The following is a 90,647-nucleotide window of genomic DNA, read 5'->3' as shown; positions in this document are numbered from 1 at the left end:
ACCGATGAGAATAAGGTGATTCTTCAGGAAAAAGCAGTGATCCAAGGGCAGTTTAAACAGCTTCAAAGTTCGCTATAACGATTTAATGGATGTGTTTTGATCGTCTGGCTGCAAATGCAGAAATCGTTGCCAGCCCCTAAACGAGCAAACTTGGCAAATTTGTCGGTTCTTCCACAAGACCCTGCAGGCCAAGGAGAAGCATCGATTCGACCAACGTCAGGTGGAAAAAGAATATTGATATTCCTACATATTATCAATGTGTTATAGGTTTTGTGGCTAAATTCAACGCTTTTACCGGCCGAATGCAGCCGAACCTCAAATACAGGGATTAACGGCTATCAAACGAAAACCTACGGTTACGAGGGTGCCACAGGATTCAAAACCGTAGGTTTTCGTTCAAATGCCCCCGCTGGTCCAATAAGCACAGTGCCATGATAGAGCTGAGCAAATTCAAAAGAGGGGTGTAACTGAGCGGCAGGGCTCCAATCACAAAACACAGACAGTACAGAGCAATATAGCTGTTATTCAAATCAAACTTGCTTGGAACGGCATTAGCCACGACTGAAGAAGTGAAATACATCCAGATTCCAAACCGCAACGGTTCATCAACGGCGAAATTATAAAGTGCAGACCAGTCAATGGTGGCTGGCGCCTGGAATAACCAATTAAGTATGCACACAACAGCACATCCGCCGAAAAGCGGGGCTATTCCGACGAATAAACGTAACACAGGGCTAATTAATGATGGTCGGTGCTGGTACTGCACAAAGCCAAGTGTGCCGTCAGGCTGTGGTGAGAAAAAGGATATTTTGGTAATGGTAAACCGAAACAGAATTGCAGTAAGAGCATGACTGAGTTCATGGACAAATACACCCGGGGCCGCATAAAGACGAAACAACAAACCACGCCCAATGGTGGAAAATAACCTGTCGCGCAATAGCGATAATAACGTTAAGGTTACCCCTAAACTAATTACGGCTAACCAGCCTTCATTTGCCATAAGTGGTTACTTAAGCTTAGTCAATACTGTTAGAGATCTCCATCTCTCTAATGCTGTATGCATGGGCGATGTCGGCGCGCTCATCGGCGTTTTTGGCATCTGCCTCCAAGCGCTCAACCATCACCTCCAGTGTTTCCATTTGCTTGGCACGGCGTAAGCGCAATACATAGGTTTTCACTGTGTCACTAGCACTATTGAAGTTGAACATCTCACGTAACATTGTTTCGTCCCGAGCAAAAGATTTCCAAATGTAATTCTGGGGAAGACATTAACACCAAATGATAATTCCCAATATAACCGATGCCAAAATAATTCAATTTAGACCATCATGCAAACTAGGGGGAAGGAATAAGCAAGAGCACGGAGTACACCTGATAATTCCGTTAAACTCTGACGCGCTTATTCTGGCGTTTCCTTGGATATAACTTGTTTAACTCGCTTCACCGTCGAGGTGCTATTAAATGTCATTCTGGCGATTTTCTCTTGAGAGAGATTGCCTGCCTCTAACAGATCAATCACATATTGATACTGCTTGCGCCATTCCTCGCTGCCGACCTTGGTTGTTCCCTTGGGGCGCCCGAAACTGCTACCACTTTCTACAGTCTGCTTAATCCCTTTGCGTACCGCGTCTAATCGCTTGGGTTCGTAACGCCAACGCCCAGATGCAATAAAGCGCTCGTCCTTATCGAAGGGGGCTAAGTCATTGGCTGCGCGGGTGAATGCCGCCTTAAGCTGTTTCAATGCTGACGCATCGAGGCTCAGATATTCTTGATGTTTTCCTATCTCTCTCTTTGATAGCCGGTATCGATACAATACATACTGCTCCAGATAACCGCCGTTAGGGATTAACCGCAATACTTTGGCGCAGATGCCCTGGTTAAAGTGGGCTTTCATCTCGGATTCAACTTCAGCTAGTCTCACGTCTACCTCACGACGAGTCCGGCCCACCTTATAAATCACTTCACCATTGTCTAGGGTTAACTCAAATAAGTAGGTGGTGGCTACCATCAGCTGTTGTTGGCGCCAAGCCTCAATCTCAAAGTGTGCTCGATGTAGTTCGTTGTTAGCCACTAACTGCGATTTTCTATGTATCCGGGCTGTGAGTTGGCGGCGAAACCAGTTGCTGAATTTACTCAGCGATAGTTGGCCGGTGATGATTAACGCGGCATCGGTCAGTCGATATTTACCCGTGTAACTGTCGGTCTCAATAAGATTGTGCTTTAACAGATCACGAACATGCTTAGGTTCATACCAAAATACTTCCCCAGGATGGGCTTCGGCGTAATTCTGTAAGACATTAACAAGGAAATCCGGCACGCAGAGGTGAAAGTGATCCCAGCCTGGTATTTGTGGCAGCTGTTGCAGTGACTCATGGCAAGTCTCACCGTCGTGGCGAAAGTGATGCACCTTAAAATTCCCTTTTGCGGCGATAAGCGGCACCTGACAGAAGGGGCAGGTTAAGTCAGATTTACCGCGTTTAACCGCATCGATACCGATTAACTCTCCGTCTGCGGCTTTACCTATGGTTAGAAAGGCATTGGAAGGCATACTTAATTGACCTAGTAGAATCCTATTTAAATATAGCTCAAATAAGTATGGTGTCCAATCCTTCTCAATTCAGTAAACAATATCATTTACAGCGGTCTAATTGCGCTGAAGATTAAAGAGGATTATTGTGAGGTATCAACATTCTTTGGAGATAGCGCAAGATGGATGAACTAAAAGAGCAAGAAAGGGCTTGGGCGCTGTTTCAAAAGTATAATTCTTCATCGGAAGTCGCCAAAGAAATGGGATGCACAGTAAGTGACGTTTTTCGATTAATTCAACCTGCTCATAATAGAATGAGAAGAGAAGTGAATGAGATGGCTGCCGAATTAACGAAAGATAATCGCCACCTCCGAAATTGCATCAAGCAAGGATGCAATGGAAAACTCCACCCCCCAACAGCTGGCCAACAACACTTTGTCTGCGACCTGTGCCAGACACACTTTCGATTAGATATCACCCAGAATACCACACCCGATCCACTTCAATAACCGAATCAAATCTTCAGTCATGGAATAGGTTTATTTATATCTTTTTCAATAGCCTATGCTTGATTTGGCAAATATTTCCAAGATCACGGCGCCCCTAGGCTTATCTAAAATATCTCTTTCATTTTCTTGAATATGGCCATCACCACTCGATATGCACGAGTAACTATCTATCAAGGTACTCAGAGGGTGGGGGTGTACACCTATCTTTGTTAGTCAACAACATTGCATGATGGACTAAAAGTGGTTACAGTAAGACAGCAACAGAAATACTTTAAGGTGATGGCTTTGTGTATCATATCGGATAGCTATGAAGTGATCCAATCCTCATTGCAGGAGCTCAATCACCTGCTTGATTCGAATACCCCTGTCCGTGCCAGCGTGACACCTGTACCGCCCGTCATGAAATCGGCTGAGAAAGTGCGCGAGCCGGTGACGGTGATTTCGGTACGCGAAACACTGGGTCTGGCTGCAGTAACGAATGCCAAACTCGCTTACGGTGATTTACACATTCATCCTGATTACTCGCAGCGCTCAGCTCGTAGGACGCCTGGGGTGCTTTGGTACTCCACATCGCCGTTAGTCACTAACAAAGTTATGGATGTCATTGCCCGGATTAACTTGGCTAAAACGGCCATCGAGAAGGAAATCACCACCAAGTACAGCACCCGTGCTGACAGATTTGAGAAACTACGCGAGGTTTGCCCTGGTGTCATGGCGTTACATATCTATCGCCAAATCCGCTGCTTTGACGAACCCATGACCTCGGCGCGGTTCAGCTGGTTATGCAAAGATGTGGTGTCGAAGGTCGATAAGGACAAATTGCTTGAGCGACTGAACGCGGATATTAAGCGCCTTGGCGATGAATGCCCAAGTCAGCTATTGCTGTTAAAGCAGAACATCTTGAGCACCCCAGAAGCTATGATTCGGGCGCGTCGGGATATTCAACCGCAGCCAGTGGCCAATCTCATGATTAACGGGAAGGTGAAAACGGTTACCGCTACGATGCCGCTTATCGTATTGCAAAATGAGCCGTTGGAGATCAAGCCGCTCACTACGTTTGATGCTTCAGTTAAGCGCGGTACTCGTGCCGATAAGCAAGCAGTTACGCCACTGGGATCCTTTAATGGCTCCAGCTATGAAGCAAGGAATTAAAGACCGCAAACGGAGAGTGACCCCCTCAATTTTTGCGTAATTTTCACGAAGTAATACAGTGCCTAAAGCAATTTAATTTGAAAGGTTTAAAAAGATGAACAGTTACGAAGAGCAGCTTAAGACAGTGTTTCGCTCTGCTCAGATGCACCTCTATCTCACCTGCGCAGAATCAGGCCGATTTGTTCCTGTTCAGCGCCGCAATGAGATTTTGATTAAAAGGTTAAAGCCATTTGTCGATGACAAGGCTTGCCGTGAAATTAAGAGTCATGTTAAGCGTGTCATCCTGCTTGGGCGCCAAGGGCAGGACATGGAAGCCTGCATTAATCAAATGTTATCGGTTATCAACAGCTCCAGTGTCAAATACGACAGGATGATGGCGCTCGCTGAATGGTTGGTCACTGCGATTGATGCTATCAAAGAGCCAATCCAATTCAGCACCAGTGAACAACCTGTGACAGTGGATCACAATGCCTGCGAGATACGTTTTAACCGAGTGCAGATTGAGAATTGCTTCAATGAAGATGGCCGGCAAATAGCTCCGATGATAATTAACTATCGCTACACTTCAGAGGACAATTTAATTGCACTTAAGACGTTGTTTAACTCAGATTATCAATTGATTGAATGTGTGGTTTTAACAAACAACACTGCAGACATTTTTATCATCGATAGCGCTCATTGGATGGATGCTCAATAGTGCAAAAATAGCTGAAAGGTAATCTCGCTATGATTCAATTATCCTCTCTTACCTTACATGATGTTGTACGCAACTTATCCGGCTTAGGCTTCTTTTGGGCGTTGTGGATGATGTTCCCTTATCGACATAATCACGCAATACCTTTACTCCGGTCAGGCGCCGCTTTCGCTTTTATGGCGGCTGGGTTGTATATGCTAAGTGATAAAGGGCTTGTTGAGTTTCACACCCCTGCTTTTCTGGCGCTTGCCACATTACTGGTCACAACTAAAATGGATAATACCAATACATTTCCGGCGATGGTTATTCAAAACGTGTTTTTTGTTAGCACGTTAATTTCGTTATTTATTTATGGCATTGGAACCGTAGTTGTCACCTGCACTTCGGCGGCGATTTTCTTGTATATCCTCAACAAAGTAATGCCAGATGACATTCACAATTAATATAGCGTGTGATATTGTCCAAATGTGTAAATTATTGGACTTAACTCTATGAATCCTTTGTGCGTTTATATAATAGTTTGATATTTTTTGGCTCTTTTGGTGAATGTGCGGATTAAGAGTTAGCACATTTTTGCCCCAAAGCGATTTAGCCGCCTTCAAAAAGTCATAATAAATAATCGTTGATTGACCAAATTTTAGTAATCTGAAAGAGTGCCCCTCTCATTAAGAATACTGTGCTTTCAGATTAAATTTATCCCAAATAATTTTACGAGCAGTGCAAACAGCCCAAAGCAAAGTACGGTTATCACTACACCAATGAGTAAGGATGGCCAAAAATCAAAGCGCTGCAATAAAGAGGGAAAGATCAAAAACATAGGCAAAGTCGGTACAACATACCAAAATGTGTACCACGCGTGGTTTGCTATTTTCTCCATTGGCTGTTTTTCAACATAGAGCCAAATCATTGCCAAAATAGTGACTAATGGTAGCGCGACGATGAGCGCTCCTAGTTTATCGCTGCGCTTAGCAAGCTCAGAAGCGGCGACGACTATAGCAGCTGTGATCAGATACTTCGTAATTAACCAGCCCATAGTGTCCTCTCCTTGAATAGAAAAACCGATTGCCTATCGGTTTTTATTCTGTCACTATATCGTTCATTATGGAAAGAGAAAAGTGTTATGCAGTTAGGTGAACTAGAAAAACAGGTTTTGCAGCATCTGTGGACAGAATCTGAAGCTGATGCAAAGCAAGTACATGCTGTGCTTGGTGTCTCTAGAGGGAACTCTCTTAATACCATTCAGAGCACTTTAGAACGCTTATTTAAAAAAGGATTGCTGAGTCGAACCAAGCAAGGACATGCCTATTTTTACAGGGCAAAAGTGGACCGAGAAGCGTTGATCGCTACACTTATTACCAATATCACTAGCGACTTTGTCGAAGAAGGTGAGCATAGTCTCATTGCGGCATTTAGTTCCGCATCAGCTAATCTGAATGATGCCCAACTCGATATGCTAGAACATTTAATTGAAGAACAACGTAAACTTCGGAAAGGATAATTAGGGTTATGTTTGTTGGCGATTTAGCGATAGCACTAAATTTATTGAGTGTTGCAGTGCTGGCATTTGCTATCAGTGTTGCGTGCATCTCGATCGCCCTACGATTAACTTTGCCAAGATTCGAGCATCTTACTTTTAGGTTACGTAAAGTTATCCTATGGGCTTTGGTTACTGTACCTTGGTGGGTAGCCATAAGCTGTGCTGCCTTTTTCTGGCCAAGGCAGCAAGAGTTGTTTTCTACTGCTTGGTTAAATGAATTCGCTCATTGGCATCACGTCGACATCTTTAGCTTCAGCAGTTGGCATGCTTTTACCTTGTTGTCGGCCTTCGGTTATTTGATATGGTCGATGATCTCGACCATTTATGTACGTAAAAAGCAATCATCAACAATGGCATCTCTGATTGGATTATCAGAGATCCAACCTCAGGTGACTATAACTCAGCAGCGCTATTATTCGTTAGCACAAGCAATTCCTGCGGCCTTCACCACAGGTCTAGTGTCCCCTAAGATTTACCTGACCACAGGATTGCAAGAAAAGGTTACAGAACAGCAACTCGATATTATTGTTCGACATGAAATGGCGCATGTCGTGGCTCGAGACCCTTTATTTAAAGTCATCTTTGCTGCATTTGCTGGTTTTTATCCGAAAGCGGCCAAACGCAATTTAATCGGACATTTTACCCTGTTGACTGAACAGCTTGCAGATCATGCTGTGACCACTGAGCATGACAATCTAGATGTCGCTCAAGCCTTGATAAATGTAGCTCGAATGCAGCGAAGCGTAACTCTTGGTTGTGATGGTTTACAGACAAGTTATTTCGGTAACGATCAAACCAGTGTTCGAGTACAGCGACTGATTCAACCTAGGTTAACGTCTTCCCGATTGGCGATCGGTTTAACGTTGTTATTCTTAGCCATCGTCCCACTTTTAACCGCTTCAACTGTCGATAGCCTTCACCACATTATCGAAACCTTCTTCACCCATTAATTAAGGATTGGGAATGAGAGACTTGCTTTTTAACGTCAGAACTAAAAAACCGATTGGCTATCGGTTTTCCTCCATTGTGCTAGGAATGTGTTTAGTATTCCCTGCCGTTGCGGTATCGAATGAAGCGCCACAAACACTCACCTTAGCCGATGCTGTGACTTTGACACTTCAGCAACACCCAGAATTACAGATTTTCAACTCGCAGCAGCGCGTGATGGAAGGGCGAATACAGCAGGCAAGTGTCGGTGAGCGGCCTGAAATAGGTTTAATGATTGAGGATGCTCTGGGTACTGGTGAACACAGTGCTCTGAAAAGTATGCAATCTACGCTCAGTTTTTCATGGTTACTGCAACAAGATTTGATTGATAGTCGTGTTAACACGGCTAAAACAGAGGCCACTCAATTAGATATAGAAAAACAAATCAAAGCCTTGGATTTGTCTTCACAGGTGGCTAAACATTTTATTGATTTGTTAGTGAAGCAAGAACGCCTCAAGCTCAATCTGATAGCAGAAAAGCAGGCAAAAGAGGTTGTCAAAACCGTTGCTAAACGTGTGCAAGCGGGAAAGAGTTCTGCGGTTGAAACACAGTTGGCAAAGGCTGAGCTTATCCGTCGTGGCTTGGCCGTCGAAGATATCGAGCATGAACTCAAAGCCAGCCAATATCAATTGGCATCACAGTGGGGAAAGCCTAAGGCATCCTATCGTTTCAACGGCAATCTGCTTGATATGCCTGCTGTGCCATCAGTTGACAGTCAGCTTAAATTGTTAAAAAAGCATCCTCGTTTTCAACAGTTTGCGACTGCGCAACGCATTGCTCAATCGCAAATGGAGCTCGCACGAATAGAAGCTAAGCCGCAGTGGCAAGTGACCGCTGGCGTGAGGCGCTATGAGGCGAGTGATGATTTTGGCTTAGTCGCGGGTATTTCTATCCCTTGGGGTTCAAGTGACCGTAATGCGGGAACCATAGCCGCCTTACAAGCACAGCAAGATGTACTCGCCAATGAGCAAAACGCATTAATGCAGGCTCAGGATGCCCAGTTGTATGTGCTGTTACAGGAAATGGCACATTCTGCACATGTTATCGATACAGTGCGCAGTGACATAGTGCCAACCCTTGAAAAAGCTCTGTCTGAGGCAAGCAATGCCTTTGATAAAGGTCTGCTCAGCTACAACCAATACAATGACGTGTATCGGGAATTACTCAGTGCTCAATATCAGTTGCTGGATGCCTTTGAAAGTTTGCATTTACAACACATTGAAATTCAACGCCTAACGGGCACATCCATTTCTCAGTGAGATTACCTATGAAGAATAACAACACCTTTTCGTCATTGAGTTTGGCGATACTGCTCAGTCTGGGTATTAATGCCGTCGCTTCAACACCTTTAATGGCATCCTCAGCGCCCGTTGCCGAGCAAGCTGAACCCGAAAAAGGGCCGCATCGTGGACGTATGCTGCGTGAGGGCGATTTTGCACTAGAGCTCGCCATTTTTGAAACGGGCGTTCCCCCTGAGTTCCGTGTTTGGACGAGCTTTGAGGGGAAACCGCTCGATCCTAAGACCGTCGATTTGAGTGTGAAATTGACCCGTTTAGGCAATGTGGTGGATGACATTCGCTTTAATGCGCAGGGTGATTTTCTCCGTGGTGATATGGAGATCTATGAACCCCATTCGTTTATCGTCACCATTGAGGCGAAATACCAAGGTAAAACATACCGTTGGCAGTATGACAACTTTGAAGGCCGTACCACTATCGAGCAGGCTGTTGCCAGTGCGATGGAGATTCACTCTGGTTTTGCAGGCCCTGCCACATTGCATCAAACCATCCCAGCCTATGGCACATTGGCGCTACCCGTCGGGACGCAACGTGCAATTGCGGCACGTTTTGACGGCGAAATTACCCGGTTACATGTTGGACTGGGTGACAGGGTGAAAAAGGGGCAAACCCTTTTGACTGTAGAAAGTAATGAGAGCTTAAAACCCTATCAAATTAAAGCGCCGTCCGATGGCGTGGTGTCAGCATTGTTCGCCAACAATGGAGAACAAACCCTAGGGCGTCAGTTGTTGACACTGACCGATAACAGTCACTATATCGCTAAGCTTGCTGTGTACCCCATTGATTATCAAAGCGTCATCTTAGGTGCACCTGTCACTATCAACGTCGAGGGTGTGGAGGAAACCTATCAAGGTTCCATTAGCTTTATTGAACCAGAGGTTCGTGACGATCAAGCCCGTATTGCGTGGGTCAAACTTGCCGATCCTATCGGGGTTTTGACTGCGGGCAGTTTTGTAAATGCCAGTATTGAAGTCGCAACCATTGAGGTGCCATTGGCGGTTAAAAGAGTCGGATTACAAGGGTTTCGTGATTTTACCGTCGTCTTTGCTAAGGTCGGAGAGCAGTACGAAGTCCGTATGCTGGAGCTTGGCCGTCAAGACGGTGAGTGGGTCGAAGTGCTTGGTGGCTTAAAGCCTGGTACTGAATACGTGACCAATAATAGCTACATCTTAAAAGCCGACATTGAAAAGTCTGGCGCATCACACGATCACTAGGAGTTCGAGTCATGTTGGAATCGATTTTACGCTTTTCGATAAAGCGCAAATTCTTAGTGTTAGTGATGGTAATCGCCGTTGCGGGATTAGGGCTATGGAATTTCACTAAATTACCCATCGATGCCGTACCGGATATCACCAATGTGCAGGTGATGATTAATACCGAAGCGCCGGGATACACGCCACTTGAAATCGAGCAGCGTGTGACCTTCCCTTTGGAAACCGCATTAGCAGGCTTGCCTGGGTTAACCTACACCCGCTCGGTATCGCGCTATGGCTTATCACAGGTGGTGGCCATTTTCAGTGATGAGACGGATGTCTATTTTGCCCGTCAGTTAGTCAATGAGCGTTTATCGGCGGCACGTTCCGAGCTGCCGCTTGGGCTTGAACCACAGCTTGGCCCTATTGCGACTGGCTTAGGTGAAATCTTTATGTTTACCGTGGATGCATTGCCAGATGCTACCCATGCCGATGGAACGCCTATCACGCCAATGGATTTACGCACGGTACATGATTGGACAATTAGGCCGCAGCTCATGCGTGTGCCAGGGGTGGTTGAAGTTAACCCTATCGGCGGCTTTGAGCGTGAGATTTTGGTCGCTTTCAAACCGGAAAAACTGCTCGCCTTTGGTTTAACCCAAGCCGATGTTGTCGATGCCATAGCCAAGAATAATCAGAACCAAGGCGCAGGTTTTATTGAGCAAAACGGTGCTCAGTGGTTACTGAGAATGCCAGGCCAAGCCGAAGACATTGTGGCCATTGGCAATATCCCACTCAAATCAACGCAAGGCAGTGCGCTGACCATTAAAGATGTGGCCGATATTGAAAATGGTCAGGGGCTACGCAACGGTGCTTCGACTCAAAATGGCCGCGAAGTGGTCATGAGTACCGTGTTTATGTTGATTGGTGAGAATAGCCGCACCGTTGCCCATGCTGTAGGTGAGAAACTCAAAGAAATCAACGCGACCCTGCCGGAAGGGATTGTCGCCACAGCAGTTTATGATCGCACTAAGTTAGTGGATAAAACCCTACAAACGGTGCAGACCAATCTATTAGAAGGCGCACTACTGGTCATTGTGGTGTTGTTTGTACTGCTTGGGAATTTTAGGGCTGCATTTTTAACTGCACTGGTGATCCCCTTTGCTATGTTAATGACGATTACCGGCATGGTACAAACCCGCGTTAGCGCGAACCTGATGAGTTTAGGCGCTCTGGACTTTGGTTTGTTAGTCGATGGCGCGATCATTATTGTTGAAAACTGCTTGAGACGGTTAAGTCAGGCAGGAGACGATCCTTTACCGTTAAAAGAACGTCTAGAGCTCGTGTTTGAAGCTACCCGTGAGGTCATTCGCCCCGCACTATTTGGTGTATTTATCATTACCGCCGTGTATTTGCCGATTTTTGCACTAGAAGGTGTAGAAGGCAAAATGTTCCACCCGATGGCGATTACGGTAGTGATTGCGTTGTTAAGTGCCATGTTGCTGTCGGTGACTTTTGTGCCAGCAACCATTGCCTTGCTGTTTAAGAAACCAGTGAAGGAGAAGCATAGCCCGCTTATCCGTGGTGCAGGCGCCTTGTATCGCCCTGCGTTAAACTGGGTAATTCAAGGTCGCTGGGTCGTGGTGATTGCTGCCACGTTGTTGGTCGCCGTTTTTGGTTACCAAGCGACGAAATTAGGCAGTGAATTTGCCCCTAATTTGGATGAGGGGGATATTGCAATGCATGCCCTACGTATTCCTGGCACCTCACTGAGTCAGGCGATTGCCCTGCAAGAAACTCTAGAAGATAAAATTAAGCAAATGCCTGAAGTTGAAAGGGTATTTGCCAAAATTGGTACTGCGGATGTGGCGACCGATGCAGTGCCTCCGAGTGTGGCTGATAACTTTATTATCCTAAAACCTCGTGAGCAGTGGCCAAATCCCAATAAATCGAAGGAGCAAATTGTAGAAGAGTTGGCGGCGATGGTGGAACCTATCCCTGGCAACCGCTATGAGTTCTTACAGCCTATTCAAATGCGCTTTAATGAGCTGCTTGCAGGGGTCCGGGCGGAGCTTGCAATTAAGGTGTTTGGTGATGATTTCGATACGCTCACTTCGCTTGGTGCACAAATCGAGGCAGCTATCGCTCAGGTCGATGGCATTGCCGATGTGCAAGTGGAGCAGACAACAGGTTTGCCTATGCTGAATATCATTCCGAAACGTCAACAGCTGATGCAACATGGCTTAAGTATGGCCGAGTTGCAGTCTCAAGTGGCAACCGCAATGGGCGGCACTGTGGCGAGTAAATTCTATGAAGGAGATATTCGCTCAGACATTGTTGTACGTCTGGGTGAATCACGTAGGCAAAATCTGGACGGCTTACGTTATTTACCGATTTCCTTACCCGACGGGCATAGCATCCCACTTCAGGAATTAGCGTCCTTGGAATTGGTTTCTGGTGCTAACCAGATTAACCGTGAAAATGGGAAACGTCGCATGGTGGTCACCGCCAACGTACGTGGACGGGATTTAGGTAGCTTTGTCGCTGATATTCAAAACGTTATCGGGGAAAGAGTGGATATTCCCGCAGGTTACTGGGTGGAGTACGGAGGCACCTATCAAAAATTACAATCGGCATCGCATCGCTTGAGTATTGTTGTGCCTGTGACCCTGTTGATGATTGTCGGTTTATTGATCCTCGCCCTTAGCTCCTTCAAGGATGCGATGATTATCTTTACTGGCGTCCCCTTAGCCCTGACGGGCGGAATTGCCGCATTATTGTTACGGGACATTCCCTTTTCTATCTCAGCCGCAGTGGGCTTTATCGCCCTCTCTGGTATCGCGATTTTAAATGGTCTTGTCATGGTGTCATTTATTCGCGAATTACGTAAAGAAGGTATGGGGCTCGATAGGGCAATTTTTGAGGGGGCACTAACAAGGCTTCGTCCAGTGTTAACCACGGCTTTAGTGGCATCACTCGGGTTTATTCCAATGGCACTCAATACCGGTATCGGTTCAGAAGTCCAACGTCCGCTGGCAACGGTTGTGATTGGGGGAATTATTTCATCAACCCTGTTAACGCTGTTTGTTATTCCAGCGTTATATCGCATTTTACATAAAGAAAAGGAGTCGATTTTGACTGAAGTAGAAGTAATGGAGATTGCGGATGCCAAATAAGCTATTAAACATCAGCTTGTTGCTGATGGTTGGATTAATAGGTTTGGTGAGTATTGATGTCATGGCACATGGGGTGGACGACAATACTCGCGCCTTTTTAGAACAAAACCAAGGCGTGCAATTTATCCCCTTTTTGTACATTGGGGCGAAGCACATGATCACGGGCTACGACCACTTATTGTTTCTCGTGGGTGTGATCTTCTTTTTGTACCGCAGCAAAGATGTGCTGTTGTATGTGACCATGTTTACCCTAGGTCACAGCACCACATTATTGCTTGGTGTAATGACCGATTTGCAAGTTAACGCCTATCTTATCGATGCGATTATTGGCTTATCAGTGATCTATAAAGGTTTTGATAACTTGGGGGGATTTAAGCGCTGCTTTAATTGGCAACCCAATACCAAAATAGCAGTGTTGGTCTTTGGTTTGTTCCATGGCTTTGGACTGGCAACCAAATTACAGGAGTTTCAGTTGTCACAGGAAGGCCTATTTACAAATTTATTAGCATTCAATATTGGGGTGGAGATCGGACAATTTGCTGCGCTGGCCATCATCTTGATTGTGATAAATGCCTGGCGTCATTTCCCTTCATTTCAACGATTTTCAACGCTGACTAACACCGCTCTGATGAGTGTAGGGGTGATGCTGATGGGTTATCAGCTCACAGGCTATTTCGTCAACTAAACGATTATAAGAGAAGATTATGCAACACACTGTAAGTTCAAAAATCTTGGTCAAAGCGAGCGTATCGGCAACGGTAGTGGCGGCCATTGCGCTGGTCACTTTTATTCTGCCAGCCGAGTACAACATCGATCCTACAGGCGTAGGTCAAAAGCTGGGATTAACCTCAATTGCACAGGCCGCAGAAGCGGATGGTGCTGCTGCGGTGATGGGAACCCAAGCAAATAATACGGAGTTTCAAACCATTGAAGTGTTGGTTCCGGCGGGGCGCGGTGTCGAATATAAATTTGCCATGCCGCAGTATGCCAAAATGACCTACGAATGGATGACCGATGGCGATGCTTTGTATTTTGACCTCCATGGAGAACCTGAGGGAGATACCACTGGCTATTTTGAGAGTTACACCATAGCGACATCAAATGAAATGAAAGGGAGCTTTACTGCGCCTTTCGCGGGGTCACATGGTTGGTATTGGAAAAACAAGACAGATAAGCCTATTGCCGTTCAGTTACAGGTAAAAGGACAATATGAAGTCATTGGTTTAAAACAATAATTGGCAAATTTGGAGAAAACGATGAAAAAATTATTGTCAGTATTCACCCTATGCACAGCGTTAATGAGTGGCAATGTATTGGCCCATGCGGATCACGGAGTGATCAGCGGTCAAGGTGCCTTAAAGGTGGCAGCTAAATCGCTTAATCAAATGACATTTAAAGACTTTGGTTTTGAGGTGGGTAAATTAGAGGGAACATGGAAAAACTTGCCTGAGGCACAATTATCAATCGTCAGCTTTGAAGGCAATTACTACGTGGTCAGTGCCGTTAACCCAACGACTCAAAAACAATTTTTTCTCAAAATAGCCAGTAACGGCGAGCTTTTAGAAGTCAAAGACACGAACAAGTTCTAGTCGCCAAGATTGCACTGTCTATGTTATGGGCAACAGACAGTGCAATAACCCTGCAAGCGGTTTACTTTTATTAAATCAAATATCGTTCTTAGCAATACATTTTGTAATCTGAACCCAATTAATCTGAGTTAACAGTCTAACTCACTTTGTCCCGAAGTAAGCCACAAGGAGTATGATACTTTAATACTCGATTGTGGCACGGTTCGGACTAAGTTGTGGCAATTAGTATGAATCTTTATTTTTGGCCATATTTAATCTAGAACGATACGAGCTAGAGTTCTTGGCTGTTCAGTTTAGAACTTTATTCCTCTCCAACATCAACCCCGAGACATTCAATCATTCAATCGTGATCCCGAATGTCAAAGTCCAGCATTACACACTTAAATAAAATGAGGCAGTAACATGCAAACCGGCCAAAAATTTTTAGCGGTGTATCCTGCTTCATCCTTCGATGACGTTGATGGCAGTTTGGTGGAATTTCCCGAGAAACGGCGCCAATTAGAGGTGCTTCCAAAGCCAGAGAAAGTGCTGGTGGATGACGGTGAAATCTCCACGATTGAGTCCCTACCAGAACACCTTAAGTCGGAAGATTGGTATTTTGTTCGCAATTTAGACACGGGCCGTAGGCATTGGTTTACACCGCTTGGCTATAAGTTGACGTTACTTGAATAAATCATAGAGTCATCGATACCGATACTTGCCTTTAGGTGGAGTTTGAGCCGCAATCTCCGATTTTCTTTTCACACTTAGATGGTCATTACACTTGGGGCAGTAGTTGAGTAACGCACTGCCTTCAAAGTCCAACTGACAAAAAACGCAGCGATATATAGCGACTACGTTCAACCTGTCCATTTTGGCAATCTGCTCTTTAATCCGATCACGGGTAGTCTTGGTTTGTACCAGAACTTGTTGCTGTTGCTGCTCCTGAACAGCTGGAGCCTTAGCCTGTTGATGCTCAAACCACGCATTGCGCCTTGGATTGTAAATCCAATGCTTGCCCTTAATGGACGTTTCAAGCCATTCGCGCAGTAGTGTTTGAGCTGATTTTAGTTTGTAAAACTCATTAAATATCTTTGAGAAAGGAATTAAATCAAGCCCTAGTACCGCCGTGTGCTGATCTCTTGATAGATTGTTATATATCGGCGCGGGGCGACCAGGATGGCTAATGTATAGGCATAGCTTGCGGCCTGAGACCGTAAAGATTAAGTCAAACATAATATCCTGCTCATAACTATCAGGCGTTATGTCCTTGGGCTCCACCGTGATTGGCAAACTTTTGGTAATGACGTGCGTTTGGCCGTGATGGTCAATCTCGAGAGGTGGCAACAATAACAAGCCTGTCCCCTGTAGAAGCTGCTTCAGCATGTAGCGAACTGAGACATAAAACGAGTATTTGCAGGCCTCAATCTCTTCCTTACTCGCACCTTTGGAGTCATGGGCAAAGTGGAACGCATTAACGTCACCCTGCCGTGCGATTAAGGCAATACCGCATGATGGGCAAGTACAATCACAGGACTTACCCCGCGTTGCGTCCTCTGCATCTATATACAAGCCATCACTACGAAGGCCGAAGGGGATTAGGTTCATAAGGTAAGCTACTTACAAAGTTTTAAGCCTTCTTGAAGGATCGGTCCGATATTAACGCGGGATGCACCCATTTCATCCTGAACTTGTCGAAGAGTTTTATTTTCCTTTTTAGCTATTGCCTTTAGGTATTCCAATAAAGAACTATCCTCTTTCCAAATTGGCTCAATAGAATCATAACCCTTGCTTTGGGCAACACCGTTTACCGCATATTCTTTATCATTTGCGATAAAAATCACTGCCTGGTCGTAGCAGCCAAGTTCTCCGCTTTCGACAGTAAACGGCCAACTTTCCCCATAACTACTTTGATGAATTTCTTTAGCGTTTAAAGTTGGGCTTAATGCCAGTAATGAGAGAATAATCGCTTTCTTCACAGTTCCCATTCCTGTTTTAAATTGTTTAACCTACTAATATTACGCCAATAATTGTCAGGTTCACATAGAAATGGAGGTTGAATCTGACTACCGTCTTTCTGCCAACATCTTGGCCATCGCACTTTCCTTTGCCTTAATGTCTTTGCCGTACCGCAATACCATCATTGGGCTTTTCCAACGACCGTTCTCTTGGATTTGGGCTATCGAATAGCCTGCGGCAAGTAAGTCCTGTGCGGCGCCAATCCTGGCACTATGCCCTGACCAAGCAGAATGACGGTCGATTCCTAAACTCTCGAATGCCCACAGAAATACTCGGTCCACTGTACGGGTGGACATCGGCTTGGCTTGAACCGAGACTTTATTGCTCCGGCCAATCGGCTGAAACAAGTAGTCTTCCTTAGTCAGCCCAGCACCTTGGATGTACCTCTGAATCAATTTGAAGCCTAGCGGTGTAATGTTCACTACCTCTTCTTCACCCGAGTCATTGGTTTTGGTGTAAGGCACTGACAACACATAATCGCCTTCAAAAGTGGATTTGAGATGGCCTACTTTGATCCGAAGCAGCTCGGATTCACGAAGCAACGATTCATAGGCGATGTTCAGCAACGCCAAATTGCGCTTGTCTAATAACCTCTCACTCTCGCCATACGATTCTATGAGCATCTGCAGGTGATGAAGTCTAAAAGGCGTTGCCTGCTCTTGCGCTAAACCGCCTGACTCGAGCTTTACTATTCTGATTTCATTCTGCTTGTCTTGCACGGTCTTACTGCTCACAGGGGACAACAAACCACACTCCACATGGAAACTGTTAATCGCCCAAGCATATTGAGATAAGGTGGTGTACGACGATGCCTGGTAGTACTCAATGAATGTGGCCACTACCTCGGGGGTCGCAGGCAACGGGGTTAGGTTATTTGTAAGACACCAACTTTCAAACTTAGCCCACCGGCTCATTAGTGCTCGCCATGTATTAGCCCTGCGGGTACGGTGGCCATTATCAAGAAAGTGCTTGAGTTTTGCCTGTGTAATCTCCCGAATGCGGAGCTTGTCTGCATCGGTTAACTGAGCCAGAGGCTTTGACAATAGCGCCTGTAGCTCGTCAGTAGAGCGCTGATAACTGTCTTTTAACGAATCGTTAAGCGTTGACGGAGGTTCGCCATAGGACAGTGCAACGCTGTGATTATTCGTAGTTAATAAGCTCACCTAATGCCTCCCTGTCTGCTGAAAATGCGGGGTGTTCGTCCTTGTAAAAACTCAGTAATTCATCAATCGCAGCATCCACGGATTTTGCGCCAATCGTATCCTTGAAAAGAACTAGCTTGTCGTATTGGTTCTTGCTGATCACAGGTCGAGTCGTCTTTTGAACCCGCTCGATTTGAGAGATGCGCCGACGTACCAGCTTCCAACCTGAATCCGAGAAAATGGAATTAAGACAGACATTCAATGAATGCAGCGCGGTTTCCTGTGGTAACGGCTTGGATTTGGTGGGTTCGGTTTCTCGCATTAACTGACGGAATGTCACAGTGAGGGTCGGAGTGCCATTTAAGAACTGCGAAGTAAACCACTCGGTTTTCTCTATCTGGTTGTAAGTGTTACCGATCATGCGCGAGAGTAAATCACGTACTTGTGGGCTTGCAGCTTCACTTGCCGCTAACAGTCTTAATGTGCGTCCCTTGGGTCGCGAACTGACGTCAGAGGGGAGGGCGTGATACGTCCAAGCTGGGCCTAATGAGTCAGATTTGAGTGGGGAGGTAGTGTCATTCATTTTAGTATGGCGTCTCTACACTAATAATTATGTTTTTAGTATAGAGACACACACTAACTAAATCAAACAAGTTTAGTTAGATTTCTGAGCAGCCTACCCATTGAGGTAATACACCGTAAAGTAGATACGCATTCCATGCTTGACCACCTGCCAATGCATCACAGTCCAGCGCTTCAAGGCTGTCATGAGTCCATCCTCCTTGCGGCGCAGGTACTATAGTTATTTGTGTGCCATCTAAGTCCTGAATTTGGAGATCACATTCAACAAGTGCCCCTGTCAAAAAATCTGGTTCATTCGGGCTTGATGGGCGGGTGATGATGCCAGAGACGATTTTTGATAGCTGTTGGCTCACCACCTTCCAGACCAGTGGATTGCTTTGCAAGGCACTAACAATCTTATCCAGCATAGGGATGGCCCCTTGAAGAAGAGCTAATTCAACCGAGTTAATTGGTTCGAAGTCGCCAGACTTGATAGCCTCGATGTCCTCGACGTAGAAATTGGCACCATCCTCAATACCGTTACCTTGGCCAAGGTTAATGCCGTAGGTGAACACGATGGGGGCATGGTCGCTATCGGTCAGCACCTCGGCATTGACCATTACTGCGAGTTCCAGTTTAACCAGCGGGTTAGGCGTATCGACGTAAAAGCTGTATTCCTGATAGTAGCTATCCGCGTCGCCGTTGTCCTCTAGGAACGGCAGGGGAGCTAACAAACTGGTCGCTTGGTCAAGGTAAATACTTGGGCTAATTTGCATCTAATTTCTCTCAGTTATTAATGTAAGATCATCATTGCATAGGTTCAATTTCTGGCAAATTTTGAGTAAATTCTACAGGATTTTAATATTACAACCTTGCTTCAATCATGCCGTAACGGGCATTGCTTCACCGCTAAGGCCAAACCGTTTAATCCCCGCGCTAATGCTATACCTGCTCCATTGCTTCACGATGCTCAGATACCCCGTGCCTTGGTACAAATCAAAGGCGAGCGCGTGGTTGGGCAGCTTTTTCTCACTACAGGGCAAAATTAGCGTCGACTTCAACGAAACCAGCTCTTGCTGTAACGCATAGAATTGGCCTGCAACCGATTGAGTAGTCTCCAATAATTCCATTAAAAATCATTCCCAAAACGATTCATACCAAAGTCATGGTCAAAGTCGTGACCGCTATCGATGCCTGAATGAGTCAAGTCAGCTCCTAAAGGATTACCTGCCACATCCAAAGCGCCGTTCAGCGTAAGCAACCCTGTAGCTGGATTGATAAGATAATCATGGTAAGCGCCCGTTCTACGTTTCAAACCTGTATCATCACATACTTCGGGGTATTGATTAGCAACACATGGGATCTTACTTGGGATGAACTTAAGCGATGCTGCACGAGGAATTGCCGCTGGTAATGGGTTACCTTTGTTGAGCAAAACAATTAGGCCAGCGACGAACCCAAACACACCTATAACCAAATATGCAGCAAATATAGTCACCTCTAATAACTGAATTTCTTATCTGATTAAAGGATCTCACAAATGCAAAACGGCGCAAAAATTGAACTTTGCGCCGTCTGAATGGGAGGGATTAAGCCGCCATCAAAAGGTTTTGATAGTTATGCGTTAACGATAACGAATGGCCGAACATTTCAGTAACTTCCACGACCTGAGATGCTGGAGCCTCCATTTCAGCCGCCGCTTCTTCTGCGCTACGAACCCAGCCAAACAACTTGGGGTCACCTCAGAAAACGGAAAAAATCGTACGCTAAGACCCAGAGAGCGGACGTAGCGGTCGGAATTTCCCCACGCCTACTTTGGAGCTACTGCGCCAGAGGTAATCGCCGGTCAGGTTGATATGCTCCCAACCCAGCGGCGACAGGTACTGCAACAGCCCTTCATCGACACCATGGCCGTGGCCGCGCAAAGCATTCGCGGCGCGCTCCAGGTAGACCGTGTTCCACAGCACGATGGCCGCCGTCACCAGGTTGAGGCCACTGGCCCGGTAGCGCTGCTGCTCGAAACTGCGGTCGCGGATTTCGCCCAGCCGGTTGAAGAACACCGCCCTGGCCAGCGCATTGCGGGCTTCGCCCTTGTTCAATCCGGCATGCACACGACGGCGTAGTTCCACGCTTTGCAGCCAGTCCAAGATGAACAGCGTGCGCTCGATGCGCCCCAGCTCGCGCAGCGCAACGGCCAGGCCGTTCTGGCGCGGGTAGCTGCCGAGCTTGCGCAACATCAGCGAGGCCGTCACCGTGCCCTGTTTGATCGAGGTAGCCAGGCGCAGGATTTCATCCCAATGGGCACGAATAGCCTTGATGTTCAACTTGTCGCTGCTAATCGTCGGTCTGAGTGCGTCGTAACTGGCTTCACCCTTAGGGATGAACAGCTTGGTGTCGCCCAGGGCGCGGATGCGCGGCGCGAAGCGGAAGCCCAGCAGATGCATGAGGGCAAAGACATGATCGGTGAAGCCCGCCGTGTCGGTGTAGTGCTCCTCGATGCGCAGGTCGGACTCGTGGTACAGCAGGCCGTCGAGCACGTAGGTCGAGTCGCGCACGCCGACGTTCACGACCTTGGTGTGGAACGGCGCGTACTGGTCGGAGATGTGCGTGTAAAACGTCCGCCCTGGGCTGCTGCCATATTTCGGGTTGATGTGCCCGGTGCTCTCGGCCTTGCTGCCGGTGCGGAAGTTCTGGCCGTCCGACGATGACGTGGTGCCGTCACCCCAATGCTCGGCGAAGGGATGCCGGAACTGCGCGTTCACCAATTCGGCCAGCGCCGTCGAATAGGTTTCATCGCGGGTATGCCAGGCTTGTAGCCAGGCGAGCTTGGCATACGTTGTGCCGGGACAGGACTCGGCCATCTTGGTCAGGCCGAGATTGATCGCGTCGGCCAGTATGGTGGTCAGCAGCAGGTTCTTGTCCTTGGCCAGGTCGCCCGATTTCAGGTGCGTAAAGTGGCGGGTGAAGCCCGTCCATTCATCCACTTCCATAAGCAGTTCGGTGATCTTGATGTGCGGCAGGATCATCGCGGTCTGGTCGATCAGCGCCTGCGCGGTGTCAGGCACCGCCGCATCCAGAGACGTGATCTTCAGGCCAGACTCGGTGATGATGGCGTCCGGCAGGTCGTTGGCCGCCGCCATGCGGTTGACGGTCGCAAGCTGTGTTTCTAGCAGCGTCAGCCGGTCATGCAGGTACTGGTCGCAGTTGGTGACCACAGCCAGCGGCAGTTCGCTGGCCAGCTTGAGGCTGGCGAATTTCACAGGCGGTACCAGGTAGTCCTCGAAATCCTTGAACTGGCGTGAGCCTTGCACCCAGATGTCGCCGGAGCGCAGCGCGTTCTTCAGTTCCGACAGTGCGCACAACTCGTAGTAGCGCCGGTCGATGCCGGCATCGGTCATCACCAGCTTCTGCCAGCGCGGCTTGATGAAGTCGGTCGGCGCATCGGCAGGCACCTTGCGTGCGTTGTCGCTGTTCATGCCGCGCAGCACCTCGATGGCGTCCAGCACATCCTTGGCAGCGGGCGCAGCCCGCAGCTTGAGCACGGCGAGGAATTCCGGCGCGTACCGGCGTAACGTGGCGTAGCTCTCGCCGATGCGGTGCAGGAAATCGAAGTCCTCGGGCTGCGCGAGCTTCTGCGCTTCGGTGACATTTTCGGCGAAAGCATCCCAGGATAGTACGCCCTCGATTGCGGCGAACGGATCGCGGCCCGCTTGCTTGGCCTCGATCAGCGCCTGACCGATGCGCCCAAACAGCCGCACCTTGGCGTTGATCGCCTTGCCGGATGCCTGGAACTGCTGCTGATGCTTGTTCTTGGCGGCGTTGAACAGCTTGCCCAGGATTCGATCATGCAGGTCGATGATTTCATCGGTGACGGTGGCCATACCCTCGATGGCGAGCGCGACCAGGGTGGCGTAGCGCCGCTGCGCCTCGAACTTGGCCAGGTCGGCGGGTGTCATCTGGCCACCCTCGCGGGCGATCTTGAGCAGGCGATTCTGGTGCACCGACCGCTCGACGCCGGAAGGCAGGTCGAGCGCCTGCCATGCCTTGAGGCGTTCGATGTGTTCGAGCATGTGCCGCGAATTGGGCTTGACGGGTGACTGGCGCAGCCAGGCCAGCCAGGTCGTTTTGCCGTTGTCCCGGCGTTTGAGCAGATCGTCAAGGCGGCGACGATGCGCGTCCGATAGCGGTTCGGACAAGGTTTCGTAGATTTGCCGGTTGGCGCGGGTGATCGCCTCGGCACAGACGCGCTCGACAACATCCAGCGTCGGCAAGATGACGTGTCGGTGCCGCAGGTCGTCGAGAACACTGTTGGCCAGCATGATGCCCTTGTCGGTTTGCAAGGCCAACTCGGTCGCGGCATGGACAGCCTGCCGATAGTGCGCCAGGCCGAACGGCTCCATGCCCAAATATGCACGCAGCTCAAGCAGATGCTCGCGCCGGGTTTCTTCCCTCTCTGCATACTGTGGCCAGCACGATGGATCGATGCGCAGTTGCCGTCCGATCCATTGCAGCAGGGGCATCGGCACCGCAGCGTCGGGCAGCAGGCCCTGACCGGGAAAGCGCAATAAGCATAATTGCACCGCGACACCCAGGCGGTTGGCGTCACCGCGCCGCTGGCGGATTAGTGACAGGTCGGGTTCGCTGAACGTGTAGAGCCGGATGAGTTCGTCTTGGGTATCGGGCAACGCCAAGAGACTGTCGCGCTCTGCGGCGGAGAGGATTGAACGGCGGGGCATGCAGTCTCCTTCTTCTCAAAAACGTAGGTTTGCGACAATCCCGCTCAACCCTCTGGCGCGGTACAGCAAATCAATGCGTTGCGATTCTCGAAAACAGTTCTTGAAACTTTATTCTTGAATTCTTATCATATCAACGCGTTTCGAGAAATAGGGATGTAGCCAACCGCTGCCCCAAGTGGCTTTGACGTGTTTACGAAAGGAGAAAGACTCATGGGTATTTTTGACAGACTTTTCGGTGGCCACCACGGTGGTGGTTACAGCGGTGGTGGGCATCACGGTGGTGGCGGTGGGTACGGAAGCGGCGGGCCTCCAGCGGGCGGGTGGGGTAATGGCGGCCTTGCTTGCCCCAACTGCAAGGCATCTAACGCGCCAGGCGCTCGCTTCTGCCAGCAGTGCGGGACTTCGTTGGTTCCTTCGGCTTACGCGCAATGTGGAACCACACTGCAACCGGGTGCGAAGTTTTGCGCTCAGTGCGGCAAGGCAGCGGTCTGACCGTGCCATGCTGGTTGGCTATGCGCGCGTCTCGACGCAGGATCAGAACCTGGAGCTACAGCGGGAGGCCTTGACCCAGGCCGGGTGCCAAAAGCTCTTTGAGGACAAATTAAGCGGCACGAGAGCCGAGCGCCCCGGCTTGGCCAAGGCGCTTGAAATGCTACGCAAGGGAGACACGCTGGTCGTCTGGAAGCTGGATCGCCTGGGCCGCAGCGTCAAGCAATTGGTCGATCTGGTCAGCGAGTTGCACAAGCAGAGCATCCAGTTCAAGAGTCTCACCGACGCCATCGACACCGGCACGCCGTCGGGACGGTTCTTCTTTCACGTCATGGCCAGCCTCGCCGAAATGGAGCGCGAGCTGACGGTGGAGCGGACCCGAGCAGGATTGGCGGTCGCCCGGCTGTCAGGCCGCAAGGGAGGGCGCAAACCGAAGATGACCAAAAGCAAGATTGAATCGGCCAAGAAGCTGCTCGCCAGCGGGATCGCTCCCAAGGACGTGGCCAAGAACCTCGGGGTCTCAATCCCGACGTTGTATCGCTGGGTGCCGGCTTCCGGTCACGCTGAACAAAAATGAACTCAGAAGAAGGACGAAAATGAGCACCGGTCACACCCATGCCCTACCCAGCGAGCGCAATGAAAAATCGCTCTGGATCGCCCTGGCGCTGACCGGGAGCTTCTTGCTGGCCGAAGTCGCCGCAGGCATCGTTTTCAACAGCCTGGCCCTGCTCTCAGATGCGGCGCACATGTTCACGGATGCAGCGGCGCTGGCCATCGCCTTGGCGGCTGTACGGGTGGCGAGACGGCCAGCCGATGCCAAGCGCACCTATGGCTACTACCGCTTCGAAATCCTTGCGGCCGCATTCAACGCCCTGTTGCTCTTCGGCGTCGCTGGCTACATCCTGTATGAGGGCTGGCAGCGTTTGCGCGAGCCAGCGCAGGTTCAGTCCAGCGGGATGCTGGTGGTAGCAGTGCTGGGTCTGATCGTCAACCTCATCAGCATGCGTATGCTTCAGGGCGGCAAGGACAAGAGCCTCAACGTCAAAGGCGCTTATCTGGAGGTCTGGAGCGACATGATTGGCTCCATCGGCGTGATCGGAGCTGCGCTGGTCATCCGATTCACCGGCTGGGTGTGGGTAGATGCGGTCGTCGCCGTGGCAATCGGGCTATGGGTGCTGCCACGAACTTGGCTGCTACTCAAGGAAAGCCTGAATGTCTTGCTGGAGGGAGTCCCAGACGGCATTGACATGGGAGCCTTGATGGCATCTGTTCAGGCCGTGCCAGGCGTGACAGGGCTGCATGACTTGCACGTATGGGCGCTCACGAGCGGCAAGGTCAGCATGACCGCTCATATCGTGTATGCGCCGGAAATAGGGCCCGACGAGTTGCTCAAAACCCTCAAGTTGTTGCTGGCTGACCGATTCAGCATCTTCCATACGACGCTGCAACTGGAGATTGTTGCCTGTGAACACAGCGTCGATGGGTGCAACTTCGTGGATCATCGCCACAAAGAACCGAGTTCTCAACCAGACCAAGCCGCAGCCCGGCAGGCGTGACTAATGGGACTCCTACTACCCGGCTAGCCAAACCGGTCTTAGCGTACGATTTTTTCCGTTTTCTGAGACGACCCCAACTTACCAGCCACTACATTTAACTTTAGCGCCAACTTAGGGTTCATCTTAATATGTAGGTTACCGTTAAGGTACGCACGAACTGAGAACAGTACCTCGCTAGAGCCGTTAGATTGTATGTATCTAAAGTCGTGGGCTTTGTTGCTGGCCCATTTGAACTCATAAGGTTTAGGTGTGCCGCGTGTATCGAAACCAAGATTGCCAGCGATGGTGACAAAATCGGTGATAAATTCGATTGCACGAACAGACAAACCGCACTGGTTGTAATAGCTGTTATAGTCGTAACCATTAACGATGCCGCCAACATTTTCCATTACACAACGGTAGTCGAGTTTAAAATGAGAGATTTGACCATTCATCACAAGCTCCCGATAACGCCATCTGTCGTATTTGAAGGTGCGTTGGTTACTGGAATAATTAACCACGTTTGCGGCTTGGCTCATAGATAGGTAGAAATCTTTGAACTGATCATCTTGAAGAGCATCAGCGTGTTTTATTGCCCATTGAGCTATCGCGTATGCGTTCTCAGCGGTGAAGTCGACGCTTACGTGCCTCTCTAACAGCTCTAATAACCCCTTACGATTAGATGAAGTCAGGCGAGAAGTCAGCGCATCAAATTTAGCGAACAACTCTTTCCAAAACAAACTTTTGAGACTCTTGATTTTGAGTTTGAGACTTTCCAGCACCGACGCCTTAGAAACTTCTAGTTCTCGCAGTAAATCAGGATCAATTTCTGAGAGTGCGCTATAGGTATCCATTAGCTTGGCCATCTGATGATCGTAAAGTGATTGCATAGCCTTTACCATGTCGGCACCAGGAACTAATTCATTTAGCTTTTGCTTAGTCGAGTCGGATGGCCCTCTGAATTTTGCAGAATAATCACTTTCAGCTAGTTCTAGGTCAAAGTTGGCGTCAAAGAACGCTTTGAAAGGGTCAACCTTGCATTGGCGATGATTTTTATAACCTAAATTCACACGAATAATGTCTACCCGTACCGAATGACGAGTTTCGCGATCACAATCATTTTGAAAATCGAATGTCCCAATGACCTCGGCTTCGGCTTCACGCATTGTAATCGCATTTTCGATATCTTGACTGTTAGACCAGCGCTTCGGCAATACCAGATAACACACTTCGGCATTAGCTTCGGAAATGACACGGGTAGCCCATTGCTCAAAGGCCGAATAAGGAGGGTTGCAGAAAATGACGCCAACGGGCTTATCAACAAGGGTTTGCTGATTAAAGTCAGTGCCAATAACCAACACTTTTTTATCGAGCTGGCTGCAATGAACAAGGCTCTTTTCAATCGCGTACAGGTTGTAAAAAGGTGGGCTCATTTCGCCGCGACGGTCCTCTAACGGCATGTTCAGGGCGCTAAGCACTCGACCATCACCGGCACCAATGTCTAGCAACGATGACTCCCTGTTATAAGATTCTAAGAAATTAGACTTAACCAAATCATTTCGAACAACATCAATAATGTGCTGAGAAGACGGATACCATTCAAAATCCTGGTCCTCTGCCTTCAAGTGCCTAACACGTTGAGCGGTTGAAAAGTTAAACTCGCCTTGGTCGGCTAACATGACAGAATGAGACATTTGGACACCCTAAGAAGTTTCGATGTTCAAACTATCTCACGCTTTAAAATTCACGCAAATTTTGACATTAATACAGCGTCACTACACTAAACATTAAAAGTTTAGTATGCGCCACGCACTAATTAATCATGAAAATTCTTAGTTAACGCCTGAAAAACATGCAAGGTCCGAGTTAAAAAGGATTATACTCGGCAAAGCGCGAAAAAACCCTCCATTTCACCCAGTTTAATATAGTGACATTACGCTAATACATGGCGGCACCTACGCCGAGCAGACACCTCAACAATCTTTAGTATAATGACGTCACACTAATGCAGTTTTTGGCTTATGGGCATACATGTCCGATAACTGTAATTATCGGACGCGAGGAAAAACAGACGGGCAGGGGCAAGCATTGACTCCGCGGGTGTACTGGTATCGATTGCTGAGCTTCAGATCCCACATCATGAAACAGAGAGCGCTTATTGTCTTTTAGCTGTATTGAAAAGACGAATCTAATAAAAGAGTAATAAATCAGTGACGGATCAGAAAAATGCCTAATTATAAGGAACATCGTCAAGAACTATTAACCAATTTAACAATGTATAATCCGGCCCTGCAGAGTATCATTCGCTTTATGGGATTTTATTTTCAACATGGTATTTTGCTGCGCAAAATAGAACGCTCTGTTTATTTATTCTGATAAATAAAAGACTTTTCATCCTCACTGTTTAACAGGCTATGTGCACGGCTTAGGAGGAGTTATTTATGTACATATATGCTATGAGTATTGATTTTAAGGACTTCTACAATACATATGGTCCAATAACAACATGTATTATATTGGAGCGTTTATTAATAACATGAATTTTAATGTGTAATCAGTAGTCCTTCACTGCTAAAAGATTGCTTCGTGTTTAAGTTAACTTACGTGAATAATGTAATAATAAAAATTTGTTCCAGTCACTGTAATATTCTTCAATAATGAGCTAGCTAATGATGATCGTTAGCTGCAATCCGGTATGATGTGATTAAGTTGGCTTACTCAAGCTCGATATACCAGAAATCTCTATAAGAGAAACTGTTGCACTTACTTCAGCTCAGATTAATGGACAGTATTTATTTTGATAAAGTAACAAAATCAAGTTTTTGAAACGGAATGATGATACGTTAAGATCTTGTATGTGAGTATTTTTTTTAAAAATGCTGCATTTACTTAAAACTTTGTACAGAGCCAGTACATATACCGTTCCAGCAAACAGTTTCAAGTAAACCAACAATACGGACAAATCCGCAATTGAGCACGGTCATGGGGGAACTGAATGTCGCCAGCGCTATGTTATTGATAGTAAAAACTTAGTCGGTGACTTTTCAAAGTGGAAAAGGTTAAAAAAACGTTATGGTTGAAAGTTGTCGCCTTGAGAAAGGAAAACCAATCGAGCTGGAGTATCGTTATTATATTAGTTCTGAGGCGTTAATTGCCGAACAAGCAGCGATAGTCGTTCGAGAACATTAGGGCATAGAATCGATGCGCTGGGTGCTTGATGTCAGTATGAGTGAGGATGTATGTCTGATATACAATGCTCACGGGGCGGAAAATCTATCATGCCTGCATCATATGAGCTTGAATATGTTAGGAGCAGAGCCGACGAAGATAAGCATTGTTAGAAAACAAAAGCGATGCATGATGAATCCATCGATGCTTAAAGTAGTATTAAAGACTGGATTTAGTAGCTCGGTTACAAATAAAATACTCATGCGGTGGCCCTGAGTCCTGTGCTCTCTGCAATATCCCTTGGGCATATCTACATAGTACAGAGCACATATCCCGCCCAGGTCTGCATCTCCCCAGTGTTATGTCAGGGTAAGGATTCATTGAATAGTTTAATAATTGTAAGTTGAATATCTTAATAGACCTAGGATTGTGACTTATGTCATGGAATTTGATTTTAAAATTTGCTATGGTTAATCGCATAATTCAACTGGATACAATTGCATGACTAATATTTTGTTAAATTTAGCAGTTATATTAGCATTAATAATACAGTTATTAATGCCAAATAATGCTATGTCTAGCGAAATGTCTGAATCAAGTATGCAAACTAGCTCTATGTCACATTCAGTTATGATGGACAATGATTGTGATGATACTGATAACTGTTGTCCCGAAGATTCAAGCCACTGTATTAGCCATTGCCATGCAGTCGCTAATGTATTTGTTTTGTTATCAGATTCAAATTTAGTTAATGCTCTATTCACAAGTTCTAAAGTTAACTCAACTTTATGGATATCAACTCCGGCTTCGCTTGGAAGTCAAAATCCCCCTCCAATTGCTTAATTCTTTATTTTAATTAATCACTTACTATTAATTTATAAAGATTTTCGTTGCTCGTTTACTTATGAGCATCATAAAGCTTCTGGAGTTTCTTATGAAAAAATTTATCGCAATTACACTTTTATCTTTAGCTAGCACAGTTTCAATGGCTGCTACTATTACATTACCTGATTATCTTATTTTTACTTCCGTTGATGGCCAGTCTGTGGCTAATAAGGGACAGATTGACATTGAACCTGGTCAGCATTTGCTTGAACTTCAGTTTTATGATGATTACTCAACGGGAGCAGATGACACTAATTTTGTAAAATCTGATGCATTATATTGGAGTTTGAATTTAACTAAGAACGAAGATATTCAGGTTAGAGCTAAGGATATTTTCACTACAAAATCTGCTCGTAAATTTATCGACGCCCCTCAGATCACAATAGATTCTGTTAGCTTAAAAGGTGAATCAGTGAAGCTGGTTAACCATGAAGAATTAATGTCTATCATTATGAAACAACACGGCAAAATGATGAAACATTAATTGGATAAATAGGGCGCTATCATAGCGCCCTATTTATATCTAATATACTTCTTGAGCTGTGTGTAACACACAGAGTTATAGTAGAACTATCGTAGTTACTTACGTTGGTTTGGAGGTCGTATGAAAGTGACTCAACTCGCTAATAAATTGGGTGTATCCGCTGATACTGTGCGTTTTTATACTCGAATTGGATTACTCAATCCAAGCAAATCTCCCAATAATGGTTATAAAACATTCAACCATAAAGATATGGTGAGGATGCAATTTATTTTGAGTGCTCGAAATTTAGGCTTTTCTGTCGAAGATATTAAAGTTATTTTTTCTAAGACTGATCTTGGGGATAGTGCATGTCAACTTGTACGCGAATTAATTAAAGTAAAGCTGCTTGAAACAGAGCAACAGTTCAACGAAATGGTGAAATTAAGAAGTAAGCTTTCTAAGGCGATACAAGATTGGTCTCAAATGCCTGACAACATACCTACAGGAAACATGATTTGCCATTTAATAGAAAATACAAATCAAGAGGATATAGTTTCAGAGGAATTAGATGTTCCCCATTGTGTTAATGAAACTTCAACGGAGGTTAAGTAATGGATCACACTACACACTCACCCATACAACTCAATATTCTCGGCGCAGGCTGCGCGAGTTGTGTTGGCAAAATTGAAAAAGCGATTAACAACGTAGAAGGCGTTGATTCGGCCGAGATGAATTTTGCGGACAGAACGGTATTAGTTAACGGTAAAGCATCTGCCGAGTTGATTATAAAAGCGGTCGAAAGCGCTGGTTACAATGCCTCTCAAATAAAGGCGGAGTCGGCAGAAGATGTCATGAACGAGAAAGAACAGGCTGATTTGCAACATTATAAAAGTTTATTACGCCATACCATTATCGCTCTGTCCGTCGGTATTCCGTTGATGATTTATGGACTGTTTATTGGCGAAATGACGGTATCAACCCTATTAGAACAAGTGGTGTGGGGACTGGTTGGTGTGGTGACTCTTGCGATTATGCTGATATCAGGTAGGCATTTTTATATCGGTGCATGGAAATCATTTTTAAACCATAACGCCAATATGGATACCCTCATTGCCTTAGGTACCGGTACTGCTTGGGTTTACTCTATGTTGATAGTTGCATTTCCACAATTATTTCCCGAGATGGCAAGGCATGTTTACTTTGAAGCGACCGCAATGATTATTGGTTTAATAAATCTTGGTTTAGCACTAGAAGTTAAAGCGCGCGGTAAAACCTCTGAAGCGATTAAGCGTCTCATTGGTTTGCAAGCTAAAACTGCTCGGGTTATCCGTGATGGAAAAGACCTCGACATCGATATTGCTCATGTATTACTTAATGATCACGTTAAAGTTCGCCCTGGCGAAAAAATCCCAGTTGATGGGGTGGTTATTGAAGGTAACAGCACCATTGATGAATCAATGTTGACTGGTGAGCCAATGCCTGTTGAAAAAGTGATCGGTGACGATGTGGTCACTGGCACCTTGAATAAATCAGGCTCGATCATATTTAAAGCCACTCGTGTAGGTAAAGATACTGCACTGGCGCGCATTATTAGTATGGTCAAACGGGCGCAAAACTCTAAGCCGCCGATTGGACGTTTAGCTGATGTTATAGCCGCTTACTTTGTGCCCGCCATTATGATCATCGCTACAGTCAGTGCCATGGTGTGGTTTAACTTTGGCCCTGAGCCGTCGAGTGTATTTGCCATCGTGTCTGCAACAACAGTATTAATTATTGCTTGTCCTTGTGCGTTAGGACTCGCAACGCCAATGTCAGTGATGGTCGGCGTTGGTAAGGCGGCTGAATCGGGAGTGCTTATTCGGAACGGTGAAGCATTGCAAACCGCGTCTAAAATAACCGCCATGGTATTGGATAAAACCGGCACCATTACCGAAGGTAAACCGCAAGTTACCGATATTATTTTGGTTAATACAGACAGTGAAGAGCAGGTACTTGCCTTGTCTGCTGGAATTGAAAGTCACTCCGAACATCCACTCGCGCAAGCGATTGTTGAAAGTGCGAATGATAGAGGTATTGAAGCCATTAACACTGAGCACTTCAATGCCATTTCAGGTAAAGGTGTAGAAGCTGAAGTGGATGGCCAGATATTATTATTTGGTAATCTAAAATTAATGCAAGACAAAAATATTGATATTGGATTCAATGAAGCTAAGGCCCAAGTGTTAGCTGAAAATGCTAAAACACCAATGTATTTAGCGCTTGCAGGGCAATTACTGGCCATTATTGCGGTATCAGATCCGATAAAGCCTGATTCAATCGAAGCGATTGCGAGACTGAAACGCAGTGGCATCAAAGTGATAATGTTAACCGGGGACAATAAAGCGACCGCCGCCGCAGTGGCTAAAAAAGTCGGTATTGATGATTTTTTCGCAGAAGTCATGCCAGAAGATAAAGCCAATAAAGTGGCTGAACTTCAGCAACAAAATGAAGTGGTTGGTATGACCGGCGATGGGATTAATGACGCCCCCGCATTAGCGTTAGCCGATGTTGGCTTTGCTATTGGAACAGGCACTGATGTGGCGATAGAAAGCGCTGATATTACCTTAATGCGCGGATCACTTCATGGCTTAGCCGATGCGATAGCCATTAGTAAAGCAACGCTGCGCAACATTAAACAAAACTTGTTTGGCGCGTTTATTTACAACGTCGCGGGTATTCCCTTAGCAGCAGGTGTGCTTTTCCCTGTTTTTGGTATTTTGCTAAATCCAGTGATTGCCGGGGCTGCGATGGCCTTTTCATCACTTACCGTAGTGAGTAACGCTAACCGTTTACGTTTGTTTAAAGCCAAAGAACACTAGGAGCTTCAATATGTTAATTAATTTACTGTGTATCGCATTAATCGGTTTTATCATTTGGTGGTTTTGGCTATATAAACCGACAAAGGATTCTAGTGTTGACGCTAGTACATTGATACTGGTTAAAGACGGTGTGTATACGCCTGCACGAATTAAAATTTCGGCTAATACACCAACAGAGATAACTTTTTTACGCCAAGATAAATCCGGATGTTCAGCCACAGTCCTGCTACCCGACTTGGAGATTAGCCAGGATTTAGCGCTGGATAAGCCCACGACGATATCATTACCAGCTCTGGAAAAGGGTGAGTATCCATTTCATTGTCAGATGCAAATGTATAAAGGTGTATTGATTGTTGAGTAAACACTAGATATCCATGCGTATTTTTCAATATGTTGGTATCAATGATGAAGATAATAGCAGTATTAAAATGAGCCTTTTTGAACTTTGCAATCAATATCTTGGTTCTAACCTAAGCTGTTTACGGTCTAGGTTAGAAAATTGGCCATTTTTTGTTAATTACTTTTTACCTAAATCATCAGAAAAATGATGAGTTAATGATTAAGAGAGACATTATGAGTGATTTTGAACATAGACCGGGCGTTAAAGAAGCGACTTTAGTTGTCAGAAACCTAAGATTAACTGGAGTAGATAATGGCGTTGTTGCCTAAATGAATGAACCTTCCGTCTCAGATGCGATCAGATCCTGTGAATACCACGCAGGAACCGCTATCAGATGGGCAAATCTAAATCTCGCATTACCAATTGGCCGGAATATAACAAGGCGTTGACCAACCGAGGCTCACTGACTTTTTGGATAGACGAGCAGGCGCTCAACCTCTGGATATTGACGGCCGTTTCACCAATGGTCAGGTCAAACTGAGTACCCTGCAGGGATGCGGCAACTGGCAGGCTCAGACTGGAACGCGCATTGAAACTCCATACGCCAAGACTTCCGGCTACGCCAGAGAGGGTTAACCCCTTCAGGAAAGTTCGTCGAGACGTTTTCAACAGCATGCGCATTCCCTTATTTAAAGTATGGTTACTGACAGAATTCGAGAACCGATTTAAATTAAATTACTGGTTCATCCACTTACAATGAAATGAAGCTAGCACACCTTAAGAAACAAATTCATTACAATCGTGTAATGTACATAGCTGTATTACATTTACGTCATCTTCCCCACAGGTTGATTATTTTTATATATGATCATAAGGACATCTTTTATGTACCTCAGAAGGTAATTACACATGAATATATTAATCACGACCACTGCGTTTACAGCTTTATTTTGTGGGGCAGCTTTTGCTCAGTCCAGTGATATTGCCCATGAAGCACATCGATTTGTTAATAATGCCTCAGCCGTCAGTCATGTGAATTCCTCGACGCATGAAAATTTGCCGGACAGGATTAATAAAAACAGCACGCCCTCATTCTCTGAAATGAATGAACATGAAAGGGCCATTGTTGCTCATTCATTTATGAACAACAGCCCGTCCTATGCACATCAGAAAATGATTGAGGAACATAAAAAAATGCTGTCCGAGAGTGGTGAAAATTCAAAGACCTTCTCTTCTTCTTTTAACGAACTGAATGCCGGAGAGAAAGCCGCCCTCGTGCATGAGCAGGTCAATAATGCCGGTGCGGAAGCTCATCAGACGCAGGCAAGAAAGCTTCGCGGCCTGTATTCGTCCAGGTAACTGCAGGCGGGTTAGTGCTTAGCGTCAGGTGCGCAGCAGGGCTTTACTGACGGGTTACGTAGCAGGACATGAGCCCCATATTGCTCTGCCGTAACCTGTATCAGTCCCGTTAATCATCACCGTCGGGCTGGTCATACAGTTCCCAGAGCTTCAGGAGCAAACGGGAAACAAGATATGTTACAAAAATGACGACCATCAACGGTGCTCCCGATTAACTGACAGATGACACGCCTCCTGAAAACCCCTAGCATACGCCGCAGTGTTCATGCTAACGGCGAATTCCAGTAAATGTATTCTACCGATGTCGTAAAAGAAAATGCCTGCCTTTCAGCCACCCGCTCGGGGCTGGAATCGAACGAGATCGCTACTCTTCAGCGCTCCTTGCCTTCCCGGTTTAATCTGCGGCATTTGAAAAAAAATGAATCATTAAAACTCGTACTGCAAAAGAAAGCGGGAAAATCACGTGTCGTGGCCTATAAATTTACGTCCGGTTCATTTAATTACACGGCGTATCGTATATCAGATAAAAAGTTCTATAACCTTTCCGATACTTCCGGGAAAGGCAGTCTCGATTATCCGTTACCGGCCACAGCAAGACTCAGTTCGCCTTTCAATCCTGCAAGACTTAACCCGGTATCCGGAAAAGTGAGTCCCCATAATGGCATTGATTATTCCATGCCCATGAACACGAAAATAGTCAGCGTCATCGACGGAAAAATCACCCGGGCCGAATACAACAGTACCATGGGATATTTTGTTGAAGTAACGGGAAAAGCCGGTGTTAAAACTCGCTATCTCCACCTCAATAAAATACTCGTTACTAAAGGGGCCAGGGTTACACGGGGAGGTGCTATTGCGTTATCCGGTAACAGCGGACGTTCATCCGGTCCTCATCTGCATTACGAGCTGGTCATCAATAACAACCCTGTTAACTCTCTGGCGTTCCGGGCAGCGGCACCCGCTGATAACAAACTCGAACAGCATGCCTTTGCGCATGCCAGAGACTACGAACGATACCTGGACTGATAACGGGACCGCGACGCGGCCCCGTCTGCCGGATTAATTTTTTTTATCGTTTTCACTTCCGTGATGTTGATGATCTCCATGCCCTCCGTGGCCGTGGAAAAGATGCATTAGCGGGCAGACCAGCAATAACAGATATGGCCAGTAACCTGCCACATGTGACCAGTGTTCGCGCAGGAGGGCAAATGCCGCGATCGCGGCGACAGCAATAAGCGCATAGGTGGTACTTTTCATACTGGACTCCTTCTGTTCGTAACTGACCCTTCACTCAGTGTTATTTCCCGAGCCTGACACTTTTCAGACGCAACGCATTCACAATGACGCTGACGGAGGAAAGAGCCATGGCCGCCGCCGCAATAACTGGCGACAGCAGTATTCCATACACAGGATAAAGCAGACCTGCAGCCACAGGCACGCCAAGTGCGTTGTAGATAAATGCAAAAAACAGATTCTGTCGGATATTTTTCATGGTGATCTCTGACAGATGACGGGCCCTGTTCAGTATCATCAAGTCGCCTTTGAGAAGGGTGACTCCGGCACTTTCAATTGCCACATCTGTACCCGTTCCCATAGCTATGCCCACGTCAGCCGCTGCCAGCGCCGGGGCATCATTTACACCGTCCCCCGCCATCGCAACCACATGACCAGACGCTTTCAGTCGGGTTATCACTGCTTTTTTGCCGTCAGGCAGAACCCCGGCTTCAACCTCATCTATTCCCAGTTTCCGTGCGACTGCTTCAGCAGTAAGCTGGTTATCCCCGGTGAGCATAACAATGCGGATCCCCGCCTGACGCAAAGCTTTAAGCGCATCCGGCGTGGTTGCTTTCACGGGATCCGAGATAGCTATCAGGCCTGCAAGGTACCCATCTGTGGCCACATAGATAACGGTAGCGCCTTCCATCCGCAACGTATCCGCAACGGCCTTTTGATTATCAATAACGATACTGTTTTCCTGCATAGCCAGTTCATTACCAATAACAACCCGTTGACCTTCAACATCGCCTGAAACACCTTTCCCCGACGGAGCATTGAAATCACTGACTGCGGGTATCATGATCCCCCTGTGCTGGGCTGCCCGGACTACAGCCATACCCAGCGGATGCTGCGAGCCTTTTTCCACTGCGGCCGCTACACGTAAAAGAGATGCTTCCCCACCCGGATTGAGACTGATAATCCCTGTCACCGTAGGCGAACCTTCCGTGAGCGTGCCTGTTTTGTCGACAACCAGCGTGTCCACTTTTTCAAGACGCTCAAGGGCTTCGGCATTCCTGATTAACACCCCGGCCTGGGCTCCTTTGCCTACCCCCACCATTATCGACATCGGTGTGGCCAGCCCCAGTGCGCAGGGGCAGGCAATAATCAGGACCGACACAGCCGCAATCAGACCGTGCGCCATCCTGGGCTCGGGCCCCCAGACAGACCAGATCACGAAAGCAACAACCGCGATAAGTATCACCAGAGGAACAAACCAGCCTGAAACGCTGTCAGCCATTCTCTGGATGGGGGCACGCGAACGCTGTGCATCAGCGACCATCTGAACAATTCGTGAGAGCATCGTTTCATCACCGACTTTCTCTGCACGGATGATAAGACTACCTGTCTGATTAATCGTCCCCCCAATGACAGGGTCACCCTTCGTTTTGGTAACCGGCATAGACTCCCCGGTCACCATCGATTCATCAACGGTTGTTTTGCCTTCGATCACGATACCGTCGACCGGAATACTCTCTCCAGGTCTGATGCGGAGCTTATCGCCAGGCAGGACATCTTCCGCATTAATATCCGTTTCATGACCGTCATGATCCAGCCGTCTGGCGGTTTTGGGGGCAAGGTTCAGAAGCGCAGTAATGGCGCCTGAGGTTTGTTCCCGTGCCCGCAGCTCAAGAACCTGTCCCAGCAGAACAAGCACCGTAATAACTGCTGCGGCTTCAAAATAAACGGCCACCAGGCCATCCATGTTTCTGAACGATGCAGGAAACCAGGAGGGGAAGACGGTTGCAATGACGCTGTAAACCCAGGCTACGCCGGTCCCCATTGCAACAAGGGTAAACATATTCAGGGAGCGGTTACGTAACGACATTCCGGCCCGGGCGAAGAATGGCCAGCCACACCACAACACGACAGGGGAGGCCAGAAGCAGCTGCAGCCATGTGTTGTACTGTGGCGGTACTGTATTCCTCAAGTCGGGAAACAGATGAGATCCCATTTCGAGTACCAGAACCGGAAACGCCAGCAACAACCCCAGCCAGAAGCGTCTTGTCATGTCGTGAAGTTCATCACTCGGCCCCGTGGATGCCGTAGCTACAAGCGGCTCCAGTGCCATTCCACAGACAGGACAGCTTCCGGGACCACTGCGGCGTATCTCCGGGTGCATCGGACATGTCCACACACCTTCAGAATTCTCTTTTTCCGCCTGGTGGTGAGGCTGTTTTATCTGATCAGGGCTGACTTCGTGATGATCGTGGTGATGGTGATGGGAATGTTCACTGGCATCTTCGGTAAGATAACGATCGGGATGGGCTTTAAATTTACTCTCACAGCTGGCGGAGCAGAAATAAAGTTGATGGTCCTGGTATCGAATGCTGCTGTGCGCCCTGTCGGGCAGGATGGCCATCCCGCACACGGGATCTCTCACCTTATGCAATACGTGGCCCTCGTCCGGGGATAATGTCTGCTCAGAAGCAGTCTGGTTGTTGTGTTGCACTGCATTGTCATTTTTCACAGTAACTCTCCTTATGCATACCGAAGCATCTTCTGTCTTCAGGGTATGTCATGGATGCGATTACCACGAATATCGCCGGCACAGGAGTGCCTGCTACCAGCGTCCCGTTATCAGCCGTTCCGCTGACTATTCGATTCGCTGGAAGACTTTTTTACTTCCATCCGGTGAGAATGCGATAACATCGTAAGCCTCTTTTCGGGCTCCCATCTCCATTCCAGGACTTCCTGCTGGCATACCGGGGGTGGCGAGACCGTATATACCCGAACCAGACTGCATTGCCTTATGTATCGTTGTCGCAGGCACATGGCCTTCAATGATCAAATTACCGGCAACCGCGGTATGACAACTTCGTAGTCCTGCAGGAATAGCATGCTTTTCTTTCAGGGCTGACAGCGCCTGATCATTCATGACGTGAGTTCGTACTTCAAACCCGTCTTTTTCCATCGCTTTGCCCCACAGGGAACAACAGCCACAGTTTTCAGATTTGTACATATCAATCACTTTTTCACTCGCCATCGCGGGTAGTGAAAGGCCGAGAGCCAGCGCCATTAGAACCACTTTTTTCATACTCACCTCTGTATATTATCGATATAAACCCTGACGTCAGGGTGAATCAGTAAAGAAGGACACCCACAGGGGGTGCCCTTTCAGGTTCAGGACACGCTTTTTTTATGTCTGCGCAGCCAGATTAATTTGTAGGCGGCAGGAATAATGAACAGGGACAGCAGCGGAGCCGTGATCATCCCACCAATCATGGGTGCCGCGATACGGCTCATGACTTCTGAACCTGCACCGGTTCCCCAGAGTATTGGCAGCAGACCCGCAACGATCACCGCCACGGTCATGGCTTTCGGCCGGACACGCAGTACGGCACCATGATAGAGGGCTTCATCAAGGCCATCCGGTGTGAACGTCTCTTTACGGGACAATTTCGGGTGCGCTTCAATGGCATGACGCAGATACATCAGCATGACCACGCCAAACTCTGCTGCCACCCCGGCCAGGGCGATAAACCCGGTTCCGGTCGCCACTGACATATGGAAGCCCTGCCAGTACAGGAACCATATCCCGCCAACCAGGGCAAACGGCAGGCTCATCAGGATCAACAGGGCTTCATCAACCCTGCGGAATGCCAGATATAACAGGATGAAGATGATCATCACCGTCATCGGTACCATCAGTTTTAATTTCTTATTGGCGTGCTCGAGTAATTCAAACTGTCCTGAGAATGCCACACTGGTCCCCGGTCTCAGTTTCACTTTCTCACTGATGGCCGTCTTAATATCGTTCACCACCGACACCATGTCCCTGCCGCGGGCATCAACATAAATCCAGCTGGCTGGCCGGGCATTTTCGGTTTTCAGCATGGTTGGTCCGGAAACGACCTTAATATCGGCAACATCGCCCAGCGTAATTTGCTGCTTCATTGGGGTCAGGATTGGCATCTCTCTCAACGCCTGCGGACTGTTACGGTAATCCTGCGGATAGCGAATGTTAATAGGGTACCGGGCCACGCCTTCAACCGTCTCACCCACCATAGCCCCACCGATTGCTGAAGAGACGAACAGCTGGACGTCGCCCACAGTCATCCCGTACCGGGAAGCTTTTTCCCGGTTAATGTCCACATCAATATAACGTCCACCTTCCAGTCGTTCAGCCAGTGCGGAAACCACACCAGGTACGGTTTTAGCGACTGCTTCGATACTCTGTGCTGTTACATCGATATCCGACAGAACAGTACCCGATACCTTAATACCTATCGGACTTTTAATGCCGGTTGAGAGCATATCAATACGGTTACGGATAGGCGGTACCCAGAGGTTGGCCAGACCCGGTAAACGGACGGTCCTGTCGAGTTCTTCAATAATCTTGTCAATCGTCATGCCTGGACGCCACTGATCCTCAGGTTTCAGTTGGATGGTGGTTTCCATCATTTCGAGCGGAGCAGAATCCGTGGCGGTCTCAGCCTTACCGGTCTTGCCAAAAACTGAGGCCACTTCAGGCACCGTTTTGATTAGTTTGTCCGTGGTCTGTAAGAGCGCAGCAGCTTCTCCAGGAGACACGCCAGGTAACGTTGACGGCATATACAACAGGTCACCTTCGTTAATCTTCGGTAAAAACTCGCCGCCCACCTGACTCAGTGGCCAGATAACAGTGAAAATGGATAAAGCCGCAACCAGCAGGGTTGTTTTTGGCCAGTGTAGTACCCTGAGCAGTAACGGGTGATACGCTTTAATCAGCAACCGGTTCAGTGGGTTACTGGTCTCAGCAGGAATTTTCCCGCGGATCCAGAACCCCATCAGAATAGGGATAACAATGATTGCCAGTATGGCTGCACCCGCCATGGAATACGTTTTTGTAAAGGCCAGCGGACCAAACAGACGCCCTTCCTGCCCTTCCAGGGTAAAAATAGGAATGAACGATAATGTGATAATCAGCAGGCTGATAAACAGCGCTGGACCCACTTCAACGGAGGCGTCAGTGATAACCTTCCAGCGGGTGGCATTATCAATCTGTTCCCCGGGATGCTGATGGTCCCACTCCTCAAGCCGTTTATGCGCGTTTTCGATCATGACGATGGCGGCATCCACCATCGCTCCGACGGCTATTGCAATCCCTCCCAGCGACATAATGTTGGCATTCAGCCCCTGGAAGTGCATGACGATAAAGGCGATACACAGGCCAAGTGGCAGAGAAATAATCGCCACCAGGGCAGAACGGACATGCCAGAGGAACAGTGCGCAAACGACAGCAACAACGATAAACTCTTCAAGAAGCTTGTAACTGAGGTTGTCAATCGCACGATCGATTAACTGGCTGCGATCGTATGTCGTTACGATCTCCACTCCTTCAGGCAGGCTTGCCTTCAGCGTGTCCAGTTTATCCCTCACCGCCGTAATGACTTCGCGTGCATTTTTGCCCGAACGCAGGATCACCACTCCGCCAGCGACTTCGCCCTGACCGTTAAGCTCAGCGATACCACGCCGCATTTCCGGTCCCAATTGTATGCGGGCAACATCACGCAGGTAAACAGGTACTCCATTTTCCCCCGTTTTCAGGACGATATTTTTGAAATCATCAATAGTCTGAAGATAACCGCTGGCCCGGACCATATACTCTGACTGAGCAATTTCAACAGATGAGCCACCGGCTTCCTGGTTAGATGAGCTAAGAGCTTGTTTTACTTCTGGCAGACCGATGCCGTACTGCGTCAGTTTTACCGGGTCAAGCTGGATCTGATACTGCTTAACCACGCCGCCTACGGATGCAACTTCAGCGACATTAGGAATGGTTTTCAGCTCAAACTTCAGGAACCAGTCCTGCAGAGAACGCAGTTCTGAAAGGTCGTGTTTTCCGCTGCGATCGACAAGGGCATATTCAAAAATCCAGCCCACACCCGTGGCATCCGGACCGATTTCAGAACTCACCCCGGCGGGCAGTTTTCCCTGAACCTGATTCAGATATTCCAGCACGCGGGAACGGGCCCAGTACAGATCGGTGCCGTCTTCAAAAATGACATACACATACGAATCACCGAACTGTGAAAAACCACGCACAGTTTTTGCGCCAGGTACGGAGAGCATGGTGGTGGTAAGTGGATAGGTGACCTGGTTTTCTACAATCTGCGGGGCCTGGCCGGGATAGCTGGTTTTAATAATGACCTGCACATCTGACAGGTCAGGCAAGGCATCGACCGGCGTGTTAATAATCGTCCATGTACCCCAGATGCTGAGAAACAGGGCCCCCATCATGACCAGGAAACGGTTGGCGACAGAGCGCCGGATAATCCATTCAATCATCGTCGTCTCCTCAGTGCCCTGAATGCCTATTTACAGGCTGGTCAGACATTGCTGGCATACTGCTTTCTGTTTTTTCAGGATGGCGCATACGTTCCAGCGCGCCCGTAATATTGGCTTCGGAGTCAATGAGGAACAGACCACTGACCACCACGGTATCGCCTTCATTCAGGCCGGAGCCGATGCCGGACTGTTGTTGTGATTCATGCAGAACGTGGATCTGTTTCGGCACAAACTTGCCTTCATCATCAACAGTAATCACGCGCTGTTCTTTGCCGGTATCGATAACGGCCTGGCTTGGTATCAGCAGCATCTCCTGGCTCTTGGTATTGAGTTTCAGATAGGCATTCATGCCCGGCTTGAGAAACTCATCCTTATTAGAAACCTGGAGACGGACCTGAAGCGTACGGGTTGTCTGATCCACGCTGGGAAGAATGTTCCATTTTTCGACATGGAATGTTTTATCCGGATAAGCCGGTACCGAAATTTCAAACTGCGACGTATCTTTCAGCAGATAGGCGATAGATTCCGGCACTGCAGCGCTGATCCAGACCGGGTCCATCCCCTGAATCTGAGCCACCACCTTATCTTTCGAAATATTCATGCCGGTGCGCAGGTCAAATGCAGTAATGACACCATCAATAGGTGCTTTAATGGTAAAACGGGTCTGGATTGTGCGGGTTGAACGCAGTCTTTGAATATCCTCTTCCGGCATACCAGCCAGACGAAGTCGCTCCAGAACCCCTTTTATCTGGGTTGGCGTACCGCCTGTACCGGATAGCAGCAGGAACTCACTTTGTGCCTCAACCCATTCAGGAATGGTGATATCGATAAGCGGAGTGCCTTTCTTCACATGATCGCCAGTAGTCAGGGGATACACTTTTTCGACGAAACCGTCAGAGCGCGCCTGCACAATGACAAACTGATATTCGTTGTAACTGACATTAGCCGGAATTGTCTGAGAATAATTCAGCATTCCTCGCGTGACTTTTTGCGTTTTTAATCCCAGATTCTGAACCTGGGTTGGATCGATACGGATCCCGCCATTGCTTTTATCGCCACTTTCATCAGCATATTTTGGCACAAGGTCCATATCCATAAAGGGAGATTTTCCGGGTTTATCAAATTTGGTATCCGGTTTCATCGGGTCATACCAGAAAAGTACCTTTTTCTCCGGTGCCTTTTGTTCTGTTTGTACTGTTTTTTGTGATGAGTTTACATACTGCCAGGCAGTAACCGATATCAGCCCTCCTGCTAGGAGGCTGCTGATAATTATTGCAGCATATTTTATCTTTAAAGAAGCCATACAATTTCTCGCTGAAAAATCAAAACACCTGGCATATGCGCCCAATCATTCATTCACAGTAATCCCTTAATGAATGTTCAGGCGCACTGGATGTATTCGCTCCGGACAGTCAATCAGGATTGCGTAACGTTAATGCTTTTGAGTAAGGAGATATTGCCCTGCTGAATAAACGAGAAATCGACATGGTTGCCGATTTTCAGGGCATTGATAGCGTCGTCTGCATTAACAAAAGTGAAGCGCATGGTCATTGCAGGCCAGCCCACCGCAGGGATTGCTTCGTGCGAAATGGTGATCTTTTTACTATTCATATCAATGTCTTTAACGACACCGGTGCCCTTGATAACCTGCTGTACCGAAGCATCACTGGCAGCATTCATATCGCCATGCTGATGTGTTTCAGCATGAAGACCGGCAGAAAACATGACAGAGAAGGCACCAAATAAAACAGCTTTAAGTGAATTACGCATTTTTAATTTCCTGATTAATTAAATAAATTTATTCTACCCAACCGCCACCCAGCGCAGTAAACAGATTAATTTCGTTAACCTGTCGGGAATAGGTAAGATCGAGAATGGTTTGCTGCGTAGCGAAGAGGGAACGTTCTGCATCCAGCACTTCGATGTAACTGACAGCACCACTTGCATACAATCCTCTGGCTCGCTGGAGAGTTATCTGAAGTGAATCAAGATAACGCTGCTGTGACTCAAGTTGCTGGCTAAGGCTGTCGCGCAGCGCAAACGTGTCGGAAACATCCTTAAAGGCGGACTGAATTTTTTGTTCGTAATTAACCACCGACTGTTGCTGGCGAATTTCTGCCAGTTTGAGATTGGCTTTGTTCCTGCCGGCATTAAAAACAGGAATGTCAATTTTAGGGATAAAATTCCACATTCCGCTTCCTGGCGTGAAGAGACTGGACAGCTCCGTACTGCTTGCGGAAAGGCCACTGGTCAGGGTAATGGACGGGAAAAAGGCCGCCCGCGCTGCGCCAATATTCGCATCAGCAGCTTTCAGCTGGTATTCCGCCTCCATAATATCCGGTCGCTGCAGCAAAATTTGTGACGACAGGTTTGATGGCAGTTTAACTGGCGCGGTCTCACCGCCTTTCATCCCTTTTTCTGGCGGCAGTGCACGGTACGTTCCCAGCACCAGTTGCAGGGCATTGTTTGCCTGAGCCAGATCGCCTTCTCGTTTGGCTATCTCAGCGCGGGTACTTTCGATTTGTCCCCTGGCCTGTTCAAGCGCCAGCACATTCGTACTCCCGGTCACGAGCTGTTGCTCAACGAAAGCATAGGACTGTTCGTAATTTTTCAGCGTTTCCCGCGCGATACGGAGTTGTTCATACGCCAGTTGCTGGCTGAAATAGCTTTGTGAAACGCTGGAGACCAGCAGGATATGTACAGCCCGACGGGCTTCTTCGCTGGCAAAGTAGTTCTGGCGATCAGCGTCACTCAAGTTCTTGAGCTTGCCGAAAAAATCGAGCTCATAGCGGAGTTCCAGACCCGCGTCGTACTCCTGTGTGGTCGGCTTGTCGCCTTTCAGACCACCGCTGTAGGTGATCCCGGATGAGGCATTCAGCTGGGGATAACGATCTGCATCCGTGACGTTGAACTGGGCCCGGGCCTCTTCAACCTTCAGGGCAGCCATTCTCAAATTACGGTTATTAGCAAGGGCTTCCCCGATCAGCCGGGTAACCTGGGGATCGACAAAAAAGTTACGCCAGCCCGTATCCTGATAACCATTCACTGCTGGCGTCAGGCTGTTTCGGGACAGTGAAAACTGCTGGGGTACCGGTGCTGCCGGGCGCTGATATTCAGGTGCCAGAGAGACACAACCGGTCAGGATGAATATCGTGCTAATGCTGAGTAATTTTAATTTGAACATAACGCTTCTCGTCCAGGCAGACCTGGTAAATGGTTCAAATGAAGTCCAGAGTATTGATAGGGGTACTTTACCGAACGCTCTCTGTTTGTCGGGTGACAGGATAATGACAATGTTGTCATTTTTGCTGTAATCCGTTGATAATGATCGTGGGCGCAATAGAATGACCTTAGCAGCCAGCCGGGGAGCAAGATGAAAATATTGATCGTCGAAGACGAAATTAAAACAGGTGAATATCTCAGCAAAGGGCTTAGAGAGGCAGGGTTCGTAGTGGATCACGCTGATAATGGTCTTACCGGATATCATCTCGCCATGACAGCCGAGTATGATTTAGTCATTCTGGACATCATGCTGCCTGATATGAACGGCTGGGATATCATCCGGATGCTGCGCACTGCCGGAAAGGGTATGCCGGTCTTACTGCTGACGGCCCTCGGCACGATCGAACACAGGGTCAAAGGACTGGAACTGGGTGCGGACGATTATCTGGTTAAACCCTTTGCGTTTGCCGAACTGCTAGCCCGGGTGAAAACCCTTCTGAGGCGGGGAAACACGATGATCACGGAAAGCCAGTTTAGGGTGGCTGGTCTCTCGATTGATCTCGTATCCAGAAAAGTCAGTCGCGCCGGAAACCGCATTGTGCTCACCAGTAAAGAGTTCAGCCTGCTGGAATTTTTCATTCGCCATCAGGGAGAGGTTCTTCCCCGTTCCCTGATTGCCTCTCAGGTCTGGGACATGAATTTTGACAGCGACACTAACGCGATTGATGTCGCCGTAAAGCGACTCCGCGCTAAAATAGACAACGATTACGAGACAAAGCTGATCCAGACAGTCCGGGGCGTGGGCTATATGCTGGAGGTCCCGGATGCATAGCAAACCTTCCAGGCACCCTTTCTCACTCTCCCTGCGGCTGACCTTTTTTATCAGCCTGTCCACGATACTGGCTTTTATCGCCTTCACCTGGTTTATGCTGCATTCTGTTGAAAATCATTTTGCCGAGCAGGATGTCAGCGATCTTCAACAAATCAGCACCACACTGAACCGTATACTCCAGTCCCCGGAAGATCCAGATGAAAAAAAAGTAAGCAAAATAAAGGAATCGATTGCCAGCTACCGCAACGTTGCTCTTTTGCTCCTCAATCCCAGGGGTGAGGTGCTCTTTAGTTCAGCGCAGGGGGCAGCACTACGCCCGGCCGTGAATTCAGCAGATTTTAGCGAGCACAGCCACGCACGGGATGTCTTTCTCTGGACGGTGGAGGATCCTGCGAGACCGATGGATACCGGGTCTGAAATGAAGATGGAAACATACCGGATTATCGCCTCCTCTGGCCAGGCGATATTTCAGGGCAAACAGCAGAACTATGTCATGCTGACTGGCCTCTCCATTAATTTCCATCTCCATTACCTCGATGCGCTGAAAAAAATCTGATTGCGATTGCCGTCGTGATAAGCCTGCTGATTGTTCTGATCATTCGCATCGCTGTCCGTCAGGGGCACCTGCCCCTTCGTAATGTCAGCAATGCCATTAAAAGCATCACCTCCGAGAATCTTGATACGCGGCTGGAACCGACACGCGTTCCCATTGAGCTGGAACAGCTGGTTATCTCGTTCAATCATATGATTGGAAAGATTGAGGATGTCTTTACCCGCCAGGCCAATTTCTCTGCCGATATCGCGCACGAGATCAGAACGCCCATCACCAATCTGGTGACGCAGACTGAAATCGCACTGAGTCAGGATCGAACCCAGAAGGAACTTGAGGATGTCCTCTACTCCAGTCTTGAAGAGTATAACCGGATGACCAAAATGGTCAGCGACATGCTGTTCCTGGCGCAGGCGGACAATAATCAGCTTATACCTGACAGGGTCCGGTTTGACCTCAGAGCAGAAGTCATGAAAGTCTTCGAGTTTTTCGAAGCCTGGGCCGAAGAACGCAATATCACGCTCAAATTTAACGGGATGCCCTGCCTGGTTGAGGGAGATCCACAAATGTTCAGAAGAGCGATCAATAATCTGTTATCCAATGCCCTGCGTTATACCCCGGAGGGACAGGCAATCACCGTCTCAATAAGAGAGCAAGAGAGCTTTTTTGACCTGGTGATTGAAAATCCGGGGAAACCAATCCCTGAAGAGCATTTATCAAGGCTTTTTGACCGTTTTTATCGGGTGGATCCGTCCAGACAACGAAAAGGAGAAGGCAGCGGCATCGGCCTTGCAATTGTGAAGTCAATCGTGGAAGCACATCACGGAAGAGTGCAGGTGGAATCGGACGTACGCTCAACTCGTTTTATCTTATCCGTGCCCAGACTGGAGCAAAGGATTCCGGAGCCCCAACACTGAGAATAAAGATTTAAATGACAAAGATGTCATTAGCCTGTCATGCAGCAAACAGAAGCCATTCGATACTTATCAGGAAGGCTGGATTGCTTCATCAATACCCGGCGTCAGAGTACGCCAGGAAATGAATATCCAGCCAACTCCCGGAGAAATAAACACTGCCGGACTTGTTTCAGTTATGGAAATGAAAATATAGGTTGTGCTTCCCCCGGACAGGGACACCTTCGGTCAGAATTCCCTTTTCTTTAAACCAATTATGGTGCCCGACAGCATAATCGTGGATCTCAGACCAACCTTCGGCGCCAGCAATCACACCACACAGAGTGACGAACAATACATCATGCAACGGGTAAGTCACTTTGGCAGATTGTCGGCTGTCAGCAATCGAGTTGAAATGTGATGTGAAGGCTTCAAGGTACATGCTCTTATGCTCTCTATAAGAAAAAGAGAGCATAAGAGCATAATCGATGCCGTCCGTCTAATTTAGCTCAAAACGGTTAAAATATATTCACGATCTCGCCCTGCTTATGTTTGTAACCCCCCAGGGCCGGATTATAAATTGTTAAATTGGTTAACAAACCTATCCAGTCGAACGAATTTCATTCGATTATGGATGATTTATATCAATCAATAATCTCGCATTAAGTCGACTTAAGAACAAAATAGCTAAATGTTAACAGAATTTACAAAGCATAATCTCACCCTGTGTAACCCCCTGGTTCTAAAATACATTCAAGATGAATTTTTTTGTAAACGTAGATATTGATAAATTATCAAATAACAAGTTTTTCAACTTTAATCATCTAGACGTATTTTCATATAAAATTGTAAACCCAAGCACACCCATTAACACGACCTGAATTTACAATTACAATATAATTATTAGGGAATTAACATTTGTCAAAAACATTTACAACCTTTAAAAGCTGTAAGTGAATTTCGTTCTTAAATCTGTAGCGTCTTTTTGATTGTTTTCATAATCCAATATTGAAAAATCAATTGATATACCGATATTTTCGAGTTTACCATCAAATTGATATGCAAGATTAACCGTCCATTCATTTAAATCTTTTCCCACTATGGGATTGTCAAAAGATGTATAAAATATTTTACCTTTAAGATTAGAGATAGCAGAACCTAACCCCAATTGATACGAATTTGTTCCAGATTCAAATGCCCCAACACCCGCAGTTTTAGTAGTGGCAGTAAACTGATAATAAGCTCCTTGACCAATGCCTCTAAAAACTCTATTATCTCCTTCATTTCCTCCAGCTAATGTATAACCAGCAAAAAAATCTACTCCTCCCTGACTGAAACCTACTTTAAAGCCCAAAAGATCATTATCGACTAGTTCATTTTTATCCCACTTAGTTTTGTAATATTGCATTGCAATATAACTGTTAAAGTTAGTTGGCAATGTATATTCGAGATCCGCATAAAGTGCTTGGACTTCATTTATTACATTTGCGTACTGTGAGTTAACTTTGAATTTTTTAGCGATTCGCTTGTTAACTTGTACGAAAAAAACGCCATCATTACCTATTTTATAAAAATCGCCAGGAGAGCCAGAACCATTAAAATCAAAATCAACAAATTCATTATCAACATAAAACGATTTATCTGTTCGAGTCTGATATTTAGTCACATATCCAATCGAAATATCAGTACCATCAAAATGACTTGAAGACACCTGATACATTTCAAAAGATTCATTTATCAATCTTGAACCTGAGTTAGCGATAAGGGGTGATGAAAAGTGTTGTCTACCTCCAGAAAACACAGTATCACCAAACTGATACTTCAAAAAAGCTTCCGATAATACAAGACCTTGTGCGTTCATATCTCCCGCAGTTGTATCATCATCATCATTGATATTACTAACGTATGACCCCTGTACCTCTCCTCCCAATTTAAACCCATTAAACTCTGATGTATTAAAAGTAACATTACCACCATTCACCCAAATCGAGCTATTCTCTGTATTTGAATCGTCAAAATCTTGTTCGAAATAGTACGATCTCGCTGTACCTCCAACATTACCATTGTGTATCCATTCAGAAAAACTCTCAATATCATCATTAGAGAGTGCATTATTACTCATTGCTAATAGCACCAAAACATATTTATTATATTTAAACATACAAACCTTATTAACGTTAAGTTACAAATAAGAAACTATATTAAGTAAAACTAAAATCAAAGATAAACAAATAAATTACAAACCAAATCGATAATACAAACTAGAGCATTTTTAACAGTGATCTATTTCACAAAAAAATATCAAACCGACATAAATATTAATTTAAAATAAACATAGATTTAAAACCCAAGTTTAAAAACTTAGGTAGAAAAATTATATGAAGACGCAAGTTTAAAACCTGAGCTAAAAACCTAGGAGAATAGAGCGTTAAAGCATATATTTAAAAAGCAAAAAAACAAACGACCAAAAACATCAGGCCAATATCAATAATGTGAATTAGCTCAATATATATATAACCACAATCGTTACAATAAAAAAAGCGAGGCACGTTTAAATAAAAATATTTTATAAACTATATAGGATAACTCAGACCATGATTAAAAAACACATTCTATTAGCACTTATAGTTGCATATTCAAGTCAATCATATGCCACAATAATAAATGCAGAAACGTTTAAAAATTTAGACTATAAGAGTGCTGTTACAACAGCACATACACTATACAAAAATAATGAAGGGATAATGATAAAAGTATTACCCGATAGAATAGTTGCAACTTTCTCAGATGGTAAAAGTAGTTCTGTAGCAATACCAAAAGATCAATTCTTTCTTTCAATAGCTCCGTACATTAATAGTTCTCATCCATGTACGAATCATGTTTTAACAGGTTGTACCGGAGAGATAATAAATCAAACAATGAAAGTTGTCATGACTGATACTGACACAGGTGAAACATTAATAGACAAAAAAATGACGACACAACGTGATGGATTTATAGACTTTTGGGTTCCAAAAGATAAAAACTTAGCATTTAATATTTACTATGAAGCAAAAGACGGAAGCAAAAGAGTGGCGAGAGAAGTATTGTCTACTTTCAATAACGATAGAACTTGCATTACAACTATGAAACTTATTTAAAATTAACATTTAAATATGGCTTGTAAAAGGACTGGAATTACTCCGGTCTTTTTTATATAAAAAATGGAAATCCTTTTCCATAAAATATCATGCATTAACATGACGTGAGTCTTTGTGGTTTTCTTGGGAACACTACCTACAAAGGAACTCAAGATAATCCTTTATCTGGTTGATGAAATTCTTATTAGTTACGACCAGTGCACGTGGGTTATTTTCCAACTACCATCCACTTGTTTAATTAACACAAGCGTTTCCATGGTCATCGAGTCAATACTTTTACCCTTATATTCACCTTGGGCGTGACTTATTGACGTTGAAATAGCAATGTCACCCGTAATCGTTATTTGGTGTTCTTTTGGCGTTATGGTTAACCCTTTTAAGTAAGCCATATCCGCAAGCATATGATGATTGGCATAATCCGTAAGTGAACGTTCTACTTTTCCACCTTCATAAATTTGCACATTGGCTGCTAATGACTGCCTAACAATAGCCTCATTGCCCGTTTGTAATGCAGCATGAAATTGTTTGACGACATTACCCGCGGCGGAATCAACACCGATAAACGCTTTTTGTTCTATAGGGTGAGTTTCATCACCATGGGCGAAGCTCAATGAGCTTTGTCCTGCGGACATCAGTAATATCCCGGTCGTTATGAGTATTGTTAAAGGGCTATTTTTCATTTTTATCTCTCTGTTAATTTATAGTGATTATCCAAGGCTCATAGGACCTAGCACGCTCGAAAGTACCGCTGTTGTCGCTAATATCAGTACTGCTATTAATGCTTCTAATCCAATCGATTTTTGTAGTTTTTGTTTTGCGAGTAATGTGTTCGCAATCGTTAATTTAGGTACTAAAACCAATTTATGCCATGCTGCTATAAGCAAAATGATAGCCACCAAACAGAGCTTGATGGTGACCGCAATACCATAATCGGAACTGATTAATTCAGTGGGACTATCAAACAACATCCACACCATTCCCATGCCTGAAAGCAACACTAGAATGACAATCACTATGCCTAAACGACCAAATGTATCCATGACATTTTTTATGACGATGTGGTCATCGGTGCAGCATAATTTCCATAATGGATAAAAAGCGCCTATCCAACTGCCAATGATCAACACGTGTATCAATATTAAGCCTTGAGCAAGCAATCCCAGTTCGGTGCTATGGCCAATAAAAGTAAACGTGACAGCAATTAACAGACAACTGAGAATCGCTAATACCGCAGAAAACGTTTTGATATAACGGTTCTTATGTAACAGTAAACCACTAGCCACTAGCATTAACCCAAAACCGATTAAGCGCCAAAGCACCGTTTGCCCTACCTGGGTTGGCCACAGAAAAGCATGCATCTGCGCATCAAATATTCCCATCAAGCCGTTTTCAGCAAAAGCCCCTACTTGCGCAAAATAATTGATACTAACGGCAATCAATCCCAATACGGCACCTAGGCCGGTATATTTTGCAACGCTAATGCTCAGATTAAGTTGACCCTTAATGAGGTATTGCATCAATGTGCCGCCAATAACAGCGGCAACACTCAGATAGATAACCCATTTAGATATCAACACCGATATTTCAAATACGGTTAATATCATGTTTACTCATCCACTTATTGATGTGCAGTGTGCTCGCTAGTCTCATGCTCCATTGTCATAGGCGGTGCACTGCGAGTGTTCATGCCAGAGTCGTGAAGCATAAAGCTCATGTTGCCTTTCATCTTATGACCGTCATCACCCATGATCATCCAGTTAACCGTGTAATTAGCTGCGCTTAATGCTGGTAGAGCGAATGAAAATGCTGCTTGGCTGGTCGCACTTGAAGGTAATGTTAGCGGTACGCTTTGCTGCTTCTCATCTTGCATTGTTAATTTGACCAAACGTACCGGAGCCGTAAAGGTCAGTTCAAGCGTTGTTGGTGCTTGACTTAGCATGGCACCGTTAGTGGGCATAGAACTGCCCAGTCCGACATGAGCAAATGCTGAAGCACTCAGGAATAGACTTGTTACGACTAAAACGTTGTTAAATAATTTCATGATATTTCCTTTTATATTGTTTTTAACGATCGAAAAACGGTTTACATAAATGATTTAATATTGGCTTAGCTAACATCTTGGCGCCAAGCTTATAACTCAGTGTACGAACGAGGTCTTAGAACCACGCGCTAAAACCAATAACAAACTGGGTTTCTTGTGTATCTTCCCCTTCACTTCGGGCGTAATCGGCGGTATTACCGAGCTTCTGACGCCAATCAACACCGATATAGGGTGCGAACTCTCGAACAATCTCGTATCTCAATCGCAGCCCTGCACTGACGTCAGATAAGCCTGAGCCTATTCCAAGTTCAGCATCGTCCTTACCAAATAAATTAACTTCTACTTCAGGTGTGAGTATCAATTTTTGAGTGATTAACAGTTCATATTCCGCACTCAACCGCATAGCCGTACGGCCTTGTTCACCGATGAATAAGGCCGCGTCAATATCAAAAAAATATGGCGCTAACCCTTGAACCCCAATCACAGCCCAATTACGGTTCGGCGTCGGTTTGATATCGGTTTTAATACCGAATTGTACATCCCAGTATGGTGCGATGGGCTTACTGTAAAGAGCCTGAATTTCAAGGTCTTGCTTATCACTATTTGAATATTCACCTTCGGTTTTAAGCCACAACTTATTCAAATCGTAACCTAACCAGGCTTGTGCACTAAACTGGGTAGGATCTTGCGGATCCACGCCTTTTTCAAATTGATCCAGCATGACTTTTGTTAATAGAGGATCATCATTACCGCCGGCAAACACAGCTGAGCTAGCCAATGAGGCGCTCAGACTCAACAGTCCCAATGCCACTAAATTCGTTTTATTCATCTGTATTCCCCTTATTTCACCACGACTTTTCTGAACATGCCTGGCATGTGGAATAACAAGTGGCAATGATATGCCCATTGCCCTTTTGCATCGGCGGTGACTAAGTAACTGATCTTAGAACCCGGCTGAACTAATACCGTGTGCTTACGGGGAATAAAATCAGGGTCGCCTGTCTCTAACTCACTCCACATACCATGCAAATGCATAGGGTGAGTCATCATCGTGTCGTTCACTAAGGTGATCCGCAGTCTTTCTCCGTATTCAAACTCTAATGGCGCGGCGTCCATAAATTTCACCCCATTCACAGACCACATATATCGGTTCATATTGCCGGTTAAATGCAGTTGAATTTCGCGGCTAGGTTGGCGCGTGTCGTAGGTAGGATGTAAGCCTTTAATATCGCCATAAGTTAATACTTTGCGATTAAATTGTTGTTGATGGTCACGCAATCCAATCCCGGGATCGTGTAAACCACTTTTTGGCGCATCTGCACGCATATCCACTTGTGGGCCGAACTCGGTGTCAATGTGTTTAATTTCATTGTTACTGCCAAAGCCTGCAAGCCCTAGTCCTGAGACTGTCGCTTTCGCAGCGTCCATGGCCATTTTGCTGTGATCCATGCCTGACATATCACCGCCACCCATAGCCATCTTGCTGTGATCCATGCCTGACATATCACCGCTGCCCATAGCCATCTTGCTATGATCCATGCCTGACATATCACCGCCGTCCATAGCCATCTTGCTGTGATCCATGCCTGACATATCACCGCCACCCATAGCCATCTTGCTGTGATCCATGCCTGACATATCACCAGCGCCCATGTCCATTTTGCTATGATCCATACCGCTCATATCCATATCACTCATATCCATGCCCATATCACTGTGGCCAAGGACTGGCCTTGGATCCATTGGGGGAATAGGAGCATGTAAACTGGCATCTGAGGTAAGGTTACCTACCGTAAAGCCGGTGCGGTCAATACTTTGAGCGAAAATACAATAGGCATTATCAACCTCTGGCTCAATAACCACATCATAGGTTTCAGCAACACCGATTCGAAATTCATCCACAGATACCGGTTGAATGTTCTGACCATCACTGGCGACAACACTCATTTTGAGACCCGGTATACGTACATCAAATATGGTCATAGCAGAACTATTTATAAAGCGTAAGCGCACCTTCTCACCTTGTTCAAACAACCCTTGCCAGCCCTGTTGCGGAGGATTGCCATTCATTAAATAGGTGTAAGTTGAACCCGTAACATCAGATATGTCTCTGTCACTCATGCGCGCGTTATTCCACATCGAACGAGCGTTCCACGTATTGGCTAAGCCATTTTTATTCACGTCAGAGAAAAAATCCATTACCGTACGCTCACGGTAATTATAGTAATCGGCTTGTTTCTTTAATTTGGCATAAATGTTTTCAGGGGCTTCGTCAGACCAATCAGACAGCATGATCACATAGTCACGGTCATATATAACCGGATCGGGGGTCGCTGGATCAATCACAATAGCGCCGAATAAACCGGTTTGTTCTTGATAGCCTGAATGACTGTGATACCAATATGTGCCACTTTGCTGGACGGTAAATTGATACTCAAATGTTTCACCGGGTTTAATGCCATCAAAGCTAAAGCCAGGCACACCGTCCATTTCGGTGGGTAAAATAATACCGTGCCAGTGAATAGAGCTATCATGGTCGAGATTATTTTTTACTCTTAAGGTGACTGTTTCACCTTCTTTCCAACGTAATAACGGCGCGGGCAGTAATTGGTTTACCACAGTAGCTCGAGCAGATTTCCCGGTAAAATTAACCATTTTATAGTCAATTGTTAAGTCAAACACTTTGCCAGAGAGCTGGCTCAACGATTGGCTTAACGCATTGGCAACGGCATTTTTAGGGAAAGGGATCGACATCAATGCCAACATGGCGGATGCACCAAACACAAACCGGCGTCGGCTGTTGTTGAGTTCACTGTTTGTCATTTGAATCATGGGTTTTATCATGTATTGCGATTTCATTGTACAGACTCCTCAAGCGAGTTCACTTGGGCGTAAACTTCACTACTGCCATCTTTTTTCAACAGTAAGACTTGATATGGCATAAATTTATCTTGGTACTCCATGCCAGGGCTGCCCACTGGCATAGCGGGTACGGTTAAGCCGATAGCATCTTTAGGAGGGGTGGCTAAAAAACGACTAATGAATTTTGCAGGGACATGCCCTTCAAACACATAACCTTGAGATGACACAGCGGTATGGCAAGATTGCATTGAAGCAGGAATGCCCTTTGACTGTTTAAACTCATAAAGGTTGTTAATATTGTGGGCACTAACACTAAATCCACGCTCACTAATATGCGTTAGCCATTTCTCACAACAGCCGCAATTAGCATCTTTATAAACGGTGAGTAATGGCTCCGTAGTGCCGGGCTCTGCTGCACGGGCAATTAATATCCCTCCCATAGTTTGCAGAATAAAAATAGTACCTATGACACGAAAAAAACTAATAGAATTGCGATATAGAGCAGACATAATATTGCCTCCAAATCAAATTTCGTCACATTAAACAACGCGGTTTAATGTCAGTTTATTAACCAAAAGGTTAAAAAATTGAAACTACATGATTGGCTAGGACAGCTAGCAAAAAAAAGGCGTAACTGTGCCTATGTTAGGCAAATATTGGAGGACGGTATAAAGAAGAACGATACTGAGGCATTAGTGCTGAGGTAAACATTGTTGCAGCATTAACTAAATTGACTTCTGATTTAAGCGTTGGCATCGCCATCGTTAAAGCGACTGATAAACATGATCCGACAGGACAATGGCACGCTTGGGCGCAGCAACTATCATCCGCACCATCACTCATATCCATGTTCATGTTCATTTGCATACTAGCGTCATGACATGCTTTGCCATTTTCAGCAGGCATATTTGAAGTCGTCATTGAATTCATTGGCATAGTACCAGGCATAATCACAGACGCAAAAGTTTGACCGACAAACGTCAGTAAAACAAACATCATGATTAAGTGGATTCTACGCAAAATATATCTCCAACGATTTTCAAATAATAGTAGTGAAAAATACTGCATTTAGCAATGAAAATTTATTTGAAAAACATAATTCCCGATCCCGATTTCAGATAATAAGTGCGACATTCATGGAAAGGTGTAGAAGAGGAAGCCAACTGCTAAAAGTGGGACGCTCTTCTCGCCAAAGAAACAAGCAGTACTACCATGAATTATCAGCAGTTGACCGAAGGCAGAAGATACCAGATTTCTGCTCTTTTGGAACGGGGGATTTCAGTTTCTGAGATTGCTAAAACCGTTCAGTGCCATCGCTCCACGGTATATCGGGAGCTTAAACGTGGCAGAAAGGGCAGTCATTATTGCCCAAACGAAGCTCAGGTGTTATCACTCAAAAAACGCACATTAGCGCGTAAATACAGAATACCTCAGGAGCGTGTTGATTTTATCCGCCTCCTTTTAGAAGCGGATTGGAGTCCAGAGCAGATTTCCAGTGTATTAACTAAAGTCGGTGCCGCTGTCAGCTATGAGTGGATCTACCGATTTGTTGCGCAGGATAAACGCTCGGGTGGCAAGTTATATCGCCACTTGAGGCAAGGTCACAAGCGGTATCGTCGCGGTAAAAAAGAGAAAGCACCAGCGATCAAAAATGCGGTTTCTATCGATGATAGGCCAAGCATCGTTGACAGTAAGGAGCGATTTGGTGATTGGGAAATCGACACCGTATTAGGCAAGCACGGCACGGGGGCGATGGTGACTATTTTAGAGCGTAAAACACGATTTTACTTGGTGAAGAAAGTGCCATCCAAGTCAGCGGATGATGTCACTAGAGCAACCATAGAACTACTCATGCCTTACAAGGAGCATGTCCATACCATCACGGCAGATAACGGGAGAGAGTTTGCAGGCCATGAAACCATCGCAAAGGAGTTGGAGGCTGATGTTTACTTTGCCCACCCTTATAGTTCTTGGGAGCGTGGAGCCAATGAGAATGCTAACGGTCTTTTAAGGCAATATGTGAAGAAAGGAACCGACCTAACAACGGTAACAGACAGTGATATTGAATTCGCTTTATCGCGGATAAATTATCGACCGAAAAAGTGTTTAGATTTCAAGCAACCAGCGATTGTCTTTAAAGAAATGGTATTGGCTGCTTGATATTGGCGAGTGTCGCACTTCGCAGTTGAATTCGGGACAAACCTATCCAGTCGAACGAATTTCATTCGATTATGGATGATTTATATCAATCAATAATCTCGCATTAAGTCGACTTAAGAACAAAATAGCTAAATGTTAACAGAATTTACAAAGCATAATCTCACCCTGTGATACTCTGTGAGTTAGGGAGATATTTATGCCCGAACATGGATAAATGCAGCGTGTAACAACATCGGTGCAAAGGCAGCTTGCTAGCCACCTTTGGTTGACGAGCTAAGCGTGTAGCGAGATGTTATCACGTGAACCAGACTAGGCAAGTCTGATTCACTGAGCTAAAAAAATAATGATACAGGCACACCAAAGCGCTGACTGAGTGCTTCTATGTGGTGTCTATTAAGCTTCTTTCCTTCTGCGGGGCGTTGTTGCCTAAATGAATGAACCTTCCGTCTGTGTGAGTAGAATAAAGTTTCATACTAAGTAATAAAGAATCATACTGAGTATTAAAGATTCATACTTAAATGGCAGCGATCAGAGTACACTGCCATTTCTAAAACGTTTATGCCCCAAAACGTGTTAACGTAATTACTCTATAGGTCGGCTTTGAGCGAATAGCAGACGATGGCCCGGCAAATTTGTGCAAAAACCGAATGTCCGATACACATTTATAGCGGACATTCATTTTTAAGACATGGTTCTCAAAAAAATTTGATATGGAAAGTCACCACCGATCTACATGCCCCAATGCGCTTTCCTCCAGCTTTAACTGAATTAATGAGGACATTAGTGGCAGCTTCGAGGTCTAGAAATTAGGCCACGTATTTCGGCGGGGTATGAGTCGGACATAGCTGGGTATGTCGCGAAAATATTATCGTAGTAGCTAACACATCTAGATTAAAGAAATGATAACCCATATCTTTTAGCATTTTTAAATGTTACTTTTCAGATAAATTCTTGTAGGTATCCATGATAGATGCAATTGATACCGATGTATCAGGAAGTCTGATATTAATACTTCCAACCTGTTCCGCTCTTGCTAGCACAGCGGCAACACTATCGGGTACTCCCTGTGTTTCTTTACCCAGCAAGTCATAAGTTGATAGAAGATCTTCAATATTTGGAATTTTTTCGATCTCTGAAAGATTAATATTTATTGTATTATCATTAGTACCACTCTAGTACACATACTAAAGTAAATAAAAAACAGTAATGACAACCAATTTATTAGCTTACTTAGTTACCTTTGACATAATAAGAACCATTAACTATATACTTAATTACTATAACTGTCGGGGAAGGTGTTTTGGCTTACGTTCTAAAGAGGCATGTAAACTATAAAGCGAATCAGTCAGCTTTAATGGTTACTCTTCCGGCAATTTTTACTGAAAAGGGTCTCCTTGTATCGTATCTTAGATTCCTCTATTCAAAACGTCACAGATCTCAATCTTGGATTGAACGAAATGTATTTGCAATAGAACTACTACTGAAATTTATTAATGCCCATGTAAATACTTCTACTTCGGCCACGGAGATGCTTCGCTCTTTTGTCGATACCCTTTGCTTTGGTTCTATAGATAACTCAAACGATGACCAATCTGGTTTGTACTGGCAATCAAGAAGGGTTGAAGATGTTAACGTACTACTTGGCCACATCAACTTCTATTGCGACTATCTAGATGAACTTCATGGTCATGAGCTACCCAATTTAAATCCATTAAGAAAAGCCACTACAGCTGAAGAGAGAATGCGCTGGTGCGCTTACTATAAACGTCAGTCAAACTGTTTCTTAAACCATCTTAGCAATCCATCAAAACATCAATCCTCTGTGGTGCGCAACATTCAAGGCCCCTTGAATCATTTACTGGCGATTGAATCAGTACATCGTTTCCCAGAAAAACATTTCGAACGTTTCTTACAATATGGTTTTCTCAATACCCGAACCGGCTACATGGATTTCGGGAGCCTGTTAATTGTGATGCTGATGCATTATGGCGGATTAAGATTATCTGAATGTTTTCATATCTATACAAGTGACATTGCTATTGATACTAAAAATGGATCTGCAATAGTTTCGGTTTTTCATCCTAGTGATGGTGTAAGTCCTGAACCAGGGTTTTCAAATCGCAGAGACTACTTAAACTGTCGCTTTCATCAAAAGCCACGTAATGAATACAAACGATCCCATAAGCTGTATTCCGGCTGGAAGCAACCTCTGCTAACAAATCGAAACCTATCATTTGATGTAATGTTATTTCCTAATAGCAAAGCAAGTGAGTTCACTTGGTTACTGCAGCAATACCTAGCTGTAAGAGTTGATGGAGCTCATCCATATCTTTTTACCAACTCAAAAGGTGAGCCAGAGTCAAAGAAAAACTTCATTCAAAAACACAAGCGGGCTGTGGAGCGGGTTGGTCTTGTATCAGGGAAACATCTCGGCACCAGCCAACACTCTCACAGGCATTCCTATGGTTATCGACTAGCAACATCAGGCTTCAACCAATTAGAAATACAAAAAGCGATGCATCATAAAAGTCCCGATAGTTGTCTTGTCTATATAAAACCACAAGACAAAGAAATTAGAGACAAGGCGAGAGAGCTTGGATTATGAGAAAAAACTTCTATCCCACTTTAGCTGAGGCCCAACGGGCAGTAGAGGTATTGACCATCACCAGTGTAACGAATTATCAAGATCGTTATCGGGAAGACCCACGCCTTCCTTCCGGCCCACATAATGTCTATAACAGCGAATGGAAAAGCTGGCCAGCATTTTTAGGGAAGGAAGTGAAAATCCATTATCAGACTCTAACTGAGGCTCAAAAAGCCGCACAAGCATTGGGGATTGCTAAATGGTCAGAATACAAGCTACGTTACAAGGAAGATCCGCTCTTACCCTCTTGCCCTCACCATATATATAAGCAAGACTGGCAAAACTGGCCAACATTTCTCGGTATGGAAGCAAAAAATTTCTACGCTACAATTCTTGAAGCCATGCACGCCATACAGATATTAGGTATCTCCACACAGCCAGAATATGCACGACGTTACCGTGAAGATCAACGTTTACCCTCTTGCCCTCATATCGCCTACAAGAATGAATGGAAAAACTGGCTAAAATTTCTGGGAAAGGAAGTGAAAAACTTCTATCCAACCCTTACTGACGCACAAGAAGCCACAAAAAAATTAGGCATATCCACACAGCAAGAATACACACTGCGCCACAGTAAAGATCCACGTTTACCCGCTTGCCCTAATCAAACCTATAAGCAAGACTGGAAAAACTGGCCAGCATTTCTGGGCAAAAAGAGAAAAAATTTCTATCCATCTTATATCGAAGCTCAAAAAGCCGCACAACTGCTCGACATACATACCCGAGCTGAATATAACAAGCGCTACCATGAAGACCCACGCTTACCCTCTTCCCCCGATAACTTCTACAGCCAAGATTGGCAAAACGTGAAGGCATTTCTTGGCATAAAGGAAAAAAATACTACCTCACTTACGCCGAAGCACAGAAAGCTACGTTAATGTTAGGCATCACTAAATCATGTGAATATTATCAACGGTACAAGGAAGATCCTCTCTTACCAGCAACCCCAAGTAACATCTATAAACAAGACTGGAAAAACTGGTCAAGATTCCTAGGTCAGGAAAAAAAATGCTTATATCCCACCTTAATCGAGGCTCAAGATGCCACACGAAATCTAGGAATAAATACACAATTAGACTATAAACAACGTTATCGTGAAGACCCTAGGTTGCCATCTAATCCACATAATTACTATGTTCATCAATGGCAAAATTGGCAGAACTTCTTAGGTGAAAGAAAGAGATTTTACTCCAATCTCGCTGATGCTCAGCAAGCTACACAGAAATTGAGCATCATTACACAGCAAGAGTACAACCTGCGTTATAGTGAAGATCCACTTCTACCTGCTACTCCCAATAGGGTTTATGCTCAAGATTGGACAGGGTGGCCAACATTTCTCTTACCTAAAAAAATAACGTGCATAGAATGTTTAAAAAAAGCATGCAGAACTCTTGGCATAAAAGATTCTCGACATTACCGACAAACACAAAAACAATACAAACAATTACCTGTAAACCCAAATAGAAAATTTACAAATTGGATAGATTGGTTCGATCTGTTAGATATCCCTCGTCCATACCCATATGAAAAACTGCGCTCGATAGTTATAGAGCAAAAATGTCGTACTCTGGCAGATTATAAAAAAATGCGCGTAAAGCTAAATGATCCCCATATTCCTGCATCCCCGATTGAGTTATACAGAGGAAAAGGGTGGACAAATACATTTGACTTCTTCGGCACTACAAGACCATATCAAGTCAAGTATTTTGAGCCACAGTGGAAAGGATGGGCCAACTCGATAACCGAATTTTTAAAATCTGCAAAGGGGGGGGACACCAAAGCAAAAGATCTTTGTGAGTTTGTTCGAGAATATATTGAGCCTAATAACCTTGACACTTCACCACTGGAATACTTAATCAGAGGAAAAACCAACATTCAACCAATGCTCAAATTGTTTGAAAAAGTTCCTATTACACGTAAAAAGAAGTGGCTTTTTTCAATCAATGAATATTTAAACTGGATAATTGTTAATTTTCTAACGATTGAAGATGAAGATACGGGAGAGATATCTCGTATAAAAGGAGCCAAAAATCCTTTTTCACATGTCAATTTCGATGGTGAGCAAATACCAGTATCAATCAATGAGACGAACAAACTAGCCCTACCCTATCAATTCGTAAAAGACGCCAGAGAATGGATCCTACCTCCGAACTCAATGCTCAACCAGACTAGCTACTCAGAACTGCATCACCTTCATAAGTTCTCTGCTGACTGGATTCTTATCGATGATTCATTCCCCATTGACCCCTCAGATCCTGACTGTGTTACTAAAGTTGAAGGTGAAAAAACGTTCCTATGGTTGCCTATTTATTGGTCCTATACCTATGCATTAATGCAGTTACCAGCTAGGGGAAGGCAAATAATTTATTGCGACTCAGGTGAAGCAGATACAGAGATGCCTGACATTCAAAATGGTACTGTCGTATGGCAAGAGAACTTAAGTCATTTAGCGGGTCTCACCACACGTCAAAGCATGGTCAGCAAAACAAAAGATAATGACTTTGGTGTTTACTACACTTCAAATAAGACTAACTTCAACGGCGAAGGTTATGCCATCCCATTTATGCCACTGGAGTTAGCTTACTGGCTGATAAAGTTAAGAAAATGGCAAGAAAAATACAACCCTATCGTAGCACCGACAAAATGGCTTGATTGCACCCGAACTAACTTAAATGAGATCCAAAGAAAACAAAAAGGTATTAACTGTTTCCTCTTTCGAGACTTTCAAGAAAACGAACCAGGTACATTTGGTGGACGCTTAGCAACAAGGCTGGCAGCAGCACTATTTTCCTCATCAGGAGAGCAGTTGGATTCCGCAACCTATAACGGACAAAACTATAAAGAGAGCTACAAACAACTACAACAATTACAGAGTATCCCTATTTCACGCTTTAAGTCGCAATATACGCCTCATTCCATGCGAGTAAGCCTGATCAATGCTTATGCTTATGAATTCGGCATGCCACTAGAAGTGATAATGAAGCTAGTCGGGCACTCGTCTATTATCATGTCTATCTACTACATAAAAAGTGGCAAAACAGGCGCAAATATTCGAGAACGACTAGAGGTCGGAGAAAAGCAAGCATTAAGCAAAAGCACAGATACATTAAGAAGTTTCATAGAGGCTCAACGAATTGAGCAGTGTAAAAGCCAGTTGGTAGCAAATAGCCAAGAATTTCTGCAAACCATAGATAATGTTCGGCCAGCTTCAAGCTATCTATTTAAAGATTTTGGCATGTGCCCTGTTGGTGGCGCTTTTTGTAGCGAAGGCGGGGCTCCAGTGGCAATGAAAGCGAATATCTACCACCCAGTCAATGCGGGGTACCTAGGGGAGCAAAATTGCATTCAATGCAGATTCTTTGTTACTGGACCAGCCTTTATGATGGGACTAGCGGCACTGTTTAATGAAATAAGCTTAGCTGTTAATACTCAATCACATCGCTACGCAAAGTTAGAAGGCGAGCTAAGTCAAACTGTAACCCAAATCGATGTGATCTCACATGAAATCTATCAACAAAAATCCCACAATGAGCAATTGGATAAACTCGAAAAGGAGAAAGGACAACTCCAAGCCGAAAGACGGAAACTAAATTCCGAGATAGAGACTAGAGCGAAGAAAATGGACTTATATATGTCTGATATGAATTCCATCCATAAACACCTGATTAGCTGCAAAAACGTTATCAACCAAGAAAAGCCTCGAAACAGTTCCAAGCTGCATTTGATCGTACCTCATGAGTTTGAAATAAATATTAAGCTGGATGATGTCAGTGGTTTCCAGCAGCTATCTGAAGTATGTGAAAATGCCGAACTCTATCATAGCTGTAGCGACGAATTAGCCGTAACCAGACGCAGTCAGGCTCTCGATAAAGTATTGATTCAAAATGGGTTGAACCCACAGTTTGTGTTCCTTAGTGAAGAGCAACAACTAGCTGTTGGCAATCAAATGACTCAACTAATGCTCACAAGACTGCAAAGCTGGGAAAAGATCGATAAGCTTATTAATGGCAGTCTAGGGTTAAACGACTTCACAGAGACCGATGCGTTATCGACACGTGATATCAAAGAGTTATTCGCAAAATCTACCCCTCTAAAGTTGGTAAATTAATATGTCAGAAATCTCCCCTCAAATAGTACTTGAACAACTAAAGAAGACGGTCTCTTCACGCATTCAGAGTTCACTAGATGCTATTTATCAAATTTGCATTGAACAGCAAGAAAGAGGGCTAAGCGAATTTGGCTATTCTACTATTGCACGGCTTGGAAAGGGCCGTGGAGTCCCAGCAGCTCAGAGCATTCGCAATAAAACAGGAGAACCATATAGAACACTTATTGCTAGCTTCGTAAAAACCATAGAAAAATCTGAAAAATCGAACACAACAACAAGCAAAAGTAAACGCTACGCATGGATTGATGAACTAAAAGATCCTGTTGTAAAACTTCAAGCTAACATCCTCTATTCTCAGAAAATTGCAGCGGAAAAATTAGCAGAAGAAATCGCACCAATCGATCAAGTTATTGAGATATTTGACGGCGATTCATCCGCATCAACAACCGCTAAACTCACCAACTTGGAACGTGATGCTTTAGAGCACCTAATCTCATCGGAGTTTTTGCGCCGACAACGATTGGAGCTAGGCCCAAATGGAAGTATATTAACCGTCGATAAACAAGAGACATTTTTCCCTGTTGCAACCTTAGATGCGATTAAAAAAGCATTACAGTATTTGTAAACAAGGACTAGGAATACACCGTTGAAAACCAACCTAATTACCCGAGAAGGGTTCGAGAAACTCAATAAAGAACTTAATTACCTCTGGCGTGAGTACAGACCTGAAATAACGAAGAAAGTGACTTGGGCAGCGAGTCTTGGTGATCGCTCAGAGAATGCTGATTACAAGGAAAACAAGAGATTACTTAGACAAATTGATTCGCGTGTGCGTTATCTGAGAAAACGCATTGAAGCTGTGAAGGTTGTCGAATATTCCCCCCAACAAGATGGAAAAATATTTTTTGGTGCTTGGGTACAAATCGAAAATGATGCGGGTGATACAAAGAACTTCCGTATAGTTGGCCCTGACGAGATCTATGGTAGAAATGACTATATTTCGATCGATGCGCCAATGGCTCGTGCTTTGCTGAAAAAAGAAGTAGATGACGAAGTTGTGGTCAGTACACCATTAGGTGAGCATACCTGGTATGTAAATTCTATTTCCTACAAAAATCCTCAAAAAGAGAATGGAAAATAGAAAAATCTTTTAAAAACAAAATAATGATGAAAACCAGCGGGTGAAATCCTAATCATCGAAATACGCAACTCACGGATTTGGGTGACTTCTCAGCGTGACTCCAGTATCAGAAATACCGAAAGTTCTATATCTGAAAAATGGTGATGAGTTCTTTGCTATTTGTGGACAAATACACGGTGAATTCACCCTCAAGAAGGGAAATCCCTAATTGTTAACCAAGGTTTGTAGTCTGCATGCTGGCCACCACCTCAACCTTCCTTTATCCACTATCCACTTGGCAAATTGCTGCTCTGAACAGCCATTTAATCGTGAAGCCATAAAAAACCACCGATATTAGCTCGTTAGTCGAGCATAATGACGATGGTTTTAGTATGCAACTTTATTACCTCTCTTTTTTAGAGCTGATGAGCTTATAGTACTATCAACCTAAACGGTAATATTGGTGCTTTCTTTTTGAGTTATGCTTCCAACTTTTTGCTACATCAAAGACATGTGAAGGGTAATCATCCCAAGAATCTGCTAGCAGTTTCCCACGAGCAGCACGAAGTTTAACTGGATACCCCTTGCATTCAATCAAATGCATGAAGTAAAAACTTTTTTCTTGTTTAGTACTAAAATATTTATGGAAACCGCTACGAATAGTGGGATATCGCCACCATAAATATTTTGACTGTTCCTCATTAATAGTCTGTATGTAATGTGATTTTAGCTTTTTCATACACCCTCCAGGTTTACGTTACCTAGAAGGGGTCCTCTTCAAAATAGTTCATAGATTCACTCTCACTTATATAATGTATAAATCAGGCCTAATCCCAATCACATTCAGGACTCCCAAGCTCCGGACCAACTGGGGCACCTAACGCACCTTACAACTTTCTCTTTTTGCACCATGCAATCGCAATTTTATCAAACACATCAGCAGGAATTTCAGCGTCTAGCTTTCCGAAAAATTTACCTTCGGCATTCGACTCATAAATTATTTTGAAATCAATAGGATTGGTTATCTCAATAACGGCAGGATTGTCATTATCCTTGTCGAAGGTGATTTCCTGATAAAGTCCAAAAAGCTCATTATCTTGATAGACCCACTCTTTGGTACTCATATATCAATACCTCAACTAATCGATTTCTTATGAGTGTAACACCAATTTATCAAAGTAAATTATCGCTTTATCTATTACTATGGTTTACCCAACTTGAAAACACTTTGTCATCCACCCTTATGTACTCTCTATGTTTTGGGACATAAGTGGGCTAACCCCATCAGCTAGCAGATGTTGGACAAAACCTTCTTAGAGTTAAAATTCTAACAATCTTTCGCCTGATAAGTTTTTCTTGTGATTAAATGTGATTATATTGGGGAAACTCTTAACCCTACCGATTAGCGCCATTAGGCTTTTTATCTCTGTAGTGGCATTTGCAAACAAAAGCTCACAGGGGATCGCTCAGATCGATTTAGAGCATATCTTAGAGTGAATCAGAGCTGATATTTCCGAACTAGATAGCAAACTATTCAATCAGTTGGTTATCATACTTGAAAGGATGAATTGAATTAGGGTATTCGCTTGTATATCAATAAAGTTTTTAATGTAGGTGGTGCTTGGGAAGCGTTGCGGGAAAACAACGCAACCGAGTTGTCAGAGTTGCAAGTAGCTTTAGCTAACTTGGGGTATGTCGACTCTATCAAAGACATGAAAAATGGTGTTTTAAGCAACCTGCACGAGATGGCGTGGCGGTGTCGAAACTATTTGGTAGGAGGCCGAGCAAGTTTCAAAGAATTCAAAGCCGCTCCATCTAAGCCGAATATGATCCAAATGGGAGCTTTGAAAGGTGAGGTTGCAATAGATATTGGAATGAACATACCTACAAGCTTAGATAGTTGGGTAACGTTTAGGTCTAAATCCGCATCTTCTTTGGGCCTCATTCCGATCTTAATAATGCCCTTGGATTTTGGAGAGGACAGCTCTTTCCGTATGAGTTTCGACTATGTTGTTCAGCGAATACAGTACCTTGATATTGTTGAAGGAAATAGTTTTCTGATTCTGGGCTGTTCTTATGATTACTCTGATATTGAGGTTATCGATTCAGATAAGGTAATCCGTAGAACCATCACATTTGAACCTCACCAGATACAAGCTGGCGTGGGGCTACTTTCTTACTTTAGTGAAGTGCTTAAACAGAAGTGCTCGGAAGCGAATAGCAAAGTTTCCATTGAGCAAGATGGTGAGAAAGTTAGGCTTAGGATTAAGTCTGATGCAGGTACTGAGCACAAGGTTGAAGCTTTACTTAATGAGTATGGTGAAGTCCTCAATGGTACTCGTCAGCCAGAGCAACTTATGACAGACCAGGTTCAATTACTGTCACTTCAAAATAAGCTAGATATGGCAGCGATGGAAGTGAAGCACCAACAGAGTATTCTGGCACTAACCAAGTCTAATTATGACCAACGAATCTTTAGCCTAGAAGAGCTGGTTGCAGACCTTAAACACATGCTATCTGAGAGCATAACTTCACATCGAATTGCTCAAGATCAGGTGTCTAAGCTGATAGATAAATATGGTAGCAATAGTGATGTTGAATTGGAGTTGTTAGGTTTAGCAAAGAAGCTCGATGAGCGTGCGGCGGATGTTCAAAAAGAAGAACTAGAGCGAATAGTTAAACAGCTCCATATGGATAACCCGAAACTAGCAGCTGAGTTCCTATCGCTGCTAAAGGGACCACTTGAAGGGGTTGCAGGCAATATCATCTATTCTTGGTTACCACAGTTGGGCAGTATCATTGGAATGGTTATTCGCTAACAAGAAACAAATTGCCTCTCTGTTCAGAGGCACTATGTAGTGGCTAAGTAATACTGGCCACCGTTTTAGATTCATTCTTGCAAATCATGTGAAATTAGAAAATCTATGGCAAACCGAAATTAATATGTTTCGATTGAGCAGGAGCACTGACTCATTTTGGGGCATAAACGTGCCAGAACTGATCGGCTTGACACGAGTTGGGACATTTTCGAGTTAAAGCCTTAACTCTAACTCATCATTTTTGGATGAAAATTTCTATGGATTAAAGCAGTATTAAGTTGTGGGCAACACTACCACGGGAACAAAGCATTACGCTGTAAACGAAACCTGAATCGCCACCGTTACAATGTCACTCACTAAAATTGTATGTTATGAATATCTCTTAAATTGTTTTTTAGCTCATCAATTTAAGCTGATTATTTGCTCTGGCTAAAATATCGTCATAAGTCATGATTTTCAGATTGCTTAACTCTTGTGTTAGCGCTTGTCTTTCAATCGTGCTTTGAAAGCAGCGACTTCTACCGATTACAACCATAATATCTGGCTTGTAAGACTCAAGAGCATACTTTTTCCGAAAAATATCTCTGTGTGATTTTTCATCAAAATAGTTACGATACTCTCGCAATTGCCCAACAGCTGACGAAATGGCTGAACTAAATGCTCGACGATTGTCTTTACCTACCACCAACTTTTCTTTAGGTAATTTAATATCTAGAACGTCACAAAAGCCACCGTCAATTCTCTCTAAAAAGAAATCTGGTCTGAGCTCTCCAAGATCTTCCCGTACAAGGCTAAGCTGAGCATGCGCTCTAATATGATCGGCTCCCATTATTAAAGATGGGTTTTTCTCAAAAAATTTTTGAAGCTCATGTTCGCTTACATTATGTCTGTTTATCAGCCATTCTAACTCCCTTATCTCCTCAATAAATTTCTGCCTTTCAGTAACAATTATATTTGATCTTACTGATGATTCAGATGATGAATTAGATATGAGCGTTGGAAGTTTGAAAGCAGAAGAATAGTCAAAGAGATCAAGAGTTATTTTCTCATTTTTAATTCCTAATACAATCTTTTGCGTTTCAATATCAGGTTCTAATAAATTCAATGAGTTAACGTAGCGTTTCACCTTGTTGATTGATACACCTTGACTTTGGATTGCTGAGAACGCGGCCGGTTTAGATAAGGCGAGCAACAATAGATCTGTAGTTGTTATGTGGCCAGTTAAACCCTCTAGGAGATCTTCTCGTGACGAATAAGGGCGAGTATCTGTTGAGCCTTGCCTTAATCCTTGTTTATCCAATCTTTTTTGCCTGACTTCACTCACTTTCCCATGAGGCTGGCGGTATTCAATGTGTTTTGGTAGAGGTCGATAAACATTTCTTAGAATATCAGATGGTTCCAAATTGAAAGACTCAAATAAGCCTGTACAGATTGTATTTGTTTTTATTAGTCCACTTAATATATTGTCATCATATAAATACCTATAGCGTCTATCTTTCGCGTCGTAGCCTGCAACAGATAGAGCCTGTTTACTTTTATCTGATAAATTAACACCTTGTGATTTCAGTGATTCAATTATAGGTGAAATAATATCCATATTACTCTTTATTCATTAAGTAGATGTTTTATGCGCTGAATTGACGCCGATTCCTAGATGGTACGGCCTGTTTTCTATAGACACTCTGTAGTATTACTAAAACTTGGTCAATCAGTGTGTATCACACCTAGCCTAAATTTATGATGCTGACTCTTAATGGGGCAAAAACGATTAAGGGCCGAAGGACCGCTACCAAATGCCGGCATACGCATTTAATATTGCTTTTCACTGAAAGCGGACATTACGCAAAGTGAAGCGTTTAAGCACGATGAGCAGCCTGCAAGTAGTTCAATTGTAGGTATTCATGCTCTAATAGTAGCGTTCGATACTAAAATAATAAAAAAACGGACTTTGGAAAAGGCATCAACTCTAGATTAGCCACAATATTTTTATCGTTATCTTCGAACCAACAAGATACAATGACCTCACAGGCAGGGGAATTGAATTATGGCAAGTGCTGACCAATTAAAAGCGCTACTCCAGTCACATTTGGAGGGCGACGAAAATCGTTTTTATTCCGTTGCCATGCAAGTGGCGGCTCATGAAGCAAAACGCGGCCACGGTAAGCTTGCCGAAGAGTTACGTTTGTTAGTTGATCAGGCAAAATCCCGCCGAACTGTATCCTCGGATAATAAAGCCGTACCTATCAGTAGGCCAAAAGGCGAGCTGGCCAATCTGCTATCTGTGAGTTATCCCAAGTCACGGTTGGGCGATATGGTACTGAACGGCGAACTGACCCAACAGTTGGAACGGATTATTCGTGAGCAGCGTCATGCTGCGGAAATCTTATCGCATGGTTTGTCCCCGAGACGTAAACTATTGTTAGTTGGCCCCCCAGGCACCGGCAAGACTATGACTGCATCTGTGCTTGCTGGTGAGCTTGGTTTACCTTTGTTTCAGGTTCGTTTGGATGGGTTAATCACCAAATTTATGGGCGAGACAGCTGCTAAGTTGCGGCAGATTTTTGAATCCACTCATCATGCCCGTGGTGTTTACTTTTTCGATGAATTTGATGCCATTGGTTCTCAACGTGGTTTGGCAAATGACGTTGGTGAAGTCCGGCGTATACTCAACAGCTTTCTGCAAATGATAGAGCAAGATGATTCACACAGTCTGATCATCGGTGCCACCAACCATCCGGACATTTTGGATAATGCGCTGTTCCGTCGTTTCGATGATTTGTTGCATTACGAACTGCCTGATGAAGCTCGTATTGCCAGCGTACTGAAATCTAGGTTATGCCGCATGGCAATCAAAAATACTTCTTGGAAACGTCTGGCAGACAAGGCTTTAGGTTTGAGCTATGCAGAGTTGACTCGTGCTGCGGATGAAGTGCTCAAAACTGCTCTGATTGAACGGGCCGATACAATTTCAGAAAAAGATGTTGCTCAGGCTATTGAAGAGCGCAGGAAACTATCCAATCGACTAAATAAAATCAATTAATAAAAACGAAAAGGACATTCCATGGCGGAAAGGGAACAGAACAACCACCCGCATTTCATCTTCCAAAATAGTGCTCAAGCAGAACCTTTTAAATCACCACCTATAGTTGTAGGTAGTTCGCAGATTCCCGCCAAAGACAGAAATGCTCACGGTGGAGGCCTGCTTGAAAAGCTCCATCAGCTAACTCCTGTACTGGCCGAAGCGGCAGATCTACAGCGAGAGGCAGGTGTTGGAGAAGGCATCGGTCTGCAAATTGAGTTTGAAAGCTTCCCTGATGTTGAGTTGGCCTTTGAATCTCTAGCCAGAGAGCGCTCTGGCATAGAGCTACGGAATGTCAGACAAGAGCACAATAAAACTTTCGCTACAGTGTTTGTTCCAGATGGAAAGCTGGAGTTTTTCGAGAAACTTATCACCGATTATTTGGACGAAAATAACGATAAAAAGAGCGGTCCTGCCCATAGCAAATTACTGAATGCTATTTCTGAAATTCGTGCAGCGACATTACAGGCCCTATGGACTGATACTCCAGATTCTATGCCGACGAGAGATGATGAGCATTTATGGTGGGAAGTTTGGTTGCCAACCAGAGGTGACAGGCAAGGGGTTGTAGATCAATTTAAAGGCATGGCGGCTGGACTAGGTTTTCGCAATGCGCCTGGAGTGCTTCACTTTCCAGAGCGCTCCATATTGCTGACATATGGTTCTGTCGAGCAAATGAAACGCTCAATGATGACTTTAAACAGCATTGCTGAGTTACGTCGTGCTAAGGAAACCGCAGAATTCTTTGATGCATTGACTCCGCAAGAGCAACCCGAATGGGCGGATGAATTAAATAGACGTCTAACACTTCCTGCTGATGGCGCCGATGCTCCATATATCTGTTTGTTTGATACCGGCATTAACAATGGACACCCACTACTACAACATGCTTTATCCAACGGCGATAAGCACACAGTTGATCCGGCTTGGGGTGTTGATGATTCTGAAGGGCATGGCACCGAAATGGCTGGACTTGCCCTATTCGGAAATCTGACGGATGTGCTTTCAGCTCCAGGGCCTATTAGGATCTCACACCGGTTGGAATCCGTTAAGCTACTGCATGAAGACGGTGCCAACGGTGGAGATGCTCAGCTTCATGGTTGTCTTACTTCCGAAGCGGTCGCACGCCCTACCATTACAGCTCCGGATCGTAACCGTGTTTTCAGCATGGCGATTACAGCCAGAGATAACCGCGATCGTGGGCGCCCTTCAGCCTGGTCTGCAACTATTGACCGACTTGCTTATGATGCAGATGCACAAGGTGAGACTCCGAAACTGTTTGTTGTGTCGGCAGGCAATATCAGAGACCCAAATGCATGGATGACATATCCTGATAGTAATACAACTGACGGTATTCATGACCCTGCACAAGCTTGGAATGCATTAACTGTCGGTGCAATGACCAACCTCGCAAGAATCACGGAAGCAGATGCGCAGCATTATTCCCCTATTGCAGAAATAGGTGGTTTAAGTCCTTTCAGCACGACTTCCCAGACATGGGAACCTCATTGGCCGTTAAAGCCTGATGTTGTGTTCGAAGGTGGTAACGCTGCAAAAGATACTTTAGGTGCATCTTGGATGAGCAGCTTAAGTCTGCTGACGACCCATGCAAGCCCAACAGAGCGCCTGTTTACAACGAGCAACGCCACAAGCGCGGCTTCTGCTCTTTGCGCTCGGATGGCCGCACAATTAATGGCTCGGTACCCAGATCTATGGCCTGAGAGTATTCGGGGTTTGATTGTGCATTCTGCTAATTGGACCGACGCGATGAAACGTATGTTTCTTCCAGCTCGGGGTGAGCCTACCAAAGCACAAACAACGCAATTAGTAAGGCATTGTGGGTTTGGAGAGCCTAGCATCGACAGAGCCATGTGGAGTGCTGATAGCTCGTTGACGATAATTTGTCAGGAATTTTTGCAGCCATTTAAGCGGGAAAAGGGAGAAGAGCCCAAGCTGCGCGATATGAATTTGCATCGTTTGCCATGGCCATTAGCCGAATTAGAGGCTCTTGGAGAAACGCATGTCGAGATGAGGGTGACACTGTCTTATTTTATTGAGCCTAACCCGTCCGCCAGAGGTGTTACCTCTCGATACAGGTATGAATCACACGGCCTTCGTTTCGATGTGAAGCGGCCGACCGAAAGCGAGGACGCATTTCGCTTCCGGATAAATGCAGCAGCCAGAGATGATGAAGAGCGAATTGTTAGTAACGATACAGACGCTAACTGGTTAATAGGAAAGAAAAACAGACATAAAGGCTCATTGCATTCAGATATTTGGGTGGGCAGCGCGGCAGAGTTGGCGAGTCGGGGCGTTTTAGCTGTTTATCCTTCACTTGGTTGGTGGAAAACAAGGCCTGCACTTGAAAGATACGGTCAGCGGGTAAGGTACTCTCTGATTATTTCTATTCATGCGCCCGAAGTAGATGTGGATTTATACACGCCAATTGCGAACATGATTGGTGTCCCAGTCGTTATCGAATAATCTAAAAAAGTTGGTGGCATAACCGTATAAGTGATTCGCCACCGCTCCCCTAGTCACCTTGTAACATACTCAAATTTGGTCAATCATGGAGAGTAAAGGTTAGTCGAGAGTCACACTGCTAACTCGTTTTGAGGCATAAAATTTTTTAGAAAAGGCAGCGTATCGATGAGATCGCTACCTTTTAGTATGATTCATTATTACTCTCCCACAGGTCTATCGCTCTTTAAATCCTCTGTACAAAACAACACCGGATGCCACAATAAGCCCAAGGGTAAACAACATGACAAGAACTGCCAGTATTTTAATACTCATACTAGACCTCCAAAATGGCTCTTTACCTCGATTGACCTAACTAAGCCTTGATTTAGTTACAAAATCATAAGCGTCTTTTAGAAATTGCACTTGGCAGATAAAAAAATGGAAATAAAAATGTATAAACAACAGCATATAATGCACTATGCGGTTTTTTTGAGGCGTAATACTTACAATACCCCCAATAACCTATCATCGTAAAAGTAAACGAAACGGAGGCGGCCACGAGATAGTTTATCGATAGGGTTACATCTGACTCCTGAATCGCAAGCCAAGCAAAACCCAGCATACTACATGAGATAATTAAACACGGTAACGCATGGGCCCCAAATGCATTAAACCTATTTCGATTCATAAACCATTTTCCCTAATTTATATACGCCACATATGTCAATGAATCACAGTGTAATGATATTGAGCAAAATTTAGCTAGGAGAAAATGTCGTAACAAACTTGATTTTTAAACTAAATCATATTGAGATCCGCTATAAGTATACCGGAGTGCAGGCAGAACCAGAACTGAAGCAGCAAATCTCACTTGGCAATGTAATTAAGATGCGCCTATGGCAAGAGTGTCCTTATGTCGCAGCCTAAGGCTTCTGCCAGTTGATATGCCTTTTCGAGCGTGATGTTTACCTCTCCACGCTCTATTCGCCCCATATAACTGCGGTCTATCTCTGTTAGTAGCGCAATTTTTTCTTGGGAAATGCCTCGCCGTTTACGCTCTTCTCGTAATTTAGCCCCAAATTGGATTGCTAAGTCTTTCATTTTTCATCTCGTTAAAGAGAAAGACTATCCAAAGTTGCGGCTTATAATGCCACGGATTATAATCCGCATTTGTGCAAACAATGCTCTTATAATGCCTAGTTAGAGCACTAAACAACCTCTTGCGAGAACGTCATGTCTAAAGCCTCAATCAAAATATGCCCGACTTTGCATACCATTCTCCAAGACGAGAGCTTCAACAATTTTCAAATTAAAAGTTTACGCGACGCTTATCTTGCAGCTTCGACTAGCTGTATAACTGTCAGTAAAACTTACAATTTCATTTATCAACAGGTCCACAGACTCGTGAAAAAGGGGCTCTTAGATAAAAATGTGGACCCACAATCGAACGAAACGACTTATCAAAAGACAACGAATTTTTTCCAAGCGAATTTCATCCTGCAAAGCGCAAAAAAATCCGAAGCCGTAGAGGTAACACCTACAAATAGAGAAAAGCATAATACTATTAAACAATTAGAAGAGCGGCTCAAGCAGTCAGAAATCGATTTACTTACGAGCATAGGTGAGTCGGAAGAGTATATGCGCTTATACCAATCCTTTCCTGAAATGAAAGCTCATCTCGAATCACAGTATTTGTTGGCTCGTGAAACTAGCTCAAAACTGCTAGGTCAAATCAAAGCGATTAAATCAGCTATTACCCATCAACAAAAGTAACTCAATGCAACTTAGACAATGGCAATCTGAGTGCGTCAAACGCGCTCTAAGGCACTTTCATGGTGCTCACAAACATTTCCTTTGCTTAGCAACACCTGGTGCAGGCAAATCAATTATGGCCGCCGAAGTTGCTGCGAAACTATTTGAGGATGGTCTAATCGATTTTGTGTTGTGCTTCTCTCCATCAGTAAATATCTCTCAAGGGTTGAAACAGACATTTTCCAATCGTTTGGAGTGCCGATTTGATGGCGTGATAGGTTCAGTCGGTTGCTCTTATACTTATCAGGGGATGTTGGCCTTTAAAGAGGATTTCTGGCAATTACTGAGAAGGAATAGGGTTCTTGTTGTCTTTGATGAGATCCATCATTGTGCTGGGAGCTCTCTTGAAGATGCAAACGCATGGGGGGAAGAAATCCTACTCAACATACAGGCCCAAGCGCAGTACACTCTAGCGTTAACGGGCACGCCTTGGCGCTCAGACCAAGCACCGATTGCTTTATCTCGATACACAGATCCAGATAACCAAATTCAATGTGACTATGTGTATGGCCTTAAGGAAGCCGTTGCCGATGGTGTATGCCGTAGCCCTCACATTGTACTAATCGATAACGACAAAATTTCAGTTACAGACGAAGAAAACGAAACAAAGACTTATGGCTCTTTGGATGAGTTATTGAAACGTTCATCAATCTTATATCAGTCGATCATCGAGAATCATGAGGCGATTCATTATATCTTAGCGTTAGCAACAAACAAATTAAGAGCCATAAAACAGTCCAACCCTAATGCAGCCGGACTTATTGTCGCATCATCTGTATCACACGCAGCAGATATCTTTAACACACTCACAAAAGAGTTTAATGAGACAGCTCAGATAGTTACCTATAAAGAGGATGACCCATCTGCCAAGATAAATAAATTCAGAAACAGCACCACTAACTGGATCGTGAGTGTAGGTATGATAAGTGAGGGGACTGATATCCCTCGCCTGCAGGTTTGTTGCCACCTTAGTCGAGTAAAAACTGAGCTGTACTTTAGACAGGTTTTAGGTCGTATTTTACGCACTAATGATTCGCTTAATCAGCAAGCTTGGCTATACACCTTTGCTGAACCAAAACTTGTAGAATTTGCCAGTCGAATAGCAGAAGAAATACCTGATATTCCAGTGATATTTAGCGAGCCAATTGAGATAAAACTCAAGCAAGAGTTACCGGAGTTCCATGATATGGCAGTGAAAACGCTGCCACCGACTAACAGCAATATTTTCAATATTGGCAGACAATACCTCGATAAACAGACAAAATCTTATTCTGCAGAGATTTTCTTGGGAGAAAATTTTGGCACCTCAACATCACTATCATTCGAACTCTTAGGTGGCTTTAGAGAAAAAGTTGTCTCAACTTTTAACTCTCCGTTTTAAATTAAAATGTCAAATTATGGTGCCACCACTTTTCTCAGTATTTTAAGTTTTATGATGACGTCATAAAACTTAAAATGATTTAACAAGCTATATGAAGCACGTATGAATAACTATACTGACAACATTTAGCAGCCAGTCAGATAATTGATTTAAAGCGAATTACAAACTCTACTGGCTAGTATTGCTAGTCAATTCCATCTGCTCCATTTGCAAACAGCAACACATAATGCCAAATGGTTTACAATTTTGGTTAAAACATTTCCGATTCAGCAAATCTAACTTCTGGAAGTGCATCAAGTTTGGCTTCCGCCAGTATTCTATTTAATTCAATATCGTCGTTTTTGCTTTTATTCAAAATGTCTCTTGCTAACTTAACGCAAGCGGCTCGAACAAATGAAATACTCACTGACTCTCTACTGGAAGGAGAAATATTGCAGTATCCTGCGCTATCAAATATAACAGGTAGAATCTCCGTTAATACTTCAATATTATCAGGGGATAGATACTCTCGGCAGTACATCTGATTAGCTGTCCAAAGTAGTGCTGGTAAACCGACAATCCGATTTGACCCAATAAGGTAAACCAGTCTCAAAATCAATTTATCGATAGCAGGGGAAGCCTTCAGATTTCGCCATTCTAAAAGCGTGTAGGCTGCATATGCTAATTTATCCACATCTTCAGATTGAAATCCTTGTCTAATCAGTTTTTCTACCCGTCCGATAAATATTTCGTTTGCGGCAGCAAAGTAGGAAAAAGCTATCAAGACCTGCGACGTTTCAACTTCGGTATAAAAAGCAAATAATTTTTTGAAATTTTCTTCTGTCAATGCGCTTGAATACAAAGATGGAACAACAGATCGAGCCAATACTGCACCGATTAAGTCAGCGGTTTGTTCATTATCTTGTTTGGCAAAATTAAGTCTATCGCTATCATTTCTTTGTGGTCTCCAAGCAACCAGTTGTTCGAAATATTTGATAGCTTGCTCTTCAGATGGAAATTCCTTTACATCTTCAGCTAGAGCTGCATTTACTATATCTAACAGTAGATCCATATTAAGCAGTTTTGATTCTGTTGCGTCAAACAAATAACTCCTGACAAGAGCTTTCACACTCGAAGGGTTTTGTGAAGGCAACTCAAGCAGTACATGGTGGAGTAAACCCGTTTCAGGAATAGTTTGCTGACCGATATTGTCACCCCACACTTTCTCTATAATTTTATCAAGCTCCTTTGCCGTCAAAAAACTATTCTTAATTAAAGGAAAAAGGCGTATTAGGGCTGGTGCACTTTGAGTGGAGCATGGTGCTATGCAGTCTATTATTTCATCTACTCGACGATCTAAAACCGGATTTTTTTTCCTTTCTCCAGGGTTTCTGATCACTGGATTAACCCACCTAGTCCGCTCTTTAATGGTTAACTCAACTTGAAGTGGGAACGATAAGGCATCCACTAAGATGTCCTGTTGCTGTAATTCGGGAATACTCTTTAAAGCAAATTCGATCAAATGCTTAATTGAATCAAAAAGCCAGAAATGATGAAACTCAGGCTTCTTACCAAGAGATACTGCCATACGGAATAACTCCATGGCTTGCTCTGGCGTTGCACGCACTGATACACGAGCCAACACTTCGATAAAAATCCCCAAACGTTCTATAGCATAACTTTCAGATTTCTCTGTAAGCTTTACAGTCCAATAATTAATTGCCTGCTTGCACTGACTCAGTAAAAAAATTATGTCATCTTCAGGAAGGCATGCGATCTGAACTCTCGAAAATACTTTATTCAAAATATCAGACGTACCGCTATTTGCTGCACGGATAGCCAATGCAAAACGGTGAATATTATCAATATCCTCAAGCTCAGCGAGCCTAGATGCCTGTTCAACAAGAAAGCCAACATAATCCCATCGTAATGGCATACCTACAGTATTCGAAACCCCTTCCAACAGAAACAACGGGTGCAGTTCATTTCTAAAATTTATTGTGTAGCCATTATTTTTATAACGTCCAGGTTCAAATAATGGTTCAATCGCTTGTTGCTTTTGCTGTTCATTTAATGCCTTCGAAATTTTATCTCTAATATGCTCAATATGATCCCATGGATCACACTGAGAATCTCGATAGCTAAATGGGAAAACCTTAAACTCTTCATTAAATGAAGACGGATCTATACCACGCATTAACCTATGCGCCCATGCTAAGCGAGAAAGTACATGAATTGAATTACGGTCATTACGGTACTGTAGAAGAAGCTCCTTGTATGCCTCAGTCACTAGCCTTTCACCTTTATCAAAATGTCCAAGCTCGGCAAGTAGAGACGCCTTTCTTAATTTCCAGGTTGGGTTGGAATTGGTGATTTTCTCGACGCATTGTTCTAAGGTGGCGTAATCGAATCTATCTCGTGCCACGATGGCGTTATGGTATGCAAGCTCATTTACGCTTTCAGCCCAGTATTTTTCGCCTTTCTCCAGTAACGCATTCGTCGTTTGGGAAATCGATTCAGCTTCGGATGGGCTCATCCAGCGCGTATTTTTAAGCAGTAAAAGAGCTATTTCCAACTGCTGCTTTTTTGTCAATGTGCATGTTTGTTCAGTGTCGCACATGGTAAGTAGTTCTTTCGCTAACCAGGGTGGAACAGCTTCAAAGGTAACTTGGTAATGCCAAGATATTTCATACAATAGCTTTGCTTTACAGTTTGCGGTCATTGCAGACAAATTTTTTTCGCTTGGCAAAGGCTCTGATATTTGATGCCGCAACTTATCTCTCTGATAATTGGGAACAATCAACCACCCAGGGTAAGACAGTCTATCCTTCTCTAAAGATGGAAGCTGTTCTTCCAATAATTTGGCAGCATAATCAGGCTCCTTATAAATCCTTTTGCTATCTACACCAGTTTCCGTTTCACGACGCAAACTCGTTGGATACCACTCCCAAGTCTGCTTTGGCTTTAGATCTCTTAGTGCTTTAAAAAAAATATTTGTGGCTTCCAAATGCCTGATATCTTTATCATCAAAGTCAGCAACCAAGTCACCTAAGTCTATAGGTGCAACGTTAATTGATTCGAGGTATTTACGCTTAGCGGAGTTTAATCCTAAGGCTCCAACTAGGTAAATTCGTCTTGAATGATTTGCCAGATGATCTCGAACCCACCCAGTCCACTGCAGAAAGTTTGGATCATCGCCGGAGAAGCCCAATAAACACAATTCATTCTCAATAAATGCTTGCCGAGAGAAATTCACAAACGCCGCATGTTGTTGCGGGTATTTTCGGTAATCTTCTTGAGTGAAAATTAAGTCTTTGGTTACGTCGATAGTCCCATGCAACTTGACAATTCTAGGTGATCTTGCACAGGAAAGATCCTCCTGCTTAGACACAACACTATAAACTGGATGATGAACTTCAATTGACGCTCGTTCAATTAAAGTATCCCAGTTTGTCGTTAACACTTCTGACCAAGGTAATTCAAGTAATTCTCGATGTAGTGCACCAGGATTCCAACTAACATCATTAACTTCCTTTTTGATGAGATCGTAAAGTGCTTGCTGGCCGAAATATGCACAATACTCTTCCGCTAGGCGCAGAGGGTCAGTACTCCCTGACTGTAATTCTCCAGCAAGCGTTTTTGAAAAATCATTCCATAGTGGTAATTTTCTGGTGGCGTCTCCGGTAGATGCTGCACATCGACTAAAGCCTGCACCTACCATAACGGCTGCACCATGATAGGAACTATCTTGTTGCCAAAGCGCAGATGCAAATTTTTTTAATGCTGCATAATCGGGAAGAGAGGAAATATTCGTAACCATTAAAAACCCACCTAAAAACGCTTTTGAAATCAATCAAAATACTCTCGCAAGTACAGCCAGTCAAATACACAAAACATAGCAATGACAAAGCATCAAAAGCAATTTCATAAAATACGTACACCATGAGCTCAGCAGTCTCCAACCACAAATGATGAAAATAGCCTAACAGTGTATTTAAAAAATGGAGAACAACGAGGACATGATCATAAAATCTAAGACAAGCAAAACATTCCACTGTAGTTTACATGAGTCACTAGCTTACTCTGAGACAAAAGCATCTCATAAGTTGATCATGAAAGAAGTGTTCAGCTTTAGGCTTTAATGAAAAATTAAGGTAAAAAACACCAAAAATAGTACATCTAAAAAAGTATAATACTATTTTTTAATCTAACAAATTCAGATACTAAAATATTTTAGTACGATTCAAGAGGTACTTAAGTGTAGTCTGACATTTCATTTTGAGATCCCTATTTATAGGTTGTGCATTAATTTCAAATGTTACCGATTTATAAAAAATGAATATCGTATACGGCCGAATTATTCCTTCGCTTTTTTCAGATAATCCTCAAAATTCTTCGTTATGAAACCAGAAAATGAAATTTAGAAAGTATTCCTAAAATTTCTAGTGCATAGCATGCCGATCATTCCTGCCGCTAATAAGTAGACAAGGTTAATATTCCATCAAATTTGAACGAATCTCTGCTTTGCCTTAGTTGCAGACATTCGATTTTTCGAGAGGCTAAATAACTGTTCCAATTAGTAGGATCACTTGCAGGTGGCAACTCAATGCGGTTTGCGCGATTAGATCAGTCGCCAAACACAACCCAAAACACCAACCGCATTGAGCATGAACAAATTACCATTTTTTACGCCGTAGGCGCTGCACCGCCTGAAAAAAATAGTGCAGTGGAACCCAAACAGGCCGTTGGCACGCAGAGCAAATGCAATTTTGCTGCTGGCAAAAGGCAAATCCAAAACAGAAATCGCTGAGCTGTTCAGGCCGCCATATCGAGCGTAAATCGTTGGATAAATTGGTATCTAACGGATGATATTGACGGTTTGCAGGCTGACTTGCCGGGCAGCAAAGTACGATTTGAACCAGAGTTCATCGGCAAATTACTGCGTTTTATGGTCGGATTCAGACCGCAGGAATTTGGCTACCAGCGTTCACGCTGGAGCAATGAACTGCTAAGCATCGTGCTGCGGGAAGCGCTGAATATTGTGCTCCACAGCTCGACAATCCGGCGTTGGTTACCTAAGCACGGCATCGTCTGGCGACGTGCGGCACCGACGTTATGCATCAAAGACCCAGATAAAGAAGCGAAATTAGCAGCGATAAAACAAGCACTTGCGAACTGCGATAGCAGCAATCCGGTGTTTTATGAAGATGAAGTCGATATCCACTTGAAACCTAAAATCGGTTCAGATTGGGGCTTGCGCGGACATCAACGCAAAGTGGTCACGCCAGGTCAGAACAAGAAATATTTTTTAGCTGCCGCGCTGCAAGCAAAGACGGGCCAGGTGACGTAGGTCGGTTCTGCTTCAACGAGTACGGTGCTTTTTATCGAGCTACTAAGAATGCTGCGCAAACGCTACCGCAGTGCCAAAACTATCACGCTGATAGTCGATAACTACATCATTCATAAGAGTAGAAAGGCGCAGCGCTGGCTGGAGAACAACCCGAAGTTCAAACTGTTATTCCTGCCGGTATACAGCCCGTGGCATAACAAAATCGAGCTGCTGTGGCACTCACTGCATGAAACGGTCACACGCAACCATAGCTGTAAGTCGATGGAGGAACTGATGGAACGGGTTGAACACTTTATGGACACCACATCACCGTTTCCGGGTAACGGACATGGGATCAAACGGGTGTAACATTAGGAGGAGCAGTTATTTAGATTTCATTCGCGATGTGTCAATGAAGCTACACTTTTTTAGTTTGAGGCGTGTTATTTATTGTTTTTTATATTATAAATATCAACTTGGGTTACGTTTAAATACTCTAATTTTGCTGATATCGGTCACGCCAGCAAATAGGATTATTGATCGATGGAACAGGCAGAATCAATCTTGAAACAAACATCACAACCTCTTTTAGTTGTCGGCGTCGCCGCGTCTGCTGGCGGCTTAGAAGCGCTCAGCTTGTTCTTACGCAAACTCCCAATACACGCAAATTTGTGTGTAGTGATTGCTCAGCATCTATCACCCGATCATGAAAGTATGCTGGCGAAACTCCTCTCACGCGAGAGTTTGCTTAAAGTAGAAACCGCTGCCGATGGTATGATGCTTGGCGCTGGAAAAGCCTATGTGATACCGCCAGCCGTGAATGCCGTCGTGCATGATATGAAAATTTGTTTAACCGCCGCTGATCAGTTTGGTGTACCAAAACCATCGGCCAACGAACTGTTCGTATCACTCGCTGATCAATTCGCTGAACGAGCGTGCGCGGTTGTTTTGTCAGGGACGGGCAGTGATGGTGCGCGGGGTTGTCGAGAAATCAAAGCTCACGGCGGATTTACTTTTGCTCAGTCACCCTCCCAAGCCAAATATGATGGCATGCCTTTAGCCGCCATCGATACCGCGTGTATTGATCGGGTACTGCCCGCTGAAGAAATTGGCAAAGAATTAGTGCGTTTAGCTGAATTTAAAGATTTATCCGCCGACCGCTTCAAAAAACCTATTCACAAAGATTCCCTCAGTCGAATTTTACAACTAGTGTTCGAAGAAACTGGCGTTGATTTCAGTAATTACAAAGACAACACGCTGCATCGACGGATCGATCGTCGGCTGATTGCCACAGACACTTCGAGCTGGATGGAATATGAAAAATATCTGTCGGAAAATTTGGAGGAAGTACAAAAACTTTATCAAGATTTACTGATTTCGGTAACCGCTTTTTTTCGCGATGCGTCCGCCTTTACAGAGCTAGAATTAGCACTTCGGCAAATCATTCAGCGTAAAAGTAAAGGCGATGAAATCCGTGTATGGGTGGCCGGCTGTGCAACTGGTGAAGAAGCCTACTCAATTGCGATGATTTTATACGATTTGTTAGATGGTCAAATTTTTGATTATCGGTTGCAAGTCTTTGCCACAGACATCGATTTAAAGGCACTTGCCATTGCACGCAAAGGTAGATATGACGCAACGTCCCTCAAAGGTTTAAAACCAAATCTGATTAAACGCCATTTCAATGCAGTAAATGATGGCTTTCAAATAAGCAAACATCTGCGGGAATTTGTGGTGTTCGCCAAACAAAATTTAGTCGGTGACCCTGCATTTTTACGTTTAGATTTAGTTAGTTGTCGTAATGTGCTGATTTACATGAAAGCGGAGCTGCAAAAACAAATCCAAGCCACGTTTCACTATGGGTTAAATCCTGGCGGATTTTTGTTTTTAGGTCGTTCCGAATCGCTTCCTGGCAGTGAATTATTCGAGTCTAAAATAGCGGACTGTCGGCTTTTTGTGCGCAAAGAAGGGAATAATCATGATATCTATCGTCGCTACAAATTAATCAACCGCAGTATATCGACTAAAACCGCAACGGCTCCCAAATCCATATCAGTGCTTGATAACGTCGACGATAAAATCATTCGCGCAGTTGCACGGTATGTCACACAAAAGGCCTTTGTGATCGACGAGGTCATGGATATTCGTTTTATCTACGGTGATTTGACGGAGATCACACAACTCAGGAAAGGCCGTACCAGTCTTAATTTGCAGGATATCATTCACCCTCATTTACAACTTGAAATCAAAGGGCTGATTTTTAAGGCGAAAAAAGAAGGTATCGCTCAGCATTCTCGGGCAATTTCACATCAATCGCATTATTTGTACTTCGACGTACTACCTCTTGCCGATGAGTATGACAAAACTCCAATCTATTTAGTGCGTTATGAAGTAAGTGCAACCGCCCCTGTGAATATCAGTCCAGAAGCGCAGGGTGAACAAAACAGCAAACTGTTGCAGCTACAGCATGAATTGTCTGCCATGCGCGAACATCTGCAGACGGTGATTGAAGAATTAGAAACTTCAAATGAAGAGTTACAGGCGGTTAACGAGGAGCTGCAGTCTGCCAATGAAGAGTTGCAATCTACCAACGAGGAATTAGAAACTTCAAATGAAGAGTTGCAATCAACCAATGAAGAATTAACGACAGTTAATGAAGAGATCCAAGTCAAAAGTAACGAAATCCAAGCACTAAACAGTGATTTGCAGAATTTACAGCAAAGCTTGCCTCACCCACTGTTGGTGCTAGATAAAGAATTACGGCTTGTGCATTTTAATGAAGCGGCTAAAAAAATCATCGATGTTTCAGAGCAGCATCTTGGCGAATTGATTGAACTTATCCCGCAGAAATTCCCGTTACCTGATATTCGATTGTTGCTGAATCGAACCAGCCAGCATGGCGAGACTATCCAGCAACAACTCAAAAGTGAAGAACACAGCTATCTATTGACTGTCACCAATTACCGGCATACCAAAGGCTATGGCAATGGTGCCATTTTGTTGTTTTGGGAAAATACCGAGCTCGTTGATTTGTACCAATCCCTTCAACAAATGGTCATCAACAACAATTTACAAGCCAGAGCCATTGAAGCGGCCGAGCAAGGCATTTTAATCGTCGATGCTCAAAAAGAAGACATGCCAATTCTTTATGTGAACAAAGCTTTTTCTGAAATGACTGGCTATGCGCCTGAGGAAGTATTTGGCCAAAATTGTCGATTTTTGCAAGGGCCAGATACTGATCCTTTGGCAAGGCTGGGGATACGAGCCGCGATCCAGCAGCAGCGTTACAAGTGCTTATTGAAAAACTATCGCAAAGACGGTAGCAGTTTTTGGAATCGCTTAAGTATTGCGCCAGTGTTCGAGTCGGGGAAATTAACGCATTACATTGGGATCCAAAGTGATGTTACTGATACGATCAATTCGCAAAGCGAAGCTTTATTGGCACAAACGGTGTTTGGTAATACCTCTGAAAAGATTGCGATTTTTAATCAACAACAAATGCTGACATATGCCAACAAAGCGCTGCAAAGTATACTTTCTCCTGACCGATTGTTGACGACCATCCATTACACTCATCTGTTTAATCTGATGAATGAACAACGCTTTGATCACGGCTGGCAGGAAATTATTCAAAGCGACAATTGGCAAGGCGAACTGTTACTTTCAACTGGCGACCTCGCGACGCCGCATTATGTGTCGGTGAGCAAAGTGATTGATCCTTCTGATCAATCTTTACGATTGGTATTACTGGCCACAGACATTGGCGAATTAAAGGCACGAGAGCAGCGACTCCATAAATTAGCCTTTTATGATGATTTAACCCGACTGGGTAATCGACTTTATCTAAATCAACGACTGCAGGAAACCGTTAGCCGCCATCAGCGTAAAGGAGCGCGTTTTGGCTTGCTGTTTTTAGATTTAGATAACTTTAAACGCATCAACGACTCTTTGGGACATGCGTTCGGTGACAATATTTTGCAACATTTTGCCGATGTGCTGCGCAAACTCAGTCGTGAAAGTGACTTCTGCGCTCGGATCAGCGGTGATGAGTTTGTGGTGCTGATTGATGAGATTGAGCAACCACAACAAGCCCAGCACTTTGCAGCACGAATTATAGAGGCGTTGAAAAAACCAATCAAAGTGTCACAAGAACGTTTATTCGTCAGCGCTAGTATTGGGATTGCCATATATCCGGATGATGGCAAAGAAGCTGATTTGTTATTGAGAAATGCCGATATTGCGATGTATCGGGCCAAACAATCAGGAAAAAATCAGTTCCAATTTGTCGACGCCGATCGTTCGGATGAACTTCGCCAACAACTGAAATTGGAGGGAGATTTACGCCGAGCATTTTACGATGATGAAGACATCGGTTTGGTCTTACATTATCAACCCTACTATAGCAATACGTCCCCTCCCAAACTTATAGGTGCTGAAGCCCTTGTGCGTTGTCATCATCCCCAGCTTGGTGATTTAACGCCTAAACAAATTCTGCCAGCAGTGAAGTCGGCAAATCTTGTCGAGGCCTTTGATCTGTGGGTCATGAAGCAAATCCTACAACAGCGGCAAATATGGGCTGAGCAATTTCAAAACTTTAAACACTTTCAACTCTCAATCAACTTGCATGCGCAGCATTTACAAACGCTTTGTCATCCCTCGAACTTACTGGGCAGTTTACTGAGCAGCATGACTGATTTATCGTGGCTCACCATCGAAGTGACTGAGGATGCCTTAATTTCCCAGAGTTCAAACGTGAAAAAATCGCTGAAAATGTTGGTTGATTTGGGAGTGAAAGTCGCGATTGACGATTTTGGCGTGGGTTATTCAAACTTCTTGTATCTGACGGAGTTGAACGCGATTAGTACAGTGAAACTCGATCGAACCTTGCTCAAACGTATTGAACAGGACGAGATGAAACGCCATAAAATTGAAGCTTTGGTCAAGATGCTCAAACAGTTTGGATTTGAAACTGTGGCTGAAGGCATTGAAACCTCTGCACATTTTAAAGCAATTACCGGCTTAAAACTGGATGTGTTGCAGGGATTTTTCCTGAATAAACCGATGATGGCATCTATGCTGGCTAAAACCTTTGAAACAAACACTCAAAATTAAATCAAGGTACTGAGTGAGCAGGGATACATTCCAAGTACATTTAAGAAAACTGGGCTAGGGATAGACTTACCTCATCACTGAAAGCGGACCATCATAGACCGAAGTTTTCTGATATTTTTTACCAATAGGCCAGTTACTCAGCTGTCTTAACTATGCCCCTCCACTTCCTTTATGTCGTTATTAAACAGCATTAAATGCCAAATCGTTCATTAAATAGACAAATATCTGATAAATTTGGTAATTGTCGAAAACTCATCTCGAATTCATTCTATTCAGATATAATTTGTTACATTTTCAATCGTACAGAGACTGCGATGTTCAACAAAAAAATCAAACAGGAAAACGAAAGACTGAGTACAGCTTTGTCAGAGGCTACCTCGGTGATTGCCGCAATCAGAGGCAGTGTTGCATTTATACAATTCTCCCCTGATGGTCATATTCAGGATGCAAACGATTTATTTCTGCACACTGTTGGGTATTCACTATCGGAAATTGTTGGCAAGCATCACTCCATTTTTTGTGATCCCAAATATTCCGCAAGCTATGAGTACAAGAACTTTTGGTCTGAGCTTGCCTCAGGCAAAGCGAAGCATGGCTCATTCAAAAGAAAAACAAAGCTTGGAAAATCTATTTGGTTAGAGGCGACTTATTTTCCCGTGCATAGTGGTGTAGGGAAAGTATCAAGCGTGATCAAAATTGCCTCAGACGTAACTGAGCAGACATTAAAGTTAACGGACCAAAACGCGATATATCACGCACTAGATAAAGCTATGGCTATTATTGAATTCACTCCTAGTGGTGAGATCGTTAATGCAAATAAAAACTTCCTTCAAGCTATGGGATATCAACTGTCGGAAATCATAGGCAGACATCATAAGATGTTTTGTGATGACAGTTTTTATAGAGAAAATCCAGAGTTCTGGAAAGACCTGGCTGTGGGTAAACTCAGCTCTGGTAAGTTTAAGAGATATGATGCCAGAGGTAATGATATATGGTTAGAGGCGAGTTATAACCCTGTAAAAGATAATGACGGCAAAGTCATCAAAGTTATCAAATTTGCAACTGCAATTACAGATCGAGTTATGCAGGCAATGAGGACAAAACAAGCTGCTCAGGTTGCTCACGAAATAGCGCTTCAAACCTTTAATATCGCTGAACAAGGGAAGAATCATATTGAATCCTCTTTAGATTTAGCAAGCGAGATATCCGAAACAGTTTTAACTACTAATCAAGTTATTCAACGATTAAGTGACCAAGCAAAAGAAATCTCTAGTATGGTCAATATCATTCGTAGCGTAGCAGAGCAGACCAACTTGCTTGCTCTAAATGCAGCTATCGAAGCAGCTCGTGCTGGCGAGGCTGGACGTGGATTTGCTGTTGTCGCAGATGAAGTCCGATCGCTGGCTTCAAGAACAAGCTCAGCGACTGATGAGATATCAAGTGTTGTTGCAAGAAATCTGGAAGTAACTAGTCAGGTTATGCAAGCCATTAATGCTATCGATGGGCTCAGCGGTCAAAATGGTGAGAAAATTGCTCTCCTTTCCAGCATAATTTTGGATATAGAAAAAGGTGCACAAGAGGTTGTACAGTCTGTGTCTGCGATCCATTGAGTAAGTAAAGTGTAGTGCCACACTGAAATTGGCCCCCTGATTAGAGGATACGCTCTGGGTTCACGAAAAATCGAATGTCCGCAAATAAGGCAAAGCAGAGATCCAGATTGTTCTAAATTCTTTTTGAAAGCGGCAAAATAATTCAATTTTGCCGCGTTAATTTCCTGTCAATCTACCTAATTGCTGAAGCCAAATTCACTAAGCACTTGCCTACAAGATTGAAGTGCCAAACGCTCGTAACGTAGCTTCCTCAATTCTTCACGAATATAGCTTTCCTTATGAGGTGATAACTCCAATATAATTTGCAGGCCATTTTCTCTGCCGGCCAGCATGGCCTCTTGGTCAATCAGCTGCTCTAGCTTTTGAGTGATGATGGCGTTCGATTCAAGCGTTGATGGTGGGATTTCTGGCGCAGCTTGCCGTTGGCCCTGCTGAGCACTATCTGTAGGGATCGAAAATAGCAACGGCGCTGTTCCTGGTTGACGGGTGACAACTATTTTACCCTCATCAGCCAAACTCAAACTAACCCGATGAAAAACCTGCTTTAGATTTTTACGGTTGTACTCCTGCAATTCAGCATGCTTCGCAAACAACTCCATTAATTGAGTGCCGGTCTTGGCCTGGCCATCTGCCAGCGTCGTTTGGATAAAATTGACTACTTCCTTTTTTTCAGTTTGTTTCATAGTTTTCGCCTCAGATATCTAAGTTTTCTGATGCCTCAAGAGCATCCTGGACGTCAATTCCCAAGTACCGCACCGTACTTTCGATTTTCTTGTGACCAAGCAACAGCTGAATTGCCCGGATATTTTTATCGCGTTTGTAGAGGATGGATACTTTGGTTCTGCGCATGGAGTGCGTGCCATAGAGACTTGAGTCTAGTCCGATCGACTCGACCCACTTATGGACAATCCGGTCATAAGCACGGGTCGTCAAGTGAGGAATACTGTGCTTTCTCGATGGAAATAGAAAATCATCGAACTTCAACGTCTTTGATTCGACCCAGGCTTTGACGGTCTTACGTGTCTGAGGTGTGAGCTCGAACTGGACTGGTGTGCCAGTCTTGTGCTGCACAATACTGGTTCTGGCCAATACCTCCCCTGATCGCATCACATCAGACACCTTAAGCGATACCAAATCGCAGCCGCGTAACTTGGAATCTATCGCTAAATTCAGTAACGCCAATTCACGAGTGTTCTTTGCAATTTCGAGCCTGGTTCGAATAGCCCAGATCTCTTGCTGTTTCAATGGAGCCTTCTGACCGATGATCCGGCCCTTATTCCATGCAACACGTTTTTCCATGATGACCTCCCGATTTTTTGAGAAACCATAGGGTGAAGTCACTTGGTATAGATGCAAAGCTCTCGAAAATAAAGCTCAAAAGACACACAAAATGAGGAGGGCTTTTTCAGTAAATTCTGCTCTGCATCCGTAAGCGGACGTCCGTTGTGAAAAACTGAAATGTCTGCAATTGGCACAGAGCCGTCATTCGGCTCTGAAACGTTTTTGTCCAGAAACGTGTTTGAATGGGGCCAATCAATCTGTGGATGCTCAAGACAACCAGTATGATACTTTATTACTCAGTTGTAGCGTGACTCAGATTTTGTAGTAGGAATTAGTATGAATCTTTATTTCTGGGTGAGTATCATTTAGAACAGTACAAACAGGGTTACTTGACTGCTTAGTATGAAACTTTATTCCTCTCCTACACCGTCTCAGATGCGATCAGATCCTGTGAATACCACGCAGAAA

At 44.6% G+C, this 90,647-nt stretch carries 73 protein-coding genes and 6 pseudogenes; 42 read left to right on the top strand and 37 right to left on the bottom strand.

The features are described 5' to 3' along the window. Nucleotides 1-376: 376 nt before the first annotated feature. From SHEWPOL2_RS03220 to SHEWPOL2_RS03210, 3 genes are all read right to left on the bottom strand, one after another. Nucleotides 377-1,000: a hypothetical protein gene (locus SHEWPOL2_RS03220; RefSeq protein WP_037426031.1), complete on the bottom strand. Its 624-nt coding sequence runs from the start codon at nt 998-1,000 to the stop codon at nt 377-379. 16 nt (nt 1,001-1,016) lie between these two features. Further along, nucleotides 1,017-1,220 (bottom strand): hypothetical protein, encoded by a 204-nt coding sequence (locus SHEWPOL2_RS03215; RefSeq protein WP_037426029.1) that lies wholly within the window; start codon nt 1,218-1,220, stop codon nt 1,017-1,019. A 179-nt stretch (nt 1,221-1,399) separates the two neighbouring features. Beyond that, nucleotides 1,400-2,548 carry a GIY-YIG nuclease family protein gene (locus SHEWPOL2_RS03210; RefSeq protein ID WP_037426024.1) on the bottom strand — a complete coding sequence of 383 codons (1,149 nt, stop codon included), beginning with the start codon at nt 2,546-2,548 and terminating at the stop codon, nt 1,400-1,402. A 161-nt stretch (nt 2,549-2,709) separates the two neighbouring features. On the opposite strand from SHEWPOL2_RS03210, the gene SHEWPOL2_RS03205 reads away from it, so the two are divergent. The 4 genes from SHEWPOL2_RS03205 (at nt 2,710) to SHEWPOL2_RS03190 (ending at nt 5,325) form a co-directional block, all read left to right on the top strand. After that, on the top strand, nt 2,710-3,036 hold the full coding sequence (locus SHEWPOL2_RS03205; protein WP_037426021.1) for a hypothetical protein: 327 nt from the start codon (nt 2,710-2,712) through the stop codon (nt 3,034-3,036). Nucleotides 3,037-3,276: 240 nt separating this feature from the next. Next, entirely contained in the window at nt 3,277-4,188 is a 912-nt protein-coding gene (locus tag SHEWPOL2_RS03200; protein WP_226060510.1) for a DNA replication terminus site-binding protein, read from the top strand. Nucleotides 4,189-4,282: 94 nt separating this feature from the next. Beyond that, the gene (locus SHEWPOL2_RS03195) at nt 4,283-4,885 is read left to right on the top strand and encodes a DUF2913 family protein (RefSeq protein ID WP_037426016.1); all 603 of its coding nucleotides are present in this window, start codon (nt 4,283-4,285) and stop codon (nt 4,883-4,885) included. A gap of 29 nt (nt 4,886-4,914) precedes the next feature. Next, nucleotides 4,915-5,325 carry a hypothetical protein gene (locus SHEWPOL2_RS03190; protein ID WP_037426013.1) on the top strand — a complete coding sequence of 137 codons (411 nt, stop codon included), beginning with the start codon at nt 4,915-4,917 and terminating at the stop codon, nt 5,323-5,325. Nucleotides 5,326-5,564: 239 nt separating this feature from the next. Here SHEWPOL2_RS03190 and SHEWPOL2_RS03185 read toward each other — a convergent pair whose 3' ends face one another. Then, entirely contained in the window at nt 5,565-5,915 is a 351-nt protein-coding gene (locus SHEWPOL2_RS03185; protein WP_037426010.1) for a DUF3147 family protein, read from the bottom strand. 87 nt (nt 5,916-6,002) lie between these two features. On the opposite strand from SHEWPOL2_RS03185, the gene SHEWPOL2_RS03180 reads away from it, so the two are divergent. The 9 genes from SHEWPOL2_RS03180 to SHEWPOL2_RS03140 all read left to right on the top strand — a co-directional run bounded on the left by SHEWPOL2_RS03180 (nt 6,003) and on the right by SHEWPOL2_RS03140 (nt 15,335). After that, nucleotides 6,003-6,380 carry a BlaI/MecI/CopY family transcriptional regulator gene (locus tag SHEWPOL2_RS03180; RefSeq protein ID WP_011711700.1) on the top strand — a complete coding sequence of 126 codons (378 nt, stop codon included), beginning with the start codon at nt 6,003-6,005 and terminating at the stop codon, nt 6,378-6,380. A gap of 8 nt (nt 6,381-6,388) precedes the next feature. Further along, nucleotides 6,389-7,369: a M56 family metallopeptidase gene (locus SHEWPOL2_RS03175; RefSeq protein WP_011711699.1), complete on the top strand. Its 981-nt coding sequence runs from the start codon at nt 6,389-6,391 to the stop codon at nt 7,367-7,369. Nucleotides 7,370-7,382: 13 nt separating this feature from the next. Then, complete coding sequence (locus tag SHEWPOL2_RS03170; protein WP_037426006.1) at nt 7,383-8,666, top strand: TolC family protein; 1,284 nt, start codon at nt 7,383-7,385, stop codon at nt 8,664-8,666. Nucleotides 8,667-8,674: 8 nt separating this feature from the next. Beyond that, the gene (locus SHEWPOL2_RS03165) at nt 8,675-9,919 is read left to right on the top strand and encodes an efflux RND transporter periplasmic adaptor subunit (RefSeq protein ID WP_037426003.1); all 1,245 of its coding nucleotides are present in this window, start codon (nt 8,675-8,677) and stop codon (nt 9,917-9,919) included. Between the two features lie 11 nt (nt 9,920-9,930). After that, the gene (locus SHEWPOL2_RS03160) at nt 9,931-13,074 is read left to right on the top strand and encodes a CusA/CzcA family heavy metal efflux RND transporter (protein ID WP_037425999.1); all 3,144 of its coding nucleotides are present in this window, start codon (nt 9,931-9,933) and stop codon (nt 13,072-13,074) included. Continuing rightward, the gene (locus SHEWPOL2_RS03155) at nt 13,064-13,759 is read left to right on the top strand and encodes a HupE/UreJ family protein (RefSeq protein ID WP_011711695.1); all 696 of its coding nucleotides are present in this window, start codon (nt 13,064-13,066) and stop codon (nt 13,757-13,759) included. Before SHEWPOL2_RS03160 ends, SHEWPOL2_RS03155 begins: the two co-directional genes overlap by 11 nt. A 19-nt stretch (nt 13,760-13,778) precedes the next feature. After that, entirely contained in the window at nt 13,779-14,309 is a 531-nt protein-coding gene (locus SHEWPOL2_RS03150) for a hypothetical protein (protein ID WP_037425996.1), read from the top strand. A 21-nt stretch (nt 14,310-14,330) separates the two neighbouring features. Then, nucleotides 14,331-14,663, top strand: coding sequence for a DUF6488 family protein (locus tag SHEWPOL2_RS03145; RefSeq protein ID WP_037425993.1), 333 nt, complete (start codon nt 14,331-14,333; stop codon nt 14,661-14,663). Between the two features lie 402 nt (nt 14,664-15,065). Then, entirely contained in the window at nt 15,066-15,335 is a 270-nt protein-coding gene (locus SHEWPOL2_RS03140; protein WP_011711692.1) for a hypothetical protein, read from the top strand. Nucleotides 15,336-15,344: 9 nt separating this feature from the next. Here the strand turns inward: SHEWPOL2_RS03140 and SHEWPOL2_RS03135 are convergent, their stop codons facing one another. From SHEWPOL2_RS03135 to SHEWPOL2_RS03100, 8 genes are all read right to left on the bottom strand, one after another. Next, a complete protein-coding gene (locus SHEWPOL2_RS03135; protein ID WP_011711691.1) occupies nt 15,345-16,250 on the bottom strand; it encodes a hypothetical protein in 906 nt (301 codons plus the stop codon). 8 nt (nt 16,251-16,258) lie between these two features. Continuing rightward, nucleotides 16,259-16,630, bottom strand: coding sequence for a DUF2511 domain-containing protein (locus tag SHEWPOL2_RS03130; protein WP_011711690.1), 372 nt, complete (start codon nt 16,628-16,630; stop codon nt 16,259-16,261). 78 nt (nt 16,631-16,708) lie between these two features. Further along, nucleotides 16,709-17,824, bottom strand: a complete 1,116-nt coding sequence (locus tag SHEWPOL2_RS03125) for a tyrosine-type recombinase/integrase (protein WP_011711689.1) — start codon at nt 17,822-17,824, stop codon at nt 16,709-16,711. Next, the gene (locus tag SHEWPOL2_RS03120) at nt 17,802-18,386 is read right to left on the bottom strand and encodes a hypothetical protein (RefSeq protein ID WP_011711688.1); all 585 of its coding nucleotides are present in this window, start codon (nt 18,384-18,386) and stop codon (nt 17,802-17,804) included. Before SHEWPOL2_RS03120 ends, SHEWPOL2_RS03125 begins: the two co-directional genes overlap by 23 nt. A gap of 76 nt (nt 18,387-18,462) precedes the next feature. Next, nucleotides 18,463-19,140 (bottom strand): hypothetical protein, encoded by a 678-nt coding sequence (locus SHEWPOL2_RS03115; RefSeq protein WP_011711687.1) that lies wholly within the window; start codon nt 19,138-19,140, stop codon nt 18,463-18,465. A 105-nt stretch (nt 19,141-19,245) separates the two neighbouring features. Then, nucleotides 19,246-19,494, bottom strand: coding sequence for a hypothetical protein (locus tag SHEWPOL2_RS03110; RefSeq protein WP_037425991.1), 249 nt, complete (start codon nt 19,492-19,494; stop codon nt 19,246-19,248). After that, nucleotides 19,494-19,829: a hypothetical protein gene (locus SHEWPOL2_RS03105; RefSeq protein ID WP_239642734.1), complete on the bottom strand. Its 336-nt coding sequence runs from the start codon at nt 19,827-19,829 to the stop codon at nt 19,494-19,496. The genes SHEWPOL2_RS03110 and SHEWPOL2_RS03105 overlap by 1 nt, the downstream gene beginning before the upstream one ends. Before the next feature lie 301 nt (nt 19,830-20,130). Further along, nucleotides 20,131-23,100, bottom strand: a complete 2,970-nt coding sequence (locus tag SHEWPOL2_RS03100; RefSeq protein WP_037425986.1) for a Tn3-like element TnShfr1 family transposase — start codon at nt 23,098-23,100, stop codon at nt 20,131-20,133. A 210-nt stretch (nt 23,101-23,310) separates the two neighbouring features. Between SHEWPOL2_RS03100 and SHEWPOL2_RS22390 the strand changes: the two genes are divergently transcribed. The 3 genes from SHEWPOL2_RS22390 to SHEWPOL2_RS03085 are packed head-to-tail and all read left to right on the top strand — an operon-like array spanning nt 23,311 to nt 25,145. Next, complete coding sequence (locus SHEWPOL2_RS22390) at nt 23,311-23,592, top strand: zinc ribbon domain-containing protein (protein WP_037425983.1); 282 nt, start codon at nt 23,311-23,313, stop codon at nt 23,590-23,592. Nucleotides 23,593-23,599: 7 nt separating this feature from the next. Further along, nucleotides 23,600-24,166: a recombinase family protein gene (locus SHEWPOL2_RS03090; protein ID WP_011638900.1), complete on the top strand. Its 567-nt coding sequence runs from the start codon at nt 23,600-23,602 to the stop codon at nt 24,164-24,166. A gap of 19 nt (nt 24,167-24,185) precedes the next feature. Next, nucleotides 24,186-25,145 carry a cation diffusion facilitator family transporter gene (locus SHEWPOL2_RS03085; RefSeq protein WP_011638899.1) on the top strand — a complete coding sequence of 320 codons (960 nt, stop codon included), beginning with the start codon at nt 24,186-24,188 and terminating at the stop codon, nt 25,143-25,145. Between the two features lie 38 nt (nt 25,146-25,183). On the opposite strand, the gene SHEWPOL2_RS03080 is transcribed toward SHEWPOL2_RS03085, so the two are convergent. Next, nucleotides 25,184-26,818 carry a DUF4942 domain-containing protein gene (locus tag SHEWPOL2_RS03080; RefSeq protein WP_239642733.1) on the bottom strand — a complete coding sequence of 545 codons (1,635 nt, stop codon included), beginning with the start codon at nt 26,816-26,818 and terminating at the stop codon, nt 25,184-25,186. Between the two features lie 1,278 nt (nt 26,819-28,096). Here SHEWPOL2_RS03080 and SHEWPOL2_RS23155 point away from each other — a divergent pair. From SHEWPOL2_RS23155 to SHEWPOL2_RS22825, 7 genes and pseudogenes are all read left to right on the top strand, one after another. Continuing rightward, nucleotides 28,097-28,568, top strand: a pseudogene (locus tag SHEWPOL2_RS23155) (ISAs1 family transposase); the annotation flags it as partial. A 225-nt stretch (nt 28,569-28,793) separates the two neighbouring features. Beyond that, nucleotides 28,794-29,135: a hypothetical protein gene (locus tag SHEWPOL2_RS22385; RefSeq protein WP_083848295.1), complete on the top strand. Its 342-nt coding sequence runs from the start codon at nt 28,794-28,796 to the stop codon at nt 29,133-29,135. 91 nt (nt 29,136-29,226) lie between these two features. Further along, a complete protein-coding gene (locus tag SHEWPOL2_RS03075) occupies nt 29,227-29,661 on the top strand; it encodes a DUF2057 family protein (RefSeq protein WP_037425979.1) in 435 nt (144 codons plus the stop codon). Between the two features lie 120 nt (nt 29,662-29,781). Beyond that, on the top strand, nt 29,782-30,252 hold the full coding sequence (locus tag SHEWPOL2_RS03070; protein ID WP_037425976.1) for a MerR family transcriptional regulator: 471 nt from the start codon (nt 29,782-29,784) through the stop codon (nt 30,250-30,252). Beyond that, nucleotides 30,252-32,498, top strand: a complete 2,247-nt coding sequence (locus SHEWPOL2_RS03065; protein WP_037425974.1) for a heavy metal translocating P-type ATPase — start codon at nt 30,252-30,254, stop codon at nt 32,496-32,498. The genes SHEWPOL2_RS03070 and SHEWPOL2_RS03065 overlap by 1 nt, the downstream gene beginning before the upstream one ends. Before the next feature lie 10 nt (nt 32,499-32,508). Further along, nucleotides 32,509-32,859: a cupredoxin domain-containing protein gene (locus SHEWPOL2_RS03060; protein WP_037425971.1), complete on the top strand. Its 351-nt coding sequence runs from the start codon at nt 32,509-32,511 to the stop codon at nt 32,857-32,859. Between the two features lie 373 nt (nt 32,860-33,232). Then, nucleotides 33,233-33,340 (top strand): annotated as a pseudogene (locus SHEWPOL2_RS22825) (IS5/IS1182 family transposase); the annotation flags it as partial. Nucleotides 33,341-33,432: 92 nt separating this feature from the next. Here SHEWPOL2_RS22825 and SHEWPOL2_RS23150 read toward each other — a convergent pair. Continuing rightward, nucleotides 33,433-33,513: pseudogene (locus tag SHEWPOL2_RS23150) on the bottom strand (twin-arginine translocation signal domain-containing protein); the annotation flags it as partial. A gap of 234 nt (nt 33,514-33,747) precedes the next feature. Between SHEWPOL2_RS23150 and SHEWPOL2_RS03050 the strand changes: the two are divergent. Together SHEWPOL2_RS03050 and SHEWPOL2_RS03045 are read left to right on the top strand one after the other, a co-directional pair. Further along, nucleotides 33,748-34,197, top strand: coding sequence for a hypothetical protein (locus tag SHEWPOL2_RS03050; RefSeq protein ID WP_011918417.1), 450 nt, complete (start codon nt 33,748-33,750; stop codon nt 34,195-34,197). A 288-nt stretch (nt 34,198-34,485) separates the two neighbouring features. Then, the gene (locus tag SHEWPOL2_RS03045) at nt 34,486-35,223 is read left to right on the top strand and encodes a peptidoglycan DD-metalloendopeptidase family protein (protein ID WP_011918416.1); all 738 of its coding nucleotides are present in this window, start codon (nt 34,486-34,488) and stop codon (nt 35,221-35,223) included. A gap of 33 nt (nt 35,224-35,256) precedes the next feature. Here SHEWPOL2_RS03045 and SHEWPOL2_RS03040 read toward each other — a convergent pair whose 3' ends face one another. The 7 genes from SHEWPOL2_RS03040 to silC form a co-directional block, all read right to left on the bottom strand. Next, a complete protein-coding gene (locus tag SHEWPOL2_RS03040) occupies nt 35,257-35,454 on the bottom strand; it encodes a DUF2933 domain-containing protein (RefSeq protein WP_000843494.1) in 198 nt (65 codons plus the stop codon). Between the two features lie 40 nt (nt 35,455-35,494). Then, the gene (gene silP, locus SHEWPOL2_RS03035) at nt 35,495-37,942 is read right to left on the bottom strand and encodes an Ag(+)-translocating P-type ATPase SilP (protein ID WP_001514621.1); all 2,448 of its coding nucleotides are present in this window, start codon (nt 37,940-37,942) and stop codon (nt 35,495-35,497) included. Between the two features lie 126 nt (nt 37,943-38,068). After that, entirely contained in the window at nt 38,069-38,509 is a 441-nt protein-coding gene (locus SHEWPOL2_RS03030; RefSeq protein ID WP_000758228.1) for a DUF411 domain-containing protein, read from the bottom strand. A gap of 86 nt (nt 38,510-38,595) precedes the next feature. After that, nucleotides 38,596-41,742, bottom strand: a complete 3,147-nt coding sequence (gene silA, locus SHEWPOL2_RS03025; protein WP_037425952.1) for a Cu(+)/Ag(+) efflux RND transporter permease subunit SilA — start codon at nt 41,740-41,742, stop codon at nt 38,596-38,598. Nucleotides 41,743-41,752: 10 nt separating this feature from the next. Continuing rightward, nucleotides 41,753-43,045, bottom strand: a complete 1,293-nt coding sequence (gene silB / locus SHEWPOL2_RS03020) for a Cu(+)/Ag(+) efflux RND transporter periplasmic adaptor subunit SilB (RefSeq protein WP_011711635.1) — start codon at nt 43,043-43,045, stop codon at nt 41,753-41,755. A gap of 113 nt (nt 43,046-43,158) precedes the next feature. Continuing rightward, nucleotides 43,159-43,512, bottom strand: a complete 354-nt coding sequence (gene cusF, locus SHEWPOL2_RS03015; protein ID WP_011711634.1) for a cation efflux system protein CusF — start codon at nt 43,510-43,512, stop codon at nt 43,159-43,161. Nucleotides 43,513-43,540: 28 nt separating this feature from the next. Continuing rightward, nucleotides 43,541-44,926, bottom strand: a complete 1,386-nt coding sequence (gene silC / locus SHEWPOL2_RS03010) for a Cu(+)/Ag(+) efflux RND transporter outer membrane channel SilC (protein WP_037425949.1) — start codon at nt 44,924-44,926, stop codon at nt 43,541-43,543. A gap of 189 nt (nt 44,927-45,115) precedes the next feature. Between silC and silR the strand changes: the two genes are divergently transcribed. Together silR and silS are read left to right on the top strand one after the other, a co-directional pair. Then, nucleotides 45,116-45,796: a copper/silver response regulator transcription factor SilR gene (gene silR / locus SHEWPOL2_RS03005; protein ID WP_011711632.1), complete on the top strand. Its 681-nt coding sequence runs from the start codon at nt 45,116-45,118 to the stop codon at nt 45,794-45,796. Further along, nucleotides 45,789-47,263: pseudogene (silS, locus tag SHEWPOL2_RS03000) on the top strand (copper/silver sensor histidine kinase SilS). Before silR ends, silS begins: the two are co-directional and overlap by 8 nt. A gap of 208 nt (nt 47,264-47,471) precedes the next feature. On the opposite strand, the pseudogene SHEWPOL2_RS02995 reads toward silS, so the two are convergent. Both SHEWPOL2_RS02995 and SHEWPOL2_RS02990 read right to left on the bottom strand, forming a co-directional pair. Then, nucleotides 47,472-47,681 (bottom strand): annotated as a pseudogene (locus tag SHEWPOL2_RS02995) (transposase family protein); the annotation flags it as partial. 498 nt (nt 47,682-48,179) lie between these two features. Further along, a complete protein-coding gene (locus SHEWPOL2_RS02990) occupies nt 48,180-49,400 on the bottom strand; it encodes an OprD family outer membrane porin (RefSeq protein ID WP_037425945.1) in 1,221 nt (406 codons plus the stop codon). 433 nt (nt 49,401-49,833) lie between these two features. Here SHEWPOL2_RS02990 and SHEWPOL2_RS02985 point away from each other — a divergent pair, with 433 nt between their 5' ends. Continuing rightward, entirely contained in the window at nt 49,834-50,379 is a 546-nt protein-coding gene (locus tag SHEWPOL2_RS02985; RefSeq protein ID WP_011711628.1) for a CueP family metal-binding protein, read from the top strand. A 188-nt stretch (nt 50,380-50,567) separates the two neighbouring features. Here SHEWPOL2_RS02985 and SHEWPOL2_RS02980 read toward each other — a convergent pair whose 3' ends face one another. The 7 genes from SHEWPOL2_RS02980 to SHEWPOL2_RS02950 all read right to left on the bottom strand — a co-directional run bounded on the left by SHEWPOL2_RS02980 (nt 50,568) and on the right by SHEWPOL2_RS02950 (nt 56,281). After that, the gene (locus SHEWPOL2_RS02980) at nt 50,568-51,011 is read right to left on the bottom strand and encodes a nuclear transport factor 2 family protein (RefSeq protein WP_037426042.1); all 444 of its coding nucleotides are present in this window, start codon (nt 51,009-51,011) and stop codon (nt 50,568-50,570) included. A gap of 75 nt (nt 51,012-51,086) precedes the next feature. Beyond that, nucleotides 51,087-51,824, bottom strand: coding sequence for a CopD family protein (locus tag SHEWPOL2_RS02975; RefSeq protein WP_239642732.1), 738 nt, complete (start codon nt 51,822-51,824; stop codon nt 51,087-51,089). A 173-nt stretch (nt 51,825-51,997) separates the two neighbouring features. Then, nucleotides 51,998-52,420, bottom strand: a complete 423-nt coding sequence (locus SHEWPOL2_RS02970) for a copper resistance CopC family protein (protein WP_037425940.1) — start codon at nt 52,418-52,420, stop codon at nt 51,998-52,000. A gap of 115 nt (nt 52,421-52,535) precedes the next feature. Beyond that, nucleotides 52,536-53,249 carry a copper resistance protein B gene (locus SHEWPOL2_RS02965; RefSeq protein ID WP_011711624.1) on the bottom strand — a complete coding sequence of 238 codons (714 nt, stop codon included), beginning with the start codon at nt 53,247-53,249 and terminating at the stop codon, nt 52,536-52,538. 11 nt (nt 53,250-53,260) lie between these two features. Next, nucleotides 53,261-55,279, bottom strand: coding sequence for a copper resistance system multicopper oxidase (locus SHEWPOL2_RS02960; protein WP_083848294.1), 2,019 nt, complete (start codon nt 55,277-55,279; stop codon nt 53,261-53,263). Next, nucleotides 55,276-55,791, bottom strand: a complete 516-nt coding sequence (locus SHEWPOL2_RS02955; RefSeq protein WP_011711622.1) for a DUF411 domain-containing protein — start codon at nt 55,789-55,791, stop codon at nt 55,276-55,278. Before SHEWPOL2_RS02955 ends, SHEWPOL2_RS02960 begins: the two co-directional genes overlap by 4 nt. 136 nt (nt 55,792-55,927) lie before the next feature. Further along, entirely contained in the window at nt 55,928-56,281 is a 354-nt protein-coding gene (locus SHEWPOL2_RS02950) for a hypothetical protein (RefSeq protein ID WP_239642731.1), read from the bottom strand. A gap of 213 nt (nt 56,282-56,494) precedes the next feature. On the opposite strand from SHEWPOL2_RS02950, the gene SHEWPOL2_RS02945 reads away from it, so the two are divergent. The 6 genes from SHEWPOL2_RS02945 (at nt 56,495) to greB (ending at nt 65,335) form a co-directional block, all read left to right on the top strand. Beyond that, nucleotides 56,495-57,442: an IS30 family transposase gene (locus SHEWPOL2_RS02945; protein WP_037425934.1), complete on the top strand. Its 948-nt coding sequence runs from the start codon at nt 56,495-56,497 to the stop codon at nt 57,440-57,442. 1,300 nt (nt 57,443-58,742) lie between these two features. Further along, nucleotides 58,743-60,047, top strand: a complete 1,305-nt coding sequence (gmtY, locus tag SHEWPOL2_RS02940; protein WP_037425931.1) for a gamma-mobile-trio recombinase GmtY — start codon at nt 58,743-58,745, stop codon at nt 60,045-60,047. Next, nucleotides 60,044-60,964, top strand: a complete 921-nt coding sequence (locus tag SHEWPOL2_RS23145; RefSeq protein WP_037425929.1) for an integrase repeat-containing protein — start codon at nt 60,044-60,046, stop codon at nt 60,962-60,964. Before gmtY ends, SHEWPOL2_RS23145 begins: the two co-directional genes overlap by 4 nt. Continuing rightward, nucleotides 60,883-64,194, top strand: coding sequence for a VPA1269 family protein (locus SHEWPOL2_RS02930; protein ID WP_239642730.1), 3,312 nt, complete (start codon nt 60,883-60,885; stop codon nt 64,192-64,194). Before SHEWPOL2_RS23145 ends, SHEWPOL2_RS02930 begins: the two co-directional genes overlap by 82 nt. 1 nt (nt 64,195) lies before the next feature. Continuing rightward, nucleotides 64,196-64,819 carry a gamma-mobile-trio protein GmtX gene (gene gmtX / locus SHEWPOL2_RS02925; RefSeq protein ID WP_050991297.1) on the top strand — a complete coding sequence of 208 codons (624 nt, stop codon included), beginning with the start codon at nt 64,196-64,198 and terminating at the stop codon, nt 64,817-64,819. Between the two features lie 21 nt (nt 64,820-64,840). Beyond that, complete coding sequence (greB, locus tag SHEWPOL2_RS02920) at nt 64,841-65,335, top strand: transcription elongation factor GreB (protein WP_037425926.1); 495 nt, start codon at nt 64,841-64,843, stop codon at nt 65,333-65,335. Nucleotides 65,336-65,756: 421 nt separating this feature from the next. Here greB and SHEWPOL2_RS02915 read toward each other — a convergent pair whose 3' ends face one another. Together SHEWPOL2_RS02915 and SHEWPOL2_RS02910 are read right to left on the bottom strand one after the other, a co-directional pair. Then, nucleotides 65,757-66,053, bottom strand: a complete 297-nt coding sequence (locus SHEWPOL2_RS02915; RefSeq protein WP_037425924.1) for a hypothetical protein — start codon at nt 66,051-66,053, stop codon at nt 65,757-65,759. A gap of 148 nt (nt 66,054-66,201) precedes the next feature. Beyond that, on the bottom strand, nt 66,202-66,438 hold the full coding sequence (locus SHEWPOL2_RS02910; RefSeq protein WP_050991296.1) for a hypothetical protein: 237 nt from the start codon (nt 66,436-66,438) through the stop codon (nt 66,202-66,204). Between the two features lie 462 nt (nt 66,439-66,900). On the opposite strand from SHEWPOL2_RS02910, the gene SHEWPOL2_RS02905 reads away from it, so the two are divergent. Next, on the top strand, nt 66,901-68,133 hold the full coding sequence (locus SHEWPOL2_RS02905; protein ID WP_204366675.1) for a hypothetical protein: 1,233 nt from the start codon (nt 66,901-66,903) through the stop codon (nt 68,131-68,133). 394 nt (nt 68,134-68,527) lie between these two features. Here the strand turns inward: SHEWPOL2_RS02905 and SHEWPOL2_RS02900 are convergent, their stop codons facing one another. Next, nucleotides 68,528-69,730, bottom strand: coding sequence for a Shedu anti-phage system protein SduA domain-containing protein (locus SHEWPOL2_RS02900; RefSeq protein ID WP_037425918.1), 1,203 nt, complete (start codon nt 69,728-69,730; stop codon nt 68,528-68,530). Nucleotides 69,731-70,177: 447 nt separating this feature from the next. On the opposite strand from SHEWPOL2_RS02900, the gene SHEWPOL2_RS02895 reads away from it, so the two are divergent. Both SHEWPOL2_RS02895 and SHEWPOL2_RS02890 read left to right on the top strand, forming a co-directional pair. Continuing rightward, nucleotides 70,178-71,173, top strand: a complete 996-nt coding sequence (locus tag SHEWPOL2_RS02895; protein ID WP_037425915.1) for an ATP-binding protein — start codon at nt 70,178-70,180, stop codon at nt 71,171-71,173. Nucleotides 71,174-71,194: 21 nt separating this feature from the next. Next, nucleotides 71,195-73,696 (top strand): S8 family peptidase, encoded by a 2,502-nt coding sequence (locus SHEWPOL2_RS02890; RefSeq protein WP_037425912.1) that lies wholly within the window; start codon nt 71,195-71,197, stop codon nt 73,694-73,696. A gap of 873 nt (nt 73,697-74,569) precedes the next feature. Here the strand turns inward: SHEWPOL2_RS02890 and SHEWPOL2_RS02885 are convergent. Beyond that, nucleotides 74,570-74,776: a helix-turn-helix transcriptional regulator gene (locus SHEWPOL2_RS02885; protein WP_037425910.1), complete on the bottom strand. Its 207-nt coding sequence runs from the start codon at nt 74,774-74,776 to the stop codon at nt 74,570-74,572. Nucleotides 74,777-74,908: 132 nt separating this feature from the next. Between SHEWPOL2_RS02885 and SHEWPOL2_RS02880 the strand changes: the two genes are divergently transcribed. Then, the gene (locus tag SHEWPOL2_RS02880) at nt 74,909-75,448 is read left to right on the top strand and encodes a hypothetical protein (protein ID WP_037425907.1); all 540 of its coding nucleotides are present in this window, start codon (nt 74,909-74,911) and stop codon (nt 75,446-75,448) included. A 4-nt stretch (nt 75,449-75,452) separates the two neighbouring features. Then, entirely contained in the window at nt 75,453-76,868 is a 1,416-nt protein-coding gene (locus tag SHEWPOL2_RS02875) for a DEAD/DEAH box helicase family protein (protein ID WP_037425904.1), read from the top strand. 250 nt (nt 76,869-77,118) lie between these two features. On the opposite strand, the gene SHEWPOL2_RS02870 is transcribed toward SHEWPOL2_RS02875, so the two are convergent. Continuing rightward, nucleotides 77,119-80,667 carry an SIR2 family protein gene (locus SHEWPOL2_RS02870; RefSeq protein ID WP_037425902.1) on the bottom strand — a complete coding sequence of 1,183 codons (3,549 nt, stop codon included), beginning with the start codon at nt 80,665-80,667 and terminating at the stop codon, nt 77,119-77,121. A gap of 880 nt (nt 80,668-81,547) precedes the next feature. Here SHEWPOL2_RS02870 and SHEWPOL2_RS02865 point away from each other — a divergent pair. The 3 genes and pseudogenes from SHEWPOL2_RS02865 (at nt 81,548) to SHEWPOL2_RS23325 (ending at nt 88,898) form a co-directional block, all read left to right on the top strand. Beyond that, nucleotides 81,548-82,545 (top strand): annotated as a pseudogene (locus SHEWPOL2_RS02865) (IS630 family transposase). A 195-nt stretch (nt 82,546-82,740) separates the two neighbouring features. Beyond that, nucleotides 82,741-87,288: an EAL domain-containing protein gene (locus SHEWPOL2_RS02860; RefSeq protein ID WP_192812102.1), complete on the top strand. Its 4,548-nt coding sequence runs from the start codon at nt 82,741-82,743 to the stop codon at nt 87,286-87,288. Between the two features lie 314 nt (nt 87,289-87,602). Beyond that, nucleotides 87,603-88,898, top strand: a complete 1,296-nt coding sequence (locus SHEWPOL2_RS23325) for a PAS domain-containing methyl-accepting chemotaxis protein (protein ID WP_037425898.1) — start codon at nt 87,603-87,605, stop codon at nt 88,896-88,898. A gap of 176 nt (nt 88,899-89,074) precedes the next feature. On the opposite strand, the gene SHEWPOL2_RS02850 is transcribed toward SHEWPOL2_RS23325, so the two are convergent. Both SHEWPOL2_RS02850 and SHEWPOL2_RS02845 read right to left on the bottom strand, forming a co-directional pair. Next, nucleotides 89,075-89,581, bottom strand: a complete 507-nt coding sequence (locus SHEWPOL2_RS02850; RefSeq protein ID WP_037425895.1) for a hypothetical protein — start codon at nt 89,579-89,581, stop codon at nt 89,075-89,077. A 10-nt stretch (nt 89,582-89,591) separates the two neighbouring features. Further along, nucleotides 89,592-90,197, bottom strand: coding sequence for a tyrosine-type recombinase/integrase (locus tag SHEWPOL2_RS02845; protein ID WP_037425892.1), 606 nt, complete (start codon nt 90,195-90,197; stop codon nt 89,592-89,594). Nucleotides 90,198-90,647 lie beyond the last annotated feature (450 nt).

This window comes from Shewanella sp. POL2 (assembly GCF_000282755.1).
GTDB lineage: Bacteria > Pseudomonadota > Gammaproteobacteria > Enterobacterales > Shewanellaceae > Shewanella > Shewanella xiamenensis.
The sequence above is the reverse complement of the archived record's forward strand: the minus strand, read 5'-3'. Positions and strand labels throughout refer to the sequence as shown.

Excerpts from the sequence above, each read along its gene's own strand:
- SHEWPOL2_RS03220 (WP_037426031.1), bottom strand. The coding sequence starts at position 1,000 with ATGGCAAATGAAGGCTGGTTAGCCGTAATTAGTTTAGGGGTAACCTTA.
- SHEWPOL2_RS03215 (WP_037426029.1), bottom strand. The coding sequence starts at position 1,220 with ATGTTACGTGAGATGTTCAACTTCAATAGTGCTAGTGACACAGTGAAA.
- SHEWPOL2_RS03210 (WP_037426024.1), bottom strand. The coding sequence starts at position 2,548 with ATGCCTTCCAATGCCTTTCTAACCATAGGTAAAGCCGCAGACGGAGAG.
- SHEWPOL2_RS03205 (WP_037426021.1), top strand. The coding sequence starts at position 2,710 with ATGGATGAACTAAAAGAGCAAGAAAGGGCTTGGGCGCTGTTTCAAAAG.
- SHEWPOL2_RS03195 (WP_037426016.1), top strand. The coding sequence starts at position 4,283 with ATGAACAGTTACGAAGAGCAGCTTAAGACAGTGTTTCGCTCTGCTCAG.
- SHEWPOL2_RS03190 (WP_037426013.1), top strand. The coding sequence starts at position 4,915 with ATGATTCAATTATCCTCTCTTACCTTACATGATGTTGTACGCAACTTA.
- SHEWPOL2_RS03185 (WP_037426010.1), bottom strand. The coding sequence starts at position 5,915 with ATGGGCTGGTTAATTACGAAGTATCTGATCACAGCTGCTATAGTCGTC.
- SHEWPOL2_RS03180 (WP_011711700.1), top strand. The coding sequence starts at position 6,003 with ATGCAGTTAGGTGAACTAGAAAAACAGGTTTTGCAGCATCTGTGGACA.
- SHEWPOL2_RS03175 (WP_011711699.1), top strand. The coding sequence starts at position 6,389 with ATGTTTGTTGGCGATTTAGCGATAGCACTAAATTTATTGAGTGTTGCA.
- SHEWPOL2_RS03170 (WP_037426006.1), top strand. The coding sequence starts at position 7,383 with ATGAGAGACTTGCTTTTTAACGTCAGAACTAAAAAACCGATTGGCTAT.
- SHEWPOL2_RS03165 (WP_037426003.1), top strand. The coding sequence starts at position 8,675 with ATGAAGAATAACAACACCTTTTCGTCATTGAGTTTGGCGATACTGCTC.
- SHEWPOL2_RS03160 (WP_037425999.1), top strand. The coding sequence starts at position 9,931 with ATGTTGGAATCGATTTTACGCTTTTCGATAAAGCGCAAATTCTTAGTG.
- SHEWPOL2_RS03155 (WP_011711695.1), top strand. The coding sequence starts at position 13,064 with ATGCCAAATAAGCTATTAAACATCAGCTTGTTGCTGATGGTTGGATTA.
- SHEWPOL2_RS03150 (WP_037425996.1), top strand. The coding sequence starts at position 13,779 with ATGCAACACACTGTAAGTTCAAAAATCTTGGTCAAAGCGAGCGTATCG.
- SHEWPOL2_RS03145 (WP_037425993.1), top strand. The coding sequence starts at position 14,331 with ATGAAAAAATTATTGTCAGTATTCACCCTATGCACAGCGTTAATGAGT.
- SHEWPOL2_RS03140 (WP_011711692.1), top strand. The coding sequence starts at position 15,066 with ATGCAAACCGGCCAAAAATTTTTAGCGGTGTATCCTGCTTCATCCTTC.
- SHEWPOL2_RS03135 (WP_011711691.1), bottom strand. The coding sequence starts at position 16,250 with ATGAACCTAATCCCCTTCGGCCTTCGTAGTGATGGCTTGTATATAGAT.
- SHEWPOL2_RS03130 (WP_011711690.1), bottom strand. The coding sequence starts at position 16,630 with ATGGGAACTGTGAAGAAAGCGATTATTCTCTCATTACTGGCATTAAGC.
- SHEWPOL2_RS03120 (WP_011711688.1), bottom strand. The coding sequence starts at position 18,386 with ATGAATGACACTACCTCCCCACTCAAATCTGACTCATTAGGCCCAGCT.
- SHEWPOL2_RS03115 (WP_011711687.1), bottom strand. The coding sequence starts at position 19,140 with ATGCAAATTAGCCCAAGTATTTACCTTGACCAAGCGACCAGTTTGTTA.
- SHEWPOL2_RS03110 (WP_037425991.1), bottom strand. The coding sequence starts at position 19,494 with ATGGAATTATTGGAGACTACTCAATCGGTTGCAGGCCAATTCTATGCG.
- SHEWPOL2_RS03100 (WP_037425986.1), bottom strand. The coding sequence starts at position 23,100 with ATGCCCCGCCGTTCAATCCTCTCCGCCGCAGAGCGCGACAGTCTCTTG.
- SHEWPOL2_RS22390 (WP_037425983.1), top strand. The coding sequence starts at position 23,311 with ATGGGTATTTTTGACAGACTTTTCGGTGGCCACCACGGTGGTGGTTAC.
- SHEWPOL2_RS03090 (WP_011638900.1), top strand. The coding sequence starts at position 23,600 with ATGCTGGTTGGCTATGCGCGCGTCTCGACGCAGGATCAGAACCTGGAG.
- SHEWPOL2_RS03085 (WP_011638899.1), top strand. The coding sequence starts at position 24,186 with ATGAGCACCGGTCACACCCATGCCCTACCCAGCGAGCGCAATGAAAAA.
- SHEWPOL2_RS03080 (WP_239642733.1), bottom strand. The coding sequence starts at position 26,818 with ATGTCTCATTCTGTCATGTTAGCCGACCAAGGCGAGTTTAACTTTTCA.
- SHEWPOL2_RS22385 (WP_083848295.1), top strand. The coding sequence starts at position 28,794 with ATGACTAATATTTTGTTAAATTTAGCAGTTATATTAGCATTAATAATA.
- SHEWPOL2_RS03075 (WP_037425979.1), top strand. The coding sequence starts at position 29,227 with ATGAAAAAATTTATCGCAATTACACTTTTATCTTTAGCTAGCACAGTT.
- SHEWPOL2_RS03070 (WP_037425976.1), top strand. The coding sequence starts at position 29,782 with ATGAAAGTGACTCAACTCGCTAATAAATTGGGTGTATCCGCTGATACT.
- SHEWPOL2_RS03065 (WP_037425974.1), top strand. The coding sequence starts at position 30,252 with ATGGATCACACTACACACTCACCCATACAACTCAATATTCTCGGCGCA.
- SHEWPOL2_RS03060 (WP_037425971.1), top strand. The coding sequence starts at position 32,509 with ATGTTAATTAATTTACTGTGTATCGCATTAATCGGTTTTATCATTTGG.
- SHEWPOL2_RS03050 (WP_011918417.1), top strand. The coding sequence starts at position 33,748 with ATGAATATATTAATCACGACCACTGCGTTTACAGCTTTATTTTGTGGG.
- SHEWPOL2_RS03045 (WP_011918416.1), top strand. The coding sequence starts at position 34,486 with ATGTATTCTACCGATGTCGTAAAAGAAAATGCCTGCCTTTCAGCCACC.
- SHEWPOL2_RS03040 (WP_000843494.1), bottom strand. The coding sequence starts at position 35,454 with ATGAAAAGTACCACCTATGCGCTTATTGCTGTCGCCGCGATCGCGGCA.
- SHEWPOL2_RS03030 (WP_000758228.1), bottom strand. The coding sequence starts at position 38,509 with ATGAAAAAAGTGGTTCTAATGGCGCTGGCTCTCGGCCTTTCACTACCC.
- silA (WP_037425952.1), bottom strand. The coding sequence starts at position 41,742 with ATGATTGAATGGATTATCCGGCGCTCTGTCGCCAACCGTTTCCTGGTC.
- silB (WP_011711635.1), bottom strand. The coding sequence starts at position 43,045 with ATGGCTTCTTTAAAGATAAAATATGCTGCAATAATTATCAGCAGCCTC.
- cusF (WP_011711634.1), bottom strand. The coding sequence starts at position 43,512 with ATGCGTAATTCACTTAAAGCTGTTTTATTTGGTGCCTTCTCTGTCATG.
- silC (WP_037425949.1), bottom strand. The coding sequence starts at position 44,926 with ATGTTCAAATTAAAATTACTCAGCATTAGCACGATATTCATCCTGACC.
- silR (WP_011711632.1), top strand. The coding sequence starts at position 45,116 with ATGAAAATATTGATCGTCGAAGACGAAATTAAAACAGGTGAATATCTC.
- SHEWPOL2_RS02990 (WP_037425945.1), bottom strand. The coding sequence starts at position 49,400 with ATGTTTAAATATAATAAATATGTTTTGGTGCTATTAGCAATGAGTAAT.
- SHEWPOL2_RS02985 (WP_011711628.1), top strand. The coding sequence starts at position 49,834 with ATGATTAAAAAACACATTCTATTAGCACTTATAGTTGCATATTCAAGT.
- SHEWPOL2_RS02980 (WP_037426042.1), bottom strand. The coding sequence starts at position 51,011 with ATGTCCGCAGGACAAAGCTCATTGAGCTTCGCCCATGGTGATGAAACT.
- SHEWPOL2_RS02970 (WP_037425940.1), bottom strand. The coding sequence starts at position 52,420 with ATGAAATTATTTAACAACGTTTTAGTCGTAACAAGTCTATTCCTGAGT.
- SHEWPOL2_RS02965 (WP_011711624.1), bottom strand. The coding sequence starts at position 53,249 with ATGAATAAAACGAATTTAGTGGCATTGGGACTGTTGAGTCTGAGCGCC.
- SHEWPOL2_RS02960 (WP_083848294.1), bottom strand. The coding sequence starts at position 55,279 with ATGAAATCGCAATACATGATAAAACCCATGATTCAAATGACAAACAGT.
- SHEWPOL2_RS02955 (WP_011711622.1), bottom strand. The coding sequence starts at position 55,791 with ATGTCTGCTCTATATCGCAATTCTATTAGTTTTTTTCGTGTCATAGGT.
- SHEWPOL2_RS02950 (WP_239642731.1), bottom strand. The coding sequence starts at position 56,281 with ATGATGTTTGTTTTACTGACGTTTGTCGGTCAAACTTTTGCGTCTGTG.
- SHEWPOL2_RS02945 (WP_037425934.1), top strand. The coding sequence starts at position 56,495 with ATGAATTATCAGCAGTTGACCGAAGGCAGAAGATACCAGATTTCTGCT.
- SHEWPOL2_RS23145 (WP_037425929.1), top strand. The coding sequence starts at position 60,044 with ATGAGAAAAAACTTCTATCCCACTTTAGCTGAGGCCCAACGGGCAGTA.
- gmtX (WP_050991297.1), top strand. The coding sequence starts at position 64,196 with ATGTCAGAAATCTCCCCTCAAATAGTACTTGAACAACTAAAGAAGACG.
- SHEWPOL2_RS02915 (WP_037425924.1), bottom strand. The coding sequence starts at position 66,053 with ATGAAAAAGCTAAAATCACATTACATACAGACTATTAATGAGGAACAG.
- SHEWPOL2_RS02910 (WP_050991296.1), bottom strand. The coding sequence starts at position 66,438 with ATGAGTACCAAAGAGTGGGTCTATCAAGATAATGAGCTTTTTGGACTT.
- SHEWPOL2_RS02900 (WP_037425918.1), bottom strand. The coding sequence starts at position 69,730 with ATGGATATTATTTCACCTATAATTGAATCACTGAAATCACAAGGTGTT.
- SHEWPOL2_RS02895 (WP_037425915.1), top strand. The coding sequence starts at position 70,178 with ATGGCAAGTGCTGACCAATTAAAAGCGCTACTCCAGTCACATTTGGAG.
- SHEWPOL2_RS02890 (WP_037425912.1), top strand. The coding sequence starts at position 71,195 with ATGGCGGAAAGGGAACAGAACAACCACCCGCATTTCATCTTCCAAAAT.
- SHEWPOL2_RS02885 (WP_037425910.1), bottom strand. The coding sequence starts at position 74,776 with ATGAAAGACTTAGCAATCCAATTTGGGGCTAAATTACGAGAAGAGCGT.
- SHEWPOL2_RS02880 (WP_037425907.1), top strand. The coding sequence starts at position 74,909 with ATGTCTAAAGCCTCAATCAAAATATGCCCGACTTTGCATACCATTCTC.
- SHEWPOL2_RS02875 (WP_037425904.1), top strand. The coding sequence starts at position 75,453 with ATGCAACTTAGACAATGGCAATCTGAGTGCGTCAAACGCGCTCTAAGG.
- SHEWPOL2_RS02870 (WP_037425902.1), bottom strand. The coding sequence starts at position 80,667 with ATGGTTACGAATATTTCCTCTCTTCCCGATTATGCAGCATTAAAAAAA.
- SHEWPOL2_RS23325 (WP_037425898.1), top strand. The coding sequence starts at position 87,603 with ATGTTCAACAAAAAAATCAAACAGGAAAACGAAAGACTGAGTACAGCT.
- SHEWPOL2_RS02850 (WP_037425895.1), bottom strand. The coding sequence starts at position 89,581 with ATGAAACAAACTGAAAAAAAGGAAGTAGTCAATTTTATCCAAACGACG.
- SHEWPOL2_RS02845 (WP_037425892.1), bottom strand. The coding sequence starts at position 90,197 with ATGGAAAAACGTGTTGCATGGAATAAGGGCCGGATCATCGGTCAGAAG.